Origin of the sequence: Streptomyces sp. NPDC050704, assembly GCF_040654355.1 — a bacterium.
Classification (GTDB): domain Bacteria; phylum Actinomycetota; class Actinomycetes; order Streptomycetales; family Streptomycetaceae; genus Streptomyces.
Window position 1 is genome coordinate 115,344 of the sequence record NZ_JBFAHW010000001.1, and the last position, 109,601, is coordinate 224,944.

The window sequence follows — 109,601 nt, forward strand, 5'->3', positions numbered from 1 at the left end:
GGCGCGTGGACGACGTGCCTGGCGCGGGACGCGATGGCCGGGTACCTCGGCGGGAACGAGGACGGGCTGACCGTCGACGACTTCTTCCTGGAACCGCGTGACGCCGTCAAACGGGCCGTCGCCTGGGCCGCCGAGTCGGGCCGCACGGTGAGCGAGGAGCCACTCCTCGACGTACTCACCGGCGAAGCGGATCCGTCCGCCGAGATGCTTTTCTTCCGGTTTCTGGACCGGCTGGGCGTTGTGCCCATGTAGATTTCGGCCATCTCGTGGTGTGACGTTCCGGCCACTGCGCACGCAGTAAGGGGAAGTGCGGGCTCCGTTACCAGAGGAGCCCCCACCGAGGGAGGCGTGGATGAGCCTGGTGGAACTGATCGCTCAGGCCGACGAGCGTGGTCTGGCGGCCAGCGGTCTGGCGTGCCTGGACCGCTGTGTGCCCCTGTTGGGCGGTGACGAGGACATCCTGCGGCCGTTGTGGGCGAGCCTCGCCGAGAGCGAGGAGTGGGGGTGGGGGGAGGACTGGGGCGAGCGCGTCGAGCAGGCGCGCGGCAGGCTCGACGCCCCGGAGGCCGCCGCGGCCGCCGAGAGCGAGGCCGCCGTGCTCGCGCACCGGATGCTCGGCGCCGTCCCCGTGGACCGCTCCGCCGCGAACCTCCGCGAGTGGGCGGACGCCTGCTCGGTCGCCGCGCTCCAGATCCACCGGCTGCTCGACGCCGCGACCGACGGGGCGTCCTCGGTAGCGGCCCGCCGCGAGGGCCTTACACAGGACATGTCGCCCCTCGTCGCCGCCGAACTGCGCCGCCAGATCGCCATCCTGGAACTGCTGTCGGCCCACGGCCCGGCCGGTCTGCGCCAGGCGCTGGACGTGTCGACGGAGGGACGGCGCGTGCTGCGCGCGGTCGTGTCACGACGGGCCCGCGGGCGGGTCTGACGGTACGAAGAAGGCCGGAGCCCTGTTCTCACAGGGCCCCGGCCTTTTGTCTCACCGCGCGGCCGGTTATGGGGCCAGGACCTGGCCCAGGCCCGCGCCGGCCGGTGTGCCCAGCTGGGTGAGGCCGTAGTACGCAGACCTGGTGACCGAGACACCGGTGGCGGTGCTCGGCAGGTACAGCAGCGTGCCGTTGCCCGTGTCCTCGCCCTCGGCGCCGATGAGCAGGTGGGCGCGGCCGTGCCCGGAGTAGTCCGTCAGGGAGACGGCGGAGCCCAGCTTGTCGTCCTTCTCCGTGGAGCCGGGGATGCCGGTCGTGTCCTGGGAGTAGGACAACGAGCCGGTGCCGGTGAGCCCCGTCGAGGTGCCCTTGAAGAGCCAGAGCGCGCCCGCGTTGGAGCGGTTGGCGCCGCTGCGGGTGATGTCCTCGTTCGGGGCGCCGGTGAGGACGTCCGCGTAGCCGTCGGCGTTGAAGTCGCCCACGGAGACCGAGGCGCCGAGCGCGTCGCCGGACTCGTTGGCGCCCGCGACACCCGTCGTGTCCTGGGTGATCTTCGTCATCCCGGTGGTGGTGAAGCCGGTGGACGTGCCCGGGACCATGGTGACCTGGCCGCCGGAGATCGCGCCGGACTCGGAAGCGTACGGCTGGCCGATGACGATGTCGTCGTAGCCGTTGCCGTTCACGTCGCCCGCGGCGATGGAGCGGCCGCCCTTCACCGAGATCGTGGACACCTTCGACAGGCCCAGCGCCTTGGAGCCCTTGAACCAGGTGACCTTGCCGGCGCCGGACTGGTCGCGGTAGTTGAGGGCCACGTCCGCGAAGCCGTCCCGGTTGAAGTCACCGGACGCGGCGTCCGCGTAGGCGAGGGCGCCGGAGACGGTGGTGAGGTCGCCCGCGACCTCGTGGCCGTCGTCGAAGCGGGCCGCCCAGTTGCCGCCCGTGCCGGTGGCGGCGGTGAAGACGTCCGCCCTGCCGTCGGCGTTGAAGTCGCCGACCGCGACCGTCGCGCCGAACTTCGCGCTGTTCATGGTGAAGTCGTCGCCGAGCGCCATGGTGTCGGCGCCGGTGTCGAACTTCGGGCCGTACAGGATCGTCACCGCGCCGCGGTCCACGTGCCCGGAGCCGTCGTCCTCACCGGGTGCGCCGATCGCGAGGTCCGCGTGACCGTCGCCGTTGATGTCGCCCCACGCCGTGGCCGCGCCCCAGCTGTCGCCCTTCTCGGAGACACCGGGGACGCCCGCGCTGGACTGGGTGAGCTTCACCTTGGCCGCCGAGACCGGGCCGTTGAGGCCACCGGGCGCGATGACGATGTTGCCGACACCGCTCGATGCCTTCGGCACTCCGGCGACGACGTCGCTGATGCCGTCACGGTTGAAGTCCGCCGTAGGGATGGCGGAGTTCTTGCCGGGGCCGGAGGCGTACCGGCGGATCTCGCTCAGCTTCGAGTAGAGGTTCTTGCCGGGGCACGCGGTGGCGAAGCCGTCGCGGTGACCGGAGATCGTGTTGAGCGTGGCCTGTTCGCCTGCCTTCCACACACCCGTGTCGGCGGCCGCGGTCAGCGTGACCTGGCCGCTCGGGTTGCCGCCGTACTGGCCCAGCTTCCACGCGGCGACCCGCGCCACGGACTCCAGAGCGGCCCGGGCCGGCTTGCCCGCGGGCTTCGCCGGAGTGGTCGCGGTGGCGGCGGCGCCCTCGAAGTCGCCGAGGACGGCGATGCCCGCCGAGTCGCCGTTGAAGCCGAACGTGTGGGCGCCGCGCACCGGCAGGTCCATACCGCCGGCCCGGCCCTCGAAGATCCGGCCGCACTTGTCGACCAGGAAGTTGTAGCCGAGGTCGTTCCACTTCTCGGTCTGCACGTGGAACGCCATGACGCCGCGCACCAGTGCCGGGGACTGCGCGCAGCTGTAGTCGTTCGTACCGACCGTGTGGTGGACGAAGACCGCGCTGACCTTCTCGATGTACTCCGGCGGGTCCTGGACCATCGACTCGTCGGCGCCCCACTGGGCGCGGGAGATGACGGGCGGCTGCGTCACCGTGGACGGCGGCGGGGAGGGGACCGGGTCCGGTTCCGGGGTCGTCGACGGCGAGGTGGACGGCGACGGTGACGTGCTCCCGGTGGGCGAGGCCGGGGCGTCGGTCGCCGGCTCGCCGCTCGTGGAGTCCGTCGGGGACGCGGACCCCGCGGCGGGGTCGGCCGGCGTCGGGGAGCCGGTCGGGTCCTCGGCGACGAAGGCGGCGTTCTCCATGGAGGTGCCCGCGGCCGTGCCGAGCGCCTTGTTCCGCGCCTCGGCGGCGGTCACGCCCGGGTCGACCAGGCTGAGCTCAAGTCCCTTGGGCAGACCGGAACTCGCGGAACCGTTCGCGGCCACGACCCGCGCCTCGACGCCGTCACTGGCGCCCACCCACAGCGGATCGGACGCGCCGCGGGCCTCCTTGGCGTCCGGCTCGGCCTTGTCGACCGGGTGCGGCTCCAGGTCCAGGTTCTGCCAGCCGGACCACTTGCCCGTCTCGCTGCTGCGCGTGCGGACCTGGGCGGTCCCGTCCAGCAGCGTCTTCGACCCGGTCCAGGAGACGCCGAGCAGCGAGAACGGCTCGGTGCCCGTCCGCTCGACCTCGCGCCTGCCCGTGCCGTCGCTCTTCATCGCGAGCTCGTGCACCTTCACGGGCCGCTTGCTCCGCGCGGCCTCCACGGCCGGGTCCGCGCCCGGGTCCGCGACGGCGTACGTCACGGCGCCCGCCCCGCCCAGCACCACGGCCCCTATCGTCAGCCACGCTCTCCGCTTCAGGCTCAGCGGTTTGTACGCATGGGTCGTCCGGCGACTCAAATACCCCACCCCAAGGAAAGCCTCACAAAAAACCCACCCGTCACAGGGGTGGCTTCTCATTCAGCGCCAGGACCCAACCAAACATCACCCAACGAAGGTGTGGGGTAGGTCACTTCGAGCCCGGTCCGACGCCTGAAAGGTGCGGATGGTTGTACGGGTTTCGGTGATTTGGCGCATGACCTATGTCACTCCCGCGAAGTGTGATGTTCGTACCGCTCTCTCCGCTTGGTTCTGCGGACCGGCCGTGGCTCTCGCGGTCCGGACGGGACCGAGCGAGGGGGCGGAAGCGGTGGCGGGGACACGTGCGAGGCCGGCGGGGACGGCGGGACCGGTGGTGGCGGCGGCGGTCGCGAGGGGCACCTCGGCGGACCTGCGGATGAGGCGGCACGCGGCGGAGTTCGTGCGGAACGTCACGGCACGCAACCGGCTGCCGCTGGACTACTCCGTCGCGAGCCTGCGCGTAGTCGACTTCATCGTCGACGGGCTGCGCAAGGGCGGCCGGGACCGCGCGGCCGTGCGGCACGTCCTGTTCGGGCTCGGGGCCTACGCCGGTGAGGTTCTGGTACGACGGGCCGGTGCTGTGTGGGTCGAATTCGACGAGGCGCAGCGGGAGTTGTTCGGACAGCCGGTGGGCGTCCGGATGACGGACGGGCGGGTCTGGAACCCGCTGGGGAAGGTCGTGAAGCGGTTCGAGGCGGGGGAGCGCGAGTCCCTGCGCACGCTCTACCTGCAGCTGCACGGGCGGGCGCGGGCCGGCCTGCCGGGGGGCGCGGAGACGGGCCGCACGCCTGGCGGACTGTGACACTTCCGCCGCGCGGGGCGCTGAGGGCGTTGAGAGGTGCGCGGGCACGGCGATCTGTGGCGCGTAAGGCGAATTCGGTACGAACTCGGTGCAAACGAGGACAGTGTTGGGCCAGGGAGGGGAACCCCGCCGCGGGCAGGCGACCGACGGGGAACTGGGCGTGGCCGTCGCGCGGGCGCAGGCAGGGGACGAGGCCGCCTTCGCGGTCGCGTACCGGCTGGTGCAGCCCGGGTTGCTCGGATATCTGCGGGGGCTGGTCGGGGACGAGGCGGAGGACGTGGCGTCGGACGCGTGGCTGGAGATCGCCCGGGATCTGGGGCGGTTCCGCGGCGACGGGGCCGGGTTCCGCGGCTGGACCGCGACCATCGCCAGGCACCGGGCGCTCGACCACCTGCGGCGGCAGAAGGTACGGCCACGGGCGTCCGCGCTCGAACAGGACATGCTGGAACTGCCCGGCACGCACAGCACGCACGACCAGGCCCTGGAGTCCCTCTCCACGGAGTACGCCCTCGAACTGGTCTCGCGACTGCCGCGCGACCAGGCCGAGGCGGTGCTGCTGCGAGTCGTCGTCGGCCTCGACGGCCCGGCCGCCGCACGGGTCCTCGGCAAACGCCCCGGCGCGGTACGCACCGCCGCGTACCGGGGCCTGAAGCGGCTGGCCCGGCAGCTGGGCGCGGAGGGTGTGACGGATGACGGCCCCCGGACGCTGGGGGAGTCGAGATGAACAGCGAGCAGTCCTTGGGCGGCGAGGGTGGATTCGGACATGCCTGAACGACACGGCCCCGACGGCACTCCGAACGGTGCTGCGGTGAATCCGCCCGCCCTCGACGACCTCCTCGCCACCGCCGTACGTGCCCACGCGATCGACCCCGTCGCCGAAGGGCGGGCCCTCGCCGCCTTCCGGGCGGCCCGGGACGAGGGGGTGCACGGGGCGGCGGCCCGTACCCGGCGCCGGGACGACTGGCGGGCGGCGAAGGAGCGGCGGGGCAGGTGGTCGCTGCGGGCGACGCTGGCCGCGTTGCTGGCGAGTGTGACGCTCGGCGGGGTCGCGGTCGCGGCCATCGGCACGGGTGACGGGACGCCGGACGAGCGGAGGGACTCGCGGACGCAGAACAGCGCGCCGGCCCGGTCCGCACCGGACGCCGCACCCACCCCGGCGCCCGGCTCGGCCACGCCCGGCCGGGGCGGCGGCCCCTCCGACCGGCCCTCGTCCGCACAGGACACCGAGGCCCGATGCCGTGCGTACGACTCCGTCAAGGACCGCGGCAAGGCACTCGACTCGACCGCCTGGCAGCGCCTGGTGCAGGCCGCGGGCGGCGCGGGGAACGTCGAGGCGTACTGCGCCGGCCAGTTGAAGCCGACCGAGAAGCCGGACGGGAATCCGACCGAGAGGCCGGACGGGAATCCGGGGCAGGGCGAGACCGGGGCGGCCGCCGGGCCGAGCAAGCCGGCCAAGCCCTCGCAGGCCCCGGGCAAGGCTCCGGACACGGTCCCGGACAAGGGCCCCGCAAAAAACAGCAACGCCCGCTGACCGGGCCGGGCGGCAGCCGCGACGGCACCGCCGTCGCCCGCATCCCCGCCATCCACACCGAACCGCGCCGACCTTCGCCGATGGCAACGACCGGGGCCGCCACCCCCCACAGGAGAGGCCCCGGTCGTCGCGCGGCACGGGCCGCGCGGCGGCCCGTACTCTCTACAGCGCCGGGGATGCGTTTTGTGTCACACCCCACCTCGTCACGAGTTGGTTGCACGTTGTACGGACATGGACGGGGAGCGGTTTCAGGCCGTAACGTGCCATTCGCGCCGGACTGCGGGGGAGTCGTCAAACCCACGAAGGCTCCACGACCGCGACCATCGATCGGGCAACCATGATGGCGAGCAACCACGTCCGCGAGAGCGGCGCCGGGTTAGGCGCATGAGGGAGTGCGGTGCTGGGGGATGACGCGGAGCTGACCGCCGCGGTGCTTGCGGCACAGGACGGAGACGAGACCGCGTTCCGGACTGTGTACCGAGCCGTGCATCCACGGCTCCTGGGCTACGTACGGACGCTGGTCGGCGATCCGGACGCCGAGGACGTCACCTCGGAGGCCTGGCTGCAGATAGCCCGGGATCTCGAACGGTTCAGCGGGGACGCCGACCGGTTCCGCGGCTGGGCCGCCCGGATCGCCCGCAACCGCGCGCTCGACCACATACGGATGCGCGGCCGCCGTCCCGCGACAGGCGGCGACGAGGACGAGCTCACCGGCAAGGCGGCCGAGTCCGACACCGCCGGTGAGGCCATTGAGGCCCTCGCCACCGGCGACACCCTCTCCCTCATCGCCCAGCTCCCGCAGGACCAGGCGGAGGCCGTCGTGCTGCGCGTCGTCGTCGGCCTCGACGCGAAGACCGCCGCCGAGACCCTGGGCAAACGGCCGGGCGCCGTCCGCACCGCCGCGCACCGAGGTCTGAAGCGGCTCGCGGAGCTGCTCGGCGCGGATCCGGAATCCGTCGGCTCACTGGGCTCGGTCCCGCCGCCGAGACCCCCGCACAGAGAACCGCGTACCCGCGCGGTGACGTCCGCCGGTGTGACGCGTACGCGTTCGCGGACGCAGAAGGACATGTGATGGCCGACGAGCGCTGTGTCTTCCCTGGGGACAATCCCCGGCCCCCCGGCCGGTGGCTGGACCGCGACGCGGCGGAGCGGCTGCTGCGCGGAGAGCCGCTGGAAGCCGTCGACGCCGGCACCCGCGACCAGGCCGACCGACTCGCCGAAGCGCTGAACGCACTCGGCGCACTGGGCGCACTGGGCGCGCCGACCGCGGGACCCGCTCCGGTCTGCGACGAACTCCCTGGTGAGGCGGCCGCACTCGCCGCCTACCGCAAGGCACGCACCGGCAAGGACGGCGAAGCCGAACAGGTGGGCCTCGGCCTGCACGCCCGTAAGCGCCCGTCGTCCGCGGCGTCGCCGTCGTCCGCGGCCCCGCCCTCGTCGGCCCCGTCCTCCTCCGACGCGGGCCTCATCCGCCTCGGCCGGTCCACCGCCGGCCGCCGCCCCGCCCGCCTGGGCCGCCCGGTCCGCTACGGGCTGGCCGCCGCGCTGGCCGCCGGGATGATCGGCGGGGTCGCCGTGGCCGTGACCTCCGGCATCCTGCCGTTCGGCGGCGGCGAACCGGAACCCGCCGGCTCCGTGACGCCCGCCGCCACTCCGGACCGCCCGCTCCTCTCGCCGACCCCCGAGAAGATGCCGGGCGGCGGCCGCCCGGATGTCCCGACGCCCGAGGGCGGCACCGGTCGCACCGGTGCCACCGGCGGCTCGACCGGCGAGGGGTCCTCCTCGCGGGACGAGGCACGCGGCGGTACGGGCGCGGACAAGCGGCCCGACTCCGACGGCGCCCGGCGCGAGACGCGCCGCGGGGAGGCGTGGAGCGGCTCCGCCTCGGCCTGCCGCGACTACCGCGACGGCAGAAACCTGGACGGGGACCGCAGGCGCAGCCTGGAGAGCGCGGCGAAGGGGCCCGAGCACGTGAAGGAGTACTGCACGGGCATCCTGCGGAACGGGAACAGCCGTGACCGCGACTCCGACGGCGACGACCGGGACGGCCACGGGACCGGCAAGGACGGGCCGGGCCGGGACGGCGACGGCCGGGGCGGCCAGGGCGACGACGAGGGCGGCGAGGGTGGCGGCGGCCACCACATAGGCCCCGGCATAGGCCCTGGCGTACACCGGGGCGGGAGCGACGACGGCCAGGACCATCGCGGCAACGGCAACGGCAACGGCAACGGCAACGGCAACGGCAACAGCAACGGCAACAGCAACGGCAACGGTCCGGCCAGGCCCGCCGTCTTCGCCCCCGCCCGTCCTCCGGCGGTCTCGGGACCGGCCCCTGGGCCGGCCCTCGCTCCGGCCTCGGCAGCCGCTCCGGGCACCGGCGCCCAGCCGAAGCCCGCGACCTTCGCACCATCCGCCGCACGCGCCTGACCTGCGGTTTCGTTCGGCTCCTCAGTTCCCGCCCGCCGGGTGTGACATTTTCGGCCGCCCGCACGCAGTACTAAGCGAGCCGACTGGTCATCGGCCGTCGCACGAGCCGGGGTTCCCCCCGTACCCAGGCTCAGTGCACAAGGCGCGGGCGGGACACGTTCCCCCGGTCCCGCCCGCGCCCGCACAACCTTCGCCACTCTTCCCGCCGCGCGTCCTTCACCAGTAGACGACGACCTTGTCGCCGTTCCTCACCTGCGAGAACAGCGCCGCGATCTTCCCCTCGTCCCGTACGTTCACGCAGCCGTGCGAGGCGCCGTTGTAGCCCGTGGCCGCGAAGTCCGAGGAGTAGTGGACCGCCTGGCCGCCGCTGAAGAACAGCGCGTACGGCATGGGGGTGTCGTAGAGCGTGGACACATGGTGGCGCGACTTGAAGTAGACGTTGAAGACACCCTCCCGGGTAGGGGTGTACTGCGAGCCGAAGCGCACGTCCATCGTCGAGACCGTCCTGCCGTCGACCATCCAGCGCAGTGTCCGGCTCGTCTTGCTGACGCACAGCACCCGGCCCGTCAGACAGCGCGGGTCCGGCTTCGCGGCCGGCTGGCCGCCGGACGCGTACAGCTCCCACTTGCCCGGCTCGCGCGTCATGTTCAGCAGCCGCCGCCAGGTCACGGAGTCCGTCTTCCCGGTCTTCGGCAGCCCCCGCTTCCCCTGGAAGCCCTTGACCGCGGTGACCGTCGAGGCGCCGTACGTCCCGGTCGGGCCCTCGAAGAGCCAGGCGATCTGACGCAGCCGGGCCTGCAGTTCCCGTACGTCCCTGCCCTTGTCGCCCTTCGACCACAGCACCTTGGGCGGGACCTCGGGCGCGGGCCGCTTCGAGGGCTTCGCGGGCTTCGCGGGCTTGGCGTCGTCGGGGGAGGCCTCCGGCACCGGTGAGATGCGGACCGGCGGCACCTCCTCGGCGGGCGTGCCGACCGCCTGGACCGTGCACCCGCTCACCGCGACGAGCGCCGCCACCGTCGTCGCCGCCGCGACTGATCTCCACATGACCCTTGTACGCATCCGAACCCCCCGTTGCTCACCGATCCCGGTCCTCGACGGGCCGCGGTACCCCTCTGGCCCCTCTCACCGCCCCCTATGTGTCCCCTGAGATGTTTCCCGCGCGTGCCCGGTTGCGAACTACGCGGCATTGTTGTGAGCGGGGTCTCGTCCGGGCTGTGAGCAAGCTCCCAGGCAGGGCCTCTCCACCGGCCGCACGGCCGCAGCTACAGTCCGTGGCGAGGGTCGGCCTGTACTGGCGAGTAACAGCTCAGCGGGAGGCAACACAGCATGGCGCGCGAGTCGGAGTCCGGACTGCCCATCGAACCGGTCTACGGACCGGAGACTCTTGAGGGCTGGGATCCGGCCGAGAAGCTGGGTGAGCCCGGTGCGTATCCCTACACGCGCGGTGTCTACCCCTCCATGTACACGGGCCGTCCGTGGACGATGCGGCAGTACGCCGGATTCGGTACGGCCGTCGAGTCGAACGCCCGCTACAAGCAGCTGATCGCGAACGGCACCATGGGCCTGTCGGTCGCCTTCGACCTGCCCACCCAGATGGGCCACGACAGCGATGCCGCGATCGCGTCGGGCGAGGTCGGCAAGGTCGGGGTCGCCATCGACTCGATCGACGACATGCGGCTGCTGTTCGGCGGGATCCCGCTGGACAAGGTGTCGACGTCGATGACCATCAACGCGCCGGCCGCGCTGCTCCTGCTGATGTACCAGCTGGTCGCCGAGGAACAGGGCGCGACGGCCGACCAGTTGACCGGCACGATCCAGAACGACGTGCTCAAGGAGTACATCGCGCGGGGCACGTACATCTTCCCGCCCAAGCCCTCCCTCCGTCTGATCGCGGACATCTTCAAGTACTGCAAGGCCGAGATCCCGAAGTGGAACACGATCTCGATCTCCGGCTACCACATGGCCGAGGCCGGCGCCACGCCCGCGCAGGAGATCGCCTTCACCCTCGCCGACGGCATCGAGTACGTGCGCACCGCCGTGTCCGCCGGCATGGACGTGGACGACTTCGCGCCCCGCCTGTCCTTCTTCTTCGTCTCCCGCACGACGATCCTCGAAGAGGTCGCCAAGTTCCGTGCCGCGCGCCGGATCTGGGCGAAGGTGATGCGCGAGGAGTTCGGCGCGAAGAACCCCAAGTCGCTGATGCTGCGCTTCCACACCCAGACGGCCGGCGTCCAGCTCACCGCCCAGCAGCCGGAGGTGAACCTGGTCCGCGTCGCCGTCCAGGGCCTGGCGGCGGTCCTCGGCGGCACCCAGTCGCTGCACACGAACTCCTTCGACGAGGCGATCGCGCTCCCGACCGACAAGTCGGCGCGGCTTGCCCTGCGCACCCAGCAGGTCCTCGCGTACGAGACGGACGTGACGGCGACGGTCGACCCCTTCGCGGGCTCGTACGTGGTCGAGAAGATGACCGACGACGTAGAGGCCGCCGCCGTCGAACTCATGGCGCGGGTCGAGGAGTTGGGCGGCGCGGTCAACGCCATCGAGCACGGCTTCCAGAAGGGCGAGATCGAGCGCAGCGCGTACCGGATCGCCCAGGAGACCGACGCCGGCGAGCGGGTCGTGGTCGGCGTCAACCGCTATCAGCTCGACGAGGAAGACCCCTACGAGCCGCTCCGCGTGGACCCGGCCATCGAGGCCCAGCAGGCCGCCCGTCTCACCAGGCTCCGCGCCGAACGCGACCAGGCGGCGGTCGACGCGGCGCTGGCCGCCATGAAGAAGGCGGCGGAGGGCGAGGACAACGTGCTCTACCCGATGAAGGACGCGCTGCGGGCCCGGGCGACGGTGGGCGAGGTGTGCAACACGCTGCGGGAGGTTTGGGGGGCTTACGTGCCGACGGACGCGTTCTGACCGCATCTCCGAGGTCCGCTCTCCGACGTGCCGTACACAGTTGCAGGTGTGTACAGTTCTCGTATGGAGACGTATCCGCTGGTAGAAGCGCGTAATCAGCTGGGGCAGCTCGTCGGCCGGGTGCGGCACGGCGGCGAGCACATCCTGATCAGCGAGTACGGCAAGCCGGCGGCGGCTCTGGTCCCGATAGAGGAGCTGGAGGAACTCGAGCGCCTCCGGGACGAGGCCGACATCGCCCTCGCGCGAGCCCGCGAAGCGGCCCCGGCCACGCAGTCCATGGCGCATGACGAGTTCATGGCCCAGCTGGAGACCGAGGACCGGCAGGTCGAACTGTGAGCTACACCGTGGTCTGGGAGCACCACGCCATGGGAGAGTTCCGCCGTTTGCGCCAGACCGACCCCGTTGGCGCGAAGGCATGCGCGGCGGCGGTACGGGAGTTGGGGGATTCTCCGAAGCCTGCGGCGGCGCGAGCCCTGGGCGGCTCGGGCTACTACCGGCTGTCCGTCGGAGCCTGGCGGGTGCTGTACCGGCCGGATGACGCCACCGTCACCGTTCACGTCATCAAGGTGGGCCGGGTCGCCTGATCCGCGCTTCTCGTTCCTGCCTTGCGAAACCCAAAGGCGGAGTGTCGCACCCCCATGCGACACTCCACTCATGCTCGGCATAACCGACCTCCCCACCTACCTCGCGGGCCTGATCCTGATCATCCTGCTGCCCGGCCCGAACTCCCTCTATGTGCTCTCGGTCGCGGCCCGCCGAGGCATACGCACCGGCTACACGGCAGCGGCAGGCGTCTGGTGCGGTGACGCCGTGCTGATGACGCTGTCGGCGGCCGGAGTCGCGTCCCTGCTTCAAGCCAACGCCCTGCTCTTCGGGATCGTGAAGTACGCCGGCGCCGGATATCTGACCTGGCTCGCGATCGGCATGCTGCGGGCCGCGTGGGCGATGTGGCGGACGCGGCGGGAGCGGGCCGAGGCGGACGCCCCGGCCGCGGGTGGCGTGGAGGAGCGGCCGTTCCGGCGGGCCCTCGTCATCAGCCTCTTCAACCCGAAGGCGATCCTCTTCTTCGTCGCCTTCTTCGTGCAGTTCGTGGACCCGGGGTATGCGTACCCGGCCCTCTCCTTCGTCGTCCTCGGCGCCTTCGCCCAGCTGGCGAGCTTCCTCTACCTCACCGCACTGATCTTCGGCGGTACGAAGCTGGCGGCGTCCTTCCGGAAGCGGCGGCGCCTCTCCGCGGGGGCCACGTCCGCCGCGGGCGCGCTCTTCCTCGGCTTCGCCGTGAAGCTGTCCCTCTCCAGCTCGGCCTAGGGTTGCCGGTGCCACCGACCGGAATCGAGGCGCGCCATGAAACCAGCCGAGCAGCCGGCTGAGGAGTCGGCTCAGGAGCCAGTCCAGGAGTCAGTTCCCGAGTCGGCCGAGGAGTCGGCTCAGGAACTGACCGACTTCGTCACCGACCCCGCCGCCCGCGTCGAACTCGCCCGCCGGATGGCGGAACTCGCCGACCTCGTCGAAGAGGCCGGCGAGGCGCTCGGCGAGATCCTGGAAGGCGTTCAGCGGGGTTTCGACAGCGCCGAGCGCAACCGCGGCGTCAACCACTCCTCGACATAGCGGTTCAGCAGCCACGCCAGGGCCAGCATCGTCGCGGTCGTCAGCAGGATCGTCGCGTACGCCGACAGGTGCAGATCCTGGTGGTACACCTTGATGGCGACCCAGCCCAGGTGCTCGTGCACCAGGTAGAAGGGGTACGTCAGCGCGCCGGCCACCGACAGCCAGCGCCAGTTGGCCCAGTTCAGCCAGCCCAGGGCGATCGCGGCGACCGCGACGAAGCCGAAGGTGACGACCAGGATGATCCCGCCCGACGTGCGGTAGGAGAAGAAGTCCGGGTTGGGCGCGTGCCACAGCCCCGCCACCGCGTAGTGCTGGCCGATCAGCCAGCTGACGCCCACGATGCCCCAGGCGTACGCGTCCTTCCGGTCGCGGTGGACGAGGTAGAGGCCGATGCCGCCGATGAAGAACGGCGCGTACTCGGGCATCAGGACGAGGTCGAGCAGCGGCTCGTTCGCGGCCTGGGTGATCGCCGCGGCCAGCGTCCAGCCCGCGCAGAACATGATGACCCGCTGCCGGGTGGCGCCCGGCAGGACGACACACAGCGCGAACAGCGCGTAGAAGCGGACCTCGGCCCAGAGCGTCCAACAGACCCCCAACACCCGGTCCACGCCCAGCGGTTGCTGCATCATGGTCAGGTTCACCAGCGCGTCGCTGGGCGAGACCGCCTTGTACGCGACCACCGGCAGCGCGAAGACCGCCGTCACGAGGATGACGGCGGCCCAGTACGACGGCAGCAGCCGTGACGCCCGCGAGGCGAAGAACGAGCGCAGGGTCCGCCCCCAGCCGCTCATACAGATCACGAAGCCGCTGATGACGAAGAAGATCTGCACACCGAGGGGCCCGTACGCGAACCACTCGTGCAGCGTGGGGAACTGGACCGCCGGCGAGGAGCCCCAGGCCTTGGTGACCTCCCCGCCGCGGCCGCCGTAGTGGTACGCGGCGACCATCAGCGCGGCGATCAGCCGCAGTCCGTCGAGCGCACGCAGACGTGGCGCGTGCGCTCGGGGGATTATCCGGGGCGGGGTGCCGGTGGCGCCCGCCTCCGGCGAAGGCGTCGGAACGGGCGTCGTCTGCACGGAACTCATCCGAGTGTGGCTCTCTTGATGGATCGGGCGCGGCGAGCCACTCGACGGACGGTCGCGTTGCGCGGGATGAAGGCCAGTTGGGCCGGCACCGCGCCGGGCAGACCCAGCGAGGTGAGGCGTCGGCGCTTGAAGTAGCGCCAGGTACGGGTGTCCAGATGCCGCGTCAGATACCGCTCGGCGGCCGGCCGCAGCGTCGGGTAGATCTTGGACTGCATGGCGTAGCCCACCGCCCGTACGAGGTCGGTGAGTTGGTCGGTGCTCAGGCCCGGGCGCCGCTCGGTGACCGCGGCGCGGTCCGTCAGGTCGGGCAGCAGGGCGTCCACGATCGTGACCGGCATGCGGTTGCTGTTCTCGTACGGAGTGAGGCGCTCAAGCAGCGATTCGGTGCCGATGCGGGCGACCGGCAGGCCGTACAGCGCGGAGGCGGTGAGCAGCGCGGTGGAGAAGCAGCCGACGACCAGCGCGGGACGCATCCGCTGGTAGAGCACCTCGGCGAGGACCGGGGTGTCGAGCACCGTGAGGTCGGCGCCGATCTTCTCGGCCTCCTTCTCCAGGGCGCGCGACCAGCGGGCCGGGGCGCTGGGGTGCGGCTTGAACACGACACGGTTGTGGCCGAGTTTGACGGCGCCCTTCAACATCCGTACGTGCAGGTCCTCCTCCTCCTCGGTGGTGAGGATGCCGAGGGCGGAGAGGTACTGGCCGAGCAGCAGGGCCGGTTCGTCGATCGCGGGCAACTCGTCGCCCGTGTCGATGAGTTGGGCGAGCACCTTCAGGAACGCGTCGGTGGGCACGAGCTCCGGTTCGACGCCGAACTCGGTGAGCAGCAGGGGCTTCAGGCCCGGCACCAGGTCGAGGTGGAGGAGCCGGTCGATGCGGGTGCCGACCAGCGGGTCGATCTTGCTGCGGGTCGGGCCGTAACTCATCAGACCGTCGGCGTAGACGGTGACGGGCGCGCCGGTGAAGATCTGCGCGACGCCGAGCGCCGGGTTGACCTGGATCGACTCGACGGCCAGCTCCACGTCGTCGTCACCGAGGCCCCAGGCGAGCCGCAGATGGCGCTCCCACAGCGGTACGTCGTCTATCCGCGGGGCCCAACCGCCCGGGTGGAAGGGGGCGATGGTCTCGTTCCACGAGATCACGTCGTCGAACCGGCCGCGCAGCTGCTCGAAGCCGGGCATCTCGTCGACGCCCGAAGTCGTCTCGGGCGTCGTCGAGTTGTTGGAGACGAGCAGGATGCGCCGGTCGGCGGGCCGGAAGCAGTCGGCGTCGACGGCCGCGGCGAGCGTCGCCGTGCCGTACAGCGTCGACGCCATGAAGATCTGGGTGGTCACGCGGGCACCCCCGCGGCGGCCGGACGGCGGCGCAGTCGACGCAGGCGCGTCGCGCGCTGTATGTCCATGGAGTCGAGAGCGTCGTCGAGGACGTCCTGCGGCATACGCCGCAATGCGACGGCACTCATCGACTTCAGTTTCCGTGCCACGGGTGGCTCGAACCTTTCGATGGATCCCAGATGGTGGGAAATAATCGCACAGTAAGTCCGCACGGCCTTCGGGAGGAGTTTATCCGCATCCCGGTCCTGAGCCGTTTCGCTCACCACTTGGTCGAAGGCGCGAATGAAATCCAGCTGCCGGACGTCACCGATCTGCGTCAGCGAGGAGGCGACACCGCGCCGGTAGAACACGCCGAGCAGACCCACCGTGGCGAAGGACTCCGCCTCCCGGTGCAGCTTCCAGATCCACGGCCGGTCCTCGGCCGTGCGCAGCCCGTCGGTGAAGTGCAGCAGGCCCCGGTCGACCAGCCTGCGGTGGTAGATGCCGGCCCACGCGTACGCGTAGTCGACGGAGGTGGAGCGGTCGGTGGGCAGGATCGCGTCGCGCGGATTCAGTACGACGCCGCGCCGCCCGTTCGGCACCCGGGAGATGGCGCGCGCCCGCGCGGTGCACTGGACATGGTCGGTACGGACGAAGTCGCACCCCAAGTCCTCGATGGAGGCGAGCAGTTGCTCGTAGTAACCGGGGGCGAGCCAGTCGTCCCCGTCGAGGAACGTGAGGTACTCGCCGCGTGCCGCGTCGATCCCGGTGTTGCGCGCGGTGGCCAGTCCTCCGTTCTGCTCGTGTCTGACATGCACCGCACCCGGGAGCTCGCGCGCCGCGCGCGCGAGGATGTCCGGTGTCTCGTCGCGCGAGCAGTCGTCGACGAGAATGAATTCGAAGTCCTCGCGTGCGTTCGCACGAAGGCTCTTCAGGGTGTCGGGCGCATATTGCTGCACGTTGTAGAACGGCACGATGACGGAGAGCTTGACCACCCACGTGACGTTAGGCGGCGGCCCGGCATTCGTCTTGACCGGTGGTGAGATGTCAGGTGAACGACGCGTGGCGGAATGGTGAACCCAGCCTTTTTGTCCGCCGATCCGGGGCTGATTCGCCATTCGGCGATGTGCTGTTAACCCTTTGTTGCATTCAGGTTGGGCCGCAGAACGGAATGGCTTCCTAGCGTCTGGGATGTGCCAGCAAGTACCCAGCAGTCCCTGCGAGTCGCCGTTCTCGCCGATTCCGATACCCGGTGGAAATGGGGCGCGCTCACCGCGAACCGTATCGCACCGGCCGATTCGGACATCAGGCTCGACGGCTACCTCCTGCGCGGCCGTGCGACCCCCACCGCCCGTCAACTCGAAGAAGTCGGCGTCCGCGCGGACTCACTCCGTGAGGTCACCGCCGCCGAGTTCCTGCGGACCATGGGAGAAGGAGAAGAAGAGGAGGACGGGAAGGGCTACGACATCCTCGTCCTCTCCCTCGTCGGCGGCGCCGTCCAGGCGATGCTGCACGGGCTCGCGCACCGGTGGCGGGGGCGCGCGAAGCGGCCCGTGGTCGTCACCGGTTATGTCGGCGTCGTCTACGAGAAGCTCGCCGACGGGCTGCTGCTGCGGCACGGCGCGGACCTCGTCCTCGCCAACTCCCGCCAGGACGCGGAGCGTTTCACCGCCGTGTACGAGGGAGTGGGCGCCGACGCCGGGTCGGTGACCGAGGTCGCGCTGCCCTTCCTGGGCGGGGCGGCGTACACCGGCGAGCACGACCCGTACACGGTCGTCTTCGCCGCGCAGCCCTCCGTACCGGAGAGCCGAAAGGACCGTACGTACCTGCTGGGGCGGCTCGTTCAGCACGCACGGCTGCACCCGGACCGCGAGGTCCTGCTGAAGCTGCGCTCCAAGCCGGGCGAGCACACCACGCACATCGAGGAGCAGCCCTACCAGCGGCTGGCGGAGCGGATCCCGGGCGGTACGCCGGCCAACTTCCGCCTCGTGTACGGGCACATGGGCGAGGTCCTCGACCGTACGGACCTGCTGGTCACCGTCAGCTCCACGGCGGCGCTGGAATCCCTGCACCGCCGTATCCCCACCGTCGTCCTCACCGACCTGGGGGTGCGCGAGTCGCTCGGCAACCACCACTTCGTCGGCTCCGGGTGCCTCGCCTCCTGGGAGCAACTCGACGCCGGGCACCGGCCGTTGCCCGACGAGGAGTGGGTGTCCCGGCAGGGTGTCGGGGCCGACGGATCGTACGAGACGGCCTTCGACGCGGCCCGCGAACGCATCGCGAAGCTGCTGAGCCAGGGCGAACTGCCCGCCCTCGCCCCCTACTACACCCCGGCGACCGCCTCCGGCTATCTGCCCGGCATCCTCGCCCGCCACCACCTCGGCCCGGACGGCAGCCCGCTGCCCGGCGCGCCCGCCGCCGACAAGGAGCCGGGCCCGGTCCGGCAGATCGTGCGCCGGGCGGCGCGCGGCGCCTACCGGCACGGCGTGCAGCGCGTGGCCCCGGTGATCCGGCGGATGGGCGAGCTGTGACGGCCCCGATCCCTCGTCAAGGAGTACAGCCAATGACCAACTCGCAAGCGGGCCAAGCGGCTTCGGTACGCCGCGTGCTCGCGGTGATCCCAGCGCGGGGCGGCTCCAAGGGCGTCCCCTCCAAGAACCTGCTGCCCGTCGGCGGCGTACCGCTGGTGGCCCGCGCGGTGCGCGAGTGCCGGGCGACGCGCCTGGTCACGGACGTCGTGGTGTCCACGGACGACCATGCGATCGCGGCCGCCGCCCGTGAGGCCGGCGCCGAGGTGGTCCTGCGCCCCGTCGCCATCGCCGGTGACACCGCGACCTCCGAGGCCGCCGTCCTGCACGCCATGGACACCCACGAGGCGCTCCACGGCGCCCCCGTCGACGTGGTCCTCCTCATCCAGTGCACCAGCCCGTTCATCGTGCGGGAGGACATCGACGGCGTCGCCGCCGCCGTGGTCGAACAGGGCGCGGACACGGCCCTGACGGTGGCCCCGTTCCACGGCTTCATCTGGCGCGACGCGGCAGACGACCTCCCCGCGGAGGACGACCACGCCGTGACGGCCGCCACGCACTCGGGCGCGCCGCGCCTGGACGCCGCGGCGGCAGCCGACGGCCGAGCGATGGCTCAGGCCGCCGTGCCCGCGGCGGACAGCACCGCACGGGCGCACGGCGAAACCGGCGGCGCGACGCGCGTCGACGCCGCGACGGCAGCCCTCGACCGCGTGACGGCCCAGGCCGCCGCGCCCGCGGCGGACGGCGCGACGGACCCGGCGGCGGGCGAAGCCCACGCGGCCGCACCCAGCGCCACGACCGGAACCCCCCGCGTAACCGCCGGAGGCTACGGCGTCAACCACGACAAGTCGTTCCGGCCGCGCCGCCAGGACCGGCCCCAGGACCTTCTGGAGACCGGTGCCGCGTACGCCATGGACGCGGCGGGCCTGCGCGAGCACAAGCACCGCTTCTTCGGGCGGACCGAACTCGTGCGCACCGACCCGGCGCGCGTGCTGGAGATCGACGACCCGCACGACCTCGCCCGCGCCCGGGCCCTCGCGCCGCTCTTCGACGCGAACCGGCCCGGCGCCCTTCCGACCGCCGACGACATCGACGCGGTCGTACTCGACTTCGACGGCACCCAGACCGACGACAGGGTGCTGATCGACTCCGACGGACGGGAGTTCGTCTCCGTACACCGCGGAGACGGACTCGGTGTCGCGGCGCTGCGCAAGAGCGGCCTGTCGATGCTGATCCTGTCCACGGAGCAGAACCCGGTCGTCGCCGCACGGGCCCGGAAGCTCAAGATCCCGGTCCTGCACGGCATCGACCGGAAAGACCTCGCACTGAAGCAGTGGTGCGAGGAGCAGGGCATCGCGCCGGAGCGCGTGCTCTACGTCGGCAACGACGTCAACGACCTCCCGTGCTTCGCCCTCGTGGGCTGGCCCGTGGCGGTCGCGAGCGCCCATGACGTCGTGCGCGGCGCCGCACGCGCGGTCACCACCGTCCCCGGTGGCGACGGCGCGATCCGAGAGATCGCCAGCTGGATCCTCGGCCCCTCTCTCGACTCCCTCAACAAGTAAGGAACGGTCTCTGCCATGAGCTCCATCAGCCACATCAACTCGGCGTCCCGCCTGCGTGCGTTCGGCTCGAAGACCGCCGGCCCCGGCCAGCCCGTGTACATCACCGGCGAGATCGGCATCAACCACAACGGCGAGCTCGAGAACGCCTTCAAGCTGATCGACGCGGCCGCCGAAGCCGGCTGCGACGCCGTCAAGTTCCAGAAGCGCACCCCGGAGATCTGCACCCCGCGCGACCAGTGGGACATCGAGCGCGACACCCCCTGGGGCCGCATGACCTACATCGACTACCGCCACCGCGTGGAGTTCGGCGAGGACGAGTACCGCCAGATCGACGAGTACTGCAAGAGCAAGAACATCGACTGGTTCGCCTCCCCGTGGGACACCGAGGCCGTCGCCTTCCTGGAGAAGTTCGACGTCCCGGCCCACAAGGTCGCCTCCGCCTCCCTGACCGACGACGAGCTGCTGCGCTCGCTGCGCGCCACCGGCCGCACGGTCATCCTCTCCACCGGCATGTCGACGCCGAAGCAGATCCGGCACGCGGTCGAGGTCCTCGGCAGCGACAACATCCTGATGTGCCACGCCACGTCGACCTACCCGGCGCAGGCCGAGGAGCTCAACCTCCGCGTCATCAACACCCTCCAGGCCGAGTTCCCGAACGTTCCGATCGGCTACTCCGGCCACGAGACGGGCCTGCAGACCACGCTCGCCGCGGTCGCCCTGGGCGCCACCTTCGTCGAGCGTCACATCACCCTCGACCGCGCCATGTGGGGCTCCGACCAGGCCGCCTCCGTCGAGCCGCAGGGCCTCACCCGCCTCGTCCGCGACATCCGCACCATCGAGGCCTCCCTCGGCGACGGCGTCAAGAAGGTCTACGACTCCGAGCTCGGCCCGATGAAGAAGCTGCGCCGCGTCCAGGGTGTCGTCGCCGAGGCCGAGATCGCCGCGGCCGCGGGCGAGCCCGTCGCGGTCTGACGTCCACTCCCCACTCCAAGTCAAGAATCAAGGGAAAGCGACGGTCGTACGTCGATGAGTCCCCGCGCCGGGTCCACCGGCTCCCAGCCCCCCGCCACGCTGGCTTTCGTCGAGAGCCCGGTGCAGCTCCTCAACGTCCTGGAGTGGGCCCACGCCCATGCCCGCAGGACCGCGGACGAGCCGGCCGGACCACCGGGCGGCGCGGAGCCGGCGGCCGGCGGGCCCACGCCCGGACCGGCGCTGGGGGCCGCGGCGGCGGTACCCGGCGCGGGGCTCACCCTCGTCGTCCTCTCGCCCACCGATCCGATGACCCGGGGCCAGCTGCGGCGCATGGCCGAGCTGGCCCGTAACGAGGGGTACGAGGTCCGCTGGGAGGAGGCGCGCGGCGGCACCACGGCGCCCTTCCACACGGTGGGCGGCCTGGCGCCGCTGCTGCGCCGCGCGGAACGGATCGTCATGGGCGACCCGTTCTCCCGCTACGTACAACTGCTTCTCACCATCACCCGCGCCCGCGACCTCGTCGTCGTGGACGACGGCACGGCGACGATGGAGTTCGTCTCCCAGCTCGCCCGGGGCGAACGCCTGGTGCGCTGGCACCGCCGCGGCGGCCGCCCAGGCCCCCGCGACCTGGTCTTCGCACCGGTCTCGGCCCGGGCCCGCCGCCGCCTCACCCCCGGCCACGGGCGCCGCGTGGAGGTCTTCTCCGCCATGCCGATCACCGAGACGCCGGAAGGCGTCACCCTCACGGCCAACGACTTCTCCTGGACCCGCGCCCGCTTCGGCCCGCCCCGCCTCACCAAGGGCGCCGACCTGGTCGGCACGTCCCTGGTGGAGACCGGGGTCGTGGACCCCGACCGCTATGTCGAAGCGGTGAAGGGCCTGGCCAAGACGTACGGCGCCACCCGCTACTTCGCCCACCGCCGCGAAAGCCCCGAGAAACTCCACCGGCTGGCCGTCGAGACCGGCCTGGAGATCGTCCGCCCGGATCTCCCGCTGGAACTCATCGCCCGCCGCGGTCCCATCGGCCGGACGATACTGAGCTTCCCGTCGACCGTGGTCCACACGCTGCCGCTGGCCCTGGTCGGTACGGAGGTCAAGGTGGCGGTCTGCGACATCGACCCGGCCTGGCTCACCGAGAGCGCCTCCCCGCGCGCCCAGGGCTTCCTTTCGGGCGTCACCGGCACGGCACGCGACGTACACCGGCTGACGGCGGTCACGGCCACCTGATCCGGCACACGGCCACCTGATCCGGCAGGTGAACAGAACCGGCCTTGGGCGCGTATGCGTGGTATGCGTAGAGAGACTCTTTCCGGTGGTCCCTCGGCAGTCCTCCGACGGTCTTCCGGTCGGGCGGAAAGCCGGAAGAGCTTACCCATCCAAGTCGATATTTATGCGCCACGCGGCCAGGCTTTCTTCCCCTAAGGGGTTGAAGTTTTGTTGATCGTGGGTCAGTGGGCCGTCGCGTCGCCCTACCCTTCAGAGGGTGAACCAACTGATGTACCGAGAGTCCGAGGCCGATACGCCGGGTGAAGCCGTGCTTCCCGGCGCGCTGCCCGAGGCGCTGCGCGCCGAACTCGTCACGTTCCGGCGCGACCTGCACATGCACCCGGAACTCGGCAACCAGGAGTTCCGTACCACCGCCGCCATCAAGGCGCGGCTGGAGCAGGCCGGCCTCCGGCCCCGGGTACTCGCCATCGGGACCGGGCTCATCTGTGACATCGGTGAGCCGGACCCCGAGCGGCCGATGCTCGCCCTGCGCGCCGACATCGACGCGCTGCCCATTCCGGACACGAAGACCGAGTGCGCGTACCGGTCGACCGTGCCGGACCGGGCCCACGCCTGTGGACATGACGTGCATACGGCCGTCGTGCTGGGCGCCGGCCTGGTGCTCGCCGAGCTGCACGAGAAGGGGCTGCTCAAGCGGGCCGTGCGGCTGATCTTCCAGCCGGCCGAGGAAGTGCTGCCCGGTGGGGCCCCCGATGCCATCGAGTCGGGTGTGCTGGAAGGTGTCGGCCGGATCGTCGGCGTGCACTGCGATCCGCGGGTCGACGCCGGGCGTATCGGGCTGCGGCACGGGCCCATCACCTCCGCCTGCGACCGGCTGGAGGTCTCGTTGGACGGGCCCGGCGGCCACACCGCCCGGCCGCACCTCACGACCGACCTCGTCACCGCCGCGGCCCGCGTGGTCACGGATGTGCCGGCGCTGGTCGCGCGGCGGGTGGACGCCCGGTCCGGGCTCGCCGTGACCTGGGGGCGTATCGAGTCGGGGCACGCCTGCAACGTCATTCCGCAGCACGCCGAGCTCTCCGGGACCGTGCGGTGCCTGGACCTCGCCTCCTGGCGGGCCGCTCCCGACCTGGTGCACGCCGCGATCGACGAGATCGCCACGATCTACCGGGCCAAGTCGGAGATCAACTACATCCGCGGAGTCCCGCCGGTCGTCAACGAGCCGGTCACGACCGACCTGCTGCGCGAAGCGATGACCGCGCGGCGCGGCGCGCAGTCCGTCGAGGACACCGACCAGAGCCTGGGCGGCGAGGACTTCTCCTGGTACCTGGAGCGCGTGCCCGGCGCCATGGCCCGGCTGGGCGTGCGCAAGCCCGGCGAGCGCACCGTACGCGATCTGCACCAGGGTGACTTCGACGCGGACGAGTCGGCGATCACGGTGGGCGTGGAGCTCTTCACCGCGGCCGCCCTCCTCGACGCCGGGGTCTGACGGATCGGCCCGCCGGGATGTGCGGACGAGGGCGCGGCGCACGGCTCCGGTCGCGCCCTCGGCACCTCCGCAGTAGCGTGGTCGGCAGTCATCAGCCAACACTCGAAAACATGCAACGTCACGCTTCGCATGCGGTGCGTGACGTCCGCGGTGGGCGTTGTATCCCCAGGTGCGCCTTTCGAGCCCACGGTTCACAAGGACGTAACCGGCCATCGGCACGAATGGATAACGGCCAGGCGATACCCCGTTCCCTCAAGGGTCTACGCGCGTTACTGTGCGCCGAACTCAGCACCCACTGCGGGGCTTGGAGAATGGGGAACTTCAGATGCGTCGGATATCCAGCCTGACCCGCGTCGCGGTGGGGGTCGCGTCGCTCGCACTCGCGGCCACAGCCTGCGGCGGCACCAGTAACGAGAGCGGCAGCAGTAGCGAGAGCGAGGGCACCAAGGGTCTTGCCATCGCGTACGACGTCGGCGGCAAGGGCGACCAGTCCTTCAACGACGCCGCGTACGCCGGCCTGGAGAAGGCGAAGACGGAGTTCAAGTACGAGACCCAGGACCTCGAGCCCACGGACGGTGAGACCGACGCGGACAAGGAGCAGCGCCTGGTCTCGCTGGCCAAGCAGGGCTACAACCCGGTCATCGGTGTCGGCTTCGCCTACGGCCCCGCGCTGGAGGCCGCTTCCAAGAAGTACCCGAAGACCACCTTCGGCATCGTGGACTCCGTGGTCGAGGGCGACAACGTGGCGTCGCTCGTCTTCGCCGAGCAGGAGGCCTCGTACCTCGCCGGTGTCGCGGCCGCCAAGGCCACCAAGACCAACACCGTCGGCTTCGTCGGTGGCGTGGACATCCCGCTCATCCACAAGTTCGAGGCGGGCTACAAGCAGGGCGTCCAGGACACCAACCCCAAGGTCAAGGTCCTGTCGCAGTACCTGACGCAGACCGCCGAAGAGGGCGGCTTCTCAAGCCCCGACAAGGGCAAGGCCGCGGCCGAGGGCCAGCTGGAGAAGAAGGCGGACGTCCTCTACCAGGCCGCGGGCCTGTCGGGCCAGGGTGTGATCGAGGCCGCCGCCAAGGAGAAGAAGTGGGCGATCGGCGTCGACTCCGACCAGTACGAGCAGAAGCCGCTGGCCGCCTACAAGGACTACATCCTGACCTCGGCGCTCAAGGACGTCGGCGGCGCGGTGTACTCGCTCGCCAAGTCGGTCGAGGACGGCAAGCCGCTGGCCGGTGTGCAGACCTTCGACCTGAAGGTGAACGGCGTCGGCCTGTCCGACACCAACCCGAAGATGGCGGAGATCGCCGGTCTCACCGACGCGGTGGCCAAGGCGAAGAAGGCCATCATCGACGGCACCATCAAGGTCAAGACCGAGTAGTCGTGCAGTGACGCAGAGCGGGCGGGCACCCATGGTGCCCGCCCGCTCTCGTGTGCCCCGCGCAGGTCATCCATGGCCTCCGGGCCTTTGCGGTCGGCAAGCCCCCGCCCGGTCGGTGGGAGCCCTCCGGGCACAGCCGCATAACAAGGTGGACAGAGGGGGTTCTCTAGTTGGTCTACGCGCGTTAATCTGCGGCGAAGCCAGCGTCGAGGTGTTCTGCCGGGCGCTTGTACGACGCTTGTACGACAGGAGCACAACACATGCGCCGGGTTCCCCGCATAGCGCTCGCAGGCGCGGCGGTCACCTCTCTCGCCCTCGCCCTCTCGGCCTGTGGCGGTACGTCCACCTCCTCCGGTTCCTCGGAGTCGAAGGGCGACAAGGGTCTCGCCATCGCGTACGACGTCGGCGGCAAGGGCGACCAGTCCTTCAACGACGCCGCGTACGCGGGCCTGCAGAAGGCGAAGGACGAGTTCGGCTACCAGACCGCCGACCTCGAACCCACCGACGGTGAGACGGACGCCGACAAGGAGCAGCGGCTGGTCTCGCTGGCCAAGCAGGGCCACAACCCCGTCATCGGCATCGGCTACGCCTACGCGCCGGCCGTCAAGGCGGCCGCGGAGAAGTACCCCGACACCACCTTCGGCATCGTCGACGACTCCACGATCGAGGCGAAGAACGTCGCGGACCTGGTCTTCTCCGAGCAGGAGGCCTCGTACCTCGCCGGTGTCGCGGCCGCCAAGGCCACCAAGACCGACACCGTCGGCTTCGTGGGCGGTGTGGACATCCCGCTCATCCACAAGTTCGGGGCCGGCTTCGCGCAGGGTGTCAAGGACACCGAGCCCAAGGTCAAGGTCCTGTCGCAGTACCTGACGCAGACCGCCGAGGAGGGTGGCTTCTCCAGCCCCGACAAGGGCAAGACGGCTGCCGAGGGCCAGATCGAGAACAAGGCGGACGTCGTGTACGCGGCGGCCGGTCTGTCCGGCCAGGGTGTCATCGAGGCCGCGGCCGCCGGCAAGGTGTGGGCGATCGGCGTCGACTCCGACCAGTACGAGCAGAAGCCGCTGGCCGCCTACAAGGACTCCATCCTGACCTCCGCGACGAAGGATGTCGCGAAGGCGGTGTACAACCTCGCGAAGTCGGTCGAGGAAGGCAAGCCCGAGACCGGTATCGTCAGGGGCGACCTGAAGTCCGGTGAGGTCGGCCTCGCCGAGTCCAACCCGAAGTTCAAGAGCGACACCGCGATCCAGGAAGCCGTCACGGCGGCCAAGGAAAAGATCATCAGCGGCGAGATCAAGGTCAAGACAAGCTGATCAGCAGTACCTCAAGAGCAGCCGAGCGACCCCGGGGAAGTTCAGGCAGTCCCCGGAGTCGTCCAGTAACCGCGGGGTTACGTCCGCTCAACGGGGTACAGGGAGCCTGGCTCCTTGTACCCCGTTCTCGCGAGACGCCGCCCCTCAAGTTGCCGTAGGGGCGCTACGCGCGTAGACGACCCCCTTTCCTCAGGAGAGTGCGCCATCAACGCGTCCAGCAGCCCTCCGGCACCGGCCGGCGCGGTCAACGGTCAGGTGACCGCGGTCGAACTCGCCGGGATCACCAAACGGTTCCCCGGCGTCGTGGCCAACCACGACATCCACCTCAGCGTCCGCAAAGGCACGGTCCACGCCCTCGTCGGCGAGAACGGGGCCGGCAAGTCGACGCTGATGAAGATCCTCTACGGCATGCAGAAGCCGGACGAGGGCACCATCTCCGTCAACGGCGAGGACGTCACCTTCTCGTCGCCCGCCGACGCCATCGCCCGCGGCATCGGCATGGTCCACCAGCACTTCATGCTCGCCGACAACCTCACCGTCCTGGAGAACGTCGTCCTGGGCAGCGAGAAGTCGTACGGCATCGGCGGCAAGGCCCGCCGCAGGATCGTGGAGCTCTCCGACCGGTACGGCCTCGGCGTGCGCCCCGACGCCCTGGTCGAGGAGCTCGGTGTCGCCGACCGCCAGCGCGTGGAGATCCTCAAGGTCCTCTACCGCGGCGCGAGCATCCTCATCCTCGACGAGCCCACCGCGGTCCTCGTACCGCAGGAGGTCGACGCGCTCTTCGCGAACCTGCGCGAGCTCAGGGCCGAGGGCCTCTCCGTCATCTTCATCTCGCACAAGCTGGGCGAGGTCCTGGCGGTCGCCGACGAGATCACGGTCATCCGCCGCGGCACGACGGTCGGCACCGCCGTCCCGGCCGAGACCACCTCGCGCCAGCTCGCCGAACTGATGGTCGGCAGCGAACTGCCCACCCCGGAGACCGCCGAGTCCACGGTCACCGACCGGCCGGTGCTGACCGTCGCGGACCTGCGCCTGGTCGCCCCCGGCGGCAAGGCCCTCCTCGACGACATCAGCTTCACCATCCACGCGGGCGAGGTCCTCGGCCTGGCCGGCGTCGAGGGCAACGGCCAGACCGAGCTGATCGAGGCGCTCATCGGCCTCAAGGCCGCCGACTCCGGCGCCATCACGCTGGGCGAGGAGGAGATCACCTCCTGGGTCACCCGCAAGCGCCGCGAACACGGCATCGGCTACATCCCCGAGGACCGCCACCGCCACGGCCTGCTCCTGGAAGCCCCGCTCTGGGAGAACCGCATCCTCGGCCACGTCACCGAGAAGCCCAACGCTAAGGGCATCTGGCTCGACATCAAGGGCGCCCAGGAGGACACCCGCCGGATCGTCGAGGCGTACGACGTCCGCACACCCGGCGTCGACGTCACCGCCGCCTCGCTGTCCGGCGGCAACCAGCAGAAGCTGATCGTCGGCCGCGAGATGAGCCACAAGCCGCGCTTTCTGATCGCCGCCCACCCCACCCGCGGTGTGGACGTCGGCGCGCAGGCAGCGATCTGGGACCTCATCCGCGAGGCCCGCCGCGAGGGTCTTGCCGTCCTGCTGATCTCCGCCGACCTGGACGAGCTGATCGGCCTCTCCGACACCCTCCGGGTGATCTACAACGGCAAGCTGGTCGCGGACGCCGATCCGGTGACCATCACCCCGGAGGAGCTCGGCTCGGCCATGACCGGCGCCGCCTCCGGACACCTGGAGAACGAAGAGCTCGTGGAACAGCTCGAAGAGCAGGAGCAGGCAGAGCAGGAGCAGGCAGAGCTCGAAGAGCAAGAGCACGCCGAGACCTCGCAAGACGCCCCGGAAGACGAGGCCCGCTGATGAAGAAGTTCGACAAGGAGCGCCTGCTCCTCGCGGTGGCCGGACCGGTCATCGCGCTCGTCGTGGCCGTGGCACTGACCTCGGTCGTGCTGATCGCCTCGGGGAAGAACCCGTTCGAGCCGTACTCGCTGATGTTCGAGCAGGCCACGTTCTCCGACATCCAGGTCCTGATCATCAACCAGGCCTCGCTGTACTACATCGCGGCGCTCGCGGTGGCCATCGGCTTCCGGATGAACCTGTTCAACATCGGTGTGGACGGCCAGTACCAGCTCGCCGCCATGATGGCCGCGATCGTCGGCGCCCACGTCGCGCTGCCGGCGGTCCTCCAGGTCCCGCTGCTGATCGTGACCGCGGTCCTCACCGGCGCCTTCTGGTCCGGCATCGCCGGTGTCCTCAAGGTCACCCGGGGCGTGAGCGAGGTCGTCGCGACGATCATGCTCAACGCGATCGCGACCTCCGTCATCGCCTACTTCTGGCTGCCCAGCGTCTTCGGCGTCAAGATCGGCAACAACAACACCACCGGCGAGATGAAGGAGTCCGGCTGGGTGCCCGGCATCGACATGGGCGACGCCGGCGAGATCTACGGCCTCGTCGTCCTCGCCGTGCTGCTCGGCATCGGCTACTGGGTCGTCCTCAACCGCACCCGCTTCGGCTTCGACCTGCGCGCCTCGGGCGCCTCCGAGTCGGCCGCCGCGGCCAGCGGGGTGAACCCCAAGCGCATGGTGCTCACCGCCATGCTGCTCTCCGGCGGTCTGGCCGGCCTCGCGGGCCTGCCGATCCTGCTCGGCGACACGCACACCTACAGCCTGAACTTCCCGACCGGCATCGGCTTCCTCGGCATCGGCATCGCCCTGCTCGGCCGCAACAGCCCGACCGGCATCGCCTTCGCGGCCCTGCTCTGGGCCTGGCTGGACAAGGCCTCGCCCGAGCTCGACTTCCACGGGTACGACAAGGAGATCGCGGTCATCATGCAGGGCCTGATCGTGATCGCGGTCGTCGTCTCGTACGAGGCCGTGCGCGAGTGGGGCCTGCGCCGCCAGCAGCGCCGCGTCGGCGCCGAACTCGCCGCGGGACACGTCCTCGGCGCCTCCTCCGACAACACGACCGAGAAGGAGGTGGCCGGCCGATGACCACCGTGACCGACCTCAACCAGCCCACACTGCAGCCCGCGGCGCCCAAGGGCCGCCGGCTGACGCTCCCCGTCCTCCTGCTGATCATCGCGGGCGGCCTGGCGCTGACCTCGATCGTCCGCATCATCACCGGCGCCGACGGCATCACCAACGTCAGCCAGATGTCCACCGCGCTCCAACTGGCCGTCCCGATCGGCCTGGCCGGTCTCGGCGGTCTGTGGGCCGAGCGCGCGGGCGTCGTCAACATCGGCCTCGAAGGCATGATGATCCTCGGCACCTGGTTCGGGGCCTGGGCCGGCTACCAGTGGGGTCCGTGGACCGGCGTCCTCGTCGGCATCATCGGCGGCTGCATCGGCGGTCTGCTGCACGCGATCGTCACGATCACCTTCAACGTCAACCACATCGTCTCCGGTGTGGCCATCAACATCCTGGCCCTCGGCGCCACCCGCTACCTCGCCCCGCTCGCCTTCGAGGGCGTCACCGGCGGCACCGCCAAGCAGTCCCCGCCGGTCGAGTCCCTCGGGAACTTCACCGTGCCAGGACTCTCCGACGGGCTCGCCGACCTCAACGACAAGGGCTGGTTCTTCGTCTCGGACATCGCCGGCCTGCTCGGCGGCCTGGTCACCAACGTGTCCTGGCTGACCCTGATCGCCGTCGCGCTGATCCCCGCCACCTGGTGGATCCTGTGGCGTACCGCCTTCGGCCTCCGTCTGCGGTCCTGCGGCGAGAACCCGGTCGCGGCCGAGTCGCTCGGCGTCAACGTCTACAAGTACAAGTACCTGGCCGTGATCATCTCCGGCGGTCTGGCGGGCCTCGGCGGTGTCTTCCTGTCGATCGTCGCCAACCCCTTCTACCTGGAGGGACAGACCAGCGGCCGCGGCTACATCGGCCTCGCCGCGATGATCTTCGGCAACTGGATGCCGGGCGGACTCGCCATCGGCGCCGGCCTGTTCGGCTACACCGACAGCCTCAACCTGCGCGGCGGCGCCGCGAACGTCCACGCGCTGCTGCTGCTCGCCGCCATCCTGCTGGTCATCGGCGCGATCTGGCTGGTCGTCAAGAAGAAGTACGTCGCCGCGGTGCTCACGCTGGCCGTCGGCGCGCTGGTGTTCACCTGGTACGCCCTCACCGACGAGGTCCCGAACCAGGTCGTCTCCGCCACGCCGTACGTCATCACGCTGCTCGTCCTCGCCCTCTCCGCGCAACGCCTGCGAATGCCGAAGGCGAACGGCATGCCGTACCGGCGGGGGCAGGGCAAGTGACCTCCGCCGGTGACGTCGACTGGGAGGCCCTGCGGGAGGTGGCCCGCGAGGCCATGTCCCGTGCGTACGCCCCTTATTCGGGCTACCCGGTCGGCGTCGCGGCGCTGGTCGACGACGGCCGGGTGATCTCCGGGTGCAACGTCGAGAACGCCTCGTACGGGATCGGGCTGTGTGCCGAGTGCGGTCTGGTCTCACAGCTCCAGAACACCGGGGGCGGCCGGCTGACGCACTTCACCTGCGTCGACGGCCGCGGCGAGATCCTCGTCCCGTGCGGCCGCTGCCGCCAGCTGCTGTACGAGTTCGGCGGCCCCGACCTGATCCTGGAGACCCCGGCCGGGCTCCTGCCGCTCTCCGAGATGCTGCCGCAGGCCTTCGGGCCGGGGCATCTCACCAAGTAGCACCGCTCTTCGGAAGGAAGCCAACGTCATGGCGTTGTTGTCCATGGATGCCATCTCCGTCATCCGCACCAAGCGGGACCGCGGTGAGTTCAGCGACGAGCAGATCGACTGGGTCATCGACGCGTACACACGCGGCGAGGTGGCCGACTACCAGATGGCCGCCCTCAACATGGCGATCCTGCTCAACGGCATGAACCGCCGCGAGATCGCCCGCTGGACCGCCGCGATGATCGCCTCCGGCGAGCGCATGGACTTCTCCGCGTTGTCCCGTCCGACCGCCGACAAGCACTCGACGGGCGGCGTCGGCGACAAGATCACGCTCCCACTGGCGCCCCTCGTGGCCGCCTGCGGTGCGGCCGTCCCGCAGCTCTCGGGCCGCGGTCTCGGCCACACCGGCGGCACGCTGGACAAGCTGGAGTCGATCCCCGGCTGGCGCGCGCTCCTGTCGAACGAGGAGATGCTCTCCGTACTGGACGAGGTCGGCGCGGTGATCTGCGCGGCGGGCGACGGCCTGGCCCCGGCGGACAAGAAGCTGTACGCCCTGCGCGATGTCACCGGCACAGTGGAGGCGATCCCGCTGATCGCCTCCTCGATCATGTCGAAGAAGATCGCGGAGGGCACGGGCTCGCTGGTCCTGGACGTGAAGGTGGGCACGGGCGCCTTCATGAAGACGATCGAGGACGCGCGTGAACTCGCCTCCACGATGGTCGGGTTGGGCACGGACCACGGGGTGCGGACGATCGCGCTCCTGACGGACATGTCGACCCCGCTGGGCCTGACGGCGGGCAACGCCCTCGAAGTGCGCGAGTCGGTCGAGGTGCTGGCCGGCGGGGGCCCCTCCGACGTCGTCGAACTGACCCTCGCCCTGGCCCGCGAGATGCTCGACGCGGCGGGCGTGAAGGACGCCGACCCCGCGAAGGCCCTGGCGGACGGCTCGGCGATGGATGCCTGGCGCCGCATGATCGCGGCTCAGGGCGGCGACCCGGACGCCCCGCTGCCCACGTCCCGCGAGCAGCACGTGGTCAAGGCCCCGTCCTCCGGTGTCCTGACCCGCCTCGACGCGTACGACATCGGCGTCGCCGCCTGGCGCCTCGGCGCGGGCCGCGCCCGCAAGGAGGACCCGGTCCAGGCCGGAGCGGGCATCGAGATGCACGCCAAGCCGGGCGACTCCGTCACCGAGGGCCAGCCCCTGCTGACCCTGCACACGGACACGCCGGAGCGCTTCGAGTACGCGCTGGAGGCGGTGGGGGGTTCATACGACATCGCCGCCGCCGGCACGGACTTCACGGCGAAGCCGATCGTGCTGGACCGGATCGCCTGAACCAGGTGCGGGTGATCGCCTGAACCAGGCGCGTGCGAAAGGGGCCGGTGTCCGTCACTGGCCCCTTTCGCGGTTCCGGGGGAGGGTGAAAGGGACCGGCGAGGGGGCCGTCGGCGTCAGCCCAGTACCGCCGCGATCACAACCAACACCGGCACCGCCGCCATCGTCGACAACAGGATCGACTCCCGCGCCAACACCTCGCCCACCCGGTACCGGGACGCGTACGTGAAGAGGTTCTGCGCGGCGGGCAGCGCCGAGGTGACCACCACGTCCAGCAGCGGCGCCCCGCGCAGCCCGAAGACGCCCGCGGCCAGGGCCCAGGCCACCAGGGGCTGGCCGACGGACTTCAGGGCGACCGAGAGCAGGACGGGAGTCCGGTCGGGACCGCGGCCGGGCATCGTGCTGCCGCACAGGGAGATGCCGAAGGCCAACAGGACGGCCGGCACCGACATGTTGCCGATCAGCGTCAGCGGGTCGAGGACCGGGCCCGGGACCGTCAGTCCACTCGCCGAGACCGCCACCCCGCTGAGCGAGCCGATGCCGATCGGGTTGCGCACGGGGGCGGTCACCCGCTGCCACAGCGAGGCCTTCTCACCCGGCCGCGACAGGTCCAGGATCGTCAGTGCGACGGGCGTCATCACGATCTGCTGGAACAGCAGCACCGGCGCCACGAGCGAGGCGTCGCCCAGTACGTACACGGCGATCGGGATGCCCAGGTTGCCCGCGTTGACGTAACTGGAGCACAGCGCGCCGATCGTCGTCCGGCCCACGCCCCAGCGGCGTACGGCACCGACCGCGACGAACACCCCGGCGACCGCGAACGTGCTGACCGCCGTCACCAGCAGTCGGCTGGAGAGGATGACGGACAGGTCGGCCTGGGCGAGGGTCGTGAAGAGCAGAGCCGGCGTGGCCACGTGAAAGGCGAGCTTGGTCAGCACCTCCCGTCCGTTGTCCCCGAGATAGCCGCGGCGTCCGATCAGATAGCCGACGCCGATGACGACGGCGATGACCGCGAAGCCGTTCAGCACCCCTTGCACGGCACCTCCGCGAGCCCTCGGGGGTGTCCGGGGACCGGAAGGAGGCGGTGGTCGTCGGGTATCCGTACGGGGGCTGATTCGTGGGGCATACACCCAACCCTCTTGGGTAGTGCATCCCCTGGTCAATGTGATGTTGACCGACGGAACTTCGCGCCAGGGTGTGCGCTCGGTGAGTGCCCGGTGACCGCCCAGCGATGAGTTCCGCGCCGCCGCCCGGTCTACCGCACGTGGACGCCATGACACCCGCTGTACTCGTACTGCCAGGACCCGTCACCCGTGACGAGGTGCCGAGGCTCTGTGAGGACGTGCGCGCACGACTGGAGAGCAGCGGAGCCGGAGTCCTGGTCTGCGACGTCGCGGGCCTCGGTCCGCCCGGTCTGACCACAGTGGACGCGCTGGCCAGGATGGAGCTCACCGCCCGCCGCGCCGGAGGCCGGATCAGACTGCGTGACCCCGATCCGGCCCTGCACGCGCTACTCGCTCTGGTCGGCCTCCGCTTCGAGGTGGAGGGGCAGCCCGAAGAGCGGGAACCAGCGCTTCGTGTCGAGGAAGCAGTGGAACCCGGTGATCCGCCCCTCTGAGGTCTCCAGCACCTGCACCGCCCACGGCGTGTAGCCCCCCGTGTCCGGGTCCGGCTTGTACTGCGCGAAGCCCGGCAGTCCGTTCACCGCGACCGGCACCAGGCGTGAGTTCGCACACGGGGCGCCCAGCGTCGTCATGAAGCCCGTGATGTCCTCGGGTCCCGACAGCCACAGGTCGAACGGCGGCATCGTCATCACGGCGTCCTCGTGCAGCAGCGCCGTCAACGCCGTCATGTCGTACCCCTCGAAGGCCGCCACATAGCGTTCCAGGAGCTTCTGCTGCTCCTCGTCCAGCGGATCGGAGGTGGCGGCCTCCGCGGCGGCCCCGTCGCGCTCGGCGAGCGTCGCGCGGGCCCGCTGGAGCGCGCTGTTGACCGAGGCGACCGTGGTGCCGAGCAGCTCGGCGACCTCGCTCGCCTTCCAGGCCAGCACCTCCCGCAGGATCAGCACCGCCCGCTGCTTGGGCGGCAGTTGCTGCAGGGCGGCCATGAAGGCCAGGCGCACCGACTCCTTGGCCACCGCGGCCTCGGCCGGGTCGCTGGGGGTCGGCAGCACGCGGGCGTCCGGCATCGGCTCCAGCCACGTGTTGTCCGGGCGCGGAGTCAGCGCCGCCTGCGCGAGGGGCGTCGAGTCCGTCAGATCCACGGGCCGGGCCCGCTTGTTGCCCGCCGTCAGCATGTCCAGGCAGACGTTCGTCGCGATCCGGTACAGCCACGAGCGCATCGAGGAGCGGCCCTCGAACTTGTCGTAGCTGCGCCAGGCGCGCACCAGCGTGTCCTGAACCGCGTCCTCCGCCTCGAAGGACGAGCCGAGCATCCGGTAGCAGTACCCCGTCAGCTCGACCCGGTGCTTCTCCAGCCGGACGTCCAGGTCCTCCGTCATGACCGTACCGTCGCTCATAGCCGACCCACCCCTGTGGCCTTGATCCGTAGTCACCGACATCGCCCCTTTGCGGCGCCGACCCTTCGGAAGCTACCGCAGCCCACTGACAATGACCCCCCGAGACGAAAAAGGTGCAGGTCAGGACAGTTTCTGTCCTGACCTGCACCCGTACGTTCGGAAGTCGACCCTCAGTGCCGGACCCCCGCCGGCACCAGCCGCCGCTGGACCCGGGCCGCGTGCGACCCCACCACCGTGATCGTCACGACCCCGAACACCGCCAGCAGCCCGAGCGCGACCGTCCCGGCCCAGCCGCCCGAGTGGTAGGCGACCGCACCGAGCGTGCTGCCCGCGCTGGAGCCCACGTAGTAGGCGGACTGGTAGAGCGCCGAGGCCTGGGCGCGCCCCTCCTTGGCGGTGTGGCTCACCGAGGAGGACGCGACCGCGTGGCCCGCGAAGAAGCCCGCGGTGATCAGGACGAGCCCGAGCAGGACGACCGGCAGGAAGTCGGCCAACGAGAGCAGCAAACCCGCGGTAGTCGTTCCGCCCGCCAGGTACAGCGAACCGCGCCGGCCGAGGCGGCCCACCAGTTTCCCCGCCGTCGAAGCCGAAACCGTACCGACGAGGTAGACCAGGAAGATCGACCCGACGATGCCCTGCGGAAGCGAGAACGGGGCGTCGGTGAGGCGGTACCCGATCACCGTGTAGACCGCGCCGAACACCGTCATGAACAGCGCGCCGATCGCGTACAGCCGGCACAGCAGCGGATTGGCGAGGTGGCCGCGCACCGTGCGGACCAGCATCCCCGGCCGCGGGGAACCGGCCCTGAAGTGCTTCGGCGCCGGCAGCAGCAGTCGGAAGGCGACCGCACAGCCCACCGCGACGACCCCTACCACCCCGACGGCGACCCGCCAGCCCCACTCCTGCGCGACCCAGCCGGTGATGACCCGGCCGCTCATGCCACCGACACTGTTGCCCGCCACGAAGAGACCGATCGCGGTGATCAGCGCCTTCGGCCGGACCTCCTCCGCCAGGTACGCCGTCGCCGAGGCGGGCAGTCCGGCCAGCGCCGCGCCCTGCACCGCCCGCAGCGCGATCAGCGCGCCGACCGACGGGGCGAAGGGCACCAGCAGACCGACCGTCACCGCGATCCCCAGGGACCACGTCATCAACGTCCGCCGCCCGAACCGCTCCGACAGCGCGCTCAGCGGCAGGACGAACAGCGCCAGCGCGCCGGTCGCCGCGGACACCGTCCAGCTCGCCGCGCTCGCCGTGACCCCGAAGTCACTGGAGATCAGCGGGAGGAGGGCCTGCGTGGAGTAGAGCAGCGCGAAGGTCGCGACACCCGCGAGAAAGAGCGCGAAGCTCATGCGGCGGTAGCCGGGCCCGCCGGGGGTCAGGCGGGAATCGGTGGAAGAGGAGACGACGGAGGCTGAGGCGCCCACTGTGATGGACGCCCCGGTACTGACAGAAGGCATGCTTCGAACCTAAACACCTCCCTCTGATCCGTCCAATGCATGGAATCGCCATAATCGTTCCCGTGATGCATCAGCAGAGGTCAGAGAGTCGTCTGTCACCGTCCAGTGACACAGAAGACGGCGCCGGCATGTCGAGGTTGCTCGCTCCGCGCCTCGCGTACTTCGCCGGAGTCGCCCGGACCGAGCACGTCACCCGGGCCGCGCAGGAGATGCAGGTCCCTCAGTCCACCCTCTCCCGTGCGATGGTCCGCCTCGAACAGGACCTGGGCGTCGACCTCTTCGCCCGTCGCGGCCGCACGGTCTCGCTCACGCCGGCAGGGCGTACGTTCCTGGCCTCCGTCGAGCGGGCCCTCGCCGAGGTCGAACGGGCCGCCGAGGAGGTACGGGCCGACGCCGACCCGGCCACAGGCAAGGTCGCGTTCGGCTTCCTGCACACCATGGGCTCCGAGACGGTCCCCGGCCTCATCCGGGCCTTCCGCGCCGATCATCCGCGGGTCCGCTTCAGCCTCGTCCAGAACTACGGCGAGGCGATGATCGAGCGCCTGCGCTCCGGCGAACTGGACCTCTGCCTCACGTCCCCCGTCCCGGACGCCCCCGACCTGGTCTCCCGGCGCCTCGACGAACAGAAACTGCGTCTGGTGGTCCCCGCCGACCACCGTCTCGCCTCCCGCCGCCGCATCCGCCTCGCCGAGGCCGCGGACGAGACGTTCGTGACCCTGGAACCCGGTTACGGCCTCCGCCGCATCACCGACGACCTCTGCGCGCAGGCGGGCTTTCGGCCCCGTGTCGCCTTCGAGGGGGAGGAGGCGGAGACGCTCCGCGGTCTCGTAGCCGCCGGTCTCGGGGTCGCGCTGCTGCCCCCGCCCGCGGTGGCCCGCCCGGGAGTCGTCGAACTGACGGTCACCGCTCCCCGCGCGGCCCGCGAGATCGGAGTGGCCTGGCTGGACGGCCACCCGGACACGCCCCCGGTAGCCGCCTTCAAGAGATTCCTACTGTCGAGAAGGGGTGCACTCCTCCCCGAGTGACGGTGCGTGCGGCTCCGTCGTGGCTGGTCGCGCAGTTCCCCGCGCCCCTAAAGGACTGGGGGTGGCTCGGGTTGGTTTGTAGGGTGCGGGCCCGGTGGGGGCTTGTCGCGCAGTTCCCCGCGCCCCTAAAAGATTGGGGTGGCTTGGGTTGGTTTGTAGCGCGCGGGTCGGCTGTGGCTTGTCGCGCCGTTCCCCGCGCCCCTGAAAAGACCAAAGACCAGGGGTGGCTTGGGACTGTGTGATCACTGCGGGCCGGTGGGGGCTGGGTGCGCAGTTCCCCGCGCCCCTAAAAGAACAGGCCCGCCAGCGCCGGGCGGGGTCTGAACCTCAGGCCCCACTCGCCCGCTGTCGGCCTCCGGCGTGAGGGGTCGTGTCGGGGTGTCCGATCGCCGCGGCAACGTGCCTGAAGCTGAATATCCCAGAGCGGCGATCGGATATCCCGTCGCGGCACCGGCCCCACCACCCACCTTCCCAGGGGCGCGAGGAACTGCGCGACCAGCCCCCACCGAACCCGCAGACAACAGTCAACGCCGAAGCGACCGCCCGAAGCCGGAGGCAAGCGGCATACGCAACCCCAGCGGCGGCGGAGCCGCCAACGCATCCTCCACCGGCCGCGAAAAGGCCCGCCCGAACAACGCCCCCATCACAAAGTCCTCGGCAAGAGCAAGAACTTCCCCCCGGTGCTGATTCAGCCCGTGCCCATCGGAATGAACCTCGAACCGACAGATATCCCGGTTCGCCTTCTTCGCCCGCGCGGCAAGCCGGAACGACAACTCAGGATCCGTCCGCTCGTCATTCGTACCGTGCACGATCATCACCCGCCGCCCCGCAAGCTGCTTCACCGGTTCGGCAGACGAGGCCACGTCATCCTCAGGCAGCCAAGGAGCCACAGCAAGCACGGAGTTGACAGCGGAGTGCCCCGCCGCGTGCAGCGCGGCCCGCCCACCCATGTCCACCCCCGCGAGACACACCGGCACATCCCCGTACCGGCGCACGACCTCGTCCGCCGCCCACACCGCGTCGTGAACGAGATGCGCCTCACTCCCGTTCCACCCCCGGAACCGGTAGTGCACGACATGCGCCACCAGCCCGCCCCCCAACCCCCGCTCCCGCCCCGCACGCGTGAGACGGCGCCCCAACGCCCGTACAGACGCCGTCGCCAGCATCGGTGACGGTCTGCGGACGGAGGACTCCTCGCCGCCCGGCAGCAGCAGCACCACGCCGCTCACCGCCGTCGGCTCCATGCCGAGTGCCCGCCCCAGACGGGCCCTGCGAACCGGCGTCGCTTGCTGTGCCATGACAGAACAGTGTCAGAAGCGATGGTGTACGCCAGCAGTCCGCACGGTCACCGTTACGTATCGACGGATTCGTACAACAGGAGATCTACGCGCGTAGGCAGTAGAGTGCGGAGATGACGAGCCAGACCAAGAACATCCCGAGCTCGGACCAGATCCGCCGGGCGCCGAAGGTCCTGCTGCACGATCACCTCGACGGAGGCCTGCGTCCGGGGACGATCGTCGACCTCGCCCACGCGTCCGGCTACACGAACCTCCCCGAGACGGACCCCGACAAGCTCGGCATCTGGTTCCGCGAGGCCGCCGACTCCGGCTCCCTGGAGCGGTACCTGGAGACCTTCGCGCACACCTGCGCCGTCATGCAGACCCGCGAGGCCCTGGTCCGGGTCGCCGCCGAGTGCGCGGAAGACCTCGCCGAGGACGGCGTCGTGTACGCCGAGGTGCGGTACGCCCCCGAGCAGCACCTCGAAGCCGGGCTCACCCTCGAAGAAGTCGTCGAAGCCGTCAACGAGGGCTTCCGGGAAGGCGAGCGGCGCGCCCGCGACAACGGCCACCGGATCCGCGTCGGCGCCCTGCTCACCGCCATGCGGCACGCGGCCCGCGCCCTGGAGATCGCCGAACTGGCCAACCGCTACCGCGATCTGGGCGTCGTCGGGTTCGACATCGCGGGCGCCGAGGCGGGCTTCCCGCCCACCCGTCACCTGGACGCCTTCGAGTACATGAAGCGGGAGAACAACCACTTCACGATCCACGCGGGCGAGGCCTTCGGGCTGCCCTCCATCTGGCAGGCCCTCCAGTGGTGCGGCGCCGACCGGCTCGGCCACGGCGTGCGCATCATCGACGACATCCAGGTCCAGGAGGACGGCTCCGTGAAGCTCGGCCGCCTCGCCTCGTACGTACGCGACAAGCGCATCCCGCTGGAGCTGTGCCCCAGCTCCAATCTCCAGACGGGCGCCGCCGACTCGTACGCCGAGCACCCGATCGGCCTGCTGCGGCGACTGCACTTCCGGGCCACGGTGAACACCGACAACCGCCTGATGTCCGGCACCAGCATGAGCCGGGAATTCGAGCACCTTGTCGATGCTTTCGGTTATGCGCTCGACGACATGCAGTGGTTCACAGTCAATGCGATGAAATCAGCATTCATTCCTTTCGATGAACGACTGGCCATGATCAATGACGTGATCAAGCCGGGTTATGCGGAGCTGAAGTCCGAATGGCTGTTCCAGCAGACCGCTTCCACCAGCGGTTCTTCGGAGGGGCAGGCCTGAGAGCATGACGAGGAAAGCGGCCGGGTGGAGGCCACTCGGCCGCTTTTCGATGTTTGCGGGGCGAGCTCTCACGTGATTACCGTTTCGGACCGCTCAAATCCCCGTCACAGCATGCAAGGACGAAGATGAAGCAGTCTGCTGCCAAGACCCTCGGTGTCGCCGCTCTCGGTGCCGCCTTCGCCGCCGCCGGCGCCGGTGCCGCCAACGCCGCCCCCGCGGTCCCGGATGCCTCCTCGGCCCTGGGCACCGCCACCAGCGTGCTGCCGGCGGACGGGGTCACCAAGACCCTGCCCGGCGCCTCCGACTCGCTCGCCCAGGGTCAGAACGCGCTCGGTGGCGGTCTGGCCGCCGCCAAGCCGGCCGTCGCGAAGCTCCTCGCCGACGGTCCGGCCGCGCCGGTCGCCGGTCTGCTCGGCGGACTGCCGGTCCAGGGCCTGCCCACCCAGGGCCTGCCGGTGAACGGGATCCCGCTGGGCTGAGCACCGCCCCGGGAACCACCCCGAGAACCACCCTTGTACGCGCGGAAGGGGCGCACCCTCGGTCGGGTGCGCCCCTTCGGCGTCTGTGTGCGTGCGATGCGCGTGAGCGCCTGCGTCACCAGGCCGTACGAGCTGCCTTGCCCTCGGAGGGGAACAGGACCCACAGCGCTATGTAGAGCAGGAACTGCGGGCCCGGCAGCAGGCAGGAGAGCAGGAAGATCACCCGCATCGTGGTCGCGGAGGTACCGAAGCGCCGAGCCAGCGCTGCGCACACTCCGCCGATCATCCGGTCGTTGGTGGGGCGGGCAAGGCGGTTCATTACGGCTCCTTCGTGAGCGTCGGCAGGTCGGTTCGAGGCTGCCGATGCGGCTGCCTCGTCTGCCTTCCAAGCTACGGACGCGAAGGGGGCAAAGCGTCGCTCTACGGGGCGATCCCGACCCTGGGAATCGTCGGGGTCCGACCCTGAGCCGGGTCCTCCCGGCGGAGGGCGGCCCGCTGCCGTGTCTCGGCCCGGCGGCGTAGTACGCCCCGCAGGGCGGGCACGACCGCGACGTGGGCCAGCGCCACTCCCACCGTGTTGAGCAGCAGCGAGTCGACGTCCACGACCTGTCCGGGCACCCCGGTCTGCAGAAGCTCGATGCCCAGCGAGAGCAGGGCGCCCGCGGCGACCGTACGGAGCAGGGAGAGCAGCGGCGAGACGGCGAGCCGGCCGCCCGCCATGGGCAGCAGCACACCGAGCGGGGCGAGCAGCAGCAGCCCCTTGCCGATGCTGCGGGCCGCCGCCTCGGGGCCCAGCGCGAGGTCGGCCCTGATGCTGGCGAACGGACGCAGGTTCGCGGCGCTCACCCACGGCACGTCCAGCGGTCGCAGCGTGACCCAGGCGACAAGCGCGAGATGTACGACGAGGAGGACACCCCCCGCCGCACGGAAGCGGATCGCGGCACTGCCGCTGTTCGAGCCTTGACGCTGCACGCACCCCAAGACGCGGCCTTCGGCAGGATCGGTTCCGTGAGTCGGCGCCGGGTGGCCCACACGGGTGAGGCGTACGCCACAGGCGGGGTCCCCGCGGAGCGCTCAGGTCCCGTCGGTCTCCGTCGACGGCGGGGTCTCCGAGCCCGGGCGGGAGCGGACGTCCTCCGTGCACTCGTAGCGCCGCGGGGCCTCCGCACCGGGCCCGCCCAGCGTGACCGTGCCGTCGTCGGAGGCGGCCTCGGAGTCGCTGAACGTGCAGATGATCTGGGCCAGCGCGTACGACGACAGCTCGGCGGGCGGCCTGCTCAGACGGAGCGTGTCGTCCGGGTCGGCGGGGGCCGGGCCGCCCACCGTCAGGCCCTCCGGCACGTCCGTCATGTACTTCGCCTGCTGCTCGGCCTCCGACGGGGGCTCGGAGAGCTCGTCGAGGAGCGCCTGCGCGGCGCGTACCCGGTCCGTCTCCGCCGGTCCCGCCTCGATGCGCACGGTCCGGTCGACCTGGGCCAGCGACGACGAGCACAGCAGGAACACCTGGACGAGGATTCCGCGCGAGGACTGCGTACCGATGTCCGGGCCGGTCAGCGTGCACGGCACCCGGGAGGGCGCGGGCCCGAAGTCGGTCGGCACCTCCGTCGCCCGGATCCCGCACCCGGCGAGCGTCACGGCGAGCAGCGGCACGGCGAGGAGAGCGGCCCGCGTCCGGCGTACGGCCGGCTTCCGGGAAAGGGACACGGCACGCGTCCGGCGTACGCCCCATGCGTCGCGTACGGACATCACGCGCCCCCCTCGGTGCGGTCGCCCTCGCCGGACTTGTCCGTGCACCCGGGGTCCTCGGGGTTGCCGGGGCTGTCCGGGTTGTCGGGGTCCCTGAGCTCGGAGGCGTCGCGCGGCAGGCGCAGGGTGAAGACGGCGCCGCCCTTGGGCGAGTTCGCGGCGGTGATCTCGCCGCCGTGGATGTGGGCGTTCTCCAGGGCGATGGACAGACCCAGGCCGCTGCCCTCGGAACGCGGCCGGGAGGCGCTCGCCTTGTAGAAGCGGTCGAAGACGTGCGGCAGGACGTCCTCGGGGATGCCCGGGCCGTGGTCCTTGACCTCGATGACCAGGTCGTTGCCCTCGTCGCGCACCCGCACGCGCACCGGGGAACCGCCGTGCTTGAGGGCGTTGCCGATCAGGTTCGCCAGGATGACGTCCAGGCGGCGCGGGTCGAGGCGCGCCATGAGGCCGCGCTCGGCGTCCAGGTCCACCGCGTCCAGCCAGGCGCGCGCGTCGATGCAGGCGGTGATCTGGTCGGCGATGTCGACGTTGTCCGCGACGAGCCGGGCCGTGCCCGCGTCGAAGCGGGTGACCTCCATGAGGTTCTCCACCAGGTTGTTCAGCCGCCGGGTCTCGCTGACGACGAGCCGGACGGCGGGCTCGATCATCGGGTCGACGCTGCCGGTCTCCGCGTCGAGCTCCTCCTCGAGGACCTCGGTCACGGCGGTGATCGCGGTCAGCGGCGTCCGCAGCTCGTGCGACATGTCCGCCACGAACCGCCGGGACGCCTGCTCGCGGGCGCTCATGTCCTCGACCCGTTTCTCCAGCGACTCCGCCGTACGGTTGAACGTCCGTGACAGATCGGCGAGTTCGTCGGTCCCCGACACCCGCAGCCGGGTGTCCAGCTTGCCCTCACCGAGCCGGCGGGCCGCCGTGCCCAGGCGGTGCACCGGCTTGAGGACGGTCGTCGCGAGCGCCTGCGCCAGCAGCGCGGAGCCGACCAGCGCGAGACCGGTCGCGATCCCCAGCGACCAGGCAAGCGAGTTGAGGTCCTTGGCCTCCGGCTCCAGCGACTTGAGCATGTACCCGGTAGGCCCGCCGTTGATCACCTTCGCGCCGCCCACGAGATACGGCTTGTCGCCCTGGACTATCCGCTGCCAGTACAGGTGGTACGTGTACTTGTTGTTCGAGGAGATCTTCTGCTTCTTGTTCACCGCCTTCTGGAGGGACTTCGGTACGTCCTCCAGCGTGAAGGTGTCCAGGTCGGAGTTGCCGCGGACGGTGCCGCCGGTCTCGTCCTCGGCGATCAGCAGCACACTGAAACGCTGGCTGCTGTTCGCCATCTGCCCGGCGGCGCGCTGCAGTTCGTCCCGCGTCGGATGCTCCCGGAGCGTGCTGGCCCGGTTCTGCATCGCCTGCTGGAAGTCGCCGAGCACCGCGTCCTGCGTACGGGTGAGCACCGCCTCGCGGTTGAGCCAGTACGCGATGCCGGACGCCGACACGGCGGCCGTGAGCGCGACCAGACCGAACACCACGACCAGCCGCAGCCGCAGACTGGTGAAACGCAGGCCCGCCAGTATCGCCTTGCGTGCCGCGGCCCAGCCACGGAGCTTGTCCTGCGGTTTGGTCACTGAGGAGTGTCCAGCCGGTAGCCGACCCCGCGGACGGTACGGATGAGCGTCGGCGAGGACGGCACGTCCTCCACCTTCGCCCGCAGCCGCTGCACGCACGCGTCGACGAGCCGCGAGTCGCCGAGGTAGTCGTGCTCCCACACCAGCCGCAGCAACTGCTGGCGGGACAGCGCCTGTCCGGGCCGGCGGCTCAGCTCAAGGAGTAGCCGCAGCTCGGTGGGAGTCAGCTGCAGATCCTCGCCGTTCTTGGTCACGGTCATCGCCGCACGGTCGATGACGAGCGAACCGAACGTCGCCGAATCGTTGGCCTCGCGCTCACCACGCCGCAGCACCGCCCGGATACGGGCGTCGAGCACCCGCCCCTGCACGGGTTTGACGACATAGTCGTCGGCGCCGGACTCCAGTCCGACCACCACATCGATGTCATCGCTGCGCGCGGTCAGCAGGATGATCGGCAGTTGATCCGTACGCCGGATACGGCGGCACACCTCGAATCCGTCGATGCCGGGCAGCATCACATCGAGGACGATCAGATCGGGCCGCTGCTCGCGCAACAGCTTCAGACCGTCCTCACCCGTGGCAGCGGTGGCCACGCGGTGTCCCTGGCGCGTCAGAGAGAGCTCCAGGGCCGTCCGGATGGCGTCGTCGTCCTCGATCAGCAACAGGGAAGGCACGGACGTCATTCTGTCCCATGACGTGGGCGGGTATCGACTGTTGGAGCGCTCCCACACATGTCCCGCGTACGAGTGCGTGGCGTACGTGTCGTATGAGTAGCCGTACAACGCTTCTCTGTGATCGAACCGTGGCTCGCCGGGGCCCAACCCCTGTGACAGCTCTGTGACAGTCGGCGGACACCGTCATGAAGTGGCGGCGGCAAGATTTTGGTCACAGGCAAGGAAGCACCGCAGAACCGGAACTCCACGACGGGGGGCGCGAGATGAACACGCTGCACAGCACCAGCACTGGCGCAGTTGTCACGCGTCTCCACGACGTAAGGAGCACCGAGAAGTCCGGTGCCGTGAGCGGGCGGGGGTGCGCTCGCGGCACCGGGCGTCAGCACACCGGGTCGTACATGACGGTGGTTGACGCACATGTGGGGGGAACGAGCGGGGGAGCGTCGTACGGGGAGGGCTCGGGGGAGCGTCGTTCGGTGTCGGAGGCGGAGTTCACCGCCTACGTCCAGGAGCGCCGCGCCTCCCTGTACGCAACCGCCTACCACCTGACCGGTGACCGCTTCGAGGCCGAGGACCTGCTGCAGAGCGCGCTGTTCTCGACGTACCGGGCCTGGGAACGGATCAGCGACAAGGCCGCGGTCGGGGGCTACCTCCGCCGCACCATGACCAACCTGCACATCAGCGCGTGGCGCCGCCGCAAGCTGAACGAGTACCCGACCGAGGAGCTGCCGGAGACGGCCGGCGACACGGACGCGATGCGCGGCACCGAGCTGCGCGCCGTCCTGTGGCAGGCGCTCGCCCGGCTGCCCGAACTCCAGCGCACCATGCTGGTCCTTCGTTACTACGAGGGCCGCACGGACCCGGAGATCGCGGAAATCCTCGACATCAGTGTCGGCACGGTGAAGTCCAGCATCTGGCGGTCACTCCGCCGGCTGCGCGAGGACGAGGTCCTCAGCTTCGGCCGTGACGAGGAGGAGTCCTTCGGGGAGCTTGTCGCCTGAAGGGTGTGGGGGGATGCCCGCAACTCCGGGGGGAGGTAGCGGGCAGGGTGTTCGTCACTCCGGGGGGAGGCGGCGGACAGCACGGGGGAGCAGTACCGGGGGGAACCAACGGGGTCGGGGGACCACGGGGGAGCACCACACGGGGGAGCACGAAAAGAGCGGGACTGGATGGACCGGGGGGTCCAGCCAGTCCCGCTCTTCGTGCGCACGGGCGGGCTTCCCTTGTGGGCATGGCCGAGCAGGGGCGCCCCGTCAGGGGCGCGGGGCTGTGACATCTTGCGGCTCCGCCGCGGGGCGCGACCAGCCCCCACGCACCCGCACATCCCCCACAACCTCCCGCGAGGAGCGCGAAGCGACAGCGAGCCGCTCCAAAGCCTCGTCCCGATCACAGGCGTACGCGCCAAGCACAGTCTGCCGAGCCACAATCGACCGCTCGGCCCGCATCAACCGCCACCCCCGCCGAAGCAGAAACGGCACGGACTTACGCCCCTCCCGCAGATCCCGCAGGAACCGCCGACGGAACGTGGTCACCGCCCCCCGGCTCAGACACAGTGCATCGGCCAACACTCCGGCCTCCCGACACCGCCCCACGATCTCCGCCGCGAAGATGCCCTCAGCGATGAAAACGGGCGTCCCCGCAAAGTCGACGGCCTCCGCACCGGTACGTGCACTCAGCGAAATGTCGTACACCGGAACACTCGTACGCCCCGTCCGGCACAGCTCCTCGATCGCCGCGACCGCACCGTCCGCGTCCCAGGACAGCGGGTGGTCCCAGTCGATGTCCGAACTGCCCGCCACCTGCGGCAACGTCGGGTCGTCGCCCTCCTTGTAGAAGTCGTCGAGCCGCAGCACCGGAAGGCCGGAGCGGGCCGCGAGGAGGGACTTGCCGGAGCCGGAGGGGCCGCACAGCAGCACGACACGGGCAGTTGTCGCGGAATTCGGAAGATGGGAACTCACGAGACACCAGTGTGAAGCATCGCGGGCCCGGGCCGACCCCCGCGGGTCGCCTTTGGATCGCGCATCACACCTCAACTACCCTGTGTGCCGACCTGATTACTTTGCGCAGCAGAAGGTGGCAGCAGCCATGGCACGACACTCGGCCTCCCAGAACCCGACCGCCCGGCGCGCGTTGCTGGCCCTCACGACCGCGGGGATCGCCCTGGGCGCGGGTGCGACCACGGCGGCCGCGGACACCGACCCCGTTCTGGACGTGGTCCGCACCCGGCCCACCTCGACGGGCAACATCGACCCGCAGGCGGGGGTCCAGGCACTGACCGGGACCGTCGGCTACGTCACCGGACCGGTCGCGGGGCTGAAGCCCAACCCGCTGGCCGGCACGGGCGTCGACCCGCTCGACAACGGGCTCGCCACGCAGGTGGCCGACTTCCCGCCGCTGGCGACGACCATGCTGACGGGGCCGGTGGCGCAGGCCCAGTCGCTGGGCAGCGTGCCGGTGCTGGGCCAGGCGACGGGGCTGCTGGGCTGAAGGCCGAATGGAAGGAGCCGCGCTTCCCCCGGACGGAGGGGAAGCGCGGCTCCCGTCTTGATGGCCGCCCGCGGCTGCCTGTGGCAGGCCCTGGCCGCCCCTGGCAGGCCCTTAGTAGGACGAGCCGGAAGCGCCCAGCGCGCCCGTCGGGTGCCAGACCGTCTTCGTCTCCAGGAAGGCCGTCAGGCGCTCGGTGCCGGGCGTCTCGAAGTAATCCACAGCCTGTGGACGGAAGACCCGCTTGAGGTTGTCCGCGGCCGCGATCTCCAGCTCCTTCGCCAGGCCGTCGTCGGCGCCGGCGCCCGCGAGGTCGATCGCGTTGACGTCCTGGTGCGCGGCCAGCGGGGCCGCGATCTCCGCCGTCCTGCCGGAGAGGATGTTGACCACGCCGCCGGGGAGGTCGGACGTCGCCAGTACCTCGCCGAGCGAGAGCGCCGGGAGCGGGGCCTTCTCACTGGCGATCACGATGGCCGTGTTGCCGGTCGCGATCACCGGGGCGACCACCGAGACCAGGCCCAGGAAGGACGACTCCTGGGGGGCGAGGACGGTCACGACGCCCGTCGGCTCGGGAGTCGACAAGTTGAAGAACGGGCCCGCCACCGGGTTGCCGCCGCCGACCACCTGGGCGATCTTGTCGGTCCAGCCCGCGTACCAGACCCAGCGGTCGATGGCCGCGTCGACCTGGACGGCCGCCTTCGACTTGGACAGGCCCTCCGCGTCCGCCACTTCCCGTACGAACTGGTCCCGGCGGCCCTCCAGCATCTCGGCGATGCGGTAGAGGATCTGGCCGCGGTTGTACGCGGTCGCGCCGGACCACCCGCCGAACGCCTTGCGGGCCGCCACCACGGCGTCACGGGCGTCCTTGCGGGAGGCGAGCGGCGCGTTGGCCAGCCACTTGCCCTTTGAGTCGGTCACCTCGTACACCCGGCCGCTCTCGGAACGCGGGAACTTCCCGCCGACGTACAGCTTGTAGGTCTTGAAGACGCTGAGACGTTCGTTGTTGCGGTCAGACATCGAGGTACGCCTCCAGGCCGTGACGGCCGCCCTCGCGGCCGTAACCCGACTCCTTGTAGCCGCCGAACGGCGAGGTCGGGTCGAACTTGTTGAACGTGTTGGCCCAGACGACGCCCGCGCGGAGCTTGTTCGCGACGGCCAGGATCCGGGAGCCCTTCTCCGTCCAGATCCCGGCTGAAAGCCCGTACTGGCTGTTGTTGGCCTTCGCCACCGCCTCGTCCGGCGTACGGAAGGAGAGGACGGACAGGACCGGGCCGAAGATCTCGTCGCGGGCGACGGTGTGCGCCTGGGTGACGTTCGTGAAGAGCGTCGGGGCGAACCAGTAGCCGGAGGAGGGGAGTTCGCAGGCCGGGGCCCAGCGCTCGGCGCCCTCGGACTCGCCCTGCTCGACGAGCGTGGTGATACGGGCCAGCTGCTCGGCGGAGTTGATCGCGCCGATGTCCGTGTTCTTGTCGAGCGGGTCGCCGAGGCGGAGGGTCGAGAGCCGCCGCTTCAGGGAGTCGAGGAGCTCGTCCTGGATCGACTCCTGGACCAGCAGGCGCGAGCCCGCGCAGCAGACCTGGCCCTGGTTGAAGAAGATGCCGGTGACGATGCCCTCGACGGCCTGGTCGATCGGCGCGTCGTCGAAGACGATGTTCGCGCCCTTGCCGCCGAGTTCGAGGGTGACCTTCTTGCTCGTGCCCGCCACCTGGCGGGCGATCGCCTTGCCGACGGCCGTGGAGCCGGTGAAGGCCACCTTGTTCACGTCCGGGTGCTCGACCAGGGCCGCGCCCGTGTCGCCGTATCCCGGAAGGATGTTGACGACGCCCTTGGGGAGGCCCGCCTGGCGGCAGATGTCCGCGAAGAAGAGAGCACTCAAAGGTGTGGTCTCGGCCGGCTTCAGGACGACCGTGTTGCCCGTCGCGAGCGCCGGGGCGATCTTCCACGCCAGCATCAGGAGCGGGAAGTTCCAGGGGATGACCTGGCCCGCGACGCCGAGCGGGCGCGGGTTCGCACCGAAGCCGGCGTGGTCGAGCTTGTCGGCCCAGCCCGCGTAGTAGAAGAAGTGCGCGGCGACCAGGGGGAGGTCGGCGTCGCGCGTCTCCTTGATGGGCTTTCCGTTGTCGAGGGTCTCCAGGACGGCCAGTTCGCGGCTGCGCTCCTGGATGATCCGCGCGATACGGAAGAGGTACTTGGCGCGCTCGGAGCCGGGGAGCGCGGACCACTTCTCGAAGGCCTTGCGCGCGGCCTTGACGGCACGGTCGACGTCCGCCGTGCCGGCCTGCGCGACCTCGGAAAGGACCTCTTCGGTGCTCGGGCTGACGGTCTTGAAGACCTTGCCGTCCGCCGCCTCGGTGAACTCACCGTCGATGAACAGGCCGTACGAGGGCGCGATGTCGACGACGGAGCGGGACTCGGGAGCCGGTGCGTACTCGAATGCAGATGCCATGATGGATCAGTCCACCGTCACGTAGTCGGGGCCGGAGTAACGGCCGGTGGCCAGCTTCTGACGCTGCATCAGCAGGTCGTTCAGGAGCGAGGACGCGCCGAAGCGGAACCAGTGGTTGTCCAGCCAGTCCTCGCCCGCGGTCTCGTTGACCAGCACCAGGAACTTGATGGCGTCCTTGGTGGTGCGGATGCCGCCGGCGGGCTTCACGCCCACCTGTACCCCGGTCTGCGCGCGGAAGTCACGGACGGCTTCCAGCATGAGGAGGGTGTTGGCGGGCGTCGCGTTGACGGCGACCTTGCCCGTCGAGGTCTTGATGAAGTCGGCGCCGGCCAGCATGCCGAGCCAGCTCGCGCGCCGGATGTTGTCGTACGTCGACAGCTCGCCGGTCTCGAAGATGACCTTCAGGCGGGCGGCGCCCGAGGCCTCCTTCACGGCGACGATCTCGTCGTACACCTTCAGGTACTTGCCCGCGAGGAACGCCCCGCGGTCGATGACCATGTCGATCTCGTCGGCGCCAGCGGCGACCGCGTCCCGCACGTCGGCCAGCTTCACGTCGAGCGCGGCGCGGCCGGCCGGGAAGGCGGTGGCCACGGAGGCGACCTTCACGCCGGAGCCCGCGACGGCCTCCTTGGCGGTGGCCGCCATGTCCGGATAGACGCAGACGGCGGCGGTCGACGGGGCCGTGCGGTCCGTTGGGTCCGGGCGGACGGCCTTGGCGCCGAGCGCCCGGACCTTGCCAGGAGTGTCCGCGCCTTCCAGCGTCGTCAGGTCGACCATCGAGATGGCGAGGTCGATGGCGTACGCCTTCGCGGTCGTCTTGATGGAACGGGTACCGAGCGAGGCGGCGCGCGCCTCCAGGCCGACCGCGTCGACGCCGGGCAGCCCGTGAAGGAAGCGGCGCAGTGTGCTGTCCGACGCGGTCACGTCGCCTAGTGCGTGTGCGGCAACAGGTGCAGTGGTGGGCATGGTCACCAGACGAGCATATCTACGCGCGTAGCGGCTGTACACCCCCGAGTCGGAGCGGTGTCGGTGGCGTCGGGCAGAATCGGGACCATGACGACCCCGGACCACAAGTCACCCGCACCGGACGCACCGGATCCCCAGTTCAAGGACCGGGTCTACCGGTCGCCCTCCGGTGTGGCGGGCGGTGTGCTGCTGCTCGCCATCGTGGGCTGGCTCGGTATCGACGCACTGGTCACGGGCGACGGCCGGACGCCGTGGATGGCACTCGCCGTGCTGGTTTTCCTCGGCCCGCTGATCGTCGCCTTCACCCTGCGCCCGGCCGTCTTCGCCAACGAGGCGCGGCTGCGCGTCCGTAACCCCTTCCGGGTGATCCTGCTGCCCTGGGGCACGGTCGAGGGGTTCAAGTCCGGATATTCGAACGAGGTGTACGACAAGTCCGGGGCCAAGTTCCAGCTCTGGGCCGTGCCCGTCTCGCTGCGTGCCCGCAAGAGAGCGGCGCGCCGGGAGGCCCGCGAGGAGGCCCGTGGAGAGGGCCGTGGGGAGGGCCGTGGTGACGCGGGGAACCGTCGCGGCGGCCCGCCCGCGATGGCGGCCGGGCCCGTGCGCGCCCAGACCGACCAGATCATGGACGAGCTGCGCGAGCTGCTGGCGGCCCGGGGCAAGGACGCGCGGGCGCGGGGCGAGGTGTCGGTGCGGTGGGCGTACGAGATCGTGGGGCCCGCGGTGGTCGGAGCGGTGCTGCTGGTGATTCTGGTGGCGGTGGGGTGAGCCTCCGGGCGTTCCAGTCGTTCGGGTGGTTTCAGTCGTTCTAGTTGTTCCAGCCGTTCGGGCCTGAGGCGATGGGTGTGCCTCGGCCGTACGAGAAGGCGGCAACTACATCGGCGGCAGGAACGTCCTGTAAGCACCGGCGTCCCCACGTAACCCAGGAGTGCATGTGTCGTACGACGAGCCGCTGCGACTTCCCGCGGCCGCGATACCCGACGGCTGCCGGGACTGGACGGCCGGCCGGGCGGGCGGCTGGGCGGCCGTGCTGCCGCCGCGCTGGACGTTCCTGCGGGTGCGCAGATCGATCGCGGCCGGGCTGACCACCTTCGCGGTGTGCGTGGGGGCCTGGGCGGCGATGCTCGGCGGGCTGTGGCCGTTCGTCGCGGCCGGGTTCGCCGTGTACGTCCTGTGGGTGCTCGCGCGGCCCGAGCTGGTCTGGGTCGGGGCACCCGCCCTGCTCCTGGCGCTCGCCGTGGAGGCGCCCTCCCAGCCGTGGGCGGTCACCGCCGCCGGGGCGCTCGTCGTGGTCGTCTCCTGGGCCGCCGTCGCCGTACGCCTGAGGGCCCGCGGCGCACAGCTGGAACAGGCGCTGGAGGCCGCCGGGGACGTCACGGCACGGCTCCCGGACACGGACGTGAAGGTGCTGCGCGGCCGCTTCCTGTTCCCGCTCGGGCTCGTGGTGCTCGCGCTCGGCGTGCTGACGGGCGCCACCTCGGGACTCTGGGGCACCGGCGACGACCGCCGGGGTGCCTGGGTCATGGCCTTCTACCTGGCCGGGCTCGCCGTCACCGCCCTGGCCTCGGCCTGGCTGGGCCGACACCGGGCCACCGGCCTGCGCAGGGCCCCCGTACCCGTACTGCGTGTCCTGGTACGCGACGACGCGCAGGGCACCACGGAGGTGTACGCGGCGGACGATCTGGCGGCGGTGCGTCCGCTGTTCACCGTGGACCTCACCTCGTACGACGGCGACGCCGAAGTCGATGACGACGACGATGGCGATGGCGACGAGGGCGGAGCCGGGGAGGGTGGCGCTGACGGCGAGTACGCCGGTGAAGAGCTGGAGCGGCTCCTCGACGCGGTGGACGACGACACGCCCGGGCCGATCCGCGAAGCCGTGCTCTACGGGGCGCCCTTCGACGGGGCCGAGGTCGTGGTCGTCAGTGCCGACGAGGATCCGGAGCAGCCGCCGCTGACGGAGTGGTCGACAGGACCGGTCCGCCCGTTGTCCACGGGTGACGGCCGCCGGCGGGTCGCCAGGGAAAAGGCCCGCGAGGCGCAGAGCCGTCAACTGGAGGAGCAGGCAAGGGAGCTCGTCGAGGAGCTGGCCCCGGTGCCGGTACGCCGCTGGCGCGCGGGCCTGCTGGACCGGGCGGCGGCCGTACTGCTGGTGCTGTGGGGTTCCTGGTTCGGCTGGGAATGGATCACCGACTCCTCCACCCCCTTCTGGGAACTGGCCCTCGTCACCCTGGTCGGCCTCTACGGCGCCGCCCGCCTCCCGGTGAAGCTCGCCTGGCGCATCACCGCCGACCGCTCGGGCCTCTGGATCACGGAACTGCGCGGACCCCGGCACGTCCCCTGGGACGACATCCGCTCGGTGCGCCGCCAGTCCTTCGAGCTGAAACTGCGGTGGCGGGACGACGACTGGGCGGTCGCCGCGCCGCACTGGCCCTGGCTCCAGCGCCGACGGGGCCTGGCTCATCCGTACGACGCCCTGGCCGCCGAACTCACCGCCATGCGTACGCATCCCGCGCTGCGGCCCACCGGGGAGAGCACGGCGAGCGATCGGGGCCGGCCGCTGTGGCCGGTGGCCGTGCTGCTGGCCGTGGTCTGGGTGGGGGCGCTGGCGGTGTGGGGCTGAAGGACTGAGGGGCTGAAGGGTTGTGGGGCTGAGGGGTCCAGGAAACGTGAGGGAGGACGCTCAGGTCACGCTCCACAGACGTCGGTAGAAGTCGGTCCGGTGCGGGTCGGGGGCGATGCCGTAGGCGTCGAGGAGGGTGTCCTCCCAGCCGGGGCCGTAGTTCGCCTCGGTGTTCCAGGTGGCGACGGCCAGGTCGGCCCACCGGTCGGCGACGCCGAGGGCTCCCAGGTCGACGTGAGCGGACCAGGAGCCGTCCTCGTGCAGCAGCGTGTTCGGCGCGCAGGGGTCGCCGTGACAGACGACGAGGCGGTCGACCGGCGGCGGCTCGGGCAGGTCCGCGGGTACGTCCATGCCCGCACGCCGGGCGCGTTCCAGCCGCTGATCGACGGACCAGCCGAAGGGGCACTCGGTCACGGGCAGCCGCTCGTGCAGAGCCCGCAGCCCCGCCCCCACCGCCCGGACGGCCGTACCGGGGTCCGCCTTCCACCGGTCGCTGACGGCACTGCTGCCGGGCAGCTCATCCGTGACGAGCCAGGCCGCCCCGTCCGCGTCGGTTCCGTGCTCCCGCACGTGGGGCACCGGTGTGAAGCGCCGGGCCCAGTCCAGCCGTTCCGCCTCGGCGGCCAGGTCGAGCCCCGAGCCCGCCGGAGCCCACTTGACGAACAGCCCGCCGTCCCCGCCCTCGCCCCTGCCTCCGCCCTCGCCCCCGCCCCCGATCCGGAAGGTCAGGCCGCCCAGCTCGTTCAGCCAGACGGGCAGTAGCGGGCGGCCCTCGGCGAGGGTGGCGATCGGGGCGGGTACGTGAACTGTGGCGGGTGGGGGACCGGAGTAGGGCATGGGCGCATGGTGCTCTTCGGGGCGCGCCCGGGGCGAGTGGTTTTCCGGCGGTCAGATGCCCGCGGCCGCCGACAGGTCCCGCTTGATCGTCGCCAGGAGGGCCGTCGCCTTCGCGCGGGCCGCAGGGAGGTCGGCGTGGGTGTCCACCGGGACGACGACCTCCAGGTAGCACTTCAGCTTCGGTTCCGTGCCGCTGGGGCGGACGATGACGCGGGCGCCGTCCAGCGTGTAGCGCAGGCCGTCGGTGGGCGGGAGCTTGTCCGTGCCCTTGGTCAGGTCCTCGGACCTGGTGACGGGCAGGCCGGCGAGCTCGGTGGGCGGCTGCTCACGCAGGCGCCGCATCGCGTCCGCGATCAGGGAGATGTCGTCCACGCGGACCGCGAGCTGGTCGGTGGCGTGCAGGCCGTGCTCGACCGCGATGTCGTCGAGGAGATCGAGGAGGGTGCGGTTCTCGGCCTTGAGTTCGGACGCCAGTTCCGTGATCAGGAGCGCCGCCGTGATGCCGTCCTTGTCCCGTACGCCCTCGGGGTCGACGCAGTAGCCCAGCGCCTCCTCGTAGCCGTACCGGAGGCCGTCCACCCTGGCGATCCACTTGAAGCCCGTCAGGGTCTCCTCGTACGGGAGGCCCGCCTTCCCGGCGATCCGGCCGAGCAGGGAGGACGAGACGATCGACTCCGCGAAGGTGCCGCGCGCGCCCCTGTCGACCAGGTGCTGCGCCAGGAGCGCGCCCACCTCGTCGCCGCGCAGCATGCGCCAGTCCGCGCCGTCGGGGACGGCCGCCGCACAGCGGTCGGCGTCCGGGTCGTTCGCGATGATCAGGTCCGGATTCGTCTCGCGGGCCTTCGCGAAGGCCAGGTCCATCGCGCCCGGCTCCTCCGGGTTCGGGAACGCGACCGTGGGGAAGTCCGGGTCCGGGTCCGCCTGCTCGGCCACCAGGGCGGGGGCGGGGAAGCCGGCTCGGGCGAACGCCGCGAGGAGCGTCTCCTTGCCCACGCCGTGCATCGCCGTGTAGACGGTGCGGGCGGTGCGGGGGGAGCCGGCGGACAGCACCGCGTCCGTGCGGGCCAGGTAGGCGTTCAGGACGCCGTCGTCGAGGGTTTGCCAGCCGTCGTCCGGGCGGGGGACGGTGGCGAGGCCGGCGATCGCCTCGATCTCCGCCGCGATCTCCGCGTCCGCCGGGGGGACGATCTGGGAGCCGTCGCCGAGGTAGACCTTGTAGCCGTTGTCCCGCGGGGGGTTGTGGCTGGCCGTCACCTCTACGCCGGCCGCCGCGCCCAGGTGCCTTATGGCGTACGCGAGTACGGGGGTGGGGAGCGGGCGGGGGAGCAGTGCCGCGCGCAGGCCGGCGCCCGTCATGACGGCGGCGGTGTCGCGGGCGAAGTCGGCGGACTTGTGGCGGGCGTCGTAGCCGATGACGACCAGGCCGTTGTCCTGGCCCTTCGACTTCAGGTACGCGGCGAGGCCGGCGGCGGCGCGGATCACCACCGAGCGGTTCATGCGCATCGGGCCTGCGCCGAGTTCGCCTCGCAGGCCCGCTGTGCCGAACTGGAGGGTGCCGGTGAAGCGTGCGGTGAGCTCCGCTGTGTCCTCGGCGTCGATGAGCTTGGCGAGTTCCTCGCGGGTGTCCGCGTCGGGGTCCTCGGCCAGCCATGCCTTGGCCTTTGCGATGAGTTCGTCCTGCACGTCGGGTGAACCTCTCTCTTCGTCCTGCCGTTGCCGTGTACCCGGATTCTCGCCCCCGCCGCCCCTACCCGTCCCATCCCTGGGGGCTGCCGCCCCCAGACCCCCGCCTTCGGCCTGAACGGCCTCGTCCTCAAACGCCGGACGGGCTGGGGGTGCCTGGGCAGGCGGGTGCGCGGGCGTGCTGGAGGTGCTTGGGCGGGCTGAGGTGCGTGGGCGGCCTGGAGGGCAGGGCGCACAGCCCGCCCTCCAGGGGCGCGGGGAACTGCGCGACCAGCCACAGCCCACCCGCACCCGACAACGCACCTAGAGCCGACCCAGCACCTGCGTGAGGAGCGCTCCCATGCGCGCGGCGGAGTCGCGGCCCGCCTGGAGGACCTCCTCGTGGTTGAGGGGCTCGCCGGTCATGCCCGCGGCGAGGTTAGTCACCAGGGAGATGCCGAGCACCTCCGCACCCGCCTCGCGCGCAGCGATGGCTTCGAGGGTCGTCGACATGCCGACGAGGTCCGCACCGATGGCGCGGGCCATCCGGATCTCGGCCGGCGTCTCGTAGTGCGGGCCGGTGAACTGCGCGTACACGCCCTCTTCGAGGGTCTCGTCGATCTCCTTGCACAGGGCGCGCAGGCGCGGCGAGTACAGATCCGTCAGGTCGACGAAGTTCGCGCCGACGATCGGGGAGGCCGCCGTCAGGTTGATGTGGTCGCTGATGAGGACCGGCTGGCCGGGACGCATGCCCTCGCGCAGACCGCCGCAGCCGTTGGTCAGCACGATGGTCTTGCAGCCGGCCGCCACGGCCGTACGGACGCCGTGCGCGACGGCGGCGACACCGCGGCCCTCGTAGTAGTGGGTGCGGCCGAGGAAGACGAGCGCGCGCTTGTCGCCGCTCTGGTACGAGCGGATCTGGCCACCGTGGCCCTCGACCGCCGGCGGCGGGAAGCCGGGCAGCTCGGTGACCTGGAACTCGGCCGCGGGGGCGCCGAGGGCGTCCACGGCCGGGGCCCAGCCGGAGCCCATCACAAGGGCGACGTCGTGGGTCTCGGCGCCCGTCAGTTCCCGCAGGCGCGCGGCGGCGGCGTCGGCGGCGGCGTACGGGTCGCCCTGGATGTCGTCCGGAAGGAGAGATGCGTTCACGCGCATGAGGGTAGCCGCTCCGGGCCTACGCGCGTAGATGGTGAGGTCGTGGGATTGCGATCGTTGTCTTGTTGTTTCCGGTCGCTTTCCGTCGCCGGCCGCCACTTTCCGCCGCCGGCACCGGCACAGGCACCGGCTCTTCGCGCGGAGCGCTCAGCAGGGGCGCTTGCGCAGTTCCATCACGTAGTCGTGCGGGGCGCCGGCCGATTCCGCCGCGTCCGCGATCTCGCCGAGGTAGCGGGCCGAGGGAAGTCCGCCCTCGTAACCGTTGAGTACGTAGACCCACGCCGGCTCCTCACCCTCCAGGGTGTGGATGCGTACGCGCATACGGCGGTAGATGTCGAGGCCGACGCCCTCCCAGCGGTCCATGGACTCCTCGTCCATGGGCGCGAGGTCGTACAGGGCGACGAAGACCTGCGAGCGCGGGGCCTCGGCGATGGTCACCAGCGCGCCCTCCCAGCCCATGTGCTCGCCGCCGAACGTCAGCCGCCAGCCGCTCAGCCACCCGGTGGCGCGGAGCGGCGAGTGCGGGGCGCGGCGTGTCATGAGCCGCGGGTCGAGATTGCCGGCGTACGCGGCGTAGAGCGACATGGGGTCGAGAGTACGGCAGCGAACACGTACGCCTCTCCCGTAACTGAGGCACCCGCCTTCCGCGACCGGGACGACCGGCGGGAGCCCCCGGGCGGAAGCATCGTGGGGCGTGCGGGACAATGGAGTACGTGACTCGGATCGTGATCATTGGTGGCGGACCCGGCGGATACGAGGCGGCCCTGGTAGCCGCCCAGCTCGGCGCGGAGGTAACCGTCGTCGACTGCGACGGCCTGGGCGGGGCGTCGGTGCTCACCGACTGCGTCCCGTCGAAGACCCTGATCGCCACGGCCGAGGTGATGACCACCTTCGACTCCTCCTACGAGGAGCTGGGGATCATCGTCGCGGATGACACTCCTCACATCGACGCGCCCGCGCGGGTCGTCGGTGTCGACCTCGGCAAGGTCAACCGGCGTGTGAAGCGCCTCGCGCTCGCCCAGTCGCACGACATCACGGCCTCCGTGACGCGTGCGGGCGCCCGGGTGCTGCGCGGACGCGGGCGGCTCGAAGGCATGCAGGCCCTGGACGGGTCGCGGAAGGTCGTCGTACGGGCCGCGGACGGCAGCGAGGAGACGCTCGTCGCCGACGCCGTGCTCATCGCCACCGGCGGGCACCCCCGTGAGCTGCCCGACGCGCAGCCCGACGGCGAGCGGATTCTGAACTGGACCCAGGTGTACGACCTGGACGAGCTCCCCGACGAGCTCATCGTGGTCGGCTCCGGTGTCACCGGTGCCGAGTTCGCCGGTGCCTACCAGGCGCTCGGGTCGCGGGTCACGCTCGTTTCCAGCCGCGACCGCGTGCTGCCGGGCGAGGACCCGGACGCGGCGGCCGTCCTGGAGGACGTGTTCCGGCGGCGCGGCATGAACGTCATGGCGCGCTCGCGGGCCCAGTCCGCCAAGCGGGTCGGCGACCGGGTCGAGGTGGCCCTGAACGACGGCCGTGTCATCACCGGCTCGCACTGCCTGATGGCCGTCGGCGCCATCCCCAACAGCCACGGCATGGGCCTTGAGGAGGCCGGGGTCAAGGTCCAGGAGTCCGGGCACATCTGGACCGACAAGGTGTCCAGGACGACGGCTCCCGGTGTGTACGCCGCCGGTGACGTGACCGGTGTCTTCGCGCTCGCCTCGGTGGCCGCGATGCAGGGGCGTATCGCGATGTACCACTTCCTGGGGGACGCGGTCGCTCCGCTGAACCTGAAGACGGTGTCCTCGAACGTCTTCACCGACCCCGAGATCGCCACCGTCGGCTACACGCAGGCCGATGTCGACGGCGGTGTCATCGACGCCCGGGGCGTGAAGCTGCCGCTGCTGCGCAACCCGCGCGCCAAGATGCAGGGCATCCGGGACGGCTTCGTGAAGATCTTCTGCCGGCCGGGCACCGGCATCGTCGTCGGCGGTGTGGTCGTCGCGCCGCGCGCTTCGGAACTGATCCATCCGATCTCGATCGCGGTCGACAACAACCTGACAGTCGAACAGATCGCGAACGCGTTCACCGTGTACCCGTCTCTGTCGGGCTCGATCGCGGAGGTGGCCCGGCAGCTGCACACCCGGAAGACCGAGGGCGACGCCTGACGGGGAAAGCGACTCCCCGCTGGTCACGGGGAGTTGTCGACGGGTCGTCGACCATTCGTGCGGCATAGGCGGTGCGAGTAGGCGCGTATACCACTTCGTGCCCTGCTGTGCGAACAACTTCTGCTATTCGGCGCAAACTGCTGAAAGCAGACGGTCGTTGGGGTTACTGTCAGTTTCGTGTTCGCTGCAGAACGTCGCCAATTGATCCTCGAAATGGTGCGAGCGAATGGGGCCGTGTCGCTCCGTGAGCTCGCCCGCGTCGTCCAGACCTCCGAAGTGACCGTACGGCGGGACGTGCGCGCACTGGAGGCAGAAGGACTCCTCGACCGCCGACACGGCGGTGCGGTATTGCCGGGCGGGTTCACGCGGGAGTCCGGCTTTCCGCAGAAATCTCATCTCGCGACCGCTGAGAAAACGGCCATCGCCGATCTCGCCGCGAGTCTCGTCGAAGAGGGCGAGGCCATTGTGGTGGGGGCGGGTACCACCACGCAGGAGCTGGCACGCCGGCTCGCGCGGGTACCCGGGCTCACCGTCGTCACCAACTCCCTCTTGGTGGCCCAGGCGTTGGCCCATGCCAACCGCGTGGAGGTCGTGATGACCGGCGGCACCCTGCGCGGTTCCAACTACGCCCTGGTCGGCAGCGGTGCCGAGCAGTCCCTCCAGGGGCTGCGGGTCTCCCGGGCCTTCCTGTCGGGGAGCGGGCTGACCGCCGAGCGCGGTCTGTCCACCTCCAACATGCTGTCGGCGTCCGTCGACCGCGCGTTGGTGCAGGCGGCCGCGGAGGTCGTCGTCCTCGCCGACCACACCAAACTCGGTACCGACACGATGTTCCAGACGGTACCGACCGATGTGATCACCCGGCTGGTCACCGACGAACCACCGGCCCACGACGACCGTGCGGCCACCGAACTGCAGGCTCTGGCCGACCAGGGCGTGCAGATCGCGGTGGCCGGGGCGGGCGGTGCGGGAGGGGATTCGGTCCCGGCGGGGCGCCAGCCGTCACGCCGGGACGTGCCGCTTCCGGGCCCGCGGAGAGGCCAGGTCCCGGGTGGAGGACCGCAGTTGCGCAGTGCGGCCGCGGTGCTGGGGGAACAGCCTCAGAGCGAGCGGGCGCGGGTCGCCGATCTGCGCCGCCGCTGACGGGGCCGACAGGCAGAGGGTCGAGACAGCGGGTCGACAGCCGGACGGGTCGGCAGACAGGCGCCCCGGCATCGCTGACGGACGGCGGTCCAGTTCGTACGTCAGCAGGTGTCAGGTCTTCAGGCCCCGCAAGGTCAGGGTCAGCAGTCGGTCGGCCAGGTCCGGGTCGCCCGGGGTCTCTTCGGCGGCCAGCGCGATCGCGTTGGTCAGCTGGAGCAGATCGCCGATGGAGACATCGGAGCGTACGGCGCCCGCCCGCTGGGCACGCGCCAGCAGGGTGCTGCCCGCCTCGCGCATCGGCCCGCTGCACCGGGCGAGCTCCGAACCGTCGTCGTGCGAGGCCGACATGAGCGCACGCGACAGACCGCGGTACTCACTCGCATGAGTGATGATGGCGCGCAGCCATGCTACGAGCGCCGTGCACGGCTGCGGGTCGTCGAGCAGTGCGCGCGAGCGGCACAGCAGATCGCTGACCGCGTCCGCGAAGACCGCGCTCAGCAGCGCGTGCCGGTTCGGGAAGTGCCGGTACAGCGTGCCGATGCCGACTCCCGCGCGCCGTGCCACGTCCTCCAGGGACGCGTCCGCCCCGTACTCGGCGAACGCGGCCCGCGCCTCCGCGACCAGCCGGTCGCGGTTGCGGCGGGCGTCGGCGCGCATGGGGCGGACCACCATGACACCTTCCGCGGTCTCATGCGAGGTCGTGCTCACCATGACGTTCACCTGCCCTCTCCCGCCGCACCGGCTGCTGTCCAGCATGCCATCGCGGGCGCACGAACAGGGCTTCAGGGCTGGTGGACGTCCGATGGAGAACGAAGCGCCCGGCAGCCCCTCAGCCCGTAAAGGGTCTGTCGGGCTGCCGGGCGCTTCGTACGCGCGTGGCGAAGGGACCGAGGGTGTCAGTCCTTGATCTCGCAGATCATGGCGCCGGAGGTGACGGAGGCGCCGACCTCGGCGGTCAGGCCCTTGATGGTGCCGGAGCGGTGGGCGTTGAGGGGCTGCTCCATCTTCATGGCCTCAAGGACGACGACCAGGTCGCCCTCCTTGACCTCCTGGCCCTCCTCGACCGCGATCTTGACGATGGTGCCCTGCATCGGGGAGGCGAGGGTGTCGCCGGAGGCGGCCGGACCCGACTTCTTGGCCGCGCGACGCTTGGGCTTGGCGCCCGCCGCAAGGCCGGTACGGGCCAGCGACATGCCCAGCGAGATCGGCAGGGAGACCTCAAGGCGCTTGCCGCCGACCTCGACGACGACAGTCTCCCGGCCCGGCTCGTCGTCGGTGTCGGTGTCCGCGGGGGCGGCGAAGGGCTTGATGTCGTTGACGAACTCGGTCTCGATCCACCGGGTGTGGACCGTGAACGGGTCGGTGGAGCCGGTGAGTTCGGGGGCGAACGCCGGGTCGATGACCACCTTGCGGTGGAAGGTGATGGCGGTGGCCATGCCCTCGACGTTGAACTCGTCGAGCGCGCGGGCGGCCCGCTGGAGGGCCTGCTCGCGGGTGGCGCCCGTGACGATCAGCTTGGCGAGCAGCGAGTCCCAGGCCGGACCGATCACGGAACCGGTCTCCACGCCCGCGTCCAGGCGCACGCCCGGGCCCGACGGTGTGGCGAAGGTGGTCACCGTGCCGGGGGCGGGCAGGAAGCCGCGGCCCGGGTCCTCGCCGTTGATGCGGAACTCGAAGGAGTGGCCGCGCAGTTGCGGGTCGCCGTAGCCGAGCTCCTCGCCGTCGGCGATCCGGAACATCTCGCGGACCAGGTCGATGCCGGCGACCTCCTCGGTGACCGGGTGCTCCACCTGGAGACGGGTGTTGACCTCCAGGAAGGAGATCGTGCCGTCGGTGCCGACCAGGAACTCCACGGTGCCCGCGCCGACGTAGCCGGCCTCCTTGAGGATGGCCTTGGAGGCGGCGTACAGCTGTGTGTTCTGCTCCTCGGAGAGGAACGGCGCCGGGGCCTCCTCGACCAGCTTCTGGTGGCGGCGCTGGAGCGAGCAGTCACGCGTCGACACGACGACCACGTTGCCGTGGGAGTCGGCCAGGCACTGGGTCTCCACGTGCCGCGGCTTGTCCAGGTAGCGCTCCACGAAGCACTCGCCGCGGCCGAAGGCGGCGACCGCCTCGCGCACCGCGGAGTCGTACAGCTCCGGCACTTCCTCCAGCGTGCGGGCGACCTTCAGGCCGCGGCCGCCGCCGCCGAACGCCGCCTTGATGGCGATCGGCAGGCCGTGTTCGCGGGCGAACGCGACGACCTCGTCGGCGCCCGAGACCGGATCCGGGGTACCGGCCACCAGCGGCGCGCCGGCGCGCTGCGCGATGTGCCGGGCGGCGACCTTGTCACCCAGGTCGCGGATCGCCTGCGGCGGCGGGCCGATCCAGATCAGCCCGGCGTCCCCGACCGCCTGCGCGAAGTCGGCGTTCTCGGACAGGAAGCCGTACCCGGGGTGGATCGCGTCCGCGCCGGAGTCCTTGGCGGCCTGCAGCACCTTGCCGATGTCGAGGTAGCTGGTGGCCGGGGTGTCACCGCCCAGGGCGAACGCCTCGTCCGCGGCCCGCACATGCAGCGCGTCCCGGTCCGGGTCGGCGTACACGGCCACGCTCGCGATCCCGGCGTCTCGGCACGCCCGGGCGACACGGACAGCGATTTCGCCACGGTTGGCGATCAACACCTTGCGCACGTTGGCTCCCTCTCCTTGAAACAAGCCGAGTTTAGGGACTGCCGACACGTCGTTTCGACCCGTCCCCGATGGTGAGCTTGCCCACACGGAGCGTGACGCGTGGCCCGCTCTCCCACGAAATCCCTTGTCGCACCACGGTACGCAGGGGGCTTCCCAAGAACCCTAGTCCTGTCGTGTGGTCAAGGTCTCTGTGCGACCGTGCTGCGGCCCACTCCGTTTCTTTGTGGAGTCCCTACGAATGGCCCAACGATTCTTTAGCCTTTGCCAGGTCCCTTGTCCCGGGGTTTACCCGTGAGTAGCGTTCATGATGTCCCGAACATACTTGGGGTAACCGGAGCTTTGCCCGGGCGGTAGTCGAAAGTGGGTGGACCGGTGGTGCGCAGACCGGTGGCGTGGGTGGCCGCGATCGTGCTCTTCGTCGAGGGGGTCGGTATCGCGCTGCTCAACTGGTTCATGGGGGTCGTCGTCGACCGGCAGGACATGTCGCTGGCGGGACTCGACCCGAACGTGATGTCCGTGTCCTCGAAGGCCGCGGGCGTGCTCTTCGGCCTCTACTTCGCGTTCTGCGGCTTCGTCGCGCTGCGCGTCGCCCTGCGCGACGAGCGCCCCGCAGGCCTCGGCCGCATCCTGCTGATCAGCGCCGCGGTGGTGCACGGCCTGCTCGGCGCCTTCACGGTCGGCCTGGTGGGCTGGGGCGCCTTCGCGTTCATGATGGTGGTGCTCGGGCTGATCGTCCTCATCTTCATGGCGTACGACCGCCGGGAACCCGCCGTGTCCGACGCGGGGCCGGAGGACGGCGGACGAGGACCGGGCGACGGCGGCGGAACCCCGGTCGCCGCTCCGGCGCCCTCGGCCTCCTGAACGCCGCCGCTCCCGCGGTCACTTCTCCCGGGGCGTCCACAACTCGGTGATCCCGACGCCCAGTTCGGCCAGCAGGCTACGCACCAGGGGCAGCGAGATCCCGATGACGTTGCCGTGGTTGCCGTCGATGCCCTCGACGAACGGGGCGGAGCGGCCGTCGAGGGTGAACGCCCCGGCGACGTGCAGGGGTTCGCCCGAGGCGACGTACGCGGCGATCTCGGCGTCGCTCGGCTCGCCGAAGCGGACCACGGTGGACGCGACCCCCGACGCGTACCGCCCGGCCGTCGTGTCCCACACGCAGTGCCCGGTCTGCAGGGTGCCCGCGCGGCCGCGCATCGCCTTCCAGCGCGCGGTGGCCTCCTCGGCGTCGGCGGGCTTGCCGTACGCCTCGCCGTCCAGGTCGAGCACCGAGTCGCAGCCGATCACCAGGGCACCCTTGACCTCGGGCTTCGCCGCCACCACGGACGCCTTGGCCTCGGCGAGGGCGAGCGCCAGGTCGGCGGGGGTCGGAGCGGTCACGGCGTCCTCGTCGACCCCGCTGACGATCACCTCGGGGGCGAGTCCGGCCTGGCGCAGCAGTCCGAGCCGGGCGGGGGACTGGGAGGCGAGGACGAGTCGGCGGCGTGGCTCAGCAGTCATGGGATCAGGGTATCGGCGGGCGTCGGGCCCGCCGTGACCGACCGGTCCGGACGGCCCGTGGCCGACCGGTTCACATGGCGTCACATGGCGCCGAGCACGATCATCGCCAGGATCATGGCCAACGCCAGAAGAACGCCCGCGCGCCGCAGCATGGCCTGCATGTCGCGGAGCTCCTTGGGGGGCTCGTTCTCGGGGTCGGACCACAACATGCCATCGATGGTCACTCCGCGACGGGCCCCGGCGCCTGAGTACGCGTACTCAACTTGACCGGACAGGTCCGGTTCAGCCGGGCCAGTACGTGCGGCCCCAGGCGCTCGGGCCCGGCGCCGGCAGGCGCCGCTGCGCCAGCCGGGCCGGGTCCGCCCAGGCGTCCGGCTCACGGGCCGCGCCGGACGGGGCGGTGGCCACCGCCGCGGCGCGGGCCCGGACCACCGCCAGTGCGGCGGCCAGCTCCTCCGGGGTCGGATTGCCCCGTACGACCTTGATCATGACCGCTCCCAACTGGTGTCCTGCGGTGTCCTACAGGGGGATGTTGCCGTGCTTCTTCGGCGGCAGGGACGCCCGCTTCGTACGCAGCGCACGCAGGCCCCGTACGACGTGGGAGCGGGTGTCGGACGGCAGGACCACCGCGTCGATGTAGCCGCGCTCGGCCGCCGTGTAGGGGTTGAGGAGCGTGTCCTCGTACTCCTGGATCAGGCGGGCCCTGGTGGCCTCCTGCTCCTCGGCGGGGGCCGCCGCGATCGCGCGGCGGTGCAGGATGTTCACCGCGCCCTGCGCGCCCATCACGGCGATCTGGGCGGTCGGCCAGGCGAGGTTGAGGTCGGCACCCAGGTGCTTGGAGCCCATGACGTCGTAGGCGCCGCCGAAGGCCTTGCGGGTGATGACCGTGATGAGCGGGACGGTGGCCTCGGCGTACGCGTAGATCAGCTTCGCGCCGCGGCGGATGATGCCCATGTGCTCCTGGTCGACGCCCGGGAGGAAGCCGGGGACGTCCACGAAGGTCAGCACCGGCACGTTGAAGGCGTCGCAGGTACGGACGAACCGCGCCGCCTTCTCGCTCGCGTTGATGTCAAGACAACCCGCGAACTGCATCGGCTGGTTGGCGACGATGCCCACCGGGCGGCCCTCGACGCGGCCGAAACCGGTGAGGATGTTCGGCGCGAACAGCGGCTGCGTCTCGAAGAACTCGGCGTCGTCCAGGACGTGTTCGATCACGGTGTGCATGTCGTACGGCTGGTTCGCGCTGTCCGGGATCAGCGTGTCCAGCTCGCGGTCCTCGTCCGTCTGCGCCAGGTCCGCCTCCTCCGGGAAGGCGGGCGGCTCGCTGAGGTTGTTCGACGGGAGGTAGGACAGCAGCGACTTGACGTACTCGATCGCGTCCTTCTCGTCGCCCGCCATGTGATGGGCCACGCCGGACGTGGAGTTGTGGGTGCGGGCGCCGCCCAGTTCCTCGAAGCCGACGTCCTCGCCGGTGACGGTCTTGATGACGTCGGGGCCGGTGATGAACATGTGCGAGGTCTGGTCGACCATCACCGTGAAGTCGGTGATCGCGGGCGAGTACACCGCGCCACCCGCACACGGGCCGACGACCAGGCTGATCTGCGGAATGACGCCCGAGGCATGGGTGTTGCGGCGGAAGATCTCGCCGTACATGCCGAGCGCCGAGACGCCCTCCTGGATGCGGGCGCCGCCCGAGTCGTTGATGCCGATGACCGGACAGCCGGTCGTCAGCGCGAAGTCCATCGCCTTCATGATCTTCTGCCCGAAGACCTCGCCCAGGGCGCCGCCGAAGACCGTGAAGTCCTGTGAGAACACGGCCACCGGGCGGCCGTCCACCGTGCCGTAACCGGTCACCACCCCGTCCCCGTACGGGCGGTTGTTCTCCAGACCGAAGTCCGTCGAGCGGTGCTGGGCGAACTCGTCGAACTCCACGAAGGAGCCCTCGTCCAGCAGCAGCTCGATCCGCTCACGGGCCGTCAACTTGCCCTTGGAGTGCTGCTTTTCGACGGCACGTGCCGAACCGGCGTGTGTCGCCTCCTCGATGCGACGCCGCAGATCCGCGAGTTTGCCCGCGGTGGTGTGGATGTCGATCTCGTGCTGCTGTTCCGGCTCGGACATCGGGATGCGGCTCCCTGCCTGCTCAGTGGGGACGTTCGACGGGACCTGAGGATGAGGCGCTCAGAAGGGGGGACGGCTACTCATCCGTAGCGTAATGGCGTGCCTACCGTTCGGCAGTGCGGCGTTTACCACACCTAGTCTGGGTTGCATGACGCCGCGAGATGACTCAGACGCGAACAGCAATCGGTGGTCCGACCTGGACCGTCCGCCGCTCAACGCGGCGGCCCTGCGCCGCGCGCTCGTGCGGGACGACGGGCTCTGGTGCGATGTCGATGTGGTGTCCCGGACCGGGTCCACCAACTCCGATCTCGTCGCCTTCGCCTCGAAGGGGGAGGCGGAGGAGGGCGCGGTCCTCGTCGCCGAGGAGCAGGACGCGGGGCGGGGGCGCCTCGACCGTCAGTGGACGGCACCCGCCCGCTCGGGCCTCTTCTTCTCCGTCCTGCTGAAGCCGGTCGGGGTCCCCGTCGAGCGCTGGGGCTGGCTGCCGCTGCTCGCCGGGGTCGCCACGGCCACCGCGCTGTCCCGCGCGGCCGGCGTCGACACAGCACTCAAGTGGCCCAACGACCTGCTGCTCACCATCGGCGGCGAGGAGCGCAAGGCCGGCGGCATCCTCGCCGAGCGCGCGGGCTCCGACGGTGTCGTGGTCGGCATCGGCATCAACGTCACCCTGCGCGAGGACGAACTCCCCGTGCCCGGCGCGGGATCGCTCGCACTGGCGGGAGCGGTCACCACGGACCGCGACCCCGTGCTGCGGGCTGTACTGCGCTCCCTGGAGGACTGGTACCTGAAGTGGCGCGATGCCGGGGGCGACCCGGCGGCGTCCGGACTCCAGGAGGCGTACGCCGCCGGATGCGCGACTCTTGGACGGGTCGTACGGGCCGAACTGCCCGGCGACACGTCGATCACCGGTGAGGCGGTGGCCGTCGACGGGGACGGCCGGCTGGTGCTGGCCACGGCGGAGGGCGTGCAGCAGCCCGTGGGTGCGGGGGACATCGTGCACCTGAGGCCGACGGGGTAATTGAGGTAATAAGGGACCTTCGGGTGAGAAGTGACTGTGGTGACGAGAGGGGTACGCGAGGTATCTGGCCTCGGATGATGAGCACGGGGCACGTACGGGCCGTACGACAGGGAGCGGACCACCCGGCGTACGCCTGAGGGGTGGGCCACCGGCAGTCGGGCCTCGGCACTCGGGAGTGAGCCACGGCACACCTGCCGTATCGTTGAGGCCGGTCGATACCTGACCGCGGCAGATCGGAAGGGCAGCAGGCGTGACCGTCGACGACACGGGCTCCGGCACGGGTAACCCCGCCTCCGACGGCGAGCCGGGGCGTACCGCCGGGTCTGTCGCCGATACCGAGGCCGCACGGGTCGACCGGGCCGAGGCGCACGCACGGGTGGAGGCGCGGGTGGAGGCACCCGACCGCGCGGACCGGCAGGGCCGGGCGGACCAGCAGAACCGGACGGATCCGCAGTCCAGAGCGGAGGCGGCTGCCACCAGCTCCGGCGAGGATCCGCTGGCACTCCGGCTCGAACAGCTCATCCTGGGCGCCGAGCGGCGCTACACCCCCTTCCAGGCGGCCCGCAGCGCGGGCGTATCCGTGGAGCTGGCGACCCGCTTCTGGCGGGCCATGGGCTTCGCCGACATCGGCCAGGCCAGGGCGCTGACGGAGGCGGACGTTCTCGCGCTGCGCCGCCTCGCCGGTCTCGTCGAGGCGGGCCTGCTCAGTGAGGCGATGGCCATCCAGGTGGCCCGTTCCACCGGTCAGACCACCGCCCGGCTGGCCGAGTGGCAGATCGACTCCTTCCTGGAGGGCCTGACCGAGCCCCCGGAACCCGGCATGACGCGCACCGAGGTGACGTACCCCCTCGTCGAACTGCTGCTGCCCGAGCTGGAGGAGTTCCTCGTCTACGTCTGGCGGCGCCAGCTCGCCGCCGCGACCGGCCGGGTCGTACAGGCCGCGGACGACGAGGAGATGGTCGACCGGCGGCTCGCCGTCGGCTTCGCCGACCTCGTCGGCTTCACGCGCCTGACCCGCCGCATGGAGGAGGAGGAGCTCGGCGAGCTCGTCGAGGCCTTCGAGACCACGGCCGCCGATCTGGTCGCCGCGCACGGCGGACGCCTGATCAAGACGCTCGGTGACGAGGTGCTGTACGCGGCCGACGACGCGGGCGTCGCCGCCGAGATCGCCCTGCGCCTGATCGAGACCATGGCCAACGACGAGACGATGCCCGAACTCCGGGTCGGCATCGCCTTCGGCACCGTGACCACCCGTATGGGTGATGTCTTCGGTACGACCGTGAACCTCGCGTCCCGGCTGACCTCGATAGCTCCCAAGGACGCCGTCCTGGTCGACGGAGCCTTCGCCGAGGAGCTCACCCGGACGGGCGACGCGCCCGCCTCGGAGGCCGAGGCCGCGGAGGAGGCGGCCGCCGCCGAGAAGGAGGGCGAGGAGCCGCCGGTCTACCGCTTCACGCTCCAGCCGATGTGGCAGCGGGCGGTCCGCGGCCTGGGCGTGGTCGAGCCCTGGCTGATGAGTCGCCGGAACTCCTGAGCGGCCGGAACTCCTGAGTCGTCAGGCCCTACCGGCCGTCGTCGAGGCAGAGGCCCACGATCGGTACGCACAGGCCCGGGGGCCGCGGGTTCGTGGTCGGAGGCTGGGCCGTGCCGGTGGGGAGCGGGGCCGGTGCCGAGGCGGTGGCGGCCGGCGGTTCGGGGGCCGGTTGCCGGGCCGCCTCCGTCGGCCGGCCGGTGACGTCCCGAAGCGTGCCCGGAGCGGTGCCGTAAGACGTGGCCGTGGGGTACGCGGCTCCCGCTCCTGACCGACCCGCCTGCCCTCCCTGCCCCGCCCGGCCCGCCTGACCCGCTTGCCTTGCCTGACTCGCTCGTCCCGCTTGTTCCGCAGGCCCTGAGTCCGCTGTCGGCCCGGCGCTCCCCATGGGCGCCGTGGGCGAGGGGGAGGCGCCTGCCGTGGGCGCGTCCGAGGCCACGGTCCCGGCGTTGTCCTGAGTCGTGTCCCCGCTGGAACCGGCGACACCCGGCTCGATGTCCAAGGCCTCCACGCCGCCGCCCGCGTCCGGCTGCGCGGACCCCAGCCGCATCAGACCCAGCGCGCCCGCGGCCAGTGCCAGCCCGCCGACCGCGAGGAGCACACGCCGGGGCCGGGGCTTGCGGTGGCGCCCCCGCGGTCGCCCGAGAACGGGTTCCGGTGGGGTCGGTTCCGTCGGCGGTGCCCAGGTGACCGGCTGTGTCTTCGTCGTCTTCGTTGTATTCGTCGCCGAGTCGTGCATGCAGATCCCTCCCCGATGCGAGGGCGCCCCCCGGCGCGCTGTCGCGGTGCGCAGGTTATGCGCGGCCTGGGGCGGTTCGGGGGGAGTTGGGGAGCGGATCACTCGAACGAGGAGTTGCCCACCCTTGCCTGCCCGGGGCTACTCGCCCGGCCACTCCGGTGTGCGCTTCTCGTTGAAGGCCGCGACCCCCTCCGCCCGGTCGCCGGAGAAGGCGACCGAGCGCCAGGCCGCGTCCTCGACCTCCAGGCCCGCGCGCAGGTCGAGGCCGTGACCGAGGCGCAGGGCTCGTTTGGCGGCGCGGAGGCCGACGGGCGAGTTCGCGGCGATGCGGGCGGCCAGGGCGAGGGCCTCGGTACGGTCCTGGCCCGCCGGGACCAGATCGTCGACCAGGCCCAACTCCCGTGCCTCGGCGGCCTCCACGCGCCGCGCCGAGAAGATCAGCTCGGCCGCGCGGGCCGCGCCGACCCGGCGGGGCAGCAGCTGCGTACCGCCGCCCCCGGGGATGACGCCGACGGACACCTCGGGCAGCCCCACCACGGCCGTACGGTCCGCCACGATCAGGTCGCAGGCCAGGGCGAGCTCGAAGCCGCCGCCCAGCGCGAAGCCGTGCACGGCGGCGACCGTGGGCATCGGCAGCTCCAGTACGCCGGTGTACGCGGCCCGCGCGACCGGGCGCTGGCGGACCAGCTCGGCGTCCGTGAGGGAGTTGCGCTCCTTGAGGTCGGCGCCGACGCAGAAGGCGCGCTCGTGGGTGGAGGTCAGCACGACCACGCGTACGTCACGGTCGGCGGCCAGGGCCTGGCAGGCGGCGCCGAGGGAGCGGGCCATCTCCGTGGACACGGCGTTCATGGCCTTGGGCCGGTCCAGGGCCAGCTCCGCGACATACCCGTGGCGCCGCACCGCGACGTACTCCCCGAACCGCTGCGCCTCGTCCTGCGCCGCGTCCCGTTCCGAGCCCTGCTCCGCCATGACACCCTCCCGGTTAACGTGGGTTAACTTCCCTCGCCCCGATCATTCCAGCCGGACCCCGCCGGGGAAAGGCCCGGCCCTCGGGTCCTCCGCCGACCGCGCCCGAGGGCGTGTCCGGACCCCTGTTCGCCGCATCAATCTCCCAAACCATCGCAAACCTACCTAACCTGGAGTGATGGGTGGTGACGATGTGCGGCTGAGGGCCGTGGTGGCGCTGGCGCAGGGTATGGCCGCCGCGCACACCCCGCGGGAGTCGTGGCGGGCGGCGGCGGCCGGGGCCTGCCGGGCGCTGGGCGGGACCTTCGCCGCGCTGTCCGTGTGGGAGCGGGAACTGGGGCGGCTGCGCGTCCTGGCCAACGTGGGGGAGCGCGCGCCGGGCGAGGAGGAGTTCCCGGAGGACGAGGCGTACCCCGTGCACCAGTTCCCGGCGATCACGGAGTTCCTGCACGAGCGCTGGGTGGGCGGCGGCGAGCCCAACGCCTGGGTCGAGACGGCCGACGGGCCGGCCGCGGGCCGTGCCGAGTACTGCCATCAGCGGGTCGCCGCGCTGCGCAGACGCGGCCGGGGCTGCTGCGTCGTCGCGCCGATCGTGCTGAACGGCCGGGCGTGGGGCGAGCTGTACGTCGCCCGCCCGGCCGGAGCTCCCGTCTTCGACCGGGCCTGCGCCGACTTCGCGACCGTCCTCGCCTCGGTCGTCGCCGCCGGGATCGCGCAGACCGAACGACTGGAGGAGGCCCGCCGGCTCGCCTTCACCGATGCGCTGACCGGCCTCGCGAACCGCCGAGCCGTGGACGTACGCCTGGACGAGGCGATCGAGTGCCACCGCGACCGGGGCGTCGTCGTGAGCCTCGTGGTCTGCGACCTGAACGGCCTCAAGCGGGTCAACGACACCCAGGGGCACGCGGTCGGCGACCGTCTGCTCGAACGGTTCGGTTCGGTGCTGTCGCTCTGCGGGGCGATGCTGCCGGGCGCGCTGGCCGCGCGGCTCGGCGGTGACGAGTTCTGCCTGCTGTCGGTCGGCCGGCCCGCCGACGAGGTGGTCCGGGTCGCCGACGAACTCTGCCGCCGGGCCGACGAGATGGAACTCGGCGAGGGTGTCGCGTGCGGTGTCGCCTCGACCGAGGACCCGATCGGCCCGGTCCGCTCGGCCCGCCGCCTCTTCCGCCTCGCCGACGCGGCCCAGTACCGCGCCAAGGCCGTACGCGCCGCGAAGCCCGTGGTGGCCGGCCGTGAGGGCCCCGACGATCCGGTCGTGCGGCTGGCCGACGAGCCCCCGCCCTCGGCCGCCGAACGCCGGAGGTTCCGCGGCCGGAGGTAGCGGCAAGGGGAGAGGGGTGCGTGTCAGGTAAGGGTCTAACAGGCTCCCCACTAGTGACACCGGCGCATTCACTGCGTACGCTCCTGAATATGGATATGCACACTGTGGTGGTGGGGACGACGGGTGTCACCGCGTCCGACGTTCTCGCCGTGGCGCGCGGCGGCGCCCGGGTCGAACTCTCCGACGAGGCACTGGCGGCGCTCGCCGCGGCCCGCGAGATCGTGGAGGCGCTGGCGGCCAAGCCGGACCCGGTATACGGGGTCTCCACCGGCTTCGGAGCCCTCGCGACCCGGCACATCAGCCCGGAACTCCGTGCCCAGTTGCAGCGCAACATCGTCCGCTCGCACGCCGCCGGGATGGGCCCGCGCGTCGAACGCGAAGTCGTCCGCGCCCTGATGTTCCTGCGCCTGAAGACCGTCTGCTCCGGCCGCACCGGAGTACGCCCGTCCGTCGCGCGGACCATGGCCGACATCCTGAACGCCGGCATCACCCCGGTCGTCCACGAGTTCGGCTCCCTCGGCTGTTCCGGCGACCTGGCACCGCTGTCCCACTGCGCCCTGACGCTGATGGGCGAGGGTGACGCCGAGGGTCCCGACGGCGTCGTCCGTCCCGCCGGGGAACTCCTCGCCGAGCACGGCATCACGCCCGTCGAACTGCGCGAGAAGGAGGGGCTCGCCCTCCTCAACGGCACCGACGGCATGCTCGGCATGCTGGTCATGGCCCTCGCCGACCTGGAGATGCTCTACAAGTCGGCGGACATCACGGCCGCCCTGTCGCTCGAAGCCCTGCTCGGCACGGACCGGGTCCTCGCCCCCGAACTGCACGCCATCCGCCCCCACCCGGGCCAGGCCGCCAGCGCCGCCAACATGCTCGCCGTGCTGAAGGGTTCGGAACTCACCGGCCACCACCAGGACGACGCCCCGCGCGTCCAGGACGCGTACTCCGTGCGCTGCGCCCCCCAGGTCGCGGGCGCCGGGCGCGACACCATGGCGCACGCCCGCCTGGTGGCAGACCGCGAGCTCGCCTCCGCCGTCGACAACCCCGTCGTCCTGCCCGACGGCCGCGTCGAGTCCAACGGCAACTTCCACGGCGCCCCGGTCGCGTACGTTCTGGACTTCCTCGCCATCGCCGCCGCCGACCTCGGCTCCATCACCGAGCGCCGCACGGACCGGCTGCTCGACAAGAACCGCTCGCACGGGCTCCCGCCGTTCCTCGCGGACGACCCGGGCGTCGACTCCGGGCTGATGATCGCCCAGTACACGCAGGCGGCCCTGGTGAGCGAGATGAAGCGGCTCGCCGTACCGGCCTCGGCCGACTCCATCCCGTCCTCCGCCATGCAGGAGGACCACGTCTCCATGGGCTGGTCGGCCGCCCGCAAGCTCCGTACGGCAGTCGACAACCTGACCCGCATCGTCGCCATCGAGCTGTACGCCGCCACGCGCGCCGTCGAGCTGCGCGCCGGCCTCACTCCGGCCCCGGCCTCGCGGGCCGCGATCGGCGCCGCCCGCGCCGCCGGAGTGGCGGGCCCGGGCCCGGACCGGTTCCTCGCCCCGGACCTGGCGGCCGCGGACGCGTTCGTGCGCGGCGGCCGGCTGGTCGCGGCGGTGGAACCCGTGACGGGACCGCTGGCATAAGGCTTGGGAAGGGGTCCGGAAGGGTCCTGGAAGGCGCTCGAAATGTGTGAGCGGGGGCACCGCCGACCGGGCGATGCTCCCGCCAGAACCTGTGCTAGGGTTCATAACGAAACGTTTTTGGTACCCATTAACTTTGTGCGCCTGAAAGGAATCCTCTCTCAGGCGCGTTTTGTTTGTCCGGTCATTTCCGGATGGGAGCCACCTATCCAAGGAGAAATGACATGGCTACTGGCACCGTGAAGTGGTTCAACGCGGAAAAGGGCTTCGGCTTCATCGAGCAGGACGGCGGCGGCGCCGACGTCTTCGCCCACTACTCCAACATCGCCACCTCTGGCTTCCGTGAGCTGCAGGAAGGCCAGAAGGTCTCCTTCGACGTCACGCAGGGCCAGAAGGGCCCGCAGGCGGAGAACATCGTCCCCGCCTAATTCCGGGACGCGCATCACGCGAGCCGGGGCCCGCACCTTCGGGTGTGGGTCCCGGCTTGTGCTGTCCGTGCGCCTTTGAGTGCACGGGGATCCCGTGAGGCCCAGGAAGGAATTCCAGATCTGTATGACTCGATCCGAACGTCCTGAACGACCCGCCGGCCAACGACCGGCGAATTCTCGGGGTTCCCGTGGTTCTCGTGGCGCACGCGGAGGCGCTCCGGCGGCCGCCGTCAACGGCGGCAACAGGAACGCACGAAAGAAGCCGTCCCAGCAGTCGACGGCACCGCGCGAGTTCACCCTCCCGCAGACGCTCACGCCCGCACTGCCCGCCGTCGAGTCCTTCGACGCGCTGGACATGCCGGCCGCGCTGACCAAGACCCTCACCTCCCTGGGGGTGACCGAGCCGTTCCCGATCCAGGGCGCGACGCTCCCCAACTCCCTCGCGGGCCGCGACATCCTCGGCCGGGGCCGCACCGGCTCGGGCAAGACCCTCGCCTTCGGCCTCGCGCTGCTCGCCCGCACGGCCGGCCGTCGTTCCGAGTCCAAGGCGCCGCTCGCGCTCGTCCTGGTGCCCACGCGCGAACTCGCGCAGCAGGTCACCGACGCGCTCACGCCGTACGCCACGGCCGTGAACCTGCGCCTCGCCACCGTCGTCGGCGGCATGTCGATCGGCAGGCAGGCAGGTGACCTGCGACGCGGCGCCGAGGTGCTCGTCGCCACGCCGGGACGGCTCAAGGACCTCATAGACCGCGGTGACTGCACCCTCGCACGGGTGGGGATCACCGTCCTCGACGAGGCCGACCAGATGGCCGACATGGGCTTCATGCCGCAGGTCACGGCGCTGCTCAAGCAGGTCGAGCCGGACGGCCAGCGGATGCTGTTCTCGGCGACGCTGGACAAGAACATCGACAAGCTCGTACGGATGTTCCTCACGGACCCCGTCGTGCACTCCGTCGACCCCTCGGCGGGCGCGGTGACGACGATGGAGCACCACGTGCTGCACGTCGCCGACGAGACCGACAAGAAGGCCGTCGCCATGCGGATCGCGGCCCGCGACGGCCGCGTGATCCTCTTCGTCGACACCAAGCGCGGGGCGGACCGCTTCACCAAGCGCCTGCTGGCGAGCGGTGTGCGCGCCTCCGCGCTGCACGGCGGCCGTTCCCAGCCGCAGCGCAACCGCACCCTCGACCAGTTCAAGACCGGCCTGGTGACAGCGCTCGTCGCCACCAACGTGGCGGCCCGCGGCATCCACGTCGACGATCTCGACCTGGTCGTGAACATCGACCCGCCGACCGACCACAAGGACTACCTCCACCGCGGCGGCCGTACCGCCCGCGCGGGCGAGTCCGGCAGCGTGGTCACGCTCGTCCTGCCGGAGCAGAAGCGCGAGATGACCCAGCTGATGGCCGACGCGGGGATCAGCCCGCGGACGGTCCGTATCAAGTCCAGCGACGAGGAGCTCGTACGGATCACCGGCGCGCGGGAGCCGTCCGGCGTGCCGGTCGTGATCCCCGTGCCCGAGCCGGTGGCCGCCCAGCCGCAGGCGAAGTCCCGGACGCGACGCGGTGGCGGCGGTGGCGGCGGACGTGGGGCGGCCGCGGCCGGTGCCCGGTCCGGCGCGGGTGCCGGTGGAGGCGCCCGGTCCGGTGCGGGTGCGGCCGGCGGTGCCAGGTCCGGGTCCGGTGCTGGTGCGCGTGGTGGCCGCGGTGGCGCGGGTGCGCGCTCGGCCGGTACCGGCGGCGGCAACCGCGGTACGCGCGGTGGCCAGGGAGGCGGCCGCCGGACGGCCTAGCAGGTCAGGTGGCGCTGATCGCCAGGTCGTTGGTGACGGTGATGAAGAAGCGGGCCCGCACCTGCCGGTCCGCTGCCGCTTCCGCTGTCACTGCCTGCGTGGTGAGTGCGGTGCTCGGATACTTGTCCGTGTCCTTGCGGTCCACGATGTCGCCGAAGATCCGTCCCACCCGTACGGGTTCGGCGGCTTCGGCAGGGCGTAAGAACAGGTCCCACACCGATTTCTCCGCATCGACGGGATGGGACAAGGACGTGACGCGGGCCTGGAACGTCCGTCCACCGGTCGACTCCTCCGACTCAGTCGGTTCAGTCGACTCCGCCGGTGTCGCGAAGTCGTGTGCCGTCCCGAGGCGGGAGACGCCCAGCAGCGTCGCGCCCGCGCCGAGCGTGGCTCCGTGGAGCATGCCTTCCACGTGCAGGGAGCCGTCCTCGGTGCGCAGGGCGGTGGCTTCCGCGTGGGAGGGGCGGCGGAAGGTCCGTAGGGCCAGGTAGCCGTCCTTGGTCGGGTACGGGATCCACCAGGCGACGGCCTCGCCGGCCGCCGGGGGCACGGCGCCCAACAGACCGCGCTGCTCGACGAGTCCGGCCCTGACGCGGCGCCGTACGCCGTCCTCGGCGCGCTCGACGTGCAGGTCCCAGCGGCCCTCGGCCAAGGCCGGCCGCCCGGGGGCCAGCTCCGCCGACCAGGGTGCCTTCGGGCGGGCCGGCCGCTCCAGCGGTACGCGGACCTCGTGGTCGTCACCGTGCCGGTGCCGCAGTACCAGGGTGAGGCTCTCACCGGACACCCCCGACGGGTTCACCGCGACGCGTACGCCGCCGGCGGAGTCGGTCGTGCAGCCGCCCTTCGGGCGCAGGGCGCGTGGCCGGCCGTCGTCCGCGGCCGGAGTCACCGGCGGGGCCGTGGCGTCGGCACGCGGCAGGGCACCCGGTGAAGGCGCCGCTTCCGCCGCTTCCGTACGGCGAGGGCGGGAGCCGTGCGGCAGCAGCGTGCCGAACGCGCGGCGCATCCGGCGGGTGATCTTCGTCGCCGTCGAGGTCCTGGCCTCCCGCAACTCGCCGACCAGCCGCTCGTACTCGCCCGCGATCAGCCGCGGCGCGAACCGCTGGACGGTCGCCCTGCCGGACTCGCCCATCAGGCGCCGCTGGTCCGGGTCGTCCATCAGCTTCAGCAGCCCGGCGGCGAGCGAGTCCGAGTCCCCCGGCGCCACGAGCAGTCCGTCGGAGCCGTGGGTGATGATCTCGCCGGGGCCGTGCGGGCAGTCGGTCGCGACCACCGGGACGCCGGCGTGCATGGCCTCCAGGATCGTCATGCCGAAGGACTCCCACTCGGAACTCACCGCGGCGACGGAGGCCTTGGGCCACTCGGTCTCCATCGCCGAGTGGGCTCCCATGAGGAACACGTGGTCGTTCAGCCGGAGTTCGTCGATGGCGGTGCGCAGGCGGGCGCGCTCCGGTCCCCGGCCGTAGATCCGCAGCCGCCATTCCGGACGGACGGCGACGACCTTGGAGAACGCCTCGATGAGCAGGTCGTACCGCTTGACCGGCATCAGACGTCCCGCGGCGATCACCAACGGGGCCTGGACGTCGGAGCGTTCCGCCTTCGGTCTGGGCACCGCGTTCGGGATGTCGGTGATCCGCGTCCGCAGCCCGGGCAGGTGCGCGCGATGGTCCGCCGCGTCCTGGGCGGAGACGGTGACGAAGGCGTCCAGGCGCTCGATCGCCGCGTTCTGCGCCGTGCGCACGCCGGGCTCGTGATTGTCGTACGACAGGTGCTCCTGCCCGATGCGCAGGTAGCGCCGCGAGCCGTGCTCGGCCAGGAAGACGACCATCGCCGGGCGGGTCGCCACCACGACGTCCGCGTCGGTCTCGTCGAGGAACCGGCGGAGCCGCTCGTCCGTGAGCTCGGTATAGCGGTGCGCGAGGACCTCGGTGGGCGGTACGACCCCGGAGGGCCGTGCCATGAGGGGGTTCCCGCCGTCGAACGTCGGCGCGTCGGGCCGCTCGTCGGTGAGCGGCACGATGCGCACCTTGCCGCTCACCCCGAGCAGGGGCTTCTCCGCGCTCCGGAGCACCGAGACGATCTCGACCTCGTGCCGCGCGGCGAGCGCGCCGGCCAGGTTGAACGTGGAGCGGACGGTGCCGCCGATGGTGTACGCGTTGTGGAGGAGGAAGCTGAACTTCACGACGGCAATCCCTGTTCAGGCGGTACGGACAGCGACAGGGGAGTGCCTTGACGCCCGGACGTGCGGGCGCCGGATGTGGGGTCTGGAGTCCGCAGGTTTGGGGGGATGGCCACGCGACATTCCTGCACGAGCCGTACGGACTGTAAGCAGCTCCCCGGACCACACGCCAAGCCTCTCCCGAAAGATGACGCGAAATGGTCGACACGCGGCTTGTCAGGCGGGGTTCGCTCCGCTGTGGCGCAGCGTGGCTATGAGCGCGGCGAGTTGGTGGGGGCGTGCGGTGAGGACGACCTCGGGGTCGTCGCTCTCACGGAGGAGGATCGTGCCGGTGGGGGTGGTGGCGAGGTAGACGCAGGAGGAGCCGGACTCGCTGTAGGTGGACTTCTGCCAGTTGAGGTCAATCACCGGGTGGCTCTCCTCAGACGCTCTTGGCGATGCGGTGGACGAGATCTCGGGAGGGGACGGGCTGGAGGGCTACTTGCTCCATGCGGTCCAAGACCAGTCTGTACGTTTCCAACTTTCCGGCGGCATCGATGAGTTCGCTGCCGTGGCTGGTGTCCAGCTGCGCGGTGTCGAGGGCGATGACGGCACCATGGGCGTAGTCAAGGCCATGGCCGGCGGTCGGGAAGGAGGTGCCGTCGAAGGGGATGACCCGGAGAGTGATGTTCGGCTGATCGCTCACCTCGATGAGGTGGTCCAGCTGGGCCCGTGTCACTTCACGGCCGCCGAACTGCATGCGCAGGGCGGCTTCGTGGACGATCGCGATGTACGGGACAGGCCGCTCGCGGAACAGAACGACCTGACGCTTGATGCGGTGGGAGACGCGGTGCTCGATCTCGTGAGGCCGTAGGGCCGGGACCGCTTCGCGGAAGAGTGCGCGGGCGTGCTCGGGGATCTGGAGCAGGCCGGGGATATTGATCACCTGGGCCACGCGCAGCGCGGCGGCGTGGTGCTCCATCTCGGCCAGATCCAGATGCGGTGAGGGCAGGATGTCGCGGTACTCCTCCCACCAGCCGCGGGTGCGGTCGGCGGCCATGTCGGCCAGGGCGTCGACCAGCGCATCGTCCGTGCAGCCGTAGATAACGCCGAGGGTGCGCACACGATCTGCGCTCACACCGAAACGGTTGGCCTCGATGTTGCTGATCTGGGCCTGCGTGGTGCCCAAGGTGCGGGCGGCCTCAACGGCGGTCATGCCCGCACGTTCGCGCAGTCGGCGCAGTTCAGTGCCGAGGCGGAGTCGGCGCGCGGTCGGTGCCCTCCTCGGTGCCATGCCCTCGCTCCGTTCCGTACACCTGACGTAGTGGTCACTCACACGAAGTAAATCCCTGAACGTTTTGCTCTCATCTGCAAAACCTTCAGGGTCTGCACTCTACGGTGAGTCCCAAGCCGCTCAACTGGCCCCGCCAGTAAGGCCCCGTCGAGTGAATCCAAGTCCCCCCACCGCAGGAGGCGTTCATGGTCACCGTATCCCCGTCGAAGTCCGAAGCGTCCGCATCTTGGGCCTACGCCCTCCAACTTCCGCACGATCCCCGCGCCCCGCGCATCGCCCGCGTTACCCTGCGCGCCGTCCTCGCCGGGCACGGCCTGGCCCATGTCACCGACGCCGCCGAACTGTTGACCTCCGAGCTCGTCACCAACGCCTACCGGTACTCCACCGCCGCCGCGACCCTCCGTCTGCGCGGTCTGGGCGACGGGCGGCTGCGCATCGGCGTCCGGGACGCCAACCCGCACATCCCACCACCGTTCGACCGGCGTCCCGGCCCGCTCCGCCCCATCCCTGCCCCTGTCCCCGTTGAGGGTGATGGCGGGCGCGGCCTGTTCCTCGTATGCCACTACGCGGACGCGTGGGGCGGCTGTCTCTTCGGGCGGGGCGGGAAGCTGCTGTGGTGTGAGCTCGGTCCGCGCCCCGCCGGTCATGCTGTCGCGGCATGACGGCAACGGGGACGGGTCGTTGTGTCCACTGCCGGTCAGAGGCCCGCGTGTGTTGCCGGGAAGCCGACCTTCGTCAGGTTCTCCGACGCCGTCCACAGCCGCTGGGCCGTAACCGGATCGCTCGCCGCCGCGGTGCGTCCCACCAGGGTCGGTCCGCCGCGCATCTCGCCCATTCCGTCCGGGCCGACGTAGCTCGCGCCGGGGAGGTCCGCCGTCGCCGCGTACAGGGTGGGCAGGGCGCCCGCCCGGTCGTCCTGGGCGAAGACCCTGTTGCCGAACTGCATGAAGGCGCGCATGACGGCGCTGCCCGAGTGGCTCTGGAGGTTGGTGGCCGCGTAGCCGGGGTGGGCGGCCAGGGCGCGGACCGGGGAACCCGACTCCGTCAGGCGGCGCTGGAGTTCCAGGGTGAAGAGCAGGTTCGCCAGTTTTGACTGGGCGTAGGCGCCCCGCGGGGTGTAGTCGGCGTCGAGGTTCAGGTCGTCGAAGTTGATCGTGGCGCCGCCCCAGCGGTGGGCGCCGGAGGCGACGGTGACGACGCGGTCGGTGACGTACGGCAGGAGCAGGTTCGTCAGCGCGAAGTGACCGAGGTGGTTGGTGCCGAACTGCATCTCGAAGCCGTCCCGCGTGCGCTGCCGCGGGAGCATCATCACGCCGGCGTTGTTGATCAGCAGGGCCAGGGAGCGGCCCTCCCACGCGTCCGCGAACTCCCGTACGGAGGACAGGTCCGCCAGGTCCAGACGGCGTACCTCCGTGCTGCCGGTCACCGTCGCCGCCGCCGCGCGGCCCCGGTCCACGTCCCGTACGGCGAACACCACATGGGCGCCGGAGCGGGCCAGCGCGTCCGCGGCCCGCAGGCCGATACCGCTGTTGGCACCGGTGATGACGGCGGTGCGGCCGGTGAGGTCGGGGAGGAGGGTCACGTTCCACTTCTTGTTCTCTTCGGTTGCCATGACTTCAATGTAGACGCTAGCAACAATGATGGCAATGGCTACAATGGTGTCGGTGCCTACAAAGATTACGATGCCTACAAAGGTGACGCCGTCAACATCGGGATACAGTGGCCCACATGCCTGAAAGCCGCCCCTATCACCACGGAGACCTGCGCTCGGCCCTGCTGGACAGCGCGGAGCGCACCCTGCGGGAGAAGGGGGTCGGCTCCCTGTCCCTGCGCGAACTGGCCCGCGAGACCGGCGTCAGCCACGCCGCCCCCGGCCGCCACTTCAAGGACAAGCAGGCCCTGCTCGACGCCCTGGCCCTGGCCGGCTACGACCGGCTGGCCGAGGTCCTGGCCGCCGCCTACGACCCCGCGCTCCCGCTCCAGCCCCGCCTGACCGCCCTCGCCCGCGCCTACCTCGCCTTCGCCACCGAGAACGCCGAGCTGCTGGCGCTCATGTACGCCCGCAAGCACGAACCCGAGGCCGCCGAGCAGATGGCCGCCGGGGTCGACCGGTCGGTGGGCTCCCTCGGGCGGGTGATCGCGGACGCGCAACGGCACGGCGAGGTCGTCGAGGGCGACCCGGAACGCCTCACCCTCTTCATGGGTGCCACGCTCCACGGCATCGCCGCCTTGACGGCGGGCGGCCTGCTCGACGCGGACGAGGCCTTCGGCATGACCGAGGACCTGATCCACCACCTGCTGCACGGCCTCAAGCCCCGCTGAACCCCGCCCGCACGCGCAACTCGCCCGTTCGCGGTCCCCGCCTCAGTAGGCGGCCATACGCTCCCGTCGTACCGAGTACACGACGAACCCCGCCCCCAGGCTCAGGAACAGCGTGCCGCCGACCACGTACGGGGTGGTGTCGAAGCTTCCCGTGTCGGCGAGTTGGGTCGTACGGGTTGTCGAGGTCGAGGCGGTTTCGGACGAGGTCTCGGCGACGGTCTCGGCCTTGGTTCGCAGGACCGTGGACGCCGATGTCCGCGCTCCGTCCGCCGTCGGCTCGTCCCCGGTCGCGTTGGCGGACGGGACGAACCACAGGGCACCCAGGAGGGTCCCCGCGGCGGTGGCGGTCAGCAACGAGCGGCGTGCGGACACGGAATATCGATCCCCTTGTGACGCTGGCGAATTGGCCGTGTGGGGCGATGTTAGTGAAAGGTGCGGGTCACGGGAAAGTCACGGTGGTCATGAGTCGTACGCTCCGACGTATGAGCACTTCTGAGACATCACGTTTTGTGCGGTTGCGCGTCGAATTGGTCGTCGAGGTCGAGGACGAGAACGCCCTCACCAAGACCGCACTGGGGCGGATCGCCGAGGACCCCGAGATTCCCGGCGACGAGCGGGCGCACGCCGAGAGCGCAGTGACGGAAGACACTGCCGAAGCCATCGCGTACCTCGTCGACCCGTTCGACCTGGTCAGCCAGGTGCCCGGGGTCGACCTCGCGCAGGCATCCTGGAGCAGTGAGCAGATCGACTACGACCCCGATTCGCCGGATTGGGACCTCGACGAGGATGATGACGCCGGAGACGGGGCAGAAGAGGTCGGCTGACGTCCTTGGGAATTCGTGACCCCGGGGGGCAACCGCCGCCCGGGGTTCTGTCGTCTCAAGGGACGCAGTGACCGACACCCGCACCTGCCGTATCGATGGAGATCGACGTGGTGTGCCCCACACCTGTGACAGCTGTGGAACGGGACGAAGCGGTCGTAGCGTTTACAGGTGTTACGGGGACTCTCGGGGTTTTGGGGATTCGGCAACGATGGAGAAGCGTGTGATGACGGACAGTAAGCGGCGCAAGGGCCTGACGGTCGCGTCCGCACTGCTCGGCGGGGTGCTGGTGCTCTCTGCGTGCAGCGGAGGCGGCGACAGCGCCAAGGGCGGGGACGACGGGGGTGACGGCACCTCACAGGCGAAGGTCGACGAGGCCGCCGCCAAGAAGACCTCCGAGGCGCAGATCAAGATCACGCCCAAGGACGGCACCGACAACGCCTCCATCAACAACGACGCGGCCGTCGCCGTGACCAAGGGCACGCTGACCGACGTGACCATGGAGACGGCGTCCGGCACGGCCGTGGAAGGCCAGATATCCGCGGACAAGAAGAGCTGGAAGCCCGCCGCCCAGCTCGAACGCGCCACCACCTACAAGGTCGCCGTGACGGCCAAGGACTCTGAGGGGCGTGCGGCCCACGAGAACGCGTCGTTCACGACGGTCTCCCCGGCCAACAGCTTCATCGGCAACTTCACGCCGGAGGACGGCTCCACCGTCGGCGTCGGCATGCCGGTGTCGATCAACTTCGACAAGGCGATCACCAACAAGGCCGATGTGCAGAAGGGGATCACCGTCTCCTCCACCAGCGGTCAGGAGGTCGTCGGCCACTGGTTCAACGCCAACCGGATCGACTTCCGCCCCGAGGACTACTGGAAGGGCGGCTCCACCGTCACCCTCAAGCTGAACCTCGACGGCGTCGAGGGCGCGAGCGGCGTGTACGGCGTGCAGCAGAAGACGGTCACCTTCAAGATCGGCCGCAACCAGGTCTCGATCGTCGACGCCAAGACCAAGACCATGAAGGTCACGCAGGACGGCAAGACGATCAGGACCATCCCGATCTCCGCCGGTTCGCCCGAGAACAAGACGTACCAGGGCCAGATGGTGATCTCCGAGAAGTTCAAGGAGACCCGGATGAACGGCGCGACCGTGGGCTTCACGGACGACGACGGCAAGGGCGAGTACGACATCAAGGACGTACCGAACGCGATGCGTCTGTCGAGCTCCGGCACGTTCATCCACGGCAACTACTGGGGCGAGAAGTCCATCTTCGGCAGCGTCAACACCAGCCACGGCTGCGTGGGCCTGTCGGACACGAAGGGCGCCAACGACCCGAACACCCCGGGTGGCTGGTTCTTCAGCAACTCGATCATCGGTGACGTCGTGGACGTCCGGAACACCGGCGACAAGACCATCGCCCCGGACAACGGCCTCAACGGCTGGAACCTGGACTGGGCGGCCTGGAAGGCCGGTTCGGCGGCCTGACCGACCGAACTCCTCTCGTCCCGAAGGCGGTTGCTCGTACGAGCGACCGCCTTCGGCGTTGTCACAGGGGTCTCAGCGGAGAACCGGTCCACACAGGAGAAGTTCCGCTGCGTCAATTCTCGACTCTTACCTCACTATTGAGCACGTGTTGACCCCCCGGCATACTGAGTATTCCGGGGGGTTACGCACGACCATGCGTACGGGACTGCCCCCTGCCGGGTGAACGGAGTTCAGCCGGATCTCATCTCCAGGGGGAGACTTGAGCAGACAAGTGAAGAGAGCGTGCGTGGCCACGATCGCCACGGCGGCAGCCGTGGCCCTGGCGGCGGGCATGACCAGCCCGGCGTCGGCGGAGGCGGGGGCAGGGACAGCAGCGACAGGGGCGGAAGCGGAGCCCGCGGTCGCCGGAGCGGCCGCACGGACCGCGCCCAAGCACCACATCACCCTGATCACCGGCGACCGGGTGATCGTCGACGCCAAGGGCCGCGTCGTCGGCCTGGACCGGGCCAAGGGCCGCGAGGACATCCCGGTCCAGATCCGCAAGGCCGACGGCCACACCCTGGTCATCCCGGCCGACGCGGCACGGCTGATAGCCGGCGGCAAACTCGACCGACGGCTGTTCGACATCACCGAGTTGAACAAGGCCGCGACCCGCAAGGCACAGCAGCAGGGCCTCAAGCTGATCATCGGCTACCAGGGGACGGCCGCGGCGGCGAAGGCGGACGTACGCGACGCAGGCAAGGTCCGCCGGACCCTCAAGTCCCTCAACGCCGATGCCGTGCTGGCGCCGAAGGACGACGCGGCCGACCTGTGGTCCGCGGTCACCGACGACCGGAGCGGCGGCGCGAAGGCCGCGTCCGGCGTCGCCCACATCTGGCTCGACGGAGTCCGCAAGGCCAGCCTCGACAAGTCCGTCAAGCAGATCGGCGCCGACAAGGCGTGGGCCGCCGGGTACGACGGCAAGGGCGTCAAGATCGCCGTCCTGGACACGGGTGTCGACGCGACCCACCCGGACCTCAAGGACCAGGTCGTCGCGGCGAAGAACTTCTCCACCGCCGCCACCACGGCCGACAAGTACGGCCACGGCACGCACGTCGCGTCCATCGCCGCCGGTACGGGCGCCAAGTCGGCGGGCAAGTACAAGGGCGTCGCCCCGGGGGCCGAGCTCCTCAACGGCAAGGTCCTCGGCGACGACGGATCCGGCGACGACTCGGGCATCATCGCGGGCATGGACTGGGCCGCCGAACAGGGCGCCGACATCATCAACCTCAGCCTGGGCGGCGGCGACACCCCCGAGGTGGACCCGATGGAAGCCCAGGTCAACAAACTGTCCAAGGAAAAGGGCATCCTCTTCGCGATCGCCGCCGGCAACTCCGGCGAGTTCGGCGAGCAGACGGTCGGCTCACCGGGCAGCGCGGCCGAAGCGCTCACCGTGGGCGCCGTCGACGACAAGGACAAGCTGGCCCCCTTCTCCAGCACAGGACCCGGCCTCGACGGCGCCATCAAGCCCGACGTGACCGCGCCCGGCGTGGACACCACAGCCGCCTCGGCCGCGGGCAGCGTCATCGCCCAGGAGGTCGGCGAGAAGCCGGCCGGCTACCTGACCATCTCGGGTACGTCGATGGCGACCCCGCATGTCGCGGGCGCGGCGGCGATCCTCAAGCAGCAGCACCCGGAGTGGACGTACACCGAGCTCAAGGGCGCGCTGGCCGGCTCCACGAAGGGCGGCAAGTACACGCCGTTCCAGCAGGGTTCGGGCCGTATCCAGGTCGACAAGGCCATCAAGCAGACCGTGATCTCCACCCCGGTCTCCGCGAGCTTCGGCGTCCAGCAGTGGCCGCACACGGACGACACCCCGGAGACCAAGAAGGTCACGTACAAGAACCTCGGCACGACCGACGTCACGCTGAACCTCGCGGTGACGGCCACCAACCCGAAGGGCCAGGCCGCCCCGGCCGGCTTCTTCACCCTCGGCGCCAAGACGCTGACCGTCCCGGCGGGCGGCGAGGCCTCCGCCGACCTGACGGTCAACTCCAGGCTGGGCGGCACGGTCGACGGCGCGTACTCCGCGTACGTGACCGCGACGGGCGGCGGCCAGACCGTGCGCACGGCCGCGGCGGTGCAGCGCGAGGTGGAGTCGTACGACGTCACCCTCAAGCACATCGGGCGTGACGGTCAGCCGGCGCCGGGCTACCTCACCGACCTGTTCGGCTACGCCGGCCTGGGCAAGGACCGGAGCTTCACCGCGCCGGAAGGCTCCGGCACGGTGACCATGCGCGTCCCCAAGGGCACGTACCTGCTGGACGCCTGGGTGGCGAAGGACCTGGAGACCTTCGAGGGCGGCCTCGACTGGCTGCTCCAGCCCAAGCTGAGCGTCACCAAGAACGTCTCGGTGACCCTGGACGCCCGTAAGACCAAGGCGGCGAACATCACGGTGCCGGACGCCGGGGCGAAGCCGCTCTCCGCGATGGTCTCGTACCTGTACGAACCCGCGGGCTTCGGGCTCGGTACCGGCCTCGGCTCGTTCGCCGACCTGCGCGTGGCACACCTCGGCGCCGACGTCACCGGTCTGACCCAGACCTGGGGCGGCCAGTGGACCAAGGGCGCGAACGCCGAGTACGACGCGGCGACCACGGCCAAGGTCAAGAGGTTCCAGGGCGACAAGGTCCGGCACTTCAAGGCGAGCGAGTTCGCCACGGTGAAGAACAACCTCGGTTCCTCGACCGCGGGCAAGACCGGTGGGCTCGTCCCGATCGGCGAGTTCCCCGAGGACTACACCTTCGGCGTCGCCTTCGAGCAGAAGCTGCCGGGAGCCCGGACCCTGCACGTGTCGACGGGCGAGAAGATCAAGTGGGGCCTCGAGTTCGAGCAGTACGGCGGCAGGGACGCGGATGGTTTCCCGATCCTCGAAGCCTTCTACACGCTGGGCAACCCGCAGACCTTCAAGGCGGGCAAGAAGTACGAGAAGACGTTCAACACGGCCGTCTTCGGCCCGCGCGTCAGCTCGGACTACAGCCTCTACCGCGAGGGCGACTACATCTACGGCTCCCTGCCGCTGTTCGCCGACGGCAAGACGCACGCGGGCCAGTCGCTCTTCTCCTCGGTGAACACGACGCTGTACCGCAACGGCACCAAGGTCGGCTCGAACGACGACCCGCTGATCGGCATGAAGGCGTTCACGGTCCCGGCCGGCGACGCCGAGTACAGGCTGACCACCTCGGTCAAGCGCAGCGCCGAGGTCGCGGCGGCCTCCATCCGCATCGACGCCAGTTGGACGTTCCGCTCCAAGAAGGTCACCGCGGCCAACCTGCCCACCTCGACGGTCCGCTTCAACGCGGCCGTCGGCCTGGACGGCAAGGTCACGGCCGGCAAGAAGGTCTCCGTCCCGGTCACCGTGCAGGGCTCGGCAGCCGGCCGGAACCTCAAGTCGCTGGCGGTGTACGTGTCGTACGACTACGGCAAGACCTGGAAGAAGGTCACCGTCAAGAACGGCAAGATCGAGGTGAAGAACCCGGCCAAGGGCAAGGGCATCTCGTTCCACGCCAAGATCGCCGACAAGAAGGGCAACAAGTCGACGCTCTCGATCTACAACGCCTACTACGGCAAGTGAGCCGTTAGCGAAAGCCCCGCCGGAGGTACAGCCTCCGGCGGGGCTTCCGTGTTTCTGTGGGCGGATGACCGCAGAGACCGTCGAATACATCCGGTACCGCATTCCCGAAGAGCAGTCCGCGGAGTTCCTGTCCGCCTACACCCGTGCCGCGGCCCTGCTGGCGGCGGCGCCGCAGTGTGTCGACTACGAACTGGCCCGCTGCGAAGAGGACTTCGAGCACTTCGTGCTCCGCATCACCTGGACGTCGACCGAGGACCACATGGCGGGCTTCCGCGAGTCGGAGCTGTTCCCGGACTTCCTCGCCGAGATCCGTCCGTACATCCCCAGCATCCAGGAGATGCGCCACTACAAGCCGACGACGGTACGGGGCACGGGCGCGTCCGTGCCGACGCTGTACGCGTGGGCGGGCGGCGCCGAGGGCTTCGCGCGGCTCACCGAGGTCTTCTACGACAAGGTGCTCAAGGACGACGTCCTCGCACCGGTCTTCGCGGGCCTCGCGCCCGAGCACGCGTCCCATGTCGCGCTGTGGCTCGGGGAGGTCTTCGGCGGTCCGGCGGCGTACTCCGAGACGCAGGGCGGGCACGGGCACATGGTCGCCAAGCACCTCGGCCGGAACATCACGGAGGTGCAGCGGCGTCGCTGGGTGAACCTGCTCCAGGACGCGGCGGACGAGGCGGGGCTGCCGACGGATGCCGAGTTCCGCTCGGCGTTCGTTGCTTATGCGGAGTGGGGGACGCGGTTGGCGGTGTACTTCTCCGGTCCCGACGCGGTGCCTCCGGCGGAGCAGCCGGTACCTAAGTGGACGTGGGGAGCGGCTCCGCCGTACCAGCCGTGACGGACCTTTGGGGTGCGTTGTCGGGTGCGGGTTCGTTGTGGCTGGTCGCGCAGTTCCCCGCGCCCCTGAAAGGCGGGGCTGCGCCCCAGCCTTTCAGCCTACGGCGCCGCCGTGCCAGCTCGGGTTGCGTCTCTGCCCCAGCTGGCCAGCAAGCGGAGCGCTTCCGCCGATGGGGAACCCGGCTCGGCGTGGTACGTGACCATCGACTGTTCGTCGTCGTCGAGGAGGCGGAACGACTCGAAGGACAGGTTCAGCTCACCGACCAGCGGATGCCGCAGCCGCTTGACCCCGTGGTTCTTCTCCTTGACGTCGTGCGTGGCCCACAGCCGCCGGAACTCCTCGCTCTTCACGGAGAGCTCCCCGACGAGCGCCGACAGACGCGGATCGTCCGGATGGCAGCCCGCGTCCATGCGCAGGAAACTCACGATGTCGTACGCCTTCTGGTCCCACTCCACGAACAGGTCGCGGTACTCGGGCTTGAGGAACACCATCCGCGCCCAGTTCCGCTCCTGAGCCGGCATCTCCGCCCAGTCGCCGAAGACGGCCGCGGCCATCCGGTTCCAGACGAGGATCTCCGAACGCCGCCCCACGACGTACGCGGGCACACTGTCGAAGGTGTCGATCAGCTCCCGCAACGCCACCCGCACCTGCTGCGGCCGCGTCGACGGCCTCTTCTTGTGCTGCTTCGGCTTCGCGAGATGCGTGAGATGCGCGTGCTCGGCCCCGGTCAGCCGCAGGGCGCGCGCGATCGCGTCGAGCACCTCCGCCGACACGTTCCGCCCGTTGCCCTGCTCAAGGCGCGTGTAGTACGCCACGGACACCCCGGCCAGCTGCGCCAGCTCCTCGCGGCGCAGCCCCGGTACCCGGCGGTGCCGCCCGAAGTCCGGCAGCCCCACGTCCTCCGGCTTGAGCCGGGCCCGGCGGCTGCGCAGGAACTCGCTGAGCTCGGCGCGCCGGTCCAGCGGGTGTCCCGCGTCGCCCGCGGACTCCTGAGAGGGCTGCTTTTCCATACGTTCAGTATTCACGGTCGTACGCATACGAACCTGCCCCCGCCAGTAGTAGGACCAGGGGACATACGCAGAGCGGTGACCTGGGTGGCAGCCAGGTCGTGGGGCAAGCTGGACGCGCACCCGGCCGGAAGGCGGACCGGGCGCGGAACCACTCCTTAGGAGAACCCCCGGCATGACCACTGGTACGACTGACGGCACGACCACTGTCGCCGCATACGCCGCCCCCGCCGCCAAGGCACCGCTCGAGCGCACGACCATCGAGCGCCGCCCGGTCGGCGAGCACGACGTCCTCATCGACATCAAGTTCGCGGGCATCTGCCACTCGGACATCCACCAGGCCCGCGAGGGCTGGGGCGAGGCCATCTTCCCGATGGTCCCCGGCCACGAGATCGCCGGCATCGTCACCGAGGTCGGCTCCGGAGTGAGCAAGTTCACCGTCGGTGACCGGGTGGGCGTCGGCTGCATGGTCGACTCCTGCCGCGAGTGCGAGAACTGCCGGGCGGGCCTGGAGCAGTACTGCGTCAAGGGCAACGTCGGCACGTACAACGCCCTCGACAAGAACGGCGAGCCGACCTACGGCGGCTACTCCACACACATCGTCGTCGACGAGAACTACACCGTCCGCATCCCCGAGGGCCTGTCCCTCGACGAGGCCGCACCGCTCCTCTGCGCCGGCATCACCACGTACTCCCCGCTCAAGCACTGGAACGCAGGACCCGGCAAGAAGGTCGCCATCCTCGGCATGGGCGGCCTCGGCCACATGGGCGTCAAGATCGCGCACGGCCTGGGCGCCGAGGTCACGGTCCTCTCCCAGTCACTCCGCAAGCAGGACGACGGCCTGAAGCTGGGCGCCGACCACTACTACGCGACCAGCGACCCGAAGACCTTCGAGGAGCTGCGCGGCACGTTCGACATCATCCTGTCCACGGTCTCCGCTCCGCTCGACCTGGACGTCTTCCTGTCCCTCCTCAAGACGGACGGCGCCTTCGTGAACGTGGGCGCGCCCGAGGAGCCGGTCGCGCTCAACCTGTTCTCCGTCATCGCCGGCCGCAAGACCCTTGCCGGGTCCGGCATCGGTGGCATCCAGGAGACCCAGGAGATGCTCGACTTCTGTGCCGAGCACGGCTTTGGTGCCGAGATCGAGCTGATCAGTGCGGCTGAGATCAACGAGGCGTACGAGCGGGTGCTGGCCAGTGATGTGCGGTACCGGTTTGTGATCGACACCGCGACCATTTAGCTCCGCCGGTTCGCTCCGCTGGTTGGGCGGATTTTGGCTGCGGGTTCGTTGGGGCTGGGCGCGCAGTTCCCCGCGCCCCTGGAGGACGGGGCTGCGCCCCTGTCCTCCTCGCGCCCCTAGGGGGCGGGGCTGCGCCCCTGCCCTCTGGGGCCGGAAAGGAGCCATAGCAAGTATGGGCCGCCCACCAAGGCTGTTAGTGCCCCCACTGGGATTTCCAGTGGGGGCATCAGTGCGCGGGCGGCCAGGTCCGCCGTTACCAGGACCACCGCGCCTGTCAACGCTGAAGCGATCAGCGGGAGTTGAGGGGTGCGGGTCAGGCGGCGGGCCAGTTGGGGGGCGGTGAGGGCGATGAAGCCGATCGGGCCCGCCGCGCCTGTGGCGGTCGCCGCCAGGACCACGCCCAGGACGGTCAGGGCGAGTTGCGTCCGGTGCACCCGGACGCCGAGCGCGGCGGCCGTGTCGGAGTCCAGGCCGAGCGGTCGCAGTGCCCGGCTCGCCCAGACCAGGGCGGGCAGGGAGAGGAGCAGTACCCAGCCGAGGGGGCCCGCCTGCTCCCAGCCGCGCCCGTTGAGGCTGCCGGTGAGCCACAGCTTGACCTGCTCGGCGGCGGCCAACTCGCTCTCGGTGAGATAGAGCTGGACGACGGCGGAGAGGGCGACACCGATCCCGACCCCGGTCAGCACGAACCGGCTCGGCTGCATACCGTGCCGCCAGGCCAGTACGTACACGAGCGCGGCGGCCGCGAGACCGCCCGCGACCGAGACCGCCGGGAGCGCGCCGGGGGAGGCGACCGTGCCGGTGGCGAGCGCCAGCACCGTCGCGGCGGCGGCGCCGTGTCCGACGCCGATGACGTCCGGACTGGCCAGCGGGTTGCGCGTCACGGTCTGTACGAGCGCCCCCGAGAGCCCCAGCGCGGCCCCGACCATCGCTCCGAGCACGATCCTCGGGACGCGCAGCTCGCCGACGATCAGCTCGTACGGGCCGCCGTGGCCGCGCAGGACCCGCCAGACCTCGTCCGGCGCGATGTACGTCTGCCCGACGCACGCCGAGAGCAGCATGACGCCCGCGAGGAGCAGGACGAGAACGCCCGCGACGGCCGCCGAGCGCCGGTGCAGGAGGAGGGAGAGGGAGGGGAGGAGGGAGGGGGAGGAGGAGGAACGGCGACGGAGGCGGAGTACGGAGAGTCCGGCCGAGCGGGGGTACGTGGGCGGCTGTGGAGGAGAGGGCGTCGGGGAGGGTGACGTCACGAGGCCGCCCCCTTTCGGCGTACGAGCACGACCAGCACCGGCACGCCCACGAGGGCCGTCATCACCCCGGCCGGTACCTCCGCCGGCGCCCGGATCACCCGTCCCGCCACGTCCGCCGCGAGCAGCAGGGCCGCTCCGAGGAGGGCGGCGAGCGGGAGGCTCCAGCGGTGGCCGCCCGAGACCAGGCGGCGGGCCAGGTGCGGTACGGCGAGGCCGATGAAGGCGATCGGTCCGGCGGCGGCCACCGCGGCGGCGGTCAGAACGGTGGCACCGAGCGCCGCGCAGACCCGTACGAGCTGGACCTTGTGGCCCAGCGCACGCGCGGTGTCGTCGCCGAGGGCGAGTGCGTCCAGGCCGCGCGCGCAGCCGAGCACCAGCAGGGCGCCGCCGACGAGGAAGGGCAGCATCTGCGCGACCGTCCCCGCGTCGCGCCCGCTCAACGCGCCCACCTGCCAGAACCTGAACTGGTCGAGAGTCGCCGAACTGGTCGTCAGGACCACGGTCGTGCCGCCCGCCACCATCGCGGACAGCGCGGTCCCGGCGAGCGCCAGTTTGACCGGCGAGGCCCCGCCCCGGCCTCGCGCGGCGATGGAGTACACCAGGCAGGCGGCGGCGACGGCACCGGCGAAGGCGTACCAGACGTATCCGCCGAACCCGTTCGCAAGACCGCCCGAGATGGCGAACACCACGCCGGCCGCGGCCCCCTGGCTCAGTCCGAGGATGCCCGGATCGGCCAGCGGGTTGCGGGTGACGGCCTGCAACGCCGCCCCCGCGAGCCCGAGCGCGGCCCCGGCGGCGAGCCCGACCTCGGTCCGCGGCAGCCGCAGCGACCGTACGACCAGCGCGTCCCGTGAGCCGCCGCCGTGCAGCAGTGCGTCGAGCACGGCGGACAACGGCACCGGGCGGGTGCCGACGGCGAGGCTGAGGGCGACGGCGACGAGGGTGAGGAGGAGGGCGGCGGCCAGCCAGCCCGTACGTACCGTCGTTGTGCGTGCGGTCACGTACTTGGTCCGCTCGCGTTCACGTGCCTACTTGCCCAGTGACTCGGTGAGCTGCTTCACGACCAGGTCGGCGGCGGTGGGGCCCGCGTTGAGGTACCAGGGGTCGTCGTCGACCTTGACGGCGTGCTTGGCCCCGACCGCCTTCATCGACTTCCACAGCGGTCCGGCGAGCACGCTCCCGGCGTCCGTCTTTCCCTCGTCCCCCTGCACGGAGTAGAAGATCCAGTCCCCGTCCGCGACGTCGATGCTCTCCGCTCCGATGTCCTGCGAAATCGCCTTGAACTGCTGCGACTTGGGCCGCCCGAGCCCCATGTCGACGGCGATCGACCCGGTGAAGGAGGAGACGCCGAACATCCGCGTCCGGTCGGGCGTGAACCGCACCATGGAGACGGCGGTGTCCTTCCCGTCGACCCGCTCACCCGCCGCGGCGGCCTCCTCGGCGTGCTGGTCGAGCAGCTCCCGCGCCTGCTCGCCCTTGCCGAGGGCGTCGCCGACGAGCAGCAGGTCCCGCTTCCAGTTGATGCCGTTGCCCGCGGTGATCACGGTCGGGGCGATCTTCGACAGCTTGGGGTAGAGGTCACCGAGCGAGTCGTTGGCGAGGATGAGGTCGGGCTTGGCGGTGGCGAGCGTTTCGAGGTTGGGTGCGGCCCGGGTGCCCGAGTCGGTCATCCCCGCGAGCTGCTTCTTGTACTGGGGGAAGGCGTCGGCGAGATAGCCGGGGACGAGACCGGCGTTGTCGGCACGGGTGGTGGCGGCCGGTACGACTCCCAGGGTGAGGAGGTCGTCGAGCTGCCCGGTGCTGAGCACGGCTATCCGCTTGGGCGCCGAGTCGATCTCCGTCTTGCCCTTGAAGTGGCTGACGGTACGGGGAAACGTCCCGTCGGCGGCCTTCGTACCCATGCCGTCGGCCAGGGCGCTGGGTGCGGCGGCGGGGCCTTCGGAGGCGCCGGCGACGAGGTTGCGGTCGCTCTTGCCGCCACCCTCGTTCTCACCGCCGCCGGAACTCCCCGAACTCCCCGAACTCCCGGAGGACGAGCATCCGGCCACGAGACCGCCGACGACCGACATGGCCAGAACGGCCTTCAACGCCAACGCGCGCACGACTTGCTCCGATGCTCGGTTTCTCAGTTCACTCAGCCACTCTGGCCCCCCTAGGCAAGGCTTACCTTACCCGTCGTATCTGTGCGGGCTCCGAGTGGCTGGCGAGGGGCTGCCTCAGTGCCTCGCGGGCGCATAGCGTGGAAGGGGCACGGAGAGGTCCTGGGGCGCCGCCGGCCGAGCCGGGGTCGCCGCCGAGCGGCCGAGCCGGGTCACTGCCGGCCGGCCGAGTCCGAGGTCACTGCCGACCCGCCGAGGAGGTACGCCCGATGACCGTCGAGCTGAACCACACGATCGTCGCCGCCCACGACAAGAAGGCCTCGGCCCATTTCTTCGCCGACATCCTGGGCCTGGAAGTGAGCCCGCAGTACGGCCCCTTCATCCCGGTCCCGATCCCCAACGGCGTCACGCTCGACTACATGGACGCGACCGGCTCCATCCCGCCGCAGCACTACGCGTTCCTGGTCTCGGAGTCCGACTTCGACACGATCTTCGCCCGCATCCGGGACGCCGGTCTCACCTACTGGGCGGACCCGGGCCACCGCCGCGCCAACGAGATCAACACGAACGACGGGGGCCGGGGCACGTACTTCGAGGACCCGAACGGACACAGCTTGGAGATTCTTACTCGGCCTTATGGGAGTGGGGGCGGGGCGTAGGTGTAGGCGTAGGCGTAGGCGGTACGTGACCGGTCCCGGGCCGCCGGTCTCCGGTCCTCGGGGCTCCGGGACTTCGGGACTTCGGGTCTCCGGCCCTCAGGCGACTCGGCGGGCCGACTCCAGGGCCGTGGCCGTGGCCGATGCCGATGCCGATGCTGAGGCCGGGGCCGTGGTTCGGCTGAGCGGTGGTCAGTTCTGGGCGGTCGGCCGGACGACGATCTCGTTCACGTCGACGGCGGCGGGCTGCTCGATCGCGAACGCGATGGCCCGGGCGATCGCGTCCGGCGGGATCGCGATCTGCCGGAGGCCCATGATCTGCGTCCGGACCGCCTGATTCGTCGATGCCTCGGTGAAGTCGGTGTCGACCACGCCGGGCGAGACGGTGCTCACCCGCAGGGAGTCGCCGGCCTCCTGGCGCAGGCCTTCGCAGATGGCGCGGACCGCGATCTTCGTACCGGCGTAGACCGCCATGGCCGGCACGACGCGAAACGCGGCCGTGGAGGCGATGGTGATGAAGTGCCCGGTGCCCTGCGCCCGGAAGACCGGCAGCGCGGCGCCGATTCCGTGCAGTACGCCTTTGATGTTGACGTCGACCATCTGGTCCCACTCGTCGACGCGCAGGTCGTCGAGGGGTGAGATGGCTCCGGACCCGGCGTTGCTGACCAGCACGTCGAGCCGGCCGAATCGCTCACCGGCCAGCGCGACCAGGGCGTGCAGGTCGTCCCGGCGGGTCACGTCCGTGCGGGTCTGCACGGCCGAGCCGCCCGCCTTCTCGATCCGGGCCACCAGATCCGCGAGGCGCTCGGAGCGGCGCGCACCCAGGACGAGCCGCGCGCCCCGCTCGGCGAGCAGCAGGGCGGTCGCCTCGCCGATGCCGCTGCCGGCTCCCGTGATCGCCACGACCTTGCCGTCGATTCCCGACATGATGTCTTCCTTCTTCTCACTCGTCACCGGGCCGGCGAATGCCCGGAACCCGTCCGCGCATCGGGGCCACCCGTGCCACCTGTGCCATCCGGTGCGCGGACATCAGTCTGCGATGGCCTTAGCCTGGTATCCAGAGCGTGTTTATTCTGGAACCAGGGGTGCCATCCACTGTGCCGAAACAGCCCGGTCAACGCCGTGAGCTGAGTGCTTTCCTGCGCAGCCGCAGAGAGCGGATCACGCCCGACCAGGTCGGCCTGCCGCAGACCGGCCGACGCCGGACCCCGGGCCTGCGCCGGGAGGAGCTCGCCCTGCTCGCCGGGATGAGTGCCACCTGGTACACGTACCTGGAGCAGGGCCGGGACATCCGCGCCTCGGACCAGGTGCTCGACGCCCTCGCCTCGGCGCTGCGGCTCGACCGGCACGAGCGCGGACACCTCTTCCGGCTCGCCGGTCACGCGACCGCGGCCGAGGCCGAGCAACCCGAGCCGCTCCCCGCCGAGGTGGCGGCCGTCCCGCTCCTGCTCCAGCCGCACCCGGCGTACATCATCGACGGCAACTACGACGTGCTCAGCCACAACCCGGCGGCCGCCGAGCTGTTCCCGAACCTCACCGCGGCGGCAGCAGCAGCGGACCGGCCGGCGAACTTCGCCCGCTGGGTGTTCCTCGACCCCGCGGCCCGGGACTTCCTGGTCGACTGGGAGCCGGAGGCGCGCGGCCTGCTCGCCCGACTGCGGACGCATTCCGGACGCCATCCAGGCGACCCGCGCTACACCCGGCTGATCGACGAGTTGCACGAGGGCAGCCCGGAAGTACGGGCCTGGTGGCCGCGGTACGACGTGCAGGAGCAGCGCGGCGGACGGAAACGGCTGCGGTGCCCGGGACGCGGGGTGGTCGACTACGCGTTCACCGCGTTCCACCTGGCCGAACAGCCGGAACAGACGCTGGTGGTCTATTCCGACGACCGGGAACCGGCGGGCTGAGGCGCGGCCTCGACGAGGTCGCGCCCCTTTGGCCCTGTCTCCTGTCTGCCCCTACTGGGTGCCGTTGGCGGCGAACGTCCACACGGCGTGGCTGCCCGGGCCGACGACGAGCTTCGAGTGACCGATCTGTTCCACGTGTTGGTCCTTCACGGGCCGGTTGAGCGAGAACTCGACGCGCTGCAACCCCGCCCGGTCGCGCGGGACGGTTTCGAACCGCATCGTGGTGCCGCCGCGCTCCGCGACGACGCCCCCGCCTGCCACGGTCCGGACGGAGAACCCGCCGGCCCGCAGCAGCGGCACGGTGTCGGCGAGGTCGCTTTCGGTGACCGCGAAGCGGACAGAGGTCACGTCACGCATCAGACGGTTCTGGTAGCTGTCGGTCAGGTAGCGCTCCCGGCCGACGTCACCGGGAAAACTCGGCGGCTCGGAGTTGCTGCGCGGGTCGGCGAAGTACTCCGGCCGGTACTCCATCGCCCAGGCGCCGAAGGCGTCGCTCTCGCTGGTGGTGAGGATGGCGTCGAACCACGGCACGCGGACGCCGTCCCCGAAGTCACGCGTCTGGAAGAACTCGACGGGGTCGGCGACACCCTCGTCCTTCAGCCGCTCGGTGACCGTCCCCAGGTCTCCCGCACGCTCGGTCGACACGCCGAGGCCGGTGGAGCCGAGGGTGCCCTCCGGGCCGGCGATGTCACCGACTCCGAACAGTTCGACGTAGGTCTCGCGGCCCAACAGGTAGCGGCCGGTCCAGGTCTGTCCGTCGGCACCGGTCGTGGTGTTGACATGGAAGTTGGCGAAGTCCCGCAGGTAGGCGGAGTGCTCGATGGCGTCGGCGGTCTCCCGGTCGACGACTCCGTAGGAGTGGTTGTAGAACAGCAGCTGCCGGTCGTGCGACGACCGGCTCCCCTCGGCCTGCGCCGTCACCGCACCACCCCCGACCGCACAGGCGAGGGCGACAGCGAGCACGATGATCATCCGTAATGTCCGACGAATCAGCATGTCGGGGATCGTAGGACAGGAAGACCACAGCCGCCGTTCGTTTCGAACGAGGTCGAAACGAACGGCACTTGACGCCCGGCGAGGTGCTGCTTCCATCCTCAAACCTTTGAATCAGCTCCACCTACTGATCTGGGAGTCCTGAAATGTCTCGCCGAATTCGTGCCGAGCTGAGCCTCTTGTCAGCCGTGGTGCTCCTTTCTGCCACTGCCTGTTCATCAAGCGACTCCGACGCCGGACAACCCCAACAACCCCAACAACCCCCGCAGTCGTCCAAGCACAGCCCGGCAGCAGAGACCGCACCCGCCGATGCCGTCGAGCCCCTGGTGGAGCGCGCTCCGGATCTGGACGCGACCGAGACTGTCGCCGCCCGCCAAGGCAGGACGAACGGGAACCGCAGCATCGAATTCAGCAAAGGAAAAAAGGGCGATGCGCTGATCGTCGCAGTGCGTTGCCAGGGCAAGGGAAAGCTCGATGTCACGGTGCGGCCTGTGCAGGTCTCTTTTTCGCTGGACTGTCTCGCCGGTGAAGTGAGCACCACCTACAACCAGGTCGGTGTCACAGGAGTGGAACGCGGCGGCACTGTTTCCGTCGAAGCGCCCTCGGCTGTGAGCTGGTCCATGACGATTGGTCGTGGAGAGCCGGCATCCGCAGAGCCGCCCGCGTCCGACGACACGGAGTAGCGGGCCATCGGCCATCGGCTATCAGGGACGCCGATGTCTCGGCGCGTCGTCATCGCGTAGCCCAGCGATGTGCCGACGGCACCGCCGTACGATCCACCGCGAGGTCGACCGCGACGTAGCGGCCGCACCTGCCCGCCGCCTGCGTGAGCGGGACCTGAGCGTAGGGCCTTGGCCACCCACGCCGTCGGGTATCCGGCAGGCTGCCCGGTCGGCGTGTCCGACCAGTCCATGGTCACCACGAACACGTCTGTGCCCGCGAAGAGTTCGACGAGGATCGTGTTGTCCCGGTCCAGCACGATCGCGTACTCGTACTCGTACTCCGGGTAGCGCCCCGAGCCGGGGAGGCCAGGGACCGGTACGGCAGGGCGTGCAGATGCAGATCGCGCTCCGGGTCCCACTGGATGCGAGCGGGCGCGCGCTTCAGCTGACGCTGCCAAGTGGCACGGCCGGGGTGCCGCGCTCACAGACCACATCCGGGGCAGTTGGCTGCGGAGGTGGCGGGCCCACTCCGGTTACATCGACACCTTGTCCCATCGCGCGTCCACGCTCCATGCGGCCTCACCTGAAGCGAAGTCGGCGAAGATCGTTGCTACTTGATCCTTCTCGCTCAGCACACACCGGTAGTGCCGGTCCGGCGAACCATCCCGGTGTTCGACGGCGAATCCGCTTGCGGACAGGCCTGCGTTCGGCCCTTGTCCGACCTGGAGGTAGCGGCCCAGCCGCTTCTCCAGAATCAAGAACCAGTTCTCCGCGGACAAACGGCGTACGGCACGTTCGATCACATCAAGGTCCGGGTCCTCGACCTTCAACCCAACACACGGCTGAAGACTCAATGCATCTGCCCCGCGCAGCGCGGGCGGAAGGTGAAGCACCTCCGCCTGCGGGTCGAAACAGACCAGTCCATGGCGGCCGGCGAGGGCCACCACATCGGGCGCGGTCTCACTGGCCCGACTCCACGACATGGCCATGAGCAGATGAGCGGCAGAGACGTCGAGGCCTGCCGTCCACGGCGACGCCGCCACCTGCCGACAGCCGTCCCCGGCAGACGAAAGTTCGGGGAATTCCATGATCAGCGCCTGATGGAACGCAGCCACGGCCTCGCTCGCGACAACTCCCGCCCCTGCGAGGTCGCTGGCACACAGCCGGTCGTACTTCCCGGCGGCGTCAGAGGCCGAGACCCGCTCGGGTTCGAACCACACCGCAAGATCAAAGCTCACGTCGTCCCATCCGCCGATGCCCGCCTTCGAACGGGACCGAGCCTATGGCGGACCACTGACAACGCCGGCGCCCCTCGACTCGTGCTCACCGCTGTGCCGGCCCGTGACTGAGCGTCTGACCAGGAGGCCCACGTCAAGCCGCGTTCAGAGCCTCATACGCCGCAGTCCCATCTCTTCGATGCGTCGCCGGTGCGGCAGCGTGTCCGGTGTGTGAGGCCTCAGTGACTGCCGCTCCCACCACCACAGCTGAAGGCGCCGCCCGAGCCGGCGTCCGAGTCGGAACCGGAACCGGAGTCGGAGTCGTGGTCCAGGGCCTTGCCCATGCGGATCAGAGCCCGGCCCAGACCGGGCGGGACCGGCCGCGCGCTGACAACGCCGCGTCGGACCAGGCCGTCCGGGAGGACAGCGGGACCACCGAAGATGTAGTCCGGCAAACCCTCGCCCTGTTCGGCCGCCCGCAGTTGCCGTCTGCCCAGCCGCGTCAGCCGGTGCCGAGACCCCGTCACCAGGCTCAGCGCAGCAAGTCGGCAGGCGATCTCCTGCACCTCCGGGGAGCGTTGCAGAGCGGCGAGTACAAAGGTGGCGCTCCTGTTGCGCGGACACGCGGCGATCAGGGCACGCTCGACCGGGTGCCGAGGCAGCGCCTCACTCACGGCCCGCACTCGTGAACCGCTGAGCTTCAGCAGGCCGCAATCGGACAGCGCGATCATCGCGCTTTCCACCACCCTCTGTGTCCCGCCTGCCAGGAAGGCGACGTCGTAGGCGTCCAGGACCCCGGGCTCCTCCATCGCCGAAGCGGACCGCCGAAACCCAATTCCCATACCGAGCCCCCTTCGGACAGCTTGCCTGCCCGCAGTGTCGCCCGGCAGAAGAGCGCACAACCCTGTCCCCTGCCACTTCAGAGCAACAGTTGAGCTTTCCGGTTGGGGAAGGAGAGCAAGGCGTACGCCGAATGCGCCTGGCCGCTCTCCAGAGGAGATCAAGCCCCGTCAGCATTGGGCACGTAGCACTTGAGGACAGTCAGGACCACCAGCGGTACCGGACCGAGCGGCCACGGCCCGGCGAGGCCTCAGGAGCAGACGAGGCGGGACAGTGAGACCCACGACAAGCCGCGTTCACAAACCTCTTGCGGTACTGCTCTCCTGCGCTTCAAGAAGTTCGTCACCGTGCTCGAGCGCCCAGCGTCCGAGCGCCATCATCGGGCCCTCGACCAGGCTCTGCCCCAAGCCGGTCAGGGCGTAGTCGACGCGCGGTGGCGCCTCGGCGTGTGCCTGGCGCTCGATCAGTCCGTCCGCGAGCAGACGGTGCAAGGAGTCGGTCAAGACTTTGTCGCTGATGCCACCGATCGCGGCGCGCAGCTCGCGGCGTCGGTGAGGTCCCACTCGAAGAGCCGCCAACACAACGGGATCCCAGGTGTGAGCGAAAAGATCGGTGGCCGCGCGCAAACGGCAATCGGCGACCAACTCATAGCAGTGGGCGTCGTGATCAGTCATCTCGTCGCCCATCATCGCGCGTCCGTCACACACCGATCGGTGCATTACGCCTTCCCTACCGTAACCACCCAACCGACCGCTACGGGAAAGGCACAGACGGATGCGCATCGGGATCCTGGGAACAGGAACACTGGCGGCGGCCCTGGGTGAGGGCTGGGCACGTGCAGGACATGAGGTGGCGGTCGGCGGACGGTCGCAGGCCAAGGCGGAGAAGCTTGCTGAGCGGCTGGGCCACGGAGTACTCGCCGTCGCGCCGCGTGAGGCGGCCGCCGGGCGCGATGCGGTACTGCTCGCCGTGTCCTGGGATGGCGTCGAGGACATGATGGGATCGGTGGGCGCATCCGACGGCGTACTCAAGGGGACGCCGTTGATCGATCCCACGAACGCTGTCACGCATGGTGTCGGCACTCTGCTCACCGAACACGGCGAGTCGATGGCGGGGCGGATCGCCGGGCTTGCTCCGGGCGCCCGGGTCGTGAAGGCGTTCCATCTCTTTCCAGCCGCCCAGTGGATCAGCCCACCCGATGGCGCCCGACCCCGTGTAACGGTGGCGATGTGCGGCGACGACGCGACGGCACTGCACGTCGTCGGCGAACTGGTCCGTGACGTCGGTGGGACCCCGGCGACTCTGGGGGCGCTGGATCGCGTCCGCCAGTTGGAGGAGGTGGCGGGTTTCGTCATCGGTTTGGCCTTCGCAGGCTTCGACCCCAACTCCGCCGTCCCTCAAGTCCCCTCAATCGACAGGCGCACCAGCTCACAGAAGTAGCCGTACCTCTCGTGCGCCCGGCGATATGCCCCGAACGGGGCTGTGAACGCGGCTTGATGACCCACGTAAACCCGCGTTCGTAGTCCTTTTTGCGTTAGGGAGCATATGTGGGTCGTGATCAATCTGCGAGTTTTGCCTGCGTGGCGGGGCCTGGACAGGTACACCTTCTTGGGTGACTCGCGTGCAACTGACTGATTCAGAGTGGGAGTTCATCGAGTCGTATCTGCCGATCGGCGAGTACGGCCCGTACCCCGAGCGGCTGAGGCAACAGTTCGAGGGCGTGATCTGGCGGTTCAAAACGGGCGGGCAGTGGCGGGAGATGCCGACGGAGTTCGGCGTCTGGTCGACCGTCCACAACTGCTTCCGGCAGTGGCGTGACGCCGGAGTCTTCGAAGCCCTGATGGAGGGCGTGATCGCACAGGCCGCGAAGCGGGGCGAGGTGGACCTGTCCTTGGTCAGCATCGACTCCACCACCGCGCGGGCCCATCACGATGCGGCCGGCATGCACCTGGACGAGGACGTCCTCACCGCTATGGAGAAGGCTGCAGCCGAGGCGGAGAAGGCCAGGTCAAAGGGGGCGACCGCGACGAACAAACCGGGCAGCGGACCGAAAGCAACCCTCAGCGGGAAGAGCGACGACGCATCCGGCGACGGCGCGAACTCCGGCTGAAGGCCGCCCTCCTCGGACGCTCCAGGGGCGGGCAGACCAGCAGGATCCATGTTGCCGGCGACCGGAAGTGCCGCCCGCTGGCTTTCATCCTGACCGCGGGGCAGGCCGCTGACAGTCCGCAGTTCATCCCGGTACTGAAGAAGATACGGGTCCGCAGGCCCGTCGGCCGTCCTCACGCCCGGCCCGACGCGGTCGCCGGTGACAAGGCATACTCGTCCCGCGGCAACCGCGCCCACCTGCGCAAACGCCGCATCAAGGCGGTCATCCCGGAGAAGAAGGACCAGGCCGCCAACCGGAAGAACAAGGGCAGCAAGGGCGGCAGGCCCGTCAGCCACGACGCCGACCTCTACAAAGAGCGGAACACCGTCGAGCGTCTGACCAACAGGTTGAAAGCCTGGCGAGGCATCGCCACCCGCTACGACAAGACCCCCGACAGCTACCTCGCCGGCCTCCACCTGCGCGCCTCGATGATCTGGCTCAGAGAACTCACCCGGACCACCTGGTGATCGAACCACATACGCTCCCTAGCGCCCGTGACGCCGTCGACGGCTTCGCGTATCAGGTCCGCGTGACCGTTGTGACGGGCGTACTCCTCGATCATGTGGATCAGGATCCAGCGCAGGGACACACTGTCCTCGCCGAGGACGGCGGCGTTCTCCTCCGACAGCCTGCCGGGGGCGTCGAGCGGAGCGTACGATCAGCTCACGGCTGCGTTCCACCTCCGCCTGCCAGGTCGCCAGCGCCTCCTCGAGGGTCCGGTCCGGGTCGAGGGTGAATCCGAACCCGCCGTGGTCCCCGAACAGCAGCGCCACGTCCTCGTCGGCGAACACGCGGCTGAACCAGTTCCGCTCGATCTCCGCCATGTGCTGGATTAGGCCGATCATCGTCATGGACGAGGGCACTACGGCCGTCCTGCGCGCCTGCGTGTCATCGAGGCCCGCGCACTTCAGCGCCACAGTGGACCGGTGGAAGTCCAGCCAGGCCGTCAGCACGGTGCGTTCGTCGGCGTGCGCGGGCGGGACCGGGCGTCCGTCGGGTGTGGCCGTCATGTACGGCACCTTGGCACACGCCACTGACACCGGTCCCGGGCCACGTGGGCACGGGGTTCCGGCCGCCTCGTATGCTGCGCGGATGAGCGATCAGAGGATGAACGCGCCCGTGGCGGGCGGCGTCGGGGACACGGCCGGGGCCGGAGTGCCCGCTCCAGGTGGGCAGCGCACGGGAAGGAGCGCCGGGGCGTCCGTACTCGCCACGCTCTGGGTGCTGCTGGTCGCCTGGGGGATCGCCGCCGGCAACACCGGACTCGCCTACGTCACGCTGGGCATGGACTTCATCCCGATCGCGGCGGGCGTGCTCGGCTGCCTGGTCTTCGTGATCGTGCTGCGGCTGCTCCACAGGGCGTGGTGGCTCGCAGTCCTCTCCGTGGTCCCCGCGCTCTTCATTCTCGTCGGGTCCGTCCAGTACGCACCCGAGGCGGCGCTCGACCGACGTGGCGTCCGCGAGACCGTCACGATCACCGCGGACAGCGCGGCGGGAACGGCGAGCAAGAACCACCGGTTCACACTGGTCGGGCCGGGCGGTGAACTCGACGAGACCCTCGAGTACCGGGGGAGCAACCCCGGTTACCGGGTGGGCGACCGCATCGAGATCCTCCGCGACCCGGAAGGCGCCGTCCCGCTGGAGGACGCCGTGGACGTCGACCCCGAGGGCAGGCTCGGCGGCCTCGTCACGGGAGTCGCCGCATGGACGGGCATGACGCTGCTCGCGGGCTGGCGCGGCCATGTGCGCCGACGGGAGAACCGCCGGGCGTGGAGCGGCACGATCTAGGAAGGCACGGGCGACGGGGGCCCCGTGCGGGACAGGGACTTGGGGACGGCGCCGGCGCAGCCCATCTCGCCGGCCTCCACCTGCGCGCCTCGATGATCCGGCTCAGAGAACTCACCGGACCACCTGGTGATCGCAACCACATACGCTCCCTAGTCGTTGACCGTGGCTGGAGTCGCCAGCATCACCTTCACGCCAGCCTCCTTGAGCGCCGCGAGGGTCGCATCATCCGACGACGCGTTGGTCACTACCGTATGCAGGTCTTCTGGGCCGCAGATCTTCACCATGCCCGTTCCCGGGAACTTGCCTTGATCGACGAGAAGCACAACCTTGTCACTGGCAGCGATCATGGCGCGCCGTGCGGGCACCTCGGCGACCGTGGTGTCCATGACCTGCCCACCGGGACGGACGCCGCAAGCGCCCATGAACAGCCAGTCAGCGTGCACTTGGCGGAGATTGTCCTCGGCCATGAAACCGTCCAGCGAGCGCGACTCGCGTATGACCATCCCGCCGAGCAGCATCAGGTCAATGCTGTCCTCTTCGGCGAGTTCCTCGTAGACGACGAGATTGTTGGTGATCACAGTGAGTCGGCGTCCGTGCAGTTGGCGTGCCAGCCGGTAGACCGTTGTGCCGGAGTCGAGGATGATCGACTGGCCATCCTCAATCGTCGTCGCCGCGTGGGCAGCTATCGCGTCCTTGGCGGTCACCCGAACCTCGGCGGCCTCGATGAAGGGCGGATAGGGCTCCTCGATGACCGCACCCCCATGAACACGGGTGAGCAGCCCGACCTCCTCCAGTTTGAGGAGGTCACGGCGGATCGTCGCAGCGCTGACATTCAGCCGACCAGAGAGGTCGGCCACCGTGGCGGCGCCCCCGGAGCGCAGGGCCTGCAAGATGAGCTGGTGTCGTCGTTCAGCCAGCACGAAACGAGACACTACACGTCACCTTCAAGGCCAACCTGCCTATGTTCACTGGCAGTTGAGGACTCTGCGCGGGGCCATGGAGCGCATTTCGCACCCGGCCCGCACAGCGCCGCACCGGCGACAGGGATGACGGCCGCGAACATCACCGCAGCTGGGGTCAGACGGGTAGACCCACGTCATCCGGTCCCGCTTCCACGTGGTGGGGAACCGGCTCTCTCGGACGGCGGGCACGCCGATCTCCGGGGAGTAGGCCTGGTAGACGGTGACCGTGGATGGTGTGTAGACCGCTCGGATCCCGCGGTCGGGTTCTTCCATGGTCTACACCCTGGGTCCGGGAGGCGTGTGCGACCACTGATTTTCGACGGGCGGTCCCTTGGTGCGCGAGGTTGCCGTGGCGCGGTGTGACGTCCGTCGGCAACCGGGGACCGCCGGGCCGGTTGGGCGGGTACGGAATCGCCCGGGCCCTTCGTGCGTTGTGCGGAGTGGACATGGGATGCCGGTGGTGTGCGAACCGATGATCCCGAGTGACCGAGCTGACAGTTATCAGAGGGGGACGCAGTGGCTGCGCAGACGCAGAGGGCCGTGCTGGCGGGCGGATGCTTCTGGGGGATGGAGGACCTGATCCGCCGGCTCCCGGGCGTGACGGCGACCCGGGTCGGATACACCGGCGGGGATGTGCCGAACGCGACGTACCGTAACCACGGCACGCACGCGGAGGCCATTGAGATCCTCTTCGACCCCGCGGGGACCGATTTCCGTACGCTCCTGGAGTTCTTCTTCCAGATCCACGACCCGAGCACCAAGAACCGCCAGGGCAACGACATCGGCCTCAGCTACCGCTCGGCGATCTACTACGTGGATGACGAGCAGAAGCGGATCGCCGAGGACACGATCGCGGATGTGGACGCCTCCGGGCTGTGGCCGGGCAAAGTCGTCACCGAGGTGGAGCCGGTCGGCCCCTTCTGGGAGGCCGAACCCGAGCACCAGGACTACCTGCTGCGTTACCCGGACGGCTACACCTGCCACTTCCCGCGCCCGGGATGGCGGCTGCCGGCCCGCGCGGAGGGCTGACCGCGAGGCGGCCCGGCGGAGGGCGGAGGCTGTCTGGCCGAAGCTCTGCAGCCGGGCCTGCTTGCGTCGGCCGACCAGCCGGTGGCTGTGTCACGCCGAGTGCTGCTTCGAGCCCAGGCAGGTTGTGCGGGCGTGCTCGACAGGCCGGCGGCTCGGCGGGCGCCGTGCCGATCACAGTGCGTCGAACGGGGGCACGATGCGGACGACGATGATCAACGGGTCGCGTGGTGCCACCAGGAAGTAAAATCAGCCTCCGGCGGCGTCCATGCGGCGCAGGCCTCCTGGACGTGGTCCGTTGCCGACATCGCTCAGGCGATGCCCATACCGGCAAGGTCGACGAGTTGGTCGGCCAGACGTTCCACTTCCGCCGCGACATGAACGGGGATGCCACCCACCACGTGGTTGCGATCGGGGTCGTACTCCCAGTGCCAGTCCCCGCTCACCGGGCCGGGATGCCGATGGCTGCGCGGGCTTCATCCAGGATCCGCCCGATTTCAGATGCGGCCTGCCGTGCCTGGTCAGCATCGCCCGACTCAACCGTGTCTTCCCAGCGGCGGAAATCTACTGCCAGGTCGGGCTGGCGCTGGACGTGCACGTAGACCGCCCACTGGGCGACGAACCGCTGGAGCGGCGACAGGTCCGAGCCTTGCGGGACTGGTCGGCTGCCTGGTCCAGTTCCCGGGTGAAGGCCGGTAGGGCGGCAGGCTCGATCTGCCGGATCGCCTGCCGCAGCGCGGCAACCGTGGCAGGAGGCTGGGGGGATGAGCGGTTGCCCGGCGGCGGAGGTGGTCATGGCTACTCCTATGGGCGCGATTCTGATCCCAAGCGTCAGCGTATCGGGCGCGAGCGCTCACCCACCGCTCGAATGAGTGAGGCAGAAGCGATTCGGCGAGCTGCCCGAACGGGCGCGAGGAGAGAAAGGCGCTCAGTGGCAGGCGGGACCACTTCCGACGCGGCAGAGCCGCCGTCGACTCCACGGGCTCCGCGCCCGTCCCGCGCTCGTCCGTCGTTCTCGCAGTGGGTGATGCGTCGTCCACCGGCCCTGAGACGGTCTACCTGTCCGTGGCTTCCGGGGCTGGAGGGACCCCGCCGGGCAGGACTCCCCCAGTTCGTCCCGAATGGGTCATCCAGCTTGACGCCCGTCCCCCCGATCCCGCAGTACCCCGCCGTCTTCTGGGTTTGAAGCGGTGATCTCGGCTGCGGCGAGGCGTGCTTCCTCGCGCGCGACCTGGTTGGGGGTGGTTGAGGAGGGCTCGATCGCCGGGAGGGCCTTGGGGTCGTGCGTGGGGTTCCATCGACGGCATGGCAGCCGCCAGCGGTTTGACGAGGTCAAGGGGCAGGCTGTGGTGGTTGAACGCCTCGCTGACCGCGTTCAGATTTGGCAGCAGTGCCTTGACCTGGCTGCCCGCTGCCCGTCAGATGGCGGAGCCGGCGGCCCGCAGCTCCCGTACCAGAGCGCGCACGACGGCGGAGCCGGCGAGCTCCGGGGTGGTCACATAGCCGACACGGCGCGTCGGGCGCTCCGGACCGAGATCGGTGATCTCGATCGAGTCCGTTGCTCCGACCAGGGAGAGCGCGGGCATAATCGCCATTCCGTGCCCCCCGCTCACGAGCGAGAGCACTGCTCCGTCGTCCTCGGCCTCGATCGTGGCCCTCGGGATCCAGTCCTGCGCGCCCCACCAGTCGCGGGTGTAAGAGCCGCAGTTCTCGACCCAGTCGACCAGCGGCAGCGAGCGCGGAGCCGGGTGTCCGGCCGGATGCACCAGGGAGTAGCTCTCTTCGAAGAGTCCGCTCGCCACCAGTCCCGCCGGCAGCTGCGCTCCGTCCAAGGTGGCAATGGCAAGATCCGACCGCCCGTCGGCCACCTCGCCCGCCGTGCCGCGCCCGAGCTCGCGGACGATCCGCACCTGCGGCTCGATCCCGGGATACCGCGCGCGCAGCCGCTGCAGGACCGGCGGCAGCAGGTGCAACGCGGTGCTGCGGAAGGCCGCGATCCGCAGCGGGCCCTCCGGCCCCTGCGTCGCCTCGGACCGGGCGGCTTGCCGCGCCTCGGCGACGAGCACGTCCAGCAGCCGCAGGGTACGGCGCGCATGCGCCACAGCCTTCTCCCCCGCCGGAGTGGGTCTCGCACCGCTGCGGCCGCGTTCGAACAGAACGGCGCCGATCTTGCGCTCGCTGCCGCGCACCGAGTGAGAGACCGCGGACTGTGTTAGGCCGAGTGCCTCGGCCCCGGCCGAGAAGCCGCCGGCGTCCGCAACCGCCACCAGGATGCGCAGTTCATGCGGAGCGAGATCGGTGTCGGTCGTGCGGGCCACAGGGCGCTCACCTCGAGGTATGAGAACTGCTCATGGAACAGGGCGTCACATGAGCCCAACCGCCTGCCCGAGGGCTCCATTCCCGTCCTACGGTCCCGTCATGACCGAGAACGCGATCACCGTCCAGCAGACCGCCCGCCCCCACGGTTTCCCCACCACCAATGATTTCGTCTTCGTCGAGTCCGCGATTCCCGATCCTGCGGTCGGCACCGCGCTCGTGGAGAACCTCTACTGGTCCGTCGACCCGTACCACCGCGAGATGATGGACGACGTGCCCGGCGGCTTCGCGCTCCACACACCGCTCGAGGGCCGGAGCCTCGGGCGCGTCGTCGCCTCGCGGACGCCGGAGCTGCCCGAGGGCGAGATCGTGTTCCACCGGCAGGGCTGGCGCACGCACTCCGTGGTCCGACCCGAGGAGATCCGCAAACTCCCCCGCTTCGGCGGGGTCCCCCTGACGGCGTACCTGAGCGTCCTCGGCGGCACCGGACTGACCGCCTACGTGGGCCTCACCCGCATCGCCCGGCTCCGCGAGGGCGACGACCTCTTCGTCTCCGCCGCAGCCGGCGGCGTCGGCACGGCCACTGGCCGGTTCGCCCGGCTGCTGGGCGCCGGCCGACTCGTGGGCAGCGCGGGCTCGGCGGCCAAGGTCGACCACCTGACCCGGGAGGTGGGCTACGACGCGGCGTTCGACTACCATGACGGCCTCGCCGCTGAACTGCTCGCCAAGGCTGCACCGGACGGCATCGACGTCTTCGTCGACAACGTCGGCGGCGAACAACTGGCCGCCGCGGTGGGCGCACTGCGCGAGTTCGGGCGCATCGTCCGGATCGGCACCATCAGCCGCTACAACACCCCGGACGCGCCCCCGCCGCACTTCAACTACTCGGACATCGTGGAGAAGAGCCTCCGCATGGAGGGCTTCCTGGTCAGCAACTACCGCGATCTGCAGGACGAGCTGTACGAGTTCGCGGTCCCCCATCTGCAGAGCGGCCGGCTAGCGCTGGACCAGACGGTGGTGGACGGGTTCGAGCACATCGTGGACGCATTCCTGGGCATGCTGCACGGCAAGAACACCGGAAAGATCATCGTGCGGGACCCCGCGTAGGCCTGGTCCGGCCGTCGCGCGCGTGCCGCATCACTTCGGCGGCCGCGCACCGAAGCCAGGCTTGCCAGGTCAGATCAGAGCGGATTCCCGGACCCTGGTGGCGGGCTCGTTGACGGTCAGGCGGGCCGTATCGGCGTCCAGGCCGGTGCCGCGTAGAAGATCGCCGAGCATCGCTGCGGCGTCCCGTCGGTCCGGTTCGCGGTCGGTCAGGGCTTCGCGTGCAGCGAACATGTCCTTCATGCGGCCGCCTCGGACCGCTCGACCAGGACGCCGTTCTCAAACTTGGCCCCGGAGCGGACCAGGGCGACGAGGGAGGCCCCGGTAATCGCGCGCCGGCGAGCCTGGGCGGACTCGACCAGCTTGAACACCATCGCCAGGGCGGCTGCCGGGCTGCCGGCCCCGCGGGTGACCTTGGTCCGAAGCTTCACGGTGGAGAAAGCCGACTCGATGGGGTTCGTGGTCTTCAGATGGATCCAGTGCTCGGCGGGGAAGTCGTAGAACGCCAGCAGTTCCTCCGCATCGTCGGTGATCTTCGCGACGGCCTTGGGCCACTTCGCGCCATACGCCCTCTCGAACGCGGTGACCGCCTTCTCTCGCCCCGGGCTGTGCAGACTTCGGCAGCGCGTTCGTGATGTTCCGGGTTTTGTGAACCCAACACCTCTGGTGCCTGGCCTGCGGAAACACCTCCGCCAGCGCCCTCCACAGGCCCATCGCGCCGTCGCCGACCACGAGCAT

The 109,601-nt window shown here is 70.5% G+C and carries 103 protein-coding genes and 7 pseudogenes (1 of these 110 only partly in view); 57 read left to right on the top strand and 53 right to left on the bottom strand.

Features of this window, described 5'->3' with window-relative positions; all coding sequences use genetic code 11:
• Together AB0I18_RS00475 and AB0I18_RS00480 are read left to right on the top strand one after the other, a co-directional pair.
• Positions 1-252, top strand: the 3' end of a protein-coding gene (locus AB0I18_RS00475) for a hypothetical protein (protein WP_363103096.1). It extends 264 nt beyond the left edge of the window; only the last 252 of its 516 coding nucleotides appear in the window; its start codon lies beyond the left edge, outside the window; its stop codon occupies positions 250-252.
• 100 nt (positions 253-352) lie between these two features.
• On the top strand, positions 353-928 hold the full coding sequence (locus tag AB0I18_RS00480; protein WP_363103097.1) for a hypothetical protein: 576 nt from the start codon (positions 353-355) through the stop codon (positions 926-928).
• A gap of 66 nt (positions 929-994) precedes the next feature.
• Here the strand turns inward: AB0I18_RS00480 and AB0I18_RS00485 are convergent, their stop codons facing one another.
• Positions 995-3,679, bottom strand: coding sequence for an FG-GAP-like repeat-containing protein (locus AB0I18_RS00485; RefSeq protein ID WP_363103098.1), 2,685 nt, complete (start codon positions 3,677-3,679; stop codon positions 995-997).
• A gap of 448 nt (positions 3,680-4,127) precedes the next feature.
• Here AB0I18_RS00485 and AB0I18_RS00490 point away from each other — a divergent pair, with 448 nt between their 5' ends.
• From AB0I18_RS00490 to AB0I18_RS00510, 5 genes are all read left to right on the top strand, one after another.
• The gene (locus AB0I18_RS00490) at positions 4,128-4,553 is read left to right on the top strand and encodes a hypothetical protein (RefSeq protein ID WP_363103200.1); all 426 of its coding nucleotides are present in this window, start codon (positions 4,128-4,130) and stop codon (positions 4,551-4,553) included.
• A gap of 106 nt (positions 4,554-4,659) precedes the next feature.
• Positions 4,660-5,277 (top strand): RNA polymerase sigma factor, encoded by a 618-nt coding sequence (locus AB0I18_RS00495; protein WP_363103099.1) that lies wholly within the window; start codon positions 4,660-4,662, stop codon positions 5,275-5,277.
• 39 nt (positions 5,278-5,316) lie between these two features.
• Positions 5,317-6,084: a hypothetical protein gene (locus AB0I18_RS00500; RefSeq protein WP_363103100.1), complete on the top strand. Its 768-nt coding sequence runs from the start codon at positions 5,317-5,319 to the stop codon at positions 6,082-6,084.
• A gap of 397 nt (positions 6,085-6,481) precedes the next feature.
• Positions 6,482-7,156 carry an RNA polymerase sigma factor gene (locus AB0I18_RS00505; RefSeq protein ID WP_363103101.1) on the top strand — a complete coding sequence of 225 codons (675 nt, stop codon included), beginning with the start codon at positions 6,482-6,484 and terminating at the stop codon, positions 7,154-7,156.
• Complete coding sequence (locus tag AB0I18_RS00510) at positions 7,156-8,511, top strand: hypothetical protein (RefSeq protein ID WP_363103102.1); 1,356 nt, start codon at positions 7,156-7,158, stop codon at positions 8,509-8,511. Before AB0I18_RS00505 ends, AB0I18_RS00510 begins: the two co-directional genes overlap by 1 nt.
• A gap of 216 nt (positions 8,512-8,727) precedes the next feature.
• Here the strand turns inward: AB0I18_RS00510 and AB0I18_RS00515 are convergent, their stop codons facing one another.
• Positions 8,728-9,555: a L,D-transpeptidase family protein gene (locus tag AB0I18_RS00515; RefSeq protein ID WP_363103103.1), complete on the bottom strand. Its 828-nt coding sequence runs from the start codon at positions 9,553-9,555 to the stop codon at positions 8,728-8,730.
• Between the two features lie 282 nt (positions 9,556-9,837).
• Here AB0I18_RS00515 and AB0I18_RS00520 point away from each other — a divergent pair, with 282 nt between their 5' ends.
• The 5 genes from AB0I18_RS00520 to AB0I18_RS00540 all read left to right on the top strand — a co-directional run bounded on the left by AB0I18_RS00520 (position 9,838) and on the right by AB0I18_RS00540 (position 13,026).
• Entirely contained in the window at positions 9,838-11,418 is a 1,581-nt protein-coding gene (locus AB0I18_RS00520) for a methylmalonyl-CoA mutase family protein (protein ID WP_363103104.1), read from the top strand.
• Positions 11,419-11,481: 63 nt separating this feature from the next.
• Positions 11,482-11,754: a type II toxin-antitoxin system prevent-host-death family antitoxin gene (locus AB0I18_RS00525; protein WP_363103105.1), complete on the top strand. Its 273-nt coding sequence runs from the start codon at positions 11,482-11,484 to the stop codon at positions 11,752-11,754.
• Positions 11,751-12,002 carry a type II toxin-antitoxin system RelE/ParE family toxin gene (locus AB0I18_RS00530; protein ID WP_363103106.1) on the top strand — a complete coding sequence of 84 codons (252 nt, stop codon included), beginning with the start codon at positions 11,751-11,753 and terminating at the stop codon, positions 12,000-12,002. The genes AB0I18_RS00525 and AB0I18_RS00530 overlap by 4 nt, the downstream gene beginning before the upstream one ends.
• Positions 12,003-12,072: 70 nt before the next feature.
• Positions 12,073-12,726, top strand: coding sequence for a leucine efflux protein LeuE (gene leuE, locus AB0I18_RS00535; RefSeq protein WP_363103107.1), 654 nt, complete (start codon positions 12,073-12,075; stop codon positions 12,724-12,726).
• A gap of 36 nt (positions 12,727-12,762) precedes the next feature.
• The gene (locus AB0I18_RS00540) at positions 12,763-13,026 is read left to right on the top strand and encodes a hypothetical protein (protein ID WP_363103108.1); all 264 of its coding nucleotides are present in this window, start codon (positions 12,763-12,765) and stop codon (positions 13,024-13,026) included.
• Here the strand turns inward: AB0I18_RS00540 and AB0I18_RS00545 are convergent.
• Genes AB0I18_RS00545 through AB0I18_RS00555 form a run of 3 tightly spaced genes read right to left on the bottom strand, consistent with a single transcriptional unit; the run spans position 12,969 to position 16,416 of the window.
• Positions 12,969-14,111, bottom strand: coding sequence for an acyltransferase (locus AB0I18_RS00545; RefSeq protein ID WP_363103109.1), 1,143 nt, complete (start codon positions 14,109-14,111; stop codon positions 12,969-12,971). The two genes, AB0I18_RS00540 and AB0I18_RS00545, sit on opposite strands and share 58 nt — an antisense overlap.
• The gene (locus AB0I18_RS00550) at positions 14,108-15,442 is read right to left on the bottom strand and encodes an alpha-2,8-polysialyltransferase family protein (RefSeq protein ID WP_363103110.1); all 1,335 of its coding nucleotides are present in this window, start codon (positions 15,440-15,442) and stop codon (positions 14,108-14,110) included. The genes AB0I18_RS00545 and AB0I18_RS00550 overlap by 4 nt, the downstream gene beginning before the upstream one ends.
• Positions 15,439-16,416 carry a glycosyltransferase family 2 protein gene (locus tag AB0I18_RS00555; protein ID WP_363103111.1) on the bottom strand — a complete coding sequence of 326 codons (978 nt, stop codon included), beginning with the start codon at positions 16,414-16,416 and terminating at the stop codon, positions 15,439-15,441. Before AB0I18_RS00555 ends, AB0I18_RS00550 begins: the two co-directional genes overlap by 4 nt.
• Positions 16,417-16,614: 198 nt before the next feature.
• Here AB0I18_RS00555 and AB0I18_RS00560 point away from each other — a divergent pair, with 198 nt between their 5' ends.
• The 12 genes from AB0I18_RS00560 to AB0I18_RS00615 all read left to right on the top strand — a co-directional run bounded on the left by AB0I18_RS00560 (position 16,615) and on the right by AB0I18_RS00615 (position 31,876).
• Complete coding sequence (locus tag AB0I18_RS00560) at positions 16,615-17,952, top strand: DUF6716 putative glycosyltransferase (protein ID WP_363103112.1); 1,338 nt, start codon at positions 16,615-16,617, stop codon at positions 17,950-17,952.
• 32 nt (positions 17,953-17,984) lie between these two features.
• Positions 17,985-19,511: an N-acylneuraminate cytidylyltransferase gene (locus tag AB0I18_RS00565; protein WP_363103113.1), complete on the top strand. Its 1,527-nt coding sequence runs from the start codon at positions 17,985-17,987 to the stop codon at positions 19,509-19,511.
• A 33-nt stretch (positions 19,512-19,544) separates the two neighbouring features.
• Positions 19,545-20,483, top strand: a complete 939-nt coding sequence (locus tag AB0I18_RS00570) for an N-acetylneuraminate synthase family protein (RefSeq protein WP_363103201.1) — start codon at positions 19,545-19,547, stop codon at positions 20,481-20,483.
• Positions 20,484-20,537: 54 nt separating this feature from the next.
• Positions 20,538-21,710 (top strand): hypothetical protein, encoded by a 1,173-nt coding sequence (locus AB0I18_RS00575; protein ID WP_363103114.1) that lies wholly within the window; start codon positions 20,538-20,540, stop codon positions 21,708-21,710.
• A 268-nt stretch (positions 21,711-21,978) separates the two neighbouring features.
• Positions 21,979-23,199, top strand: a complete 1,221-nt coding sequence (locus tag AB0I18_RS00580; protein WP_363103202.1) for a M20 family metallopeptidase — start codon at positions 21,979-21,981, stop codon at positions 23,197-23,199.
• A gap of 325 nt (positions 23,200-23,524) precedes the next feature.
• Positions 23,525-24,574, top strand: a complete 1,050-nt coding sequence (locus AB0I18_RS00585; RefSeq protein WP_363103115.1) for a BMP family ABC transporter substrate-binding protein — start codon at positions 23,525-23,527, stop codon at positions 24,572-24,574.
• 260 nt (positions 24,575-24,834) lie between these two features.
• Positions 24,835-25,884 carry a BMP family ABC transporter substrate-binding protein gene (locus AB0I18_RS00590; protein ID WP_363103116.1) on the top strand — a complete coding sequence of 350 codons (1,050 nt, stop codon included), beginning with the start codon at positions 24,835-24,837 and terminating at the stop codon, positions 25,882-25,884.
• Between the two features lie 255 nt (positions 25,885-26,139).
• A complete protein-coding gene (locus tag AB0I18_RS00595; RefSeq protein WP_363103117.1) occupies positions 26,140-27,765 on the top strand; it encodes an ABC transporter ATP-binding protein in 1,626 nt (541 codons plus the stop codon).
• Positions 27,765-28,895, top strand: coding sequence for an ABC transporter permease (locus AB0I18_RS00600; protein ID WP_363103118.1), 1,131 nt, complete (start codon positions 27,765-27,767; stop codon positions 28,893-28,895). Before AB0I18_RS00595 ends, AB0I18_RS00600 begins: the two co-directional genes overlap by 1 nt.
• On the top strand, positions 28,892-30,157 hold the full coding sequence (locus AB0I18_RS00605; protein ID WP_363103119.1) for an ABC transporter permease: 1,266 nt from the start codon (positions 28,892-28,894) through the stop codon (positions 30,155-30,157). The genes AB0I18_RS00600 and AB0I18_RS00605 overlap by 4 nt, the downstream gene beginning before the upstream one ends.
• On the top strand, positions 30,154-30,555 hold the full coding sequence (locus AB0I18_RS00610) for a cytidine deaminase (RefSeq protein WP_363103120.1): 402 nt from the start codon (positions 30,154-30,156) through the stop codon (positions 30,553-30,555). Before AB0I18_RS00605 ends, AB0I18_RS00610 begins: the two co-directional genes overlap by 4 nt.
• A 37-nt stretch (positions 30,556-30,592) precedes the next feature.
• Entirely contained in the window at positions 30,593-31,876 is a 1,284-nt protein-coding gene (locus tag AB0I18_RS00615; RefSeq protein ID WP_363103203.1) for a thymidine phosphorylase, read from the top strand.
• Between the two features lie 116 nt (positions 31,877-31,992).
• Here the strand turns inward: AB0I18_RS00615 and AB0I18_RS00620 are convergent, their stop codons facing one another.
• Entirely contained in the window at positions 31,993-32,913 is a 921-nt protein-coding gene (locus tag AB0I18_RS00620; RefSeq protein ID WP_363103121.1) for an AEC family transporter, read from the bottom strand.
• Between the two features lie 194 nt (positions 32,914-33,107).
• Here AB0I18_RS00620 and AB0I18_RS00625 point away from each other — a divergent pair, with 194 nt between their 5' ends.
• Positions 33,108-33,494, top strand: coding sequence for an STAS domain-containing protein (locus AB0I18_RS00625; RefSeq protein ID WP_363103122.1), 387 nt, complete (start codon positions 33,108-33,110; stop codon positions 33,492-33,494).
• On the opposite strand, the gene AB0I18_RS00630 is transcribed toward AB0I18_RS00625, so the two are convergent.
• Positions 33,387-34,394, bottom strand: a complete 1,008-nt coding sequence (locus tag AB0I18_RS00630; RefSeq protein WP_363103123.1) for a sigma-70 family RNA polymerase sigma factor — start codon at positions 34,392-34,394, stop codon at positions 33,387-33,389. The two genes, AB0I18_RS00625 and AB0I18_RS00630, sit on opposite strands and share 108 nt — an antisense overlap.
• Before the next feature lie 170 nt (positions 34,395-34,564).
• Positions 34,565-35,851, bottom strand: coding sequence for an MFS transporter (locus AB0I18_RS00635; protein WP_363103124.1), 1,287 nt, complete (start codon positions 35,849-35,851; stop codon positions 34,565-34,567).
• A gap of 62 nt (positions 35,852-35,913) precedes the next feature.
• Between AB0I18_RS00635 and AB0I18_RS00640 the strand changes: the two genes are divergently transcribed.
• The gene (locus tag AB0I18_RS00640) at positions 35,914-36,876 is read left to right on the top strand and encodes a LysR substrate-binding domain-containing protein (protein WP_363103125.1); all 963 of its coding nucleotides are present in this window, start codon (positions 35,914-35,916) and stop codon (positions 36,874-36,876) included.
• Between the two features lie 524 nt (positions 36,877-37,400).
• Here the strand turns inward: AB0I18_RS00640 and AB0I18_RS00645 are convergent.
• Complete coding sequence (locus tag AB0I18_RS00645) at positions 37,401-38,174, bottom strand: prolyl oligopeptidase family serine peptidase (protein WP_363103126.1); 774 nt, start codon at positions 38,172-38,174, stop codon at positions 37,401-37,403.
• A 113-nt stretch (positions 38,175-38,287) separates the two neighbouring features.
• Between AB0I18_RS00645 and AB0I18_RS00650 the strand changes: the two genes are divergently transcribed.
• Together AB0I18_RS00650 and AB0I18_RS00655 are read left to right on the top strand one after the other, a co-directional pair.
• Entirely contained in the window at positions 38,288-39,442 is a 1,155-nt protein-coding gene (locus AB0I18_RS00650; protein WP_363103127.1) for an adenosine deaminase, read from the top strand.
• Between the two features lie 125 nt (positions 39,443-39,567).
• The gene (locus tag AB0I18_RS00655; protein WP_363103128.1) at positions 39,568-39,921 is read left to right on the top strand and encodes an ATP-binding protein; all 354 of its coding nucleotides are present in this window, start codon (positions 39,568-39,570) and stop codon (positions 39,919-39,921) included.
• Between the two features lie 115 nt (positions 39,922-40,036).
• On the opposite strand, the gene AB0I18_RS00660 is transcribed toward AB0I18_RS00655, so the two are convergent.
• The 5 genes from AB0I18_RS00660 to afsQ1 all read right to left on the bottom strand — a co-directional run bounded on the left by AB0I18_RS00660 (position 40,037) and on the right by afsQ1 (position 43,951).
• Positions 40,037-40,240: a PspC domain-containing protein gene (locus tag AB0I18_RS00660; protein WP_363103129.1), complete on the bottom strand. Its 204-nt coding sequence runs from the start codon at positions 40,238-40,240 to the stop codon at positions 40,037-40,039.
• Between the two features lie 101 nt (positions 40,241-40,341).
• Complete coding sequence (locus AB0I18_RS00665; RefSeq protein ID WP_363103130.1) at positions 40,342-40,893, bottom strand: VanZ family protein; 552 nt, start codon at positions 40,891-40,893, stop codon at positions 40,342-40,344.
• A gap of 102 nt (positions 40,894-40,995) precedes the next feature.
• Positions 40,996-41,667, bottom strand: coding sequence for a hypothetical protein (locus AB0I18_RS00670; protein WP_363103131.1), 672 nt, complete (start codon positions 41,665-41,667; stop codon positions 40,996-40,998).
• Positions 41,667-43,277: a HAMP domain-containing sensor histidine kinase gene (locus AB0I18_RS00675; protein ID WP_363103132.1), complete on the bottom strand. Its 1,611-nt coding sequence runs from the start codon at positions 43,275-43,277 to the stop codon at positions 41,667-41,669. The genes AB0I18_RS00670 and AB0I18_RS00675 overlap by 1 nt, the downstream gene beginning before the upstream one ends.
• Positions 43,274-43,951: a two-component system response regulator AfsQ1 gene (gene afsQ1 / locus AB0I18_RS00680; RefSeq protein ID WP_181387337.1), complete on the bottom strand. Its 678-nt coding sequence runs from the start codon at positions 43,949-43,951 to the stop codon at positions 43,274-43,276. The genes AB0I18_RS00675 and afsQ1 overlap by 4 nt, the downstream gene beginning before the upstream one ends.
• Positions 43,952-44,214: 263 nt before the next feature.
• Between afsQ1 and AB0I18_RS00685 the strand changes: the two genes are divergently transcribed.
• Positions 44,215-44,952, top strand: coding sequence for a SigE family RNA polymerase sigma factor (locus AB0I18_RS00685; protein ID WP_363103133.1), 738 nt, complete (start codon positions 44,215-44,217; stop codon positions 44,950-44,952).
• 252 nt (positions 44,953-45,204) lie between these two features.
• Here the strand turns inward: AB0I18_RS00685 and AB0I18_RS00690 are convergent, their stop codons facing one another.
• Positions 45,205-45,909: a uridine kinase gene (locus AB0I18_RS00690; RefSeq protein WP_363103134.1), complete on the bottom strand. Its 705-nt coding sequence runs from the start codon at positions 45,907-45,909 to the stop codon at positions 45,205-45,207.
• A 127-nt stretch (positions 45,910-46,036) separates the two neighbouring features.
• Between AB0I18_RS00690 and AB0I18_RS00695 the strand changes: the two genes are divergently transcribed.
• Positions 46,037-46,438, top strand: coding sequence for a hypothetical protein (locus tag AB0I18_RS00695; protein WP_363103135.1), 402 nt, complete (start codon positions 46,037-46,039; stop codon positions 46,436-46,438).
• A 111-nt stretch (positions 46,439-46,549) separates the two neighbouring features.
• On the opposite strand, the gene AB0I18_RS00700 is transcribed toward AB0I18_RS00695, so the two are convergent.
• Genes AB0I18_RS00700 through deoC form a run of 3 tightly spaced genes read right to left on the bottom strand, consistent with a single transcriptional unit; the run spans position 46,550 to position 49,847 of the window.
• A complete protein-coding gene (locus AB0I18_RS00700) occupies positions 46,550-47,452 on the bottom strand; it encodes an aldehyde dehydrogenase family protein (RefSeq protein ID WP_363103136.1) in 903 nt (300 codons plus the stop codon).
• The gene (locus AB0I18_RS00705; protein ID WP_363103137.1) at positions 47,445-48,881 is read right to left on the bottom strand and encodes an aldehyde dehydrogenase family protein; all 1,437 of its coding nucleotides are present in this window, start codon (positions 48,879-48,881) and stop codon (positions 47,445-47,447) included. The genes AB0I18_RS00700 and AB0I18_RS00705 overlap by 8 nt, the downstream gene beginning before the upstream one ends.
• A 6-nt stretch (positions 48,882-48,887) precedes the next feature.
• Complete coding sequence (deoC, locus tag AB0I18_RS00710; RefSeq protein WP_363103204.1) at positions 48,888-49,847, bottom strand: deoxyribose-phosphate aldolase; 960 nt, start codon at positions 49,845-49,847, stop codon at positions 48,888-48,890.
• Between the two features lie 87 nt (positions 49,848-49,934).
• On the opposite strand from deoC, the gene AB0I18_RS00715 reads away from it, so the two are divergent.
• A complete protein-coding gene (locus AB0I18_RS00715; protein WP_363103138.1) occupies positions 49,935-50,612 on the top strand; it encodes a PH domain-containing protein in 678 nt (225 codons plus the stop codon).
• 166 nt (positions 50,613-50,778) lie between these two features.
• Entirely contained in the window at positions 50,779-52,467 is a 1,689-nt protein-coding gene (locus tag AB0I18_RS00720; RefSeq protein ID WP_363103139.1) for a hypothetical protein, read from the top strand.
• A gap of 60 nt (positions 52,468-52,527) precedes the next feature.
• Here the strand turns inward: AB0I18_RS00720 and AB0I18_RS00725 are convergent, their stop codons facing one another.
• From AB0I18_RS00725 to AB0I18_RS00740, 4 genes are all read right to left on the bottom strand, one after another.
• Positions 52,528-53,304, bottom strand: coding sequence for an aminoglycoside 3'-phosphotransferase (locus AB0I18_RS00725; RefSeq protein WP_363103140.1), 777 nt, complete (start codon positions 53,302-53,304; stop codon positions 52,528-52,530).
• Between the two features lie 51 nt (positions 53,305-53,355).
• On the bottom strand, positions 53,356-54,987 hold the full coding sequence (locus AB0I18_RS00730; RefSeq protein ID WP_363103141.1) for a phospho-sugar mutase: 1,632 nt from the start codon (positions 54,985-54,987) through the stop codon (positions 53,356-53,358).
• A 303-nt stretch (positions 54,988-55,290) separates the two neighbouring features.
• Positions 55,291-56,115: a purine-nucleoside phosphorylase gene (locus tag AB0I18_RS00735; protein ID WP_363103142.1), complete on the bottom strand. Its 825-nt coding sequence runs from the start codon at positions 56,113-56,115 to the stop codon at positions 55,291-55,293.
• A 153-nt stretch (positions 56,116-56,268) separates the two neighbouring features.
• Positions 56,269-56,706, bottom strand: coding sequence for a gamma-glutamylcyclotransferase (locus tag AB0I18_RS00740; RefSeq protein WP_363103143.1), 438 nt, complete (start codon positions 56,704-56,706; stop codon positions 56,269-56,271).
• A gap of 119 nt (positions 56,707-56,825) precedes the next feature.
• Here AB0I18_RS00740 and AB0I18_RS00745 point away from each other — a divergent pair, with 119 nt between their 5' ends.
• Both AB0I18_RS00745 and AB0I18_RS00750 read left to right on the top strand, forming a co-directional pair.
• Positions 56,826-58,274, top strand: coding sequence for an NAD(P)H-quinone dehydrogenase (locus AB0I18_RS00745; RefSeq protein ID WP_363103144.1), 1,449 nt, complete (start codon positions 56,826-56,828; stop codon positions 58,272-58,274).
• A gap of 177 nt (positions 58,275-58,451) precedes the next feature.
• The gene (locus tag AB0I18_RS00750) at positions 58,452-59,414 is read left to right on the top strand and encodes a DeoR/GlpR family DNA-binding transcription regulator (RefSeq protein WP_363103145.1); all 963 of its coding nucleotides are present in this window, start codon (positions 58,452-58,454) and stop codon (positions 59,412-59,414) included.
• 111 nt (positions 59,415-59,525) lie between these two features.
• On the opposite strand, the gene AB0I18_RS00755 is transcribed toward AB0I18_RS00750, so the two are convergent.
• Both AB0I18_RS00755 and AB0I18_RS00760 read right to left on the bottom strand, forming a co-directional pair.
• Entirely contained in the window at positions 59,526-60,125 is a 600-nt protein-coding gene (locus AB0I18_RS00755; protein WP_363103146.1) for a helix-turn-helix domain-containing protein, read from the bottom strand.
• Between the two features lie 185 nt (positions 60,126-60,310).
• Positions 60,311-62,083, bottom strand: a complete 1,773-nt coding sequence (locus AB0I18_RS00760) for a biotin carboxylase N-terminal domain-containing protein (RefSeq protein WP_363103147.1) — start codon at positions 62,081-62,083, stop codon at positions 60,311-60,313.
• Positions 62,084-62,455: 372 nt separating this feature from the next.
• Between AB0I18_RS00760 and AB0I18_RS00765 the strand changes: the two genes are divergently transcribed.
• Positions 62,456-62,944 carry a hypothetical protein gene (locus AB0I18_RS00765; protein ID WP_363103148.1) on the top strand — a complete coding sequence of 163 codons (489 nt, stop codon included), beginning with the start codon at positions 62,456-62,458 and terminating at the stop codon, positions 62,942-62,944.
• Between the two features lie 18 nt (positions 62,945-62,962).
• On the opposite strand, the gene AB0I18_RS00770 is transcribed toward AB0I18_RS00765, so the two are convergent.
• The 4 genes from AB0I18_RS00770 to AB0I18_RS00785 form a co-directional block, all read right to left on the bottom strand.
• The gene (locus tag AB0I18_RS00770) at positions 62,963-63,583 is read right to left on the bottom strand and encodes a nucleoside triphosphate pyrophosphatase (protein WP_363103149.1); all 621 of its coding nucleotides are present in this window, start codon (positions 63,581-63,583) and stop codon (positions 62,963-62,965) included.
• An 80-nt stretch (positions 63,584-63,663) separates the two neighbouring features.
• Positions 63,664-63,792: a hypothetical protein gene (locus tag AB0I18_RS00775; RefSeq protein ID WP_363103150.1), complete on the bottom strand. Its 129-nt coding sequence runs from the start codon at positions 63,790-63,792 to the stop codon at positions 63,664-63,666.
• A 73-nt stretch (positions 63,793-63,865) separates the two neighbouring features.
• A complete protein-coding gene (locus tag AB0I18_RS00780; protein ID WP_363103151.1) occupies positions 63,866-64,072 on the bottom strand; it encodes an acyl-CoA carboxylase epsilon subunit in 207 nt (68 codons plus the stop codon).
• A 30-nt stretch (positions 64,073-64,102) separates the two neighbouring features.
• Positions 64,103-65,701 (bottom strand): acyl-CoA carboxylase subunit beta, encoded by a 1,599-nt coding sequence (locus tag AB0I18_RS00785; protein WP_363103152.1) that lies wholly within the window; start codon positions 65,699-65,701, stop codon positions 64,103-64,105.
• A 148-nt stretch (positions 65,702-65,849) separates the two neighbouring features.
• On the opposite strand from AB0I18_RS00785, the gene AB0I18_RS00790 reads away from it, so the two are divergent.
• Together AB0I18_RS00790 and AB0I18_RS00795 are read left to right on the top strand one after the other, a co-directional pair.
• Positions 65,850-66,719: a biotin--[acetyl-CoA-carboxylase] ligase gene (locus AB0I18_RS00790; protein WP_363103153.1), complete on the top strand. Its 870-nt coding sequence runs from the start codon at positions 65,850-65,852 to the stop codon at positions 66,717-66,719.
• A gap of 250 nt (positions 66,720-66,969) precedes the next feature.
• The gene (locus AB0I18_RS00795) at positions 66,970-68,253 is read left to right on the top strand and encodes an adenylate/guanylate cyclase domain-containing protein (protein WP_363103154.1); all 1,284 of its coding nucleotides are present in this window, start codon (positions 66,970-66,972) and stop codon (positions 68,251-68,253) included.
• 28 nt (positions 68,254-68,281) lie between these two features.
• Here AB0I18_RS00795 and AB0I18_RS00800 read toward each other — a convergent pair whose 3' ends face one another.
• Positions 68,282-68,989 (bottom strand): hypothetical protein, encoded by a 708-nt coding sequence (locus AB0I18_RS00800; protein WP_363103155.1) that lies wholly within the window; start codon positions 68,987-68,989, stop codon positions 68,282-68,284.
• A gap of 138 nt (positions 68,990-69,127) precedes the next feature.
• A complete protein-coding gene (locus tag AB0I18_RS00805) occupies positions 69,128-69,958 on the bottom strand; it encodes an enoyl-CoA hydratase-related protein (protein WP_363103156.1) in 831 nt (276 codons plus the stop codon).
• Between the two features lie 175 nt (positions 69,959-70,133).
• Here AB0I18_RS00805 and AB0I18_RS00810 point away from each other — a divergent pair, with 175 nt between their 5' ends.
• The 4 genes from AB0I18_RS00810 to AB0I18_RS00825 all read left to right on the top strand — a co-directional run bounded on the left by AB0I18_RS00810 (position 70,134) and on the right by AB0I18_RS00825 (position 75,127).
• The gene (locus tag AB0I18_RS00810) at positions 70,134-71,276 is read left to right on the top strand and encodes a diguanylate cyclase (RefSeq protein ID WP_363103157.1); all 1,143 of its coding nucleotides are present in this window, start codon (positions 70,134-70,136) and stop codon (positions 71,274-71,276) included.
• 95 nt (positions 71,277-71,371) lie between these two features.
• A complete protein-coding gene (gene hutH, locus AB0I18_RS00815; RefSeq protein WP_363103205.1) occupies positions 71,372-72,910 on the top strand; it encodes a histidine ammonia-lyase in 1,539 nt (512 codons plus the stop codon).
• A gap of 221 nt (positions 72,911-73,131) precedes the next feature.
• Positions 73,132-73,335 carry a cold-shock protein gene (locus AB0I18_RS00820; protein ID WP_053661143.1) on the top strand — a complete coding sequence of 68 codons (204 nt, stop codon included), beginning with the start codon at positions 73,132-73,134 and terminating at the stop codon, positions 73,333-73,335.
• A gap of 124 nt (positions 73,336-73,459) precedes the next feature.
• Positions 73,460-75,127 carry a DEAD/DEAH box helicase gene (locus tag AB0I18_RS00825; protein WP_363103158.1) on the top strand — a complete coding sequence of 556 codons (1,668 nt, stop codon included), beginning with the start codon at positions 73,460-73,462 and terminating at the stop codon, positions 75,125-75,127.
• 4 nt (positions 75,128-75,131) lie between these two features.
• Here AB0I18_RS00825 and AB0I18_RS00830 read toward each other — a convergent pair whose 3' ends face one another.
• The 3 genes from AB0I18_RS00830 to AB0I18_RS00840 all read right to left on the bottom strand — a co-directional run bounded on the left by AB0I18_RS00830 (position 75,132) and on the right by AB0I18_RS00840 (position 78,579).
• Complete coding sequence (locus AB0I18_RS00830; RefSeq protein WP_363103159.1) at positions 75,132-77,309, bottom strand: glycosyltransferase; 2,178 nt, start codon at positions 77,307-77,309, stop codon at positions 75,132-75,134.
• A gap of 213 nt (positions 77,310-77,522) precedes the next feature.
• The gene (locus AB0I18_RS00835; protein WP_363103160.1) at positions 77,523-77,714 is read right to left on the bottom strand and encodes a DUF397 domain-containing protein; all 192 of its coding nucleotides are present in this window, start codon (positions 77,712-77,714) and stop codon (positions 77,523-77,525) included.
• Between the two features lie 13 nt (positions 77,715-77,727).
• Positions 77,728-78,579, bottom strand: coding sequence for a helix-turn-helix transcriptional regulator (locus AB0I18_RS00840; protein WP_363103161.1), 852 nt, complete (start codon positions 78,577-78,579; stop codon positions 77,728-77,730).
• 185 nt (positions 78,580-78,764) lie between these two features.
• Between AB0I18_RS00840 and AB0I18_RS00845 the strand changes: the two genes are divergently transcribed.
• Positions 78,765-79,241, top strand: coding sequence for an ATP-binding protein (locus tag AB0I18_RS00845; protein ID WP_363103162.1), 477 nt, complete (start codon positions 78,765-78,767; stop codon positions 79,239-79,241).
• Positions 79,242-79,276: 35 nt separating this feature from the next.
• Here AB0I18_RS00845 and AB0I18_RS00850 read toward each other — a convergent pair whose 3' ends face one another.
• Positions 79,277-80,191 carry an oxidoreductase gene (locus tag AB0I18_RS00850; RefSeq protein ID WP_363103163.1) on the bottom strand — a complete coding sequence of 305 codons (915 nt, stop codon included), beginning with the start codon at positions 80,189-80,191 and terminating at the stop codon, positions 79,277-79,279.
• 116 nt (positions 80,192-80,307) lie between these two features.
• On the opposite strand from AB0I18_RS00850, the gene AB0I18_RS00855 reads away from it, so the two are divergent.
• The gene (locus tag AB0I18_RS00855) at positions 80,308-80,901 is read left to right on the top strand and encodes a TetR/AcrR family transcriptional regulator (protein WP_363103164.1); all 594 of its coding nucleotides are present in this window, start codon (positions 80,308-80,310) and stop codon (positions 80,899-80,901) included.
• 42 nt (positions 80,902-80,943) lie between these two features.
• On the opposite strand, the gene AB0I18_RS00860 is transcribed toward AB0I18_RS00855, so the two are convergent.
• Entirely contained in the window at positions 80,944-81,273 is a 330-nt protein-coding gene (locus tag AB0I18_RS00860; RefSeq protein ID WP_363103165.1) for an LPXTG cell wall anchor domain-containing protein, read from the bottom strand.
• A gap of 110 nt (positions 81,274-81,383) precedes the next feature.
• On the opposite strand from AB0I18_RS00860, the gene AB0I18_RS00865 reads away from it, so the two are divergent.
• The 4 genes from AB0I18_RS00865 (at position 81,384) to AB0I18_RS00880 (ending at position 87,650) form a co-directional block, all read left to right on the top strand.
• The gene (locus tag AB0I18_RS00865; protein WP_363103166.1) at positions 81,384-81,725 is read left to right on the top strand and encodes a hypothetical protein; all 342 of its coding nucleotides are present in this window, start codon (positions 81,384-81,386) and stop codon (positions 81,723-81,725) included.
• A gap of 223 nt (positions 81,726-81,948) precedes the next feature.
• Positions 81,949-83,205: an Ig-like domain-containing protein gene (locus AB0I18_RS00870; RefSeq protein WP_363103167.1), complete on the top strand. Its 1,257-nt coding sequence runs from the start codon at positions 81,949-81,951 to the stop codon at positions 83,203-83,205.
• A gap of 259 nt (positions 83,206-83,464) precedes the next feature.
• Positions 83,465-86,815 carry a S8 family serine peptidase gene (locus tag AB0I18_RS00875; RefSeq protein WP_363103168.1) on the top strand — a complete coding sequence of 1,117 codons (3,351 nt, stop codon included), beginning with the start codon at positions 83,465-83,467 and terminating at the stop codon, positions 86,813-86,815.
• A gap of 64 nt (positions 86,816-86,879) precedes the next feature.
• Positions 86,880-87,650: an antibiotic biosynthesis monooxygenase gene (locus AB0I18_RS00880; protein WP_363103169.1), complete on the top strand. Its 771-nt coding sequence runs from the start codon at positions 86,880-86,882 to the stop codon at positions 87,648-87,650.
• A gap of 98 nt (positions 87,651-87,748) precedes the next feature.
• On the opposite strand, the gene AB0I18_RS00885 is transcribed toward AB0I18_RS00880, so the two are convergent.
• On the bottom strand, positions 87,749-88,660 hold the full coding sequence (locus AB0I18_RS00885) for a helix-turn-helix transcriptional regulator (RefSeq protein ID WP_363103170.1): 912 nt from the start codon (positions 88,658-88,660) through the stop codon (positions 87,749-87,751).
• A 172-nt stretch (positions 88,661-88,832) separates the two neighbouring features.
• Here AB0I18_RS00885 and AB0I18_RS00890 point away from each other — a divergent pair, with 172 nt between their 5' ends.
• Positions 88,833-89,897: an NAD(P)-dependent alcohol dehydrogenase gene (locus AB0I18_RS00890; protein ID WP_363103171.1), complete on the top strand. Its 1,065-nt coding sequence runs from the start codon at positions 88,833-88,835 to the stop codon at positions 89,895-89,897.
• Between the two features lie 116 nt (positions 89,898-90,013).
• On the opposite strand, the gene AB0I18_RS00895 is transcribed toward AB0I18_RS00890, so the two are convergent.
• From AB0I18_RS00895 to AB0I18_RS00905, 3 genes are all read right to left on the bottom strand, one after another.
• Positions 90,014-91,012 carry an iron ABC transporter permease gene (locus AB0I18_RS00895; protein ID WP_363103206.1) on the bottom strand — a complete coding sequence of 333 codons (999 nt, stop codon included), beginning with the start codon at positions 91,010-91,012 and terminating at the stop codon, positions 90,014-90,016.
• Between the two features lie 128 nt (positions 91,013-91,140).
• A complete protein-coding gene (locus tag AB0I18_RS00900; protein ID WP_363103172.1) occupies positions 91,141-92,145 on the bottom strand; it encodes an iron ABC transporter permease in 1,005 nt (334 codons plus the stop codon).
• A 27-nt stretch (positions 92,146-92,172) separates the two neighbouring features.
• Positions 92,173-93,246, bottom strand: coding sequence for an iron-siderophore ABC transporter substrate-binding protein (locus AB0I18_RS00905; RefSeq protein WP_363103173.1), 1,074 nt, complete (start codon positions 93,244-93,246; stop codon positions 92,173-92,175).
• A gap of 266 nt (positions 93,247-93,512) precedes the next feature.
• Here AB0I18_RS00905 and AB0I18_RS00910 point away from each other — a divergent pair, with 266 nt between their 5' ends.
• Positions 93,513-93,902, top strand: coding sequence for a VOC family protein (locus AB0I18_RS00910; RefSeq protein ID WP_363103174.1), 390 nt, complete (start codon positions 93,513-93,515; stop codon positions 93,900-93,902).
• 189 nt (positions 93,903-94,091) lie between these two features.
• On the opposite strand, the gene AB0I18_RS00915 is transcribed toward AB0I18_RS00910, so the two are convergent.
• On the bottom strand, positions 94,092-94,826 hold the full coding sequence (locus tag AB0I18_RS00915) for an SDR family oxidoreductase (protein ID WP_363103175.1): 735 nt from the start codon (positions 94,824-94,826) through the stop codon (positions 94,092-94,094).
• A 170-nt stretch (positions 94,827-94,996) separates the two neighbouring features.
• Here AB0I18_RS00915 and AB0I18_RS00920 point away from each other — a divergent pair, with 170 nt between their 5' ends.
• A complete protein-coding gene (locus tag AB0I18_RS00920) occupies positions 94,997-95,806 on the top strand; it encodes a helix-turn-helix transcriptional regulator (protein ID WP_363103176.1) in 810 nt (269 codons plus the stop codon).
• Positions 95,807-95,857: 51 nt separating this feature from the next.
• Here AB0I18_RS00920 and AB0I18_RS00925 read toward each other — a convergent pair whose 3' ends face one another.
• Entirely contained in the window at positions 95,858-96,778 is a 921-nt protein-coding gene (locus AB0I18_RS00925) for a DUF5829 family protein (RefSeq protein ID WP_363103177.1), read from the bottom strand.
• Positions 96,779-96,945: 167 nt separating this feature from the next.
• Between AB0I18_RS00925 and AB0I18_RS00930 the strand changes: the two genes are divergently transcribed.
• Together AB0I18_RS00930 and AB0I18_RS00935 are read left to right on the top strand one after the other, a co-directional pair.
• Positions 96,946-97,482, top strand: coding sequence for a hypothetical protein (locus AB0I18_RS00930; RefSeq protein WP_363103178.1), 537 nt, complete (start codon positions 96,946-96,948; stop codon positions 97,480-97,482).
• Between the two features lie 168 nt (positions 97,483-97,650).
• Positions 97,651-97,809 (top strand): hypothetical protein, encoded by a 159-nt coding sequence (locus AB0I18_RS00935; protein WP_363103179.1) that lies wholly within the window; start codon positions 97,651-97,653, stop codon positions 97,807-97,809.
• A 19-nt stretch (positions 97,810-97,828) separates the two neighbouring features.
• Here AB0I18_RS00935 and AB0I18_RS00940 read toward each other — a convergent pair.
• The 4 genes and pseudogenes from AB0I18_RS00940 to AB0I18_RS00955 form a co-directional block, all read right to left on the bottom strand.
• Positions 97,829-97,936, bottom strand: a pseudogene (locus AB0I18_RS00940) (DUF4291 family protein); the annotation flags it as partial.
• Between the two features lie 58 nt (positions 97,937-97,994).
• The gene (locus AB0I18_RS00945; protein ID WP_363103180.1) at positions 97,995-98,699 is read right to left on the bottom strand and encodes a hypothetical protein; all 705 of its coding nucleotides are present in this window, start codon (positions 98,697-98,699) and stop codon (positions 97,995-97,997) included.
• A 218-nt stretch (positions 98,700-98,917) separates the two neighbouring features.
• Complete coding sequence (locus AB0I18_RS00950; protein WP_363103181.1) at positions 98,918-99,487, bottom strand: TIGR04222 domain-containing membrane protein; 570 nt, start codon at positions 99,485-99,487, stop codon at positions 98,918-98,920.
• Positions 99,488-99,814: 327 nt separating this feature from the next.
• Complete coding sequence (locus AB0I18_RS00955) at positions 99,815-100,207, bottom strand: helix-turn-helix domain-containing protein (protein ID WP_363103182.1); 393 nt, start codon at positions 100,205-100,207, stop codon at positions 99,815-99,817.
• Positions 100,208-100,289: 82 nt separating this feature from the next.
• On the opposite strand from AB0I18_RS00955, the pseudogene AB0I18_RS00960 reads away from it, so the two are divergent.
• A pseudogene (locus AB0I18_RS00960) lies at positions 100,290-100,958 on the top strand (NAD(P)-binding domain-containing protein); the annotation flags it as partial.
• A 172-nt stretch (positions 100,959-101,130) separates the two neighbouring features.
• Positions 101,131-102,134, top strand: a pseudogene (locus tag AB0I18_RS00965) (IS5 family transposase).
• Between the two features lie 20 nt (positions 102,135-102,154).
• On the opposite strand, the pseudogene AB0I18_RS00970 reads toward AB0I18_RS00965, so the two are convergent.
• Positions 102,155-102,677 (bottom strand): annotated as a pseudogene (locus AB0I18_RS00970) (DinB family protein); the annotation flags it as partial.
• An 82-nt stretch (positions 102,678-102,759) separates the two neighbouring features.
• Here AB0I18_RS00970 and AB0I18_RS00975 point away from each other — a divergent pair.
• Positions 102,760-103,455, top strand: a complete 696-nt coding sequence (locus tag AB0I18_RS00975) for a hypothetical protein (protein ID WP_363103183.1) — start codon at positions 102,760-102,762, stop codon at positions 103,453-103,455.
• Between the two features lie 149 nt (positions 103,456-103,604).
• On the opposite strand, the gene AB0I18_RS00980 is transcribed toward AB0I18_RS00975, so the two are convergent.
• Entirely contained in the window at positions 103,605-104,375 is a 771-nt protein-coding gene (locus AB0I18_RS00980; protein WP_363103207.1) for a DeoR/GlpR family DNA-binding transcription regulator, read from the bottom strand.
• Between the two features lie 159 nt (positions 104,376-104,534).
• Positions 104,535-104,690: pseudogene (locus AB0I18_RS00985) on the bottom strand (DUF4291 family protein); the annotation flags it as partial.
• Between the two features lie 243 nt (positions 104,691-104,933).
• On the opposite strand from AB0I18_RS00985, the gene msrA reads away from it, so the two are divergent.
• Complete coding sequence (gene msrA / locus AB0I18_RS00990; RefSeq protein WP_363103184.1) at positions 104,934-105,446, top strand: peptide-methionine (S)-S-oxide reductase MsrA; 513 nt, start codon at positions 104,934-104,936, stop codon at positions 105,444-105,446.
• A 308-nt stretch (positions 105,447-105,754) separates the two neighbouring features.
• Here msrA and AB0I18_RS00995 read toward each other — a convergent pair whose 3' ends face one another.
• The 3 genes and pseudogenes from AB0I18_RS00995 to AB0I18_RS01005 form a co-directional block, all read right to left on the bottom strand.
• On the bottom strand, positions 105,755-105,889 hold the full coding sequence (locus AB0I18_RS00995) for a hypothetical protein (protein WP_363103185.1): 135 nt from the start codon (positions 105,887-105,889) through the stop codon (positions 105,755-105,757).
• Positions 105,886-106,239, bottom strand: a pseudogene (locus AB0I18_RS01000) (DUF6247 family protein). The gene AB0I18_RS00995 and the pseudogene AB0I18_RS01000 overlap by 4 nt, the downstream one beginning before the upstream one ends.
• Positions 106,240-106,861: 622 nt before the next feature.
• A complete protein-coding gene (locus AB0I18_RS01005; protein ID WP_363103186.1) occupies positions 106,862-107,761 on the bottom strand; it encodes a LysR family transcriptional regulator in 900 nt (299 codons plus the stop codon).
• A gap of 100 nt (positions 107,762-107,861) precedes the next feature.
• On the opposite strand from AB0I18_RS01005, the gene AB0I18_RS01010 reads away from it, so the two are divergent.
• Positions 107,862-108,866, top strand: a complete 1,005-nt coding sequence (locus tag AB0I18_RS01010; protein WP_363103187.1) for an NADP-dependent oxidoreductase — start codon at positions 107,862-107,864, stop codon at positions 108,864-108,866.
• Between the two features lie 69 nt (positions 108,867-108,935).
• Here AB0I18_RS01010 and AB0I18_RS01015 read toward each other — a convergent pair whose 3' ends face one another.
• A complete protein-coding gene (locus tag AB0I18_RS01015) occupies positions 108,936-109,106 on the bottom strand; it encodes a hypothetical protein (protein WP_356693562.1) in 171 nt (56 codons plus the stop codon).
• Positions 109,103-109,601, bottom strand: a pseudogene (locus tag AB0I18_RS01020) (transposase); the annotation flags it as partial. The pseudogene AB0I18_RS01020 and the gene AB0I18_RS01015, both read right to left, overlap by 4 nt.

Bases quoted from the DNA above. Each gene is read 5' to 3' on its own strand.
- AB0I18_RS00480 (WP_363103097.1), top strand. From the start codon at position 353: ATGAGCCTGGTGGAACTGATCGCTCAGGCCGACGAGCGTGGTCTGGCG.
- AB0I18_RS00490 (WP_363103200.1), top strand. From the start codon at position 4,128: ATGAGGCGGCACGCGGCGGAGTTCGTGCGGAACGTCACGGCACGCAAC.
- AB0I18_RS00500 (WP_363103100.1), top strand. From the start codon at position 5,317: ATGCCTGAACGACACGGCCCCGACGGCACTCCGAACGGTGCTGCGGTG.
- AB0I18_RS00510 (WP_363103102.1), top strand. From the start codon at position 7,156: ATGGCCGACGAGCGCTGTGTCTTCCCTGGGGACAATCCCCGGCCCCCC.
- AB0I18_RS00515 (WP_363103103.1), bottom strand. From the start codon at position 9,555: ATGTGGAGATCAGTCGCGGCGGCGACGACGGTGGCGGCGCTCGTCGCG.
- AB0I18_RS00520 (WP_363103104.1), top strand. From the start codon at position 9,838: ATGGCGCGCGAGTCGGAGTCCGGACTGCCCATCGAACCGGTCTACGGA.
- AB0I18_RS00525 (WP_363103105.1), top strand. From the start codon at position 11,482: ATGGAGACGTATCCGCTGGTAGAAGCGCGTAATCAGCTGGGGCAGCTC.
- leuE (WP_363103107.1), top strand. From the start codon at position 12,073: ATGCTCGGCATAACCGACCTCCCCACCTACCTCGCGGGCCTGATCCTG.
- AB0I18_RS00540 (WP_363103108.1), top strand. From the start codon at position 12,763: ATGAAACCAGCCGAGCAGCCGGCTGAGGAGTCGGCTCAGGAGCCAGTC.
- AB0I18_RS00545 (WP_363103109.1), bottom strand. From the start codon at position 14,111: ATGAGTTCCGTGCAGACGACGCCCGTTCCGACGCCTTCGCCGGAGGCG.
- AB0I18_RS00565 (WP_363103113.1), top strand. From the start codon at position 17,985: ATGACCAACTCGCAAGCGGGCCAAGCGGCTTCGGTACGCCGCGTGCTC.
- AB0I18_RS00575 (WP_363103114.1), top strand. From the start codon at position 20,538: ATGAGTCCCCGCGCCGGGTCCACCGGCTCCCAGCCCCCCGCCACGCTG.
- AB0I18_RS00580 (WP_363103202.1), top strand. From the start codon at position 21,979: ATGTACCGAGAGTCCGAGGCCGATACGCCGGGTGAAGCCGTGCTTCCC.
- AB0I18_RS00585 (WP_363103115.1), top strand. From the start codon at position 23,525: ATGCGTCGGATATCCAGCCTGACCCGCGTCGCGGTGGGGGTCGCGTCG.
- AB0I18_RS00590 (WP_363103116.1), top strand. From the start codon at position 24,835: ATGCGCCGGGTTCCCCGCATAGCGCTCGCAGGCGCGGCGGTCACCTCT.
- AB0I18_RS00600 (WP_363103118.1), top strand. From the start codon at position 27,765: ATGAAGAAGTTCGACAAGGAGCGCCTGCTCCTCGCGGTGGCCGGACCG.
- AB0I18_RS00605 (WP_363103119.1), top strand. From the start codon at position 28,892: ATGACCACCGTGACCGACCTCAACCAGCCCACACTGCAGCCCGCGGCG.
- AB0I18_RS00625 (WP_363103122.1), top strand. From the start codon at position 33,108: ATGAGTTCCGCGCCGCCGCCCGGTCTACCGCACGTGGACGCCATGACA.
- AB0I18_RS00630 (WP_363103123.1), bottom strand. From the start codon at position 34,394: ATGAGCGACGGTACGGTCATGACGGAGGACCTGGACGTCCGGCTGGAG.
- AB0I18_RS00635 (WP_363103124.1), bottom strand. From the start codon at position 35,851: ATGCCTTCTGTCAGTACCGGGGCGTCCATCACAGTGGGCGCCTCAGCC.
- AB0I18_RS00645 (WP_363103126.1), bottom strand. From the start codon at position 38,174: ATGGCACAGCAAGCGACGCCGGTTCGCAGGGCCCGTCTGGGGCGGGCA.
- AB0I18_RS00650 (WP_363103127.1), top strand. From the start codon at position 38,288: ATGACGAGCCAGACCAAGAACATCCCGAGCTCGGACCAGATCCGCCGG.
- AB0I18_RS00655 (WP_363103128.1), top strand. From the start codon at position 39,568: ATGAAGCAGTCTGCTGCCAAGACCCTCGGTGTCGCCGCTCTCGGTGCC.
- AB0I18_RS00660 (WP_363103129.1), bottom strand. From the start codon at position 40,240: ATGAACCGCCTTGCCCGCCCCACCAACGACCGGATGATCGGCGGAGTG.
- AB0I18_RS00670 (WP_363103131.1), bottom strand. From the start codon at position 41,667: ATGTCCGTACGCGACGCATGGGGCGTACGCCGGACGCGTGCCGTGTCC.
- AB0I18_RS00685 (WP_363103133.1), top strand. From the start codon at position 44,215: ATGAACACGCTGCACAGCACCAGCACTGGCGCAGTTGTCACGCGTCTC.
- AB0I18_RS00695 (WP_363103135.1), top strand. From the start codon at position 46,037: ATGGCACGACACTCGGCCTCCCAGAACCCGACCGCCCGGCGCGCGTTG.
- AB0I18_RS00700 (WP_363103136.1), bottom strand. From the start codon at position 47,452: ATGTCTGACCGCAACAACGAACGTCTCAGCGTCTTCAAGACCTACAAG.
- AB0I18_RS00705 (WP_363103137.1), bottom strand. From the start codon at position 48,881: ATGGCATCTGCATTCGAGTACGCACCGGCTCCCGAGTCCCGCTCCGTC.
- deoC (WP_363103204.1), bottom strand. From the start codon at position 49,847: ATGCCCACCACTGCACCTGTTGCCGCACACGCACTAGGCGACGTGACC.
- AB0I18_RS00715 (WP_363103138.1), top strand. From the start codon at position 49,935: ATGACGACCCCGGACCACAAGTCACCCGCACCGGACGCACCGGATCCC.
- AB0I18_RS00725 (WP_363103140.1), bottom strand. From the start codon at position 53,304: ATGCCCTACTCCGGTCCCCCACCCGCCACAGTTCACGTACCCGCCCCG.
- AB0I18_RS00740 (WP_363103143.1), bottom strand. From the start codon at position 56,706: ATGTCGCTCTACGCCGCGTACGCCGGCAATCTCGACCCGCGGCTCATG.
- AB0I18_RS00745 (WP_363103144.1), top strand. From the start codon at position 56,826: ATGGAGTACGTGACTCGGATCGTGATCATTGGTGGCGGACCCGGCGGA.
- AB0I18_RS00755 (WP_363103146.1), bottom strand. From the start codon at position 60,125: ATGGTGAGCACGACCTCGCATGAGACCGCGGAAGGTGTCATGGTGGTC.
- AB0I18_RS00770 (WP_363103149.1), bottom strand. From the start codon at position 63,583: ATGACTGCTGAGCCACGCCGCCGACTCGTCCTCGCCTCCCAGTCCCCC.
- AB0I18_RS00775 (WP_363103150.1), bottom strand. From the start codon at position 63,792: ATGTTGTGGTCCGACCCCGAGAACGAGCCCCCCAAGGAGCTCCGCGAC.
- AB0I18_RS00780 (WP_363103151.1), bottom strand. From the start codon at position 64,072: ATGATCAAGGTCGTACGGGGCAATCCGACCCCGGAGGAGCTGGCCGCC.
- AB0I18_RS00785 (WP_363103152.1), bottom strand. From the start codon at position 65,701: ATGTCCGAGCCGGAACAGCAGCACGAGATCGACATCCACACCACCGCG.
- AB0I18_RS00790 (WP_363103153.1), top strand. From the start codon at position 65,850: ATGACGCCGCGAGATGACTCAGACGCGAACAGCAATCGGTGGTCCGAC.
- AB0I18_RS00800 (WP_363103155.1), bottom strand. From the start codon at position 68,989: ATGCACGACTCGGCGACGAATACAACGAAGACGACGAAGACACAGCCG.
- AB0I18_RS00805 (WP_363103156.1), bottom strand. From the start codon at position 69,958: ATGGCGGAGCAGGGCTCGGAACGGGACGCGGCGCAGGACGAGGCGCAG.
- AB0I18_RS00810 (WP_363103157.1), top strand. From the start codon at position 70,134: ATGGGTGGTGACGATGTGCGGCTGAGGGCCGTGGTGGCGCTGGCGCAG.
- hutH (WP_363103205.1), top strand. From the start codon at position 71,372: ATGCACACTGTGGTGGTGGGGACGACGGGTGTCACCGCGTCCGACGTT.
- AB0I18_RS00820 (WP_053661143.1), top strand. From the start codon at position 73,132: ATGGCTACTGGCACCGTGAAGTGGTTCAACGCGGAAAAGGGCTTCGGC.
- AB0I18_RS00825 (WP_363103158.1), top strand. From the start codon at position 73,460: ATGACTCGATCCGAACGTCCTGAACGACCCGCCGGCCAACGACCGGCG.
- AB0I18_RS00840 (WP_363103161.1), bottom strand. From the start codon at position 78,579: ATGGCACCGAGGAGGGCACCGACCGCGCGCCGACTCCGCCTCGGCACT.
- AB0I18_RS00845 (WP_363103162.1), top strand. From the start codon at position 78,765: ATGGTCACCGTATCCCCGTCGAAGTCCGAAGCGTCCGCATCTTGGGCC.
- AB0I18_RS00850 (WP_363103163.1), bottom strand. From the start codon at position 80,191: ATGGCAACCGAAGAGAACAAGAAGTGGAACGTGACCCTCCTCCCCGAC.
- AB0I18_RS00855 (WP_363103164.1), top strand. From the start codon at position 80,308: ATGCCTGAAAGCCGCCCCTATCACCACGGAGACCTGCGCTCGGCCCTG.
- AB0I18_RS00865 (WP_363103166.1), top strand. From the start codon at position 81,384: ATGAGCACTTCTGAGACATCACGTTTTGTGCGGTTGCGCGTCGAATTG.
- AB0I18_RS00870 (WP_363103167.1), top strand. From the start codon at position 81,949: ATGACGGACAGTAAGCGGCGCAAGGGCCTGACGGTCGCGTCCGCACTG.
- AB0I18_RS00880 (WP_363103169.1), top strand. From the start codon at position 86,880: ATGACCGCAGAGACCGTCGAATACATCCGGTACCGCATTCCCGAAGAG.
- AB0I18_RS00885 (WP_363103170.1), bottom strand. From the start codon at position 88,660: ATGGAAAAGCAGCCCTCTCAGGAGTCCGCGGGCGACGCGGGACACCCG.
- AB0I18_RS00890 (WP_363103171.1), top strand. From the start codon at position 88,833: ATGACCACTGGTACGACTGACGGCACGACCACTGTCGCCGCATACGCC.
- AB0I18_RS00910 (WP_363103174.1), top strand. From the start codon at position 93,513: ATGACCGTCGAGCTGAACCACACGATCGTCGCCGCCCACGACAAGAAG.
- AB0I18_RS00915 (WP_363103175.1), bottom strand. From the start codon at position 94,826: ATGTCGGGAATCGACGGCAAGGTCGTGGCGATCACGGGAGCCGGCAGC.
- AB0I18_RS00925 (WP_363103177.1), bottom strand. From the start codon at position 96,778: ATGATCATCGTGCTCGCTGTCGCCCTCGCCTGTGCGGTCGGGGGTGGT.
- AB0I18_RS00930 (WP_363103178.1), top strand. From the start codon at position 96,946: ATGTCTCGCCGAATTCGTGCCGAGCTGAGCCTCTTGTCAGCCGTGGTG.
- AB0I18_RS00950 (WP_363103181.1), bottom strand. From the start codon at position 99,487: ATGGAGGAGCCCGGGGTCCTGGACGCCTACGACGTCGCCTTCCTGGCA.
- AB0I18_RS00955 (WP_363103182.1), bottom strand. From the start codon at position 100,207: ATGATGGGCGACGAGATGACTGATCACGACGCCCACTGCTATGAGTTG.
- AB0I18_RS00975 (WP_363103183.1), top strand. From the start codon at position 102,760: ATGAGCGATCAGAGGATGAACGCGCCCGTGGCGGGCGGCGTCGGGGAC.
- AB0I18_RS01010 (WP_363103187.1), top strand. From the start codon at position 107,862: ATGACCGAGAACGCGATCACCGTCCAGCAGACCGCCCGCCCCCACGGT.
- AB0I18_RS01015 (WP_356693562.1), bottom strand. From the start codon at position 109,106: ATGAAGGACATGTTCGCTGCACGCGAAGCCCTGACCGACCGCGAACCG.